Here is a 115343-nt window from a genome sequence, read left to right on the forward strand (position 1 = left end):
CGGTCCGGCCGTGCTCAACGCGCTGTTCCTCGGCTTCATGTTCGCCTTCGCGGTCAAGGCTCCGCTGTGGCCGCTGCACACCTGGCTGCCCGGCGCGGCTGTGTCGGCCACACCGGCGAGCGCGGTACTGATGATGGCGGTGGTCGACAAGGTCGGCACCTTCGGCATGCTGCGCTACTGCCTGCTGCTGTTCCCGGCCGCCTCGACCACCTACGCGCCGATGATCAGCGTGCTGGCGGTGATCGGCATCCTCTACGGCGCACTGCTGGCCATCGGGCAAACCGATGTGATGCGCCTGATCGCCTACACCTCGATCTCGCATTTCGGCTTCATCATCCTCGGCATCTTCGCGATGACCAATCAGGGCGGCGCGGGCGCGACGTTGTACATGGTCAACCACGGCATTTCGACCGCGGCGCTGTTCCTCATCGCGGGATTCCTGGTGTCGCGCCGCGGCACTCGGGTGATCGCGGAATTCGGCGGCGTACAGAAGGTGGCGCCGGTCTTGGCGGGCACCTTCCTGGTCGCGGGCCTGGCGACGCTCTCACTGCCCGGGCTCGCGCCGTTCGTCAGCGAATTCCTCGTCCTGGCCGGCACGTTCACCAGATATCCGGTGGCGGCGGTGTTCGCCACCGGCGCACTGGTGCTGGCGGCGCTGTACGTGCTGTGGATGTACCAGCGCATGATGACCGGACCGGTCCGCAAGGGCAACGAGCGACTGCCGGATCTGCTGCCGCGCGAACTGGTGGTCGTGGTGCCGTTGCTGGCGGCGTTGCTCGTCCTCGGCGCGTATCCGAAACCGGTTCTCGACCGGATCAATCCGGCGGTGGCCGGCACGCTCACCACCATCGGCAAACACGATCCGGCGCCCACGGTCGCGCCGGATGCCGCGACCGTCCCGGCCGCGACCACTCCGAGCGGAGGTAACCACCGGTGAATCAGCTTCTGGCCGCGACGGTTCCGGCTCCTTCGATCGAATATCACGCTTTGTCACCGATGCTGGTCGTCTTCGGTGTGGCCGTCGCGGGGGTGCTCGCCGAGGCGTTCCTGCCGCGGTCGTGGCGTTATCCGGCCCATCTGGTGCTCGCGCTGGGCGGTTTGGTCGCGGCGTTGGTGGCGGTGATCGCGCTCGCGGGCACTCATGCCACGGTGGCCGTCGGCGCGGTCGCCGTCGACAACGTGACGCTGATGCTGCAGGGCACCATCCTGGTGGTCGCGATTCTCGCGGTCGCGCTGATGACCGAACGCGGTATCGAACCGCGGCTGGCACGAGAAAGCCGGGAAGGACCGGGGACCTGGAGCCGGGCGGCCGCGGCGGCCTCCGGTGCGGTCGTCGTCGACGCCTTCACCCCGCAGGCCGCGGCGGTCCCGGGCGGTTCGGACGAGATCGCGGCGGCGCGAGCGGGTATCACCACCACCGAGGTCTTTCCGCTGACCCTGTTCGCGGTCGGCGGCATGCTGCTGTTTCCCGCCTCCAACGATCTGCTGTCGATGTTCGTCGCACTCGAAGTGCTGTCGCTGCCGCTGTATCTGCTGTGCGGGCTGGCGCGGCGGCGTCGGCTGCTGTCGCAGGAGGCGGCGCTGAAGTACTTCCTGCTGGGCGCGTTCGCCTCGGCGTTCTTCCTGTACGGGATGGCGCTGATGTACGGCTACGCCGGTACGATTCGCCTCGCCGGGATCGCCGACGCCGTGGCACGCGATTCCGGCTCGAAAACCCTTGCGGTGCTGGGGGTGGCGATGCTGGTGGTGGGGTTGCTGTTCAAGATCGGAGCGGTGCCGTTCCAGTCGTGGGTGCCCGATGTGTATCAGGGGGCGCCGACCGCGGTCACCGCGTTCATGGCCGCGGCGACCAAGATCGCGGCAGTGGGTGCTCTGCTGCGCATCCTGCAGGTCGCGGTGCCGGGGCTGAGTGCGGACTGGCGTCCGATCCTGGGCGCCGTGGCGGTGGCCACGATGGTGCTGGGCGCGATTCTCGCCGTCACTCAGACCGATGTGAAGCGCATGCTCGCCTACTCCTCCATCGCGCACGCCGGCTTCATCCTCACCGCACTGGTGGCGGCCGATTCCGACGGGGTGTCGTCGGTGCTGTTCTATCTGGCCGTCTACGGCGTGAGCACGGTAGGCGCGTTCGCGGTGGTCACGCTGGTGCGCGACCGCGTGGGAGACGAGGCCACCGCACTGTCGGCGTGGGCCGGGCTCGGGCGCCGTTCGCCATGGCTGGCAACGGTTTTCGCGCTGTTTCTGCTGTCGTTCGCGGGCATTCCGCTGACCAGTGGGTTCGTCGGAAAATTCGCGGTGTTCTCGGCGGCCGCCTCCGGGCATGCGGCGTACCTGGTGATCGTCGGTGTGATCTCCAGTGCGATCGCCGTGTTCTTCTACATTCGTGTCATCGTGCAGATGTTCTTCACCGATCCGCCGGAGGCGCCGCCGGCTGTGGTCACCGCGCCGGTGACCTCGATGGTCGTCATCGTCACCGGCGCCGCCACACTGGCCCTGGGTATCGTGCCGCAGCCGCTGCTCGACCTGGCGAACCGTGCGGTCGGATTCGTCAGCGGATAGTGCCGGAGACCGCTTCGGGGACGACAGTTCTCGCCGACGCCACACCGAAACGTCCACGGTGGCTCTAGGATCGAGTCCGACGACGACAACCGCGCACAGAAACAGGTGCCATGACCGACAGCGCCACACAGGTGGATCAATCGAAGCCGAGCATCGCCCGTGTGTACGACTATCTGCTGGGCGGGCGCGACAATTACGCCGTCGACCGCAAGGTCGGTGACTACTTCATCAACGATCTACCCGGTTCGGTCGCCATCGCTTATGCCAACCGGCAGGCCATGATTCGCGCGGTCGCCGATATCGCGGACTCCGGTGTGCGCCAGTTCATCGATATGGGCAGCGGGTTGCCGACCGTCGACAACGTGCATCAGGTCGCCCAGCGTCACCTCGACACCGCACGTGTGGTGTACGTGGACAACGATCCGATCGTGCTGGCCCATGGTCGCGCATTGCTGTCCGCCGACGACAACACCACGGTCATCCACGCGGATCTGCGCGATCCGGAGGCCATCTTCTCCCATCCGGACCTGCGGCGGCTGATCGATTTCGACGAGCCGGTGGCGGTGATCTTCAGCGCGATCCTGCACCACCTCAACAACGACGAGAATCCGGCCGAGTTGGTGAAGTGGTGGACCGACCGGATCCCGATGGGCTCGCAGATCTACATCTCGCATTTCCGCTCCGGCTTCAACGAGGAGACGCAGGCCGCGGAGGAGAAGCTCCAGGCGACCTTCGGGCGTGGCCGCTGGCGTTCGGACGAGGAGATCCTCGACCTGTTCGGTGATCTCGAGGTGCTCGAGCCGGGACTGGAGATCTGCGCCCGCTGGCGGCCCGTCGAAGCCGACGCCTCGGTCTCGCGCATCGGCCCCGCCGAGCGCGAACCCACCCTGTGGGAACAACTGATCGCGTGCGCTTTGGCCCGTAAGTCGTAGCGGTCACAGGTCACCGGGCACTAAGCTGCCGGGCACCATGTGCGCGCACCTCGGATCGTCCGAATCGCCCACGACGGAGCCGATTTCGCGGCGGCCTCGTCGCGACGTCGTCGGCGCGGCCGTGCTGTCGGAACTCGCCGGCTCCTTGATCACGTTGCGCAGGCACACTCGGTCGGCCCGCCCGCTCCGGTCACGCTCGTCATGGCTGCCGCCGGGTCGCTCGCCGCCGTGGGACTGTGGTGGCGCGTGCGAAGCACGCCCGTGGGTGGCGGGATCGGTCCGACCGCCGCCCCGAACCCGACGCCACGCGTGGGAGCCCGCGATGACGGTCCACCTGCATCTGATCCGATAACGCCTTGACCAGTAAGGAGCCTTAACATGTCCGCCGAGCCATTCGAGGTAAGCATCACCGAAGCCGAGATCGCGGACCTGCGTGAACGATTGCGACGGACACGCTGGCCCGAGGCCGAGCCGGTGGACGACTGGTCACAGGGCTTGCCGCTGGCGTATGCGCAGGAGCTGTGCCGCAGCTGGGCCGAGGACTACGACTTCGGGTTCGCCAAGCGGCTGAACGTGTTCCCGCAGTACCGCGACACGATCGACGGGTTGGGCATCCACTTCCTGCACGTCCGCTCGCCGGAGCCGGACGCGTTCCCGCTGGTGCTCACGCACGGGTGGCCGGGTTCGGTGCTCGAGTTCCTGGAGGTCCTCGGCCCGCTGACCGACCCGCGCGCGCACGGCGGGGACCCGGCGGACGCGTTCCACGTGGTCGCGCCGTCATTGCCCGGGTACGGCTGGAGTGACAAGCCGTCGACGACCGGGTGGGACATCACTCGCATCGCGCGCGCCTGGGACACGTTGATGGTCTCGCTGGGTTACCAGCGGTACGGCGCACAGGGCGGTGACTGGGGTTCGGCGGTATCGGGCGCGCTGGGCGAGGTGGCACCCGAGCGGGTCGCCGGGGTGCACCTGAACATGGGGGCCGTGGCACTGGGCACGTTCGACGACCCGACGCCCGCCGAGTTGGCGAATCTCGAGGCCGCGAAGGAGTTCCAGCGGACCGGCCGGGGGTACTCGGCGATCCAGGCGACCCGGCCGCAGACGCTCGGCTACGGCCTCACCGACTCCCCGGCGGGGCAGGCCGCCTGGATCGCCGAGAAGTTCTGGGCGTGGACGGACAACAACGGCCATCCCGAGGACGCCGTGTCGCGGCAGCAGATCCTCGACGAGATCTCGGTCTATTGGTTCACCGCCTCGGCCACGTCGTCGGCGCGCCTGTACTGGGAGAGCTTCGCCAACTTCCGGGGCAAGGTGACCGCGCCATCCGGGCTGTCGGTCTACCCGCGCGACATAACCCGCCCGTCGAGGCGGGAGGCCGAGCTGCGGTTCACCGACCTGCGCTGGTTCGAGGAGCTGCCGCATGGTGGCCACTTCGCCGCGCTGGAGCAGCCGGAGTCGCTGGTCGAGCAGGTGCGCGGGTTCTTCCGCCTGTTCCGCTGACTGTCCGTGCCACCCCTGGGAAGCCCGCGCCCGGTGGATCGTCCTGTCCGTCCGCCAGGTTACCGGCAAATCACGTTGTGGGGCGGTGCGATCGAGGAGATTCCACCGTGCAGAGCTGCCGATCGGAACAAGGTGTCCCGTATCCGCAACGGCCGGTACCCGGTCGGCCCGAGCTGCGCCGGCTCGGCGTCGATGTCGACCTCGATGGCGCCGAAGAAGTTCGCGAGGGTCAGGCACCACATTTGTTCGGATGGTCTTCGAGATGCCGGGACCGGATCATGCCTTCATACGCGTAGAGCAGGTCACGCTCGAGCGCGTGTACCGACTCACCCCCTGTTCAGCTGGTGACCGGATGCACCTCCAGGGCGCAGGTGTCGATGGTGGTGTGCACGGTGCGGGTGTCGGTCGAATCGGGCGCTGTCACAGCCAGACTCGTGTATAGCGGGCAGTCCTCGCCGGCCGGGCCCATCGAGGAGCCTTCCACGACCGCGCGGGCGGGGCGACCGGGCAGCACCGTGACGACGGGCGGAGTGTCGTCGTCCCGGGGCAGGCCACCCATATACCCGCGCGGGGTGCGCCGGGCGTGCAGGACCGGGCCGCCCTCGCCGGTGTCGACGCCGGGATAGCCGCCGATCGCGCAGGGCGGGGTGTCGGCGGCGAGGGCGAAGCTCAGTTCGACGGCGCGATGCATCATCCCCGGCGAGAGGGTGTGGGCGGTGATGTCCAGCTGGCGTGGCCGGCACGCCACGACGGCCGGCGCGGTGGTGGCGGCCCCTGGTGTGGGGGTGTGCTGCGCCGAAGGCGACTGCGCGGCAGACGTTTCGGTGGCAGGTCGTGCGGAGGGTGGGTTCCCGGACTCGCGCTGCGCACAACCGGCGAGCGTGGTGGCTGCGGTCGCGCCGAGTAGCACCACCGCAGCCGTCCGATATCCGTATCGGCCGAACCTCACCTCGACTGCTTCCGACCGCACGCGTGCGCGCTCAGTGCACCGCTACCTCCAGCACTACCCCCGCGGCCGCCACGCCCTCCGGATCGGTCCAGCTCACCCGGACCCACCCGGGGGCGAGGACTGCCGCCGGCGAGGGAATCCGGTTGACGCGCACCGCCTTCGACGTTTCCGAATCGGCCACGGACACCTCGACGGTGCGGGCGGGGGTGTCACTGCGGTTCTGGTCCTGGGCCACCGCGCGCCCGGCGAGCAGCGCCGCCATCTGCGCAAGGGCCACCGGGTCGTGCGCGGCGTCGTAGATCCACCGGGTCCCGAGCACACCGTGTTCGGAGGTGCCGATCAATGCCTCCTCCGCGCCGGGCAGCGGGGCGCCGCGATAGGTCATCGGCACGTGGTAGACGGGCCGCCAGGAATCGGCGGTGTCGGCGACGAGCATGTGCTCGATGCCCACCTCTCCGTCGGGGTCGTCGAGCCGGAACCCGCCCGCCTTGTGCAGGTGCGGCGTTGTACCGGTGAACCATTCGCGCGTCGGCACCCACGCGGTAAGCAGTTCGAGTTTGCCGGGCTCGAGGGTGGTGTGGTGAACGACAGCCATATCCCGACCCTAATCCGCGGCCCGGACGGGGGTTTGCGCGCGCGGACCGAGCAGGCCGCGCACCCCCACCTGGTCGCCGCCGCGTTCGGGACGGCGGACGCGGACGGCCATGCGGATCTCCATCACGCCGAGCGGGATCAGGCAGACGCCGACCAGAACAGACAAGGCTGCGACGGTGTCGATCGGCCACACCAGCACGATGAGCCCGGCCAGCAGTGTCGCCACGCCATAGCCCTCGCGCCGGCCCGGCTTCGGCAGATCTTCCGACCAGGCCGCGACGATCGCCTGCACGATGCCGCGGATCATCCATCCCATCCCGACCCACATGGCCAGCAACGCCACCCAGTCACCGCTGCGCATGCACCACAGTGCCAGCAGCACCGACAGGGCCCCGCTCACGAATTCCAGTGCCTTGAGTCCACCGCGGATGCGCGCACGGAAGGCCACCGTGAACTGCCAGGCGGCGGTCAACAGCAGCGTCGTTCCGAGCAATAGTTCCGCTACCTGAACGGACTTATCGGGCCACACGAGCAGAATCACCCCGACGGTGATCGACGCACAGCCGATCGCGCACGCGAGGTGCCAGGCATCACCAGCGAAGACATCCCTGCGTCCGGCCGCTCGGAAGGTGGGCATGGCCCCGATGATATGGCCCCGGACGGTGCACCCTGCGCAATTTCACGCCTTCGGCCCGGCCCGATCCAGCTATCGGACAGCCGTGCACTGCTCGTGGAACGTGTGTGGTCCGGTAACGGCTACCGGGCTACCGTGGGTGCATGTCGGATCTCGCGCCGCTGCGGCCCGTCGGGAGGTAGCCCCATGACCACTGTGTTCCCGCCGGGTCCCCGGCTGCCGCGGGTGGCGCAGACGCTGTTGCACGCGAAATGGCGGGGCTGGTTCGCCGGGGTGGCCTCGCGCCGCTACGGCGACGTCTACACGATGCGCATGATCGCACCGTATGCCGAGAATCTGGTGGTGTTCTCGCGCCCGGAACACATCCGCGAGATCTTCGCCGGCGCCCCGGTGGATTTGCATGCCGGCGAAGGCAATCGGGTGCTGGAGCCGGTGATGGGACAGCATTCGCTGTTGCTCACCGACGAGGACGAGCACGCGCGAGCCCGTCGGCTGCTGATGCCGGCGTTCACCGGCTCGGCGCTGCGCGGTTACCGCGACCTGGTCGAGGCGATCGCCAAACATCACATCGACCAGTGGCAGCCGGATACCACGCTGGTGACGCTGCCACGGATGAACGAACTGACACTCGATGTGATCATGCGGGTGGTGTTCGGTATCAGCGAGCAGCGCGGACGTGCCGAGCTCGCGCCCCGGCTGCGGTACCTGGTCGATGTCGGCCCGCTGATCTTCCTGGGCTGGAAATGGCATCGACTGCAGCGTTTCGGCCCGTGGAAGCGTTTCGCCGACAACAAGAATGCGATCGACGCGCTGCTCTACGAGGAGATCGCGCGCCGGCGCGACGAGCCGGATCCCGGTGAGCGCGCCGACGTGCTGGCCCGGCTGCTCGCGGTGGGCGCGGAGGCCGGCGACGAGCCGCTCTCGGATGCCGAACTCCGCGATCAGTTGGTGACGCTGCTGCTTGCCGGGCACGAAACCACCGCGTCGGCGCTGTCGTGGGCGATGTTCGAATTGGCCGCCCATCCCGAGGTGCAGCAGCGGGCGCGCCGCGCGGCGGCCGAGGGCGACGACAAGTATCTGGAAGCGGTGCTGAAGGAAGCGATGCGCCGCCATCCGGTCATCGGCGGCACACTGCGACGGCTCACGCGTGAGACGACGATCGGCGGGTACACCCTGCCCCGCGGCACCGTCGTGCAGACCTCGATCGTGCTGGCGCATGCGAATCCCGACAATCATCCCGAACCCGAAAGTTTCCGTCCTGAACGCTTTCTCGACGGCAGTGTGGCCGCCAACACCTGGCTGCCGTTCGGTGGCGGTGTGCGTCGCTGTATCGGCGCCGGATTCTCACTCATGGAGGGCACGGCGGTGCTGTCGGACGTCTTGGGCCGTTTCGCCCTGGCGCCGGTGCATACCCACGAACGCGGCCGCATCCGCAACATCACCAATGTGCCCGCCCACGGTGCGCCGGTGCTGCTGCGAGCATATCCGGGTGCGCTCTGATCACACAGCACGCCTCGCCGCCACGCACCCGGACGTGGGGCGTGTCGGCGCGGAGTCCACAATCGGCAGTGGACCGCACTCGCCGACAGAGAGGTGATCGCTCGTGAAGGTATTCCAGATCGGCGCGGCGGGCGGCGTGGGCCGCCGCCTCGCGCAACGGCTCGCCGACCGCGGTGATCAGGTCACCGGTATGCATCGCAATCCCGAACAGGCCGAGACCGTCGGGGCGACCGGGGCGACGCCGGTGGCCGGCGACCTGATCCACGACACGGTGGAGGAATTGGCGGCCAAGATCGCCGGGCACGACGCCGTGATGTTCTCCGCGGGCGCGCACGGCACCGGCCCCGACAAGACCACCGCCATCGACGGCGCCGGACTGGAGAAGGCCGCCGCGGCCGCAGCACGGGCCGGCGTCACGCGCTTCGTGCTGGTGTCGGCATTCCCCGACGCCGGGCGCGACCGCGAAACCTCGGCGGGATTCGAGCACTACATGCGGGTGAAGAAGTCCGCGGACGTCCATCTGACCCACACCGCGCTGGACTGGCTCATCGTGCGCCCGGGAACCCTGCGCGACGATCCGGGCTCCGGCACCGTCACCGCCGGGCCGGCCATCGAATACGGTTCGGTCTCCCGCGACGACGTCGCGGCCTTCATCGACGCGGCCCTGCACGAACCGGCACTCAACCGAGTCATAGTCGAGCTCACCGGCGGCAACACTCCGGTCGCCGACGCGGTGGCCGAGCTGGTGGCCGCGACCACTCCGCGCAAAACCATGTGACAGCCGAGGTCGCCCGGCCTAGCGTACCCGGGCATGTCGAGGATGGCGCCCGAGGTTGCCGCTGGTGGCCGGCTGCGCTCCGGTACGGGCTGCGCGGTGGTGTCGGCGGTGTCGTTCGCACTGTCGGGCCCCCTGGCGCGCGGCCTGATGAACGCCGGCTGGGGCTCCGCGTCGGTGGTGATCGTGCGCGTCCTGGTCGGCGCCGCGGTACTCGCGCCGATCGCGGCCGTCGAACTGTGGAACAACTGGAAGTCGGCGCGCGGCAACGCGGCTCTGATCCTCGGCTACGGGCTGGTGGCGATCGCCGGAGTGCAGCTGGCGTATTTCACCGCCGTATCGCGTCTGGCCGTGGGAATGGCGTTGCTGATCCAGTACACCTCGCCGATCGCGGTGGTCGGCTGGTTGTGGCTGCGTCGCCATCAGCGCCCAGCGGGGCCGACGGTGGCCGGAGCATTCATCGGCCTCACCGGTTTGTTCTTCGTGATCGACCTGCGGCCGGGCGCGGCCACCGACTGGATCGGCATCTGCTGGGCACTGCTGGCCATGGGCTGCGGGGTGGTGTACTTCCTGCTCTCGGCGCACGGCCACGCCACCTTGCCGGGAACCGTCCTGGCCACCGGTGGGCTGCTCGTCGGCGGACTCGGACTGCTCGGCGCCGGCGCGACGGGCGTTCTTGCGCTGCGCGCCACCACGAATCCCGTTGTGTATCAAGGTGTCACGATGCCGTGGTGGCTGCCGATCGCGATTCTCGGCACCGTGACGGCCGCCCTCGCCTACGTCGCCGGCATCGCCGCCACTCGCCTGCTCGGCTCCCGGGCGGCGGCGTTCACGGGTCTGCTCGAAGTGGTGGCGGCCCTGCTCTTCGCGTGGGCACTGCTCGGTGAGGCCCCGCACCCCGTCCAGTTGCTCGGCGGCGTGCTGGTCCTCACCGGCGTGCTCGTCGTGCGCCGCGGCGAGGCGGCCGCTGTCTGCGCCGATCAGTCGGCGAGCCGCTGCTCGGCGTAGACGGCCATGGCGTCGCGCTGGTATTCGGTTCGGGCCAGCGCTGCCGGGCCTCGTCGTCGTACTGCGTGTGGTCGAAGCCCGCGAACAGGTTTTCCGGGCGGTTGATCTGCACTGACATCTCCTTGTTCCCTTCGAGTTCGGCGATGGTGCGCGCCACGGTCTCGGCCATCCGTCCCAGCCGGTCGCGTTCGGCGAGCAGCCGGGCGTACTGGCGTTTGAGAGCGGCCAGCGTGTCCGGTTCGGAGTCGACCGCCTCGGCGATCTCGGCGAGACCGAGCCCCAGCTCGCGCAGCACGAGGATGTGCTGCAGCCGCAACAGACGCTGCTCGTCGTAGTAGCGATAGCCGTTGCTACCCACATGGGCCGGGGTGAGCAAACCGATGTCGTCGTAGTGGCGCAAGGTGCGGGCGGTGATTCCCGACATCTTGGCCACCTGCCCTGAGGCCGGTCGTTCCGGCCTCGTCTTCGACGGTAGAAGTTGCCGTAACGTGAAGGTCAAGCCGAAGATTTCGCGTCCGGGCGCAGCCCGAGCAAGGTTTCGGCGATCTGCCGCATCTCGGCGAGATACCGGGCGCGCTCGGGCGGCGGATCGGCCCGGCGGGCGAGCATGCCGCGGGTGAGCGCGTAGCCGACGGTTTCGGCGACCACGCGAACCGGCGCCGCGGGGGTGACGGTCCCGGCACGGTGTTCCCGGTCCAGGTAGCGAGCGAAGCGGCGGATCGGGCGTTCGGCGATTTCGGAGGCCAGCTCGCCGATCTCGCGGTCCACGGCGCCGCGCTCCTCGATCAACCGCAGCAGCGGGCCGGCGTGCAGCACCGTCTCGGCGAACGAGTCCATGGTGGCGCGCAACATCTCTCGCGGATCGGAGTCGGTCAGCTCGGGTTCCTGGGCGGCGAGGAATTCGTCGCGAACCCGCGTGGCGAGCGCGTGGAAGATCTCGTCCTTCGAAGCGAAGTACACATACAGCGTCGCGCGGGAGACACCGGCCCGGGCGGTGATCGCGGCCACCGTGGTCGCCGCGTAGCCGCGTTCGATGAAAACGTCGGCCGCGGCATCGAGCAAGGCGCGATGCCGATCGGTATCCGAGCGCTCGCGGGCCGCGCGCACACTCCACGCCGACGTCATACCGTCCAGCATATTGACGTTGACGTCAATGTCAATCAGACTGGCGGCATGCAGGTCGTGGTGGCGAACCGGGGTGAAGTGGCGGTCCGTGTGTTGCGTACGGCGCGAGAGCGCGGGTATGGCACGCGGGCGTTGTCGACGGCGGACGAGCCGGACGCGATGCCGGTGCGGCTGGCCGACGAGGCGGTCCGGCTGCCGGGCTCGGGCGCCGCGGCCTACCTCGACATCGACGCCGTCGTCGCGGCCGCCGGCAGTGCGGGGCCTGGCGCGCTGGTACATCCGGGATACGGGTTCCTCAGCGAGAGTGCCGATTTCGCGGCCGCGTGCGCGGCGGCGGGCTTGGTGTTCGTCGGGCCGGCTCCGGAGGTGCTGCGGACTTTCGGTGACAAGGTGGCGGCGCGGCGCGCCGCGGAAAAGGCCGGTGTGGCGGTGCTGCCCGCGACCGGCGGCGGCGCCGGGCCCGAGCAGATCGAGGCTCTGCTCGTCGCTCATCCCGAGGGTGTGATGATCAAGGCGACGGCCGGTGGCGGCGGACGCGGGATGCGAGTGGTGCGCCGTCACGCGGAACTCGCGCAGGCCTATGCCCACTGCCGCGCCGAGGCCCGCGCGGGTTTCGGTGACGACACCGTCTACGCCGAGGCGTTGGTCGAACACGCCCGCCACATCGAGGTGCAGATCGTCGCCGACGGTTCGCGCGCGGTCGCGGTCGGCGATCGCGATTGCAGTGTGCAGCGGCGCCGCCAGAAACTGATCGAGATCGCGCCCGCGCCCTCGCTCGCGCCGGATATGCGCGAGCGCCTGCGTGCCGAGGCGGTACGACTGGCCGAAACGGTCGGTTGTCGTGGCGTGATCACGGTCGAATTCCTGGTGCGCGAGGACACCGCGTGGTTCCTCGAGGTCAATCCGCGGTTGCAGGTCGAGCACACCGTCACCGAGGAGGTGACGGGCCTGGATCTGGTGGCCGTGCAGTTCGACCTCGCGCAGGGTCACACACTGGACGCTCTCGAGTTGCCACACACCGCCCGCGGATATGCGGTGCAGGTGCGTGTCAATGCCGAAATCCTCAGCGCGACAGGCGATGTGCTGCCCAGTACAGGCGTGCTCACGCGGTTCACCCCGCCGACTGGATCCGGTGTGCGCGTCGACACCGCCGCCTACAGCGGGATGCGTCAAGGCGCCGGCTTCGATTCACTGCTGGCCAAGATCATCGCGCGCGGACCGACGTGTCCGGCGGCGCTGCGGCGGGCGGCCGACGCGCTGGCCGAAACCACGATCGACGGCGTCGACACCACGGTCGCCCTGCAACGCGCCGTCCTCGACGCCTTGCCCGTCGACACCACGGCCGACACGCTGTGGTTCGAACGCCACAGCGCCGAATTGGCGCGCCAGGCCGAGGAATCGGCTCCCCCGCCGGCGCCGCCCGTGGCCGCTGCCCCGGCGCAGGCCGAGCAGTTCGACGCTGACGAGCAGGTGTTGCGCTCACCTCTGGGTGGCACGGTGATCAGCGTGGTCGAACCGGGCACGGTGGTGGCCGCGGGTGCCGAGGTCGCCGTCGTGGAGGCGATGAAGATGCATCACGTGGTCCGCGCCGGACAGTCGTTGCGGGTCGTTCGGGTGCTGGCCGAACCCGCGACGGTGGTGGATCCGCATGCGGCACTGCTGGTGTGGGACGACGCGGACCACGACGGCGAGCACACCGACCTCAGCGCGGTGGACCTCGACGCCGAGCGCGAGGATCTCGCGCAGGTGCGGGCCCGCCATCGTGCCGGACTCGACGACGCGCGCCCGGAGGCGGTGTCCAAGCGGCACCGGCTGGGGCGTCGCACCGCCCGCGAGAACATCGCCGACCTCGTCGACGACGACAGTTTCGTCGAGTACGGGGCGTTGGCGGTGGCGGCGCAGCGCTCCCGGCGCAGTATCGAGGACCTCATCGCGAATACGCCGGCCGACGGGCTCGTCGCGGGTGTGGCGACCATCAACGCCGGACGATTCGGTCACGACCGCGCCCGGGCGGTGGTGATGTCCTACGACTATACGGTGCTGGCCGGTACCCAAGGCACGCGCAGTCACACCAAGACCGACCGCATGCTGGAACTGGCACGCGAACAACGACTTCCGGTGGTGTTCTTCACCGAGGGTGGCGGCGGACGGCCCGGCGACACCGATCACTCGGGTATCTCGAGCCTGGACGTGACGACTTTTCGTGCGATGGCCGCCCTCTCGGGCGCGGTCCCGCTGATCGGCATCGTATCCGGGCGCTGCTTCGCCGGAAACGCGGCGCTGCTCGGCATGTGCGATGTCGTCATCGCCACACCCGACGCCAACATCGGCATGGGCGGGCCCGCGATGATCGAGGGCGGTGGACTCGGTGTCTACGCACCGGAAGAGATCGGCCCCGTGCGGGTACAGCGCCGCAACGGTGTGGTGCACATCGTCGCGCGCGACGAGGCCGAAGCGGTGGCGATCGCGCGTGACTATCTCGGATACTTTCAAGGGGCCCTCGACACGTGGGAGGAGCCGGACCCGCGACTGGCCCGCCATGTGGTGCCCGAGGACCGGCTGCGGGCCTACGACATCCGCGCGGCCGTCGCCGCGGTCGCCGACACCGGTTCGGTCTTGGAATTGCGCCGCGACTGGGGCGTGGGCGTGGTCACCGCGCTGATCCGCGTGCAGGGCAGGCCCTTCGGGCTCATCGCCAACGACTGCCATCACCTCGGCGGCGCCATCGACGCCCCCGCGGCCGACAAGCTCAGCGCCTTCCTGCGACTGTGCGACGCACACGGACTGCCTATCGTATCGCTGTGTGACACACCGGGTTTCATGGTCGGGCCGGAGGCCGAAACCCATGCCACCGTCACGAAGTTCAGCCGCCTGTTCATCGACGCGGCCGCCATGTCGGTGCCGTGGGGCACCGTCATTCTGCGCAAGGGCTACGGATTGGGTGCGCAGGCGATGGCGGCAGGCTCGTTTCGCGCCCCACGGTTCGTCATCGCCTGGCCCACCGGGGAAATCGGCGGAATGGGACTGGAGGGAGCCGTACGGCTGGGTTTCGCGAAGGAACTCGCGGCGATCGAGGATCCGATGCAGCGGGCTACCGCATTCGACAATCTGGTCAACGCTGCCTACGAGAGCGGAAAAGCGCTCAGCGCCGCGACGGTGCTCGAACTCGACGACGTCATCGATCCGGCGCAGACGCGCCGCTGGATCGGCACCCTGCGCTGAGCGCGGGCGCCGACCCCCGTGCGGCTCAGGCGGATTTGCGGGCCAGCCCGGCGACGATCAGTTGCTCCCACACGCTGAGTTCGCGGCCACCGCCGGAATCCTCGGCGGCCGAGTGCGGCCACCAGCGTGCGCACGGCTGCAGGCCCGGATCGATCAGTTCCAGGTCGCCGAACAGCGCCTCGATTTCGTCGTCGTTGCGCCAGCGACCGCGCCCGAAGGCGTCGAGCACCTTCCGCTCGGTGGTGTTGGTCTCGCGGTTGTGCCCGGAGCGGAAGTGGGAGATGTACACCTGGCTGCCGACCGGAACACGGGCGGCCCAGTCAGCGACCACACCGGCCGGATTCTCGTTGTCCTCCACGAAGGCCAGTACGACGCCGAACAGCAGGCCCACCGGTTCGTCGAAGTTGATCAGCCGCTCGACATCCGCATTGCCGACGATGTCGGAGACCTGGCACAAGTCGCGACCCAGCACCGCGATCCGATCGTCGATCGACAGCAGCGCGCGGCCGTGGGCTACGACGAACGGATCGTTGTCGACGTAGACGATCGGTGCGTCGGGATGTTGCCGGCGCACCACGTCGTGCACGTTCTCGGTGGTGGGCAGTCCGCATCCCAGATCGATATATTGGCGAATCCCGTTGGCGCACATGTTGCGTACGGCGCGTAGCGTGGCCGCGCGAGCGGTGATCGCGACCTGTTCGGAACCGGGCAGGAAGTCGATGAAGTAGTCGGCGAGGTTTTGGTCGACTCCGTAGTTGTCCCGTCCGCCGAGGATGTAGTCGTATACCCGTGCCACGCTCGGCCTTGCTTGCCGCGCTCGCATGGCGTCGTCGTTCACTTGTCACCTCTCGATTCCCACGACGCCCGTCGCAGCCGTGGCTGATTAGTTGTCGAGCATAACGGTCGGCTCCGGCAGAAGCCGACGATCGACTCGGTCTCGGCGTGGTTTTCGAGACCTGTAGCCCGTTGATAGCGTGAATGATCACCACGTCAGCGGGGATCGGCCATTTCTGGTGCGCCGGTGCCTGATTCGCTTGCCTCGACGGCGCGCGTGCCCGTCCGACGTGACAGTTCGGCGTCGAGTTGCGCCTCGGCCCGTTCGGCCCGGGCAAGGGTCTGGCGGCGCGCGTCCTCGACCGCCGCGAGCCGGGCCGCGGTCTGCTGCGCGACGTGTTCTGCGGCCGCGGCGGCTTCGGCGCGCACGGCGGCGATATCGTCGGCGGCGCGCTGTTGTGCCGCGTTCGCCTCGGCACGCATCCGGTCGATCTCGCCGCGGGCACGGGCCAGTTCCGCCTTGGTCTCCTCCAGACTCCGGTTCCGCTCGGCGACGGCCGATTCGGCGCGTTCGATGGCGCGTTCGGCGTCGGCGGCGCGCTGGACAGCCAGGTCGCGTTCGGCGCCGGCGGCGGTGATGCGCTGGGCACTGTCGCGGCGCACCTGTTCGAGCTCCGCGGTGAACGTGGTGCGCGCCACATCGATCTGTTCGGTGGCCTGCCGCCGCGCCTCGTCGACGTCGTGCGCACACTGCGCGCGAACCGCGCGGATCTCGGCGTCGGCCTCGGTGCGTGCGGCGAACACGTCGTCGGCCGCCTGTTTGCTGATGCGCTGCACTTCGCGCAGTGCGTCGTCGCGCGCGGTGAGCGCCTCCGCGATGCGCGCTTCGGCCGTCTCGGCGGCAGCGGCGGCGTCTTCAGCCGCCGATTCGGCTGCGGCGCGGGCTTCTTCGGCCTCGCGCCGGGCCTTCTCCGCCGCGACCGTCGCGATCTCGGCCTCCGCGATGCGCCGCGCGGCATCGGCCTGCACGGCCTGGACCTGCGCCTCGGCCACCGAGGGGTCGGCCAGGGTCGACAATTCGGCCACGGCGACCGACAGCGTATTGCTCAGTTGGTCGGCCAGAGTCCGGAACTGAGTGAGCATCTCGTCGGCCCGCAACCGGGCGGCGGTCACCGGACCTGGTTGCGTCACAGTGACGTTCGTCTCCGTCGCCTCACCCTCCTGTTGACGACGCTGCCGCTCCCGCCACGCCCGCCATCGCGTGTGGTCGGGATGGTCGCAGTATTCCGACGGCCGTCCGGGAGTCCCGCCGCGAGTGATGGTGCGCGTACAGCCCGGGTAGTTACAGATGCTCGACACCAGGGAATCGTAGCGTTTGTTTCGTCATTTACCACGTAACAAAACGAAACGAAAGCGATAGGGCGTCAGCAGATTCCGTTCGGCGCTGACCTCCGATAAGTGAACCTTATCGGAGGTCAGCCGTGCGCTTCCCGCCGAAATCCCCTCCGGCTATTACGTTTACGTTTGGTCACATCCAACTAAACGTAACTACAACGCAACTCTCCAAAAACTGTGCTCGATGGTACGACCGTCCCAATCGATCCGGAGGGCGCACTCGACGCCTGAAATACGCGGGCCAGCCACTCGAACTCCTCGCCGACTGGGGCAGCTACGCCTGCGTGGAGGTCGGCGGCGGCGGGATGTCCCTCGCCGCCCCCGCCGACGATCCGCATAGGCAGCCAGGTACCGAGGCCGCGGCAGGTGACGGTGTCGAGCACCGTGAACCCGCGCTGGGCGAGAAGTGTTGTGAGAGAATGGGTATAACGGCGCAGGGGCGTTTCCGGCTTACCGCCGGTGGCGTAGACGAACGCCTTGGTGCCGGACTGCGCCGGCAACCCCTGGATCAGCTCGCGCAAGCGGGGATGGACGTTCATGGTGAAGATGCCGGACCCGAATCCCACGAGGTCGCAGGGAGGCGAGTTCGGCGGTATCGAGTTCCTCGGGCCCGACGACCCGGGCGCCGGGCACCTCCCCCATGGCGTCGGCGATCCGCCGGGTATTGCCGTGCGATACCGACACACATACGATGACGACCCTCGTGCGGGCTCCCTTGCTCGTCCGGTTCGACTCGGATTCCCGGATCGTATCGACCGCGCCCTCCCTTACTATGACGCCATGGCGGAGATCACGGTGGAGCGGCGCGATGCGGTCGCGGTGGTGACGGTATCGGACCCGCAGCGCCGAAATGCGTTGACATTCGGGCTGTCCGAGCAGCTGGCGGCGGCGATCGCGCAGGCGGAGGCCGATACCGGGGTGCACGCGGTGGTGATCACCGGGGCTCCGCCGGCATTCTGCGCGGGCGCCGATCTCAGCGCACTCGGCGAGGCGGCGGAGGACGGCTTGCGGGCCATCTACGCCGGATTCCTTGCCGTGGCCGAATGTTCGCTGCCCACGGTGGCGGCGGTCGGCGGGGCCGCGGTCGGCGCGGGGCTGAATCTGGCGCTCGCCGCCGATGTGCGCCTGGCCGGACCACGCGCTCGTTTCGACGCGCGATTCCTGCAGTTGGGTATCCATCCGGGCGGCGGCATGACCTGGATGTTGCAGCGCGCCGTCGGGTCGCAGCAGGCCGCGGCGATGACGCTGCTGGGCGAGATCCTCGATGCCGACGCGGCGCACAGTGCGGGCCTGGTGCATCGGGTCGTGCTCGGCGACCACGACGACTTGCTCTCCGCCGCGGTCGAATTGGCGGCCGGTGCGGCCGAGGCGCCGCGCGATCTGCTGATCACCACCAAACGCACCATGCGCCACACGCGCACCCTGGACTCGCATGCGGAAGCCATCGACGCGGAGATCGCGCCCCAGGTGGCATCGCTGGATTCCGAGGAATTCGCGGCGCGGCTCGCAGCGATGAAGGCGCGCATCAGTGCCCAGGTCAGCGGACAATAATCTGATTCTTCTCGAAGTAGAATCAAACGCTTATGTGTGGCCCGGCCGGGGCGCACCGGACCGGAGGAGATGCCGTGAGTGTCGAAAGCAGACTGTCGCTACGCAGCCACGTGCTGCTCGAACTCGGCTTCGCCACCCGGCGCGCCGGTGACGAGGTGCACGGTTCCGCGACCATCGTGCCGGAACTGCACGCGCCGGGAACCGCGCATCTGCGCACATCCATTCTCGCCACGTGGGCCGATACCGTCGCCGGGCTGCTGGCGTCGCTGGTGATGCATCCGCGGGTTCCGGTGACCCTGGAACTCGATGTCAACCTCTACCGGCCCGCGCCCGCGGCCGGGCGGCTCGAGGCGGTCGGCCGCACCGTGAAGGTGGGCCGGTCGGTCTTCGTGGCTGAGGTCGATTTCGCCGTCGATGGCGAACCGCTGGCCTTGGCCGGCGCCTCCTTCATGGTCGCTCCCGATCCGGACCTGCAGTTTCCCCACGCGCTCAGCATCGACATGCCGGCCGGCCGCGACCGGCTCACCGCTCCTCTGGCCGAACGCCTGCGCTGCGAAATCGTGCGCCCCGGCGTGGCCGTTCTCCCACGCACCGAGGAGGTGCTCAACGTCGCCGGCAGCGTCAACGGCGGCCTCCTCGCCGTCGCGGCCGAGGAAGCCGTGCTGTCCCTGGCTCCTGGTGACAGCCTCAGCTTCCTCGGCCTGCGTTATCTGCAACTGGCCAAAGCGGGCCCGGTGACGGCCACCGCGACGGTGCGGGGCGGCGTCGGACGGGTCGATCTGCGCGACACCGGCGCCGACGACCGCCTCGCCACCATCGCCACCGCCCGCACCTTCGGTGTCGCGGCGCGACCGTAGATCGGGCGGCTGATCAGGCCGCGCCGAACCATGTCGGGAGATGGGCGAGCAGATCGTCCCGGTCGTCGCCGACCCACGCCACATGCCCGTCCGGCCGCAAAAGCACTGCGGGAACATCCAATTCGTCGCTGACATCGACGACGTGATCCACACGATCGGCCCATCCCGCCACCGACAGCCGGCCGGTCTGATCCAGCAGCAGTCCGCGGCCCGCGTGCATCAACTCGTAGAGGCGCCCGTCTTTCAACCGCACGTCCCGCAGGCGCCGGCCGAGCAGTTCGTGCCCGTCACCGAAGTCGTAGCGGATCGCGGTGGCGGTGATCTTCTCGGTCAGCCGCCGGTTGACCTCCTCGATATCGATGAGCTCGGTGAGCAGCCGCCGCACCGCCCGGGGACCCGGCTCGAGCGATAACAGCTCCATCTGCGCGCGCGTGTTGTCCAGCACGTCGGCGGCGACCGGGTGCCGCTCGGACTCGTAGCTGTCCAGCAGACCGGCGGGCGCCCAGCCGGCGAGCTCGGCGGCCAGCTTCCACCCCAGATTGAACGCGTCCTGGATGCCGAGGTTGAGGCCCTGACCGCCGACCGGCGGATGGATGTGCGCGGCATCCCCGGCCAGCAGCACCCGCCCGGACCGATACCGCTCGGCCAGCCGGGTCGCGTCGCCGAAACGCGACAGCCAGCGTGGTGAATGCACGCCGAAGTCGGTGCCGGCGGTGGCCACCAGCTGCCGCTTCACCTCCTCCATCGTCGGTGGCACCGTACGGTCCTCCGACAATCCCTCGGCCGGCACCACGAAGCGGAACGTTCCGTTGCCCGACGGCCCGACCCCGAAGCGCCGCTGCGTTTTGCGGACCTCGGTCACCACCGCGGTCACGGTCTCCAGCGGCGCGTCCAGCTCGACCTCTCCGAGCAGCGTCTCCACCCGCGTCGGTTCACCGGGGAATTCGATCCCCGCGAGTTTGCGCACGGTGCTGCGCCCGCCGTCGCAGCCCACGAGATACCGCGCGCGCAGCCGGCTGCCGTCGGCCAGGTCGACGGTCACGCCCTCCGCGTCCTGGGTGGCGCCGACCACTTCGCAGCCACGCCGGATGTCGACACCGACCTCGGCCGCATGTTCGGCGAGCAGCCGATCGGTGACGGTCTGCGGAATGCCGAGCACATAGGCGTGCGCCGAGTCCAGCTCAGGCTGCGGTGCCGTGATACCGGCGAAGAACCCGCCGACCGGATACTTCGTGCCCAGTTCGAGAAAACGCTCCAGCAGCCCGCGCTGATCCATCACCTCGATACTGCGCGCGTGCAGGCCCAGCGCGCGGACAACCTTCGTCGGCTCGGTCTCCTTCTCCAGCACGACCGGGTTCAGGCCGTGCAACCGCAACTCGCACGCCAGCATCAGACCGGTAGGTCCGGCGCCCGCAACGATCACGTCAATCATGAAACCCCATTCGACACGGTGGTGGCCGAGCCCGCGGAACATCCGATTTCCGCAGGTCGTGGCGTTGGCTCGACGATTGTGCAGCACACCCCCGGCCTTGCCGCAAGACCCCCGGTGCGATATATATTGATAGTGGAAGGGAGTTCGGAGAACTCCGCGCAATGGAACTCCGCGCGATTCGCGCACTCCGATTGTGGGCTATTTCTGGTCGCGCGCTTCCGCTTCGTCCGCGCTCACACCGCGTGGGTCATGAAGACACTCGTCCCGTTGTCGAGGTAGTCGCCGAACGCCCCGCACCGCACGAACCCGCACCGTTCGTACAGCGTGCGCGCAGGCCGAAACGCCTCGCCCACACCGGTTTCCAGACTCACGCGCACCCAGCCGCGGGCGCGTGCCAGCTCGAGTAGATGCGCGACGATCGCGGTGCCGACGCCGTGTCCGCGCCCCGCGTCGACGATGTGCATGGATTTCAGTTCCCCGTGCCCGGCACCGAGATCACGCACCGCGCCCATACCCAGCAGCAGACCGTCGCGCCGAGCGGTGACCAGCGTGAGCGATGGATCGGCCCACCCGTCCCGGTCGAGCGCGAAGACGGCCTCGGCGGGGGTAGGGGCCCGCGCGAAGGCGAGATGGCGGGCGGCCAGGGCCCGCACGTCGGCTCGGGCGGGATCGTCGGCGGCGACTGTCACGGACGGCACGGTCGATATTCTTCCCGGCGCGGGCGGGCGCGGCGAACGTCGTTGCCCGGTAGCCTGTCTCGCGATGAGCGTCTCACCGGATCCTGTGGTCGTCGATATCGCCGTGCCGGAGGCGGTTCGCACCGAATTGCGGCGGGGTGTGCGTAGTGTGCTCGTCGACACGGTCGCCCTGCGGATGGTGCGGGAGCGCTTCGACACCGAGCAAGCCGGAGCGCTGGGCCGCTATCTGGAAGCTTCACAGTCGCCGAACACGGTGCGCGCCTACCGATCCGACTGGATCGGGTGGTCGGCGTGGTGTGCGGCCGAGGCGCGGTGCGCACTTCCCGCGGACGCCCTGGATGTCGCGGTATATCTGGCCGCGGCCGCCGATGCGCGAAAACCGTCCGGCGAGTGGGCATTCGGGCCGGCCACCCTGGAACGCAAGAGCGCCGCCATCGCCGCGGTTCATGCCGCCAACGGGCTGCCCTCCCCGACCCGATCGGATGTGGTGCGGCTGACGCTGCGTGGTATTCGCCGCACCCGTCGCAGCGTGCCCAACCGTAAGCGTCCCGTGCTGCTGCACACGCTGGGACAGCTGCTGGACGGACTACCGGCCCCGGGCTGGCCCACCGAGCCGGCTCGCCGCCGAGACCGGCTGATGCTGCTCGTCGGCTTCGCCGGGGCACTGCGCCGTAGTGAACTCGCCGGGCTGCGCGTCGGCGATGTGGCGGTCACCCTCGATCACCGCACCGGCGAGCCCGTGCTGCTGGTGCGGCTGCCGGCGACCAAAACCGATCCGACCGGCGCCGGCGCCCAGTCGGTGGCGCTGCCGCGTGGGGCGCGGCCCTCGACGTGTCCGGTGTGCGCCTTCGCGGAGTGGATCGACCTGCGCGACATCCACTCCCAGGGCGGCGCCGGCGATCTGCGGTCCTGGACCGAGCGCACCGCCGCCGCCACCGACATCCACCGCTGCCACGGCTTCACCGGCGCCACCCGGGTCGATCCGCTGGCCCCGCTGTTCCCGCCGGTCTCGCGGCACGGCGGCATCGGCGCGCAGCCGATCTCGGGGCGGGCGGTGGCGGAACTGGTGAAACGCTATGCCGCGCGGGCGGGACTCGATCCGGCCCTGTTCTCCGGCCATTCGCTGCGCGCCGGCTTCGCCACCCAGGCCGCGCTCGGCGGCGCGAGCGACCGCGAAATCATGCGACAAGGCCGCTGGTCCAACCCGCGCACGGTGCATGGATATATCCGCACCGCAAATCCTTTGGAGGACAACGCGGTAACCAAACTCGGGCTGTGAGGCGCCGAAGCGCGACCGAGGACGCGGGCGCGGCGGCCGAGGCGCGCATCGGGAACCGAGAGGATGACCGGGATGGAATTCCCGAGTGAGCGCTCACCACTGATGGCTCCGGTGCCACATTCCCGGGGTGTCGCGGAAAGATGAATACCGCACGGCAGCAATACCGCTCGGTCAGCGAGTATTCGGAATGAATTGTATTTTCCGGACATGCGCCGAGTCGAAACCGAAAGTCACCCGGTTCGACCTTTCCGTTTGCGCGACATCGTGTTTTATGTCTCCGGCGGCGGGCCAATACCGTCGAATTCATGGAGTGGAATTTTCGATCGGCCGACGAGTTGGCGGCCGCTTTGCGGGCCGGTGATGTGACCTCGGTGGAACTGACCGAGGAAGCGATTGCCCGAATCGAGCGTGACGACACGGTGATCAACGCGATCTGTGTGCGGACCTTCGACCGCGCGCGGGCCGACGCGCAGCATGCCGACCGGGCACGGGCCCGCGGCGAGGACCGGCCGCTGCTCGGCATACCGGTGACGGTCAAAGAGTCCTTCAACATCGCTGGGCTGCCCACGACCTGGGGCATCCCGCAGTATGCGAACTTCGTGCCGACCGAGGACGCGGTGCAGGTATCGCGGCTGAAGGCCGCGGGCGCGGTGATCCTCGGTACGACCAATGTGCCGGCGATGCTGCGAGATATCCAGAGCTTCAACGAGATCTACGGCACCACCAGCAACCCGTGGGATCACGACCGCACATCGGGTGGTTCGTCCGGCGGTTCGGCGGCGGCCCTGGCGTGCGGATTCGGCGCGCTGTCCATAGGCTCCGACCTCGCCGGTTCGCTACGCACCCCCGCACACTTCTGCGGCATCTACGCGCACAAGCCGACACTCGGTCTGCTTGCCTCCCGCGGCATGGTCGCGCCGCCCGCGCCGGCATTGCCGGTCGATCTCGATCTTGCCGTCGTCGGTCCGATGGCGCGCACTGCCCGCGACCTCATGCTCCTGCTCGACGTGATGTCCGGGCCGGACCCGCTGACCCATGGGCTCGCCTACGATGTCGCACTGCCGCCCGCGCGCCACGAACGGCTGGCCGACTTCCGTGTCCTGATCATCGAGGAACATCCGTTCATTCCGACCGGATCGGCGGTGCGGGCCGGCGTGAACAGGGTCGCCGAAGCGCTCGTCGACGAGGGCGCCCGCGTCGAACGGCACAGCCCGCTGCTGCCCGACCCGACCGAAGCGGCGACGCTCTACATGCAGCTGATGCTGTCGAATGCCGCCGCGGGTCTTCCGCTCGAGGTGTATCGGCAGTTGCAGACCCGAGCCACCGCCCTGAGCGCGGACGATCGGAGTCTCGATGCGGCGCGGCTGCGCGGCATGGTGCTCAGCCACCGCGACTGGGTCGGGGCGAACAATCGTCGCGAGCTCCACCGCCACGGTTGGCGGCAGCTTTTCGCCGAGTTCGATGCCGTGGTCTGCCCTATCACGCCGACTCCCGCCTACCCGCACAACCAGAACGGAGGTCTCGAGGACCGGCACATCGACATCGACGGCGTCGAGTATCCGTACTTCGACCAGCTTGTCTGGGCCGGTATGGCCACCATGCCCGGCCTGCCCGCCACCGCCATACCGGCGGGCCGGTCGTCCGACGGGCTGCCGGTAGGAGTGCAGCTCATCGGTCCGATGTTCGAAGATCGCACCCCGCTGCGGCTGGCCGAACTGCTCGAGCAGAAGATCGGCGGCTTCCAGGCGGCGTAGGCGCGGTCGCAAGGACTGACGTCGGATTATCGTAGGAGTTGCCAGGTCAACGTAGATCGGAAGTCGCTGTCCGGCAGCCGGCTACGAGCTGACGCCCTCCGGGTCGGACTCGATCCGCGGTGGGGTGAGTACTGTCAGGTCCGGTACCGCACCGCGAAAAGGCTCGATCTGCACCAGCGCCAGCTGTCCCGTACTGCCCTGGCTCAGCGTGGAGGACGGGCGGTCGGTTGTGAGCACGTTCGGGTTGCCGTGCCGGCAGAACGACGGATCGGCGGGGTCCGGGTCGTACCAGGCGCCGGTGGACAGTTGCGCGATGCCCGGCGCGACCGCGTCGTCGACGACGAGTCCGGCCAGGCAGGAGCCGCGGTCGTTGTACAGGCGCACGATGTCGCCGTCGGCCAGTCCCCGTGCGTCGGCCTCCGACGGGTGCACGCGTACGGGTTCGCGGTCGCGGATCTTCACCGACCGGCTGTGGGCGCCGACGTCGAGCTGGCTGTGTAGTTTCGTGCGCGGCTGATTGGCGACCAGTTGGAGTGGAAAGCGTCGCGCCGCAGCGCTGCCCAGCCATTCGTCGGGTTCCAGCCACACCGGGTGGCCGGGGCAGTCGGGGTAGCCGTATCCGGCGATGGCCTCGGAGAAGATCTCGATGCGCCCGGACGGCGTCGGCAGCGGATGCGCCTCGGGGTCGGCGCGGAAATCCGCGAACACCACCTGCGGCGGGTCGGCGACGGGCAGTTCGATGCCGGAACCGGCCCAGAACCGGTCGAAGTCCGGAAAGCCCCGCCCTCGCTCGCCGAGGTCGGACAACCATTGCCCGTACAGGTGCCGTAACCATTCGCTCGTGGTGCGTCCCTCGGTGAATTCTTTACCGGTGCCCAGTCTTTCGGACAATTCGGCGAGAATGTCGTAGTCGTCGCGGGCCTGGCCGTGCGGGCGGGTGAGGGCCGGCATCGGGAACAGGATGCCGTCGTTGTCGCCGGTGCCGTAGTCGTCGCGTTCGATGGTCATGGTGGCCGGCAGCACGATATCGGCGTGGCGGGCGGTGGCGGTCCAGAACGAGTCGTGGACGACGACGGTTTCGGGCCGGTCGAACGCGCGCCGCAGGCGCGCGAGATCCTGATGGTGGTGGAAAGGATTGCCGCCGGCCCAATAGACCAGGCGGATATCGGGGTAGCGCAGCTCGCGGCCGTCGTATCGAAACGGGGTGCCGGGTGCCAGCAGCATATCCGCGATGCGGGCGACGGGGATGAAGCGGTCGATCGGGTTGGCGCCCTGCGGGAGTCGCGGCAGCGGCAGGGTGCGGGTGGGTTCGCCGACGCTCGCCGAGGATCCGTAGCCGTGTCCGAATCCACTTCCGGGCAATCCGATCTGGCCCAGCATGGCGGCCAGCACCACGCCCAGCCACATCGGCTGCTCACCGTACTGCGCCCGCTGCAGCGACCAGCTGACCGTCACGAGCGTGCGCGCCGCGGCCATTTCGTGTGCCAGCGCCCGGATGCGTGCGGCTGGTACCGCGGTGATCGCGGCCGCCCACGCGGGGTCCTTCACCACACCGTCGGCCATGCCGCGCAGATAGTGCGCGAACCGCTCGTAACCGACAGTGTGGGAGTTCAGGAATGCGGTGTCGGCCAACCCGTCCGCGTCGAGAACCTGCGCCAGCGCGAGCATGAGGGCGGCGTCGGTGCCCGGTCGTGGGGCGATCCACTCCGCGTCCGCGACCTCGGCGGTGTCGTCGCGCAGCGGGGCGACACTGACGAACCGGCACCCACGCCGCCGGGCCTGATCGATCCAGTCTCGGGTGTGGTGCCGGGAGACGCCGCCGGGATTCACCGCGGCGTTCTTCGGTGAGATGCCGCCGAAAGCGACCACCAATTCGGTGTGTTCGGCGATCACCGATTTGGCGGTGAAGCGCCCCAGCAGCGCGAACAGATCCCCTACCACGTATGGCATCAGCACCGTGGAGGTGCCCAGGCTGTAGCTGTTGACGTGACGGACGTAGCCACCCAGGCAGTTCAGGAACCGGTGCAGCTGGCTCTGGGCATGGTGGAATCGTCCCGCGCTGGCCCAGCCGTAGGAGCCGCCGTAGACGGCTTCGGGGCCGAATTCGGTGTAGACCCGGCGCAATTCGCCGCTGAGCAGATCGAGTGCCCGGTCCCAGCTCACCGCGACATAGGAATCGCCGCCGCGTCCGGGTGCGCCCGGCCCGTGGTCGAGCCATGACCTGCGGACGTACGGCCGGTCGATGCGAGTCGGATGATGTTGCGCGGAAGCCACATTGCCGATCAGCGGGGTGGGCTCGGGGTCGCCGGGCCAGGGCCGTATCTCGGTCAGCCGTTCGCCGTCGCTGACAGCGTCGAACGCTCCCCAATGCGTCATATGCGTGGCCATGGCCGCCACCCTAGCCGCGCGCACCGACAGTGTTCGACCGAATTCCGCAATATCTGGACACTTGCCCAATTGCGGGTGAGAATGACTGCGCCACGTCCGGCCGTACGCCCGCGGTGACCGGGTTACCGTTGCCGGATCGTGCCCACCGGATACCGAGGAGTTCGATGCGCAACGTCAGTCGTCGCCAGGCTTTCGGTCTGCTCGCCGCCGGGACCGCCGCCGCCGTCGCCGGTCCCGCCGCCTTCGCCCGGGCCCGCCCCGCCGCACCGGCAACCGTGCCGAAGCTGGGCGGTGACTTCCTGTGGGGTGTGGCCAGCGCCGGATTCCAGTGCGAAGGCCATGCCCCCGACAGCAACTGGCTCCGGTACGTGGCCGCGCATCCCGACTACGACCGCTATCACGATGCGGTCGATTTCTTCACCGGCTATCGCTCCGATATCGGACTGGCCGCCGGCCTCGGGGTCGGGGTCTACCGCATCAGCGTCGAATGGGCACGAGTGCAGCCGCGGCCCGGCGAATGGGACGAGACCGGATTCGCGTTCTACGACAGCGTTCTCGACACGATGGCCGCGCACGGCATCCGCCCGATGCTGACCCTGGATCACTGGGTGTATCCCGGCTGGGCCGCCGACCGCGGCGGCTGGGCGCATCCGGCGATGCTCGGCGACTGGCTGGCCAACGCGCGAACAGTGGTGCAGCGCTACGCCTCTCGCAATCCGCTGTGGGTCACGTTCAACGAGCCTGCGTTCTACATCGTCAACGAAACCCGCAACGGCGGGATATCTCCGGCGGACGTCCCGGCGATGCAGCAGCGACTGATCCAGGCGCACAACACCATCTACGACGACATCCACCGGGTGCAGCCGGACGCCATGGTGACCAGCAACCTCGCCTACATCGTCGGCACGGCGGAGCCGGTCGTCAACGGCCCGCTGATCGATGCCATCGCCGCGAAACTCGACTATGTGGGCATCGATTACTATTACGGTCACACCCCCCAGGACCTGGCCCGGTTGTCGCCGGGCGACCTCGAGCAGCTGTGGAAGATGCCGCTGCAACCCGAGGGGATCTACTATGCGCTGGAATACTATTCGCGACGATTCCCCGGTAAGCCACTGTACGTGGTGGAGAACGGCATGCCGAGCGACAACGGCGCACCGCGCCCCGACAGCTACACCCGTGGCGACGATCTGCGCGACACCGTGTACTGGCTCCAGCGCGCCCAGGCCGACGGCATCGATGTGATGGGCTACAACTACTGGTCGATCACCGACAACTACGAATGGGGTAGCTACGCACCGCGCTTCGGTTTGTATACCGTCGACGTGCTGGCCGACCCGACGCTGACCCGCCGCCCCACCGACGCCGTGGACGCCTATCGCGCGATCACTCGGGCCGGGGGTGTTCCCGCGGACTACTGGCCCACGCGTGGGCCGGTGACCTGTTCGCTGGTCGACATTCCGGGCAGCTGTGCCCATCCGGTCACCGTGCCGCACTGATCGCACCCACACGGTGCGCGGGCGCGCGGCGCTGCGAAGATGATCAGGCGGAACGGGATTCGACGACCGGGCGAGCGGCTGCCGTACGGGTGCCGAAGCGCAGGATGCCATCTTCGAGGTCGGCTTTGCGCAGCAGCGCGCGGTCGCGGTAGTAGTTGTTGATCACCTTCCACGGGCCGCGGCGGCCCTGGCGCGGCATGACCGCGTCGCCGCGGGCGATGTAGCCGGAGGTCAGCGCGCCGCCCATCATCGATTCGGGCGCCCGGTCGGCTTCCTCGGCTTCGGCGACGAATGTCGAATATCCCTTGGCCTTCATGTGATTGAGCAGGCGGCAGAAGTATTCGGCGGCCAGATCGGCCTTCAACGTCCAGGAGGCGTTGGTGTAGCCGATGATCATCATGGCGTTGGGCAGCCCACTCATCAGCGCGCCCTTGTAGGCGACCAGGTCGCGGGTGGCGATCGGGGTGCCGTCCACGTCGATCGCCGCGCCACCGAGCATCTGAATGTTGAGGCCGGTCGCACTGATCACGATGTCGGCCGGCAGTTCCTCGCCGGATTCCAGGCGGATGCCGGTCTCGGTGAAGGTCGCGATGCGATCGGTGACGATCGAGGCGCGTCCGCTGCGCAACACCGTGAACAGATCTCCGTTGGGCACGATGCACAGCCGCTGATCCCAGGGGTTGTAACTGGGACTGAAGTGGCGCATGTCCACGTTCGGCCCGACGGCGAGCCGCACGGCTTGCAGGAGCAGTTTCCGCGACAGAGCGGGGTTGCTGCGGGCGAGGGCGAAGCTGGCGCGCTGCAGGGCGATGTTGCGGGCGCGGCCGGTCTTGTAGGCCAGCGTGGCGGGCAGTTTGGCCTTTTTCATGCCGACCGCGACGGGGTCCTCGGCGGGCAGCGGCGCGATGTAGGTGGGCGAACGCTGCAGCATGGTCACGTGCGCGGCGTCCTCGCTCATGGCCGGGACCAGCGTGATCGCGGTGGCGCCGGAGCCGATGACGACGACCCGCTTGCCGCGGTAGTCCAGATCCTCGGGCCAGTGTTGCGGATGCACGATCTGCCCGCCGAAGTTCTCCTCACCGGGGAACTGCGGGCGGAAACCATGGTCGTAGTCGTAGTAACCGGTGCAACCGACCAGGAAGTCGCTGGTGTAGGTCTCGGTCTCGCCGGTCTGTTCGTCGAGCGCCTCGGTGGTCCACAGCTGCTCGGTGCTGGACCAGCTCGACTTCACGACCTCGCGGCCGAAGCGGATGTGGCGGGTGACGCCGTATTCCTCGGCGGTGTCGGCGATGTACTGGCGGATGTGCGGTCCGTCGGCGAGCACCTTGGTGCCGATCCAGGGACGGAAGCCGTAGCCGAAGGTGAGCATGTCGGAGTCCGAGCGGATGCCCGGGTAGCGGAACAGGTCCCAGGTGCCGCCGATCGCGCTGCGCCGTTCGAGGATCGCGTAGCTGCGTCCGGTGTTCTCCCGGCTGAGATGGCAGGCCATCCCGATCCCGGACAGGCCCGCACCGATGATCAACACGTCGACATGCCGCGTCATTGAGGTATCCGTTTCGTCCGAATGTCAGCCCGGACCTCGCCGTCCGGATAGCCGAAGGTTACGTGTTATTTCTGGTTACGTCTAGATGCGGCGGGTCCGGTGGCGCGGTCAGTGCATGGCCGCGCCCAGAATCTCCCCCGCTCCCGCGGTGGTCAGCCCGATCGCGACCACACCGACGGCCACCCGCGACACGGTGGCCCGTGCGACCCCGCGCCGACTGGCCAGATGGATCCAGCAACCGACCGCGATCGCCGTTGCCAGCAAATGCAACCAGATGAGATTTCGCAGCACTACCGTCGTCACCCCCGCGCCCGGTGGCGCCTGCGGCCCCACGTTGTCCAACTGGGCCGTGACCATGGTGTGAACAGCGTTGATAGTCATCTCGGGCACGCCCTTCCCCTCGCCCGTCCGGTTGGGTGCACCGCTGCGGACGCACCCATCCGTGACCCTCAACGGTACCCCTACGGCAAATTGCTGGCATCTTCATTCTGGGTCCCTCGCGAGCGGTCGGAGGCTACGCTGACCGAGGCGCACCACCGCCCCCGCGGCGGGGTCGGCCGGCCGACGACGGCGAGGTCATCGGCGGTCGCCGGTGGCGCCGAGTTTCGTGTCCGGGGAAACGAGGGACCGACAGTGAGGAATCGACGACTGTGCGCACGCTCGATACCAGTTTCAGCACCCGTAACGGCGGCTTCCGCGAGGTAGTCGTCACCGCGGTGGAGATCACCACCTCCATCGGCGCCGATACCGAAAGTACGTGGCAGGCGCTGCTTTCCGGTGCCAGCGGGATCAAGGTCCTCACCGACGAGGACATCACCCGCCACGATCTGCCCAATGCGATCGGCGGCAAACTGATCCACGACCCCACCGCCGATCTGGACCGGGTGCGCAAGCGCCGCATGTGCTATGTCCAGCAGATGTCGTACGCGATGGGTCAGCGGCTGTGGGAGACCGCGGGGGCACCCGAGGTCGACAAGGACCGCCTCGGCGTCTGCATCGGCACCGGTCTGGGCGGTGCCGACGTCATCGTCGAGGCCAACGACACCATGCGCGAACACGGCTACCGCAAGGTTTCCCCGTTCGCGGTGCCGATGAGCATGCCCAACGGCGTCTCGGGCGTCGTCGGGCTCGACATCGGGGCGCGCGCGAGCCTGGTGACGCCGGTGTCGGCGTGCGCCTCGGGCAACGAGGCGCTGGTGCACGCGTGGCGCTCGATCGTGCTGGGCGATGCCGATATGGTCGTCGCGGGCGGGGTGGAGGGCTACATCAACCCGATGGCGATTGCCGGATTCACCATGGCCCGCGCGCTCAGCTCCCGCGTCGACGAACCCGAACGGGCGTCGCGGCCCTTCGATCGCGACCGGGACGGTTTCGTCTTCGGTGAGGCCGCCGCGCTGCTGCTGGTCGAGTCGGAAGAGCATGCGCGGGCGCGCGGGGCGACGCCGCTGGCCCGGCTGCTCGGCGCCGGATTGACCGCGGACGGGTATCACATGGTCGCCCCCGATCCGGAGGGGCTCGGCTGCGCCCGGGCGATGCGCCGGGCCATCGAGACCGCGGGTGTGAGCGCCGCCGATGTCGATCATGTCAACGCCCACGCCACCGGTACCTCGATCGGCGATCTGGCCGAGGCCAAGGGCATCGCCGCCGCCATCGGTACCCATCCGGCGGTGTACGCGCCGAAGTCGGCGCTCGGGCATTCGGTGGGTGCGGTGGGCGCGCTCGAGGCCGCGATCTCGGTGCTGACGCTGCGTGATCAGGTCATCCCGCCCACGCTCAACCTCGACAATCAGGACCCCGAGATCGACCTCGACATCGTGCACGACAAACCACGGCACACCGATGTCGAGTTCGCGATGAACAACTCCTTCGGATTCGGCGGCCACAACGCGGCGGTGCTGTTCGGCCGCTACTGACCGCAACGGGATTCGGCGCCCGATTCGCTCGATCGCACCGAACTCACAGCAATCTCCAAGGGTTCGGACAGGGTGGTCACCGGATCGGCTGAGAGGCTCCCGCGGTGACAGTGACGACTGCCGATACCGCCGTGCCCGTATCGCCCGAATCGGCTCGTCCGCCGGATCCGGATCTGCCACGGCCGCAGCGCCGGGACCGGCTGGCGCTGGCAGTTCTGCTGGCCGCGACCGCGGCCGCGTATCTGTGGAACATCACCGTCAACGGGATGGGCAACGGGTTCTACGCAGCGGCGGCGTGGTCGGGTTCGCGCGACTGGGAGGCGCTGCTGTTCGGTTCGCTCGACCCGGCCAACTTCATCACCGTCGACAAACCGCCGGTCTCGCAATGGGTGATGGGGTTGTCCGGGCAGCTGTTCGGTTTCTCCAGTGCCTCCATGCTGATTCCGCAGGCGTTGATGGCGGTAGCGGCGGTCGCGCTGATGTACGGCGCGATCGCCCGCGCCACCGGCAGCCGCGGCGCGGGTCTGCTGGCCGGTCTGCTGCTGGCGCTGACACCGGTGGTGGCGTTGATGTTCCGGTTCAACAATCCGGATGCGGTGATGGTGCTGCTGATGACCGCCGCCGCGTTCTGCACCGTGCGCGCGTTGCGCCACGCGAGCCCGCGCTGGCTCGTATTCGCCGGTGTCGCATTGGGTTTCGCGTTCCTGGCGAAGATGCTCGAAGGTCTGATGGTGCTGCCCGCATTAAGTGCGGCGTATCTGGTGGCGGCTCCGGCGGGTTTCGGTAAACGGATCGCGCATCTGCTGGCCGCGGCGGTGGCGCTGATGGTCTCCTCGGGGTGGTATGTGCTGCTGACGATTCTGTGGCCCGCCGATTCCCGCCCCTATCTGGCCGGTTCCAAGGACAACACGTTCATGGATCTGGTGCTGGGTTACAACGGTTTCGCCCGCTACCTCGGACACAACCACGCCGGGCGCAAACCCTTCGAGCTGCCGCCGGGATACGAGTTGCCGCATATGGCCGGCGGCGGCTTCAACGGTTTCGGGTCCGGCCCGCAGCGGTTGTTCACCGGCGAAATCGGATTCGAGATCTCGTGGCTGCTGCCGGCGGCCGTCCTGGGTTTCGTCGTCGTGCTGATCACGCGCCGGAAGTATCCGCGCACCGACCTCGTGCGCGGGGCGGCACTGGTTTTCGGGCTGTGGCTGCTGATCGACGGGGTGGCGTTCTCGGCGATGAAGGGCGGCATGCACGCCTACTACACCCTGGCCATCGCGCCCGCGGTCGTCGGCAGTTTCGTCCTCGGCCTGGCCGAGGTGTGGCGTTGCCGGGATCGGGTGTGGGGCCGGGCCGGGGCAGCGGGCCTCGTTGCGGCCGGCGGCGTTTGGGGCTTCGTCCTGCTCGGTCGCAATCCGGATTGGCAGCCGTGGCTGCGGTGGTCGGTCCTCGCGGTGACCGTCGTGGCCGCCGCCGCCCTCGTTCTGACGGCGCTGCCGGCGCTGTCGCGACGGGTGCCCGCCCGCGCGGTCGCGGTGGCCGTGGGCGCCGGTGTGCTGGCCGCGACGGCCGGTTCGAGCGCGTACGCGGTGGTGACGCTGCCGCAGTCGCATACCGGCGGCAGCCCGGTCGTCGGGCCGGCGCATCCGGACCTGCCGCAGGCGCTGAATCCGTTCCGCCGCCAGATCGGCATGTTGATGGGCGGCACCGACCCCGATCCGAAGCTGGTGGAGATGTTGCGGGCGACGCAGACGACGTGGTCGGCGGCTATCGACCGCTCGGGACCGGCGGCCGGGCTCGAACTGGCCAGCCGGACACCGGTGATCGCCATCGGCGGATTCACTTCCGAGGATCCGGTCCCCACCGTCGCGGGATTCCAGGACCTGGTCCGCGACCACCGGATCTCCTATTATCTGGCGCCCGAGATGAAGCTGCCGGACTCGTGGCGAACCCACGACCAGCACCGATCCCCCGGCGGCGCCCATCCCCCGGCGACCGCGCCGAACCCGCCGGCCGCCGACGCGGAGCCGCAGATGTGGCATCCGGTCGGCAACACCGACATCTATGCCTGGGTGTCGGCACATTACACGCCGCAACACCTGGGCGGCCTCGAGGTCTTCGACCTCACCGCACCGCCACACTGATCCCGACGTCGAGCGGCCGATCGCCCGCTCGACACGCCCTTGCGCACACCGGAATTCAGCAATCTCACAGCTACGATTGCTGGATGCGAGAGCCGAACCGCCGCCAGGTGCTGGCCACCGGACTGGCAGCAGCCGCCGCGCTGCTGCTGCCGGTCCGCGCGGGCGCCGACCCCGTCCGCCGGGCAGCGTCGGCTCTCGCTCCCCTGGGCCCCGAATTCGTGTGGGGGGTGGCCACATCCGGGTTCCAGACCGAAGGCCACGCCCCCGACAGCAACTGGACCCGCTACATCGCGACCGGGGCGGCCGAACCGTATCGGGATTCGGTGCGCTTCCTCGACACCTACACCGACGATATCGAGCGCGCCGCGCAGCTGGGCGCCACCAGCTTCCGCATGAGTATCGAATGGGCCCGGGTGCAGCCCCATCCCGACGAATGGGACGAGCAGGCGTTCGCCGGCTACGACCGGATCGTCGACGCCGTCTATGCCGCGGGCATGACCCCGATGCTGACCTTGGATCACTGGGTGTATCCGGGCTGGGCCGCCGACCGCGGCGGCTGGCGCAATCAGGGCATGGTCGACGATTGGCTGGCCAATGCGCGGAAAGTGGTGCAGCGCTATGGTTCTCGCGATCCGATCTGGGTGACGATCAACGAACCGGCCGCCTATCTCGGCACCGAGATCCGCATCGGCGCCCTCTCGCACGAGCAGTGGCCGGCGGCGATGGACCGGCTCGCGCAGGCCCACAACCAGATCTACGACGACATCCACGCGGCCTATCCGAAGGCGATGGTCACCAGCAACATCGGCTATGTGCCCGGCGCCGATACCGAGGTGAATCAGCCGTATATCGACAAGGTGCGCGACAAACTCGACTTCGTCGGCGTCGACTACTACTTCGGCCCCGCCCCGGCCGCGGACGGCTTGTCGGCGACCTCGGCCGGTGCGCCCGCGATGTGGGAGTTGCCGCTGCAGACCGAGGGCGTCTACTATGCGCTGCGCCGCTATGCCCGCCAGTTCCCCGGCAAACCGCTGTATGTGGTGGAGAACGGGATGCCGACCGAGAACGGTAAACCTCGCCCGGACGGCTACACTCGCGCCGACCAGTTGCGCGACACCGTGTACTGGATTCAGCGTGCCAAGGCCGACGGTATCGATGTGCGCGGCTACAACTATTGGAGTCTCACCGACAACTACGAATGGGGCAGCTACACACCCCGTTTCGGGCTCTATACCGTCGATGTCACCTCGGATCCGGAACTGGTGCGCCGGCCCACCGACGCGGTGGAGGTGTTCGCCTCGCTCGTCCGCACGGGCGGGGTGCCCGCCGATTACCGGCCCACCCGCGCCCCCCCTTGCCTGTTCTCAGGTCGATCCGCCGGCCAGTTGCGACGAGCCGGTGATGCTGCCGGGCGCGGATCCAGCAGGCACACCGGCGCCGTGAACGCGTCCCGCCGGGTTCGGCAGTCGTACGGCGACTGCCGAATCCGGCGGTTGCCGCTCAGGCGGGAAGTTGCAGCCCGGCCGCGAGGACCGGCCACGACTGGATCAGCGCGTCGTGCCAGTAGCCCCAGGAATGGGTTCCGGTCGGCGTGAAGTCGTAGGTCGCCGGAATGCCGAGATCGTTGAGTTTGGCCTGCAGGTTGTGGCTGCAGTAGTTGACCGCGGCTTCGATCACGCCGCCGATGACCAGCTGATTGGCCAGCCCGCCCGGTCCGGGCAGGGTGTAGGGCCCGTTGAGGGTGTCCCACTGCCCGGGCAGCCCGGACCCGCTGGAGATGAACAGGTTGAGTCCGCGCAGCTGGTCGGCGTGCACGTAGGGATCGTTGGCGGCCCACATCGGATCGTTCTGCGGCCCGTACATGTTCACGGTGTTGCCGCCGCCCCACACGTTGACCGCGAGATTGACCGCGGTGTAGCCGACGGGGTCGCTGATCTGGGCGCAACCGCTGTAGGCGGCCACGGATTCGTACAGGCCGGGTTTGGCGATCGGCAACTGCAGCACCGAGGTTCCGGAGGTGGACAGCCCGGCGATGGCGTTGCGGCCGTTGGTGCCCAGGGCGCCGTCGATGATGGGCGGCAGTTCCTCGGTGAAGAACGTCCGCCACTTGTTGACGCCCAGCTTCGGATCCGGTGCGCGCCAATCGGTGTAGTAGCTCCAGGCGCCGCCGACGGGCTGGACGACGTTGACGTCCTTGTCGGCGAGGAACTTCAGCGCGTCGGGGGCCTTGTTGTCCCAGGTGGCGCTGTCCTCACCACCGCCGGCGCCGTTGAGCAGATACAGCACCGGACGCGGTGTGGAGGCGTCGGCGGGCCGCTGCACGTTGATCGTGATCGGTTTGTCCATGGCCGCGGAGTACACCTTGAACGTGACGTTGCGGCCGTCGACGACCGAGAAGTCGACGATCTTGGATCCGTCGGCGGATACCGGATGTGCCAGCGGGGCACCGGAATCGACGACCGGATCGCCCGTGGCGGCGGCCGGTCCTGCCGCCATGGCCGCCGAGACCGCGGTCAGCACTGCCGCGGCCGCGACCGTCGCGAGCCGGGTGCTCCCACGAACCCGGTCTCGCACCGCAAAGGCGCCTGCCCGATTACTGCTCGCCACGTGCACCTCCGAATCACGTTCGGTCTTGCGTGGTCCCCTGCCTGGGCAGACTAATTCAGCGGCAACCGTTTGGCGATCGGTCCGGCGGGCGCGTCGAGCAGGTCGTCACATTCGTCGCATCACGGACACGACCTTGCCGAGCACGACCGCACGGTCGCCGTCGATGACGTCGTAGGCGGGGTTGCGGGGTTCGAGGTAGACATGGCCGTTGCGGCGGCGATAGACCTTCACGGTGGCCTCGTCGTCGATCATCGCGGCCACGATGTCACCGGAGTGCGCTTCGTGCTGGCGGCGCACGACCACGATGTCGCCGTCGCAGATCGCGGCGTCGATCATCGAATCACCGCGCACCCGCAGCCCGAACACGGTTCCGCGCCCGACCAGTTGCCGCGAGAGGGTGAGCTGATCGTCGGCGTGTTCCTCGGCGAGGATCGGGGTGCCGGCGGCGATATCGCCGACCACGGGCACGATCACCGAATCCTGTTCACGGCCACGGCCACGGCTTTCGGCGGGCGCGAGGAACAGGCGCACGTCGATGGACCGGGAGACGCTGGCACTGCGGCGCAGGAATCCCTTGTCCTCGAGATCCTTCAGGTGTTTCGACACCGACGAGCCCGATTTCAGTCCGACGGCGGCCGCGATCTCGCGAGACGACGGCGCATACCCGTTGCGCTGCACCGCGTCCCGGATTACGCCGAGAATGCGCCGCTGCCGCTCGGGCAGCCGGGAGGTGTCGAGATGGTCGTATGCGTCGTCGTATCCGGTCACCGGGGAATCGTAGACGGCGCGGCGGGACCTTCAGTTCACGCAGGGTATGTCGGATCCGATGCTGGTGGTGACCGGTTTACCGGAGTCGGGGCGGTCGTCGGTGGTGGTGGTGGTCGATGCCGAGCCGCCGCCGCTGGTGGTCGTGGTGAGTCCGGTGGTGGGGTCGGTGGTCGTCACTGTCGACGCCGAGGACGAGGTGAGGCTGTCGGGCATGCTGAAGTCGCTGCCGATCACGATCTTCACCGTCCCCGGATCGAGGGATTTCGATGCCGCCGTGGGTAATCCGCCCAGCATGTCGGCGGCCTGGGTGGCGTCGGTGTCGGCGCCGGAGCCGAAGTACACGACCGAACTGGATCCGTCGCTGTAGCTGGCGTTGCCGACGTTGCCCTTGCGGAAACCCTTGTCCACCAGCGCCGTGGACACCTTGGCCGCCATTCCGCTCGCACCGCCGGCGTTGACGACGTCGATGGTGCTGGTGGGGGTGGTGGTCGGCGCGCTGGATTGCGGTTCGGCCACGCCGAAGGCGGTGCGCACGGTCTTCTTGATCGCGGCCGGGTCGACGATGTTGACGTCCTGGCCGTCGATGGTGTCGTAGGCCTTCACCGGCAGGGTCTGGAATTCGATCGGAATGGATCCGGCGCGGCCGAGGGTCTGGGCGAAGTCGAGCAGGTTCCAGCCCTGCGACAGCACGATGTCGTTCTGCGCCGCGGTGATCAGGTCCTGCAGTTTGCCGATATTGGTGAGCGTCCCCGTATCCTTGAGCTGTTTGGCGACCGAGGTCAGGAACGCCTGCTGGCGGTGGGTGCGGTCGAGGTCGCCGTTGTCGAGGCCGTGACGCTGACGCACGAACGACAGCGCGTTGGCGGCGTCGAGATGCTGGCGGCCCGCGGGAAACACCGCGCCGGAGTAGTACTCGTCGTCGACGGCGTGGTTGAGACACACGTCGACGCCGCCGAGGATATTGGCCAGATCGTAGAAGCCGACCAGCGAGATCTCGGCGAACCGGTTGATCGGCACCCCGGTGAGCTGTTTGACCGTCTGCACGATCGATTCGCGCCCGGCCTCGCGGCCCTGGCGTTCGAGTTCGACCTTGTCCTTGACGCCCTGATTCTCCAGCTTCTGTTCCACCGAGGCCTTTTTCAGCCCGTACGCCTCCTTGATCTTGGCGTGGTCGTAGCCGGGGATGCCCGAGACCGAGACGTAGTCGTCGCGCGGGATGGAGAAGGCGGTGACCTTCTTAAGATCCTTCGGAATGTGCACCAGGATCAGCGAATTCGCGTTGTAGCCGCCTTCGCTGCCGTCACCGGCGTGCAACTGGTCGAGGATGTTTTTGGGCAGGTCGTTGCCGTTCTGGTCCTTACGAGTGTCCAGGCCGATCAACAGGATGTTCAGATCGCCGTCGAGCGCGGCCGCATCGGCCTCGCTGATCGCATTGGACCGCGTGAAACCCTGATCGACGCTGCGTTCGGTGTAGTAGGCCAGGCCGGTGCCGCTGACCACGACCACGGCCGTCACCGCCGCCAGCAGACGACCACCGACCCGCACGGCCTTTCGCCCGCGATTCGGGCGCGGCGGCGGTGCGGTGCGGGCGCGGCGGGCCCGCCGATTCGGCGGCGGCGCGGCGCCTTCGGCAGCGGCCACGGTCTCTGCCGCGGCGTCGGTAGCGGGCGGTGCGACGCGGGTGGCTCGGCGCCGCGGTTCGGTGTCGCCGCGCTCCGGCGCGGGGGCCTGCGCGGGTGCGGGACGACGCCGGGGGCTCGGTTCGTCGGCGGCGGATGGTTCCCGCCGTCCCGGACGGTGCGACGGCGGCGGGGCTGCTCGGCGGGTGCGTTCGCTGTCGAGCTGGTCCGCGGGTGTTGCCACGCTGCGGCTCCAGGGCGGGGTGGCCGCCCGGACCGTGCGGGCGCTATGTCGACCGGACCGATCGTGCGGCGACTCGTCGTCAGGTCGCGCGTGCCGCGATCGGCCGCTGCCGCCGCGGGGATCCACCACCGGGATCGGTTCGGTTTCGTCGTTCATTTCGCCGTTCAGTCTTTCATTCCCGGATATGGGAAAGCTGAGAATGAGCTTTATCGGGTTGTGACATCCTGCACGATGGCGGTAACGAATGCATACCCGCCGCGCAGGCTAGTCCGCTGGGGCAGCGCGGAATCCGAGGATCGCGCACAGATTGTCCAGGTGGATGTCGAAAACCTGGGCGCGGTCGGTGAAGGTCTGCGCGCCGTACATGTCGAACACGTCGAAGCTCACCGCGCCGAACAGGCCGGTCCACACCGTCAGCGTGCGTACCATCGCCCAGTCCGGCAGCTCCAGCCCGAATTCGGCCCGGATGCGTTCGATATCGGCGGCCAGATCGGCCGGGGTCGCCGGGACAGGATCGGGCGTAGCGAGCTCTCCTGTGCGGCAAGCGGTTTCGACGATGGCCAGCAGTGATCCGATCACCCGGGTGCCGGGGGCGGTCGTCTCCTGGGCGGGTGCGTCGTAGCCGGGAACGGGGGTGCCGAACAGCAGGCCGTAGCGGGCCGGTTCGGCCAGCGCCCAGTCGCGCACGGCGTGGGCCAGCACCCGCAGCCGGGCAGCACCGTCGGCGGGTGCGCCGGCCAGGGCGGCGTCCACGGCGTCGGCCAGTTCGGTGTAGCCGTCGACGACGAGCATGGTCAGCAATTCGTCGCGGCTGCGCACGTAGCGGTATACCGCCGAGGAGACGACGCCGAGGTCGCGGGCGACAGCGCGCAGCGACAGCGCCGCGGCGCCGTGCACGGCCAGATGCTCGCGGCCGATGCGCACGATCTCGTCCATCGTGCGGGCGCGGGCGCGGGATCGAGGAGTGCTCATGCCCCCAGCCTGCCATACAGAGAGCGGTGCTTACCAGAGTGATCGGCGATCTGTCGATGAGTGTCGCACTTGTCACGAATCGTGAGGCAGATTACTGTTACCCGCCGGTAATAAGCGTGTCCGGCCGCCCGGCCGACGACCAGAAGCGAGGAGATCGACACCTGATCGATTCGAGATCGCCACTCGCCGCGCCGTCGCCGCCGACCCGGGCCGCCCTCCAGCCGGCCCTGCCGCGCCGACCCTCCGGTCATGCGCCGATTTTTCCCTCGGCCCGCGCGATGACCAGGCGTGACATCGTTTAGAGATACCGAGGGACACACCTAAAATACTCGGTAGTAGCGTTGATATTCGTCACCGGCGACACACACTCACGGAGGCCCGATGAGACACCATGCGCAGCCCGTTCACGGGGCCGACCGGTTGCGGGTGGCCCGCACCCCGCAGGAGCGGCCATGACCGCGCGCGACACCGATTTCGACATCCTGATCGTCGGCTCCGGATTCGGCGGCAGCGTCACCGCGCTGCGCCTGGTCGAGAAGGGGTACCGGGTCGGCATCCTCGAGGCCGGTCGCCGCTTCGCCGACGACGAACTGCCCGAAACCAGCTGGAACCTCCGCAAATTCCTGTGGGCGCCCGCCCTGGGCTGCTACGGCATCCAGCGCATCCACCTGCTGCGCGATGTGCTGATCCTCGGCGGCGCCGGTGTGGGTGGCGGCTCGCTCAATTACGCCAACACCCTCTATGTCCCGCCGGAGCCGTTCTTCCAGGACAACCAGTGGCGCGACATCACCGACTGGCGCGCCGAACTGACCCCTTACTACGAGCAGGCCACCAAAATGCTGGGCGTGGTGCGTAATCCGCACATCACCCCCGCCGACGAGGTGTTCAAACAGGTCGCCGACGACATGGGTGTCGGTGACACCTTCGTGCAGACCCCGGTCGGCGTGTTCTTCGGCGAGCCCGGAAAAACCGTGGACGACCCGTATTTCGGCGGTGTCGGCCCGCAGCGCACCGGCTGCCTCGAGTGCGGCGAATGCATGACCGGCTGCCGTCACGGCGCCAAGAACACGCTGGTGAAGAACTACCTGTATCTGGCCGAGCAGGCGGGTGCGCAGGTGCTGCCGCTGACCACGGTCACCGCGGTGCGCCCGCTGCCCGACGGCAGCTGGCAGGTCGACACCCGCCGCACCGGCGCGAAGATCCGCAGATCACCGGCCTCCTACACCGCCGGACACGTCGTCCTCGCCGCCGGCACTCGCGGCACCCAGAAGCTGCTGTTCGACATGCGCGACAAGGGAATTCTGACGCAGCTGTCGCCGCGGCTGGGCGAGCTGACCCGCACCAACTCCGAATCCATTCTGGGCGCGGCCACCCCGACGGTGGATCCCGACCGCGACTTCACCCGCGGTGTGGCCATCACCTCCTCCATCCACCCCACCCCCGACACCCACATCGAACCGGTCCGCTACGGCAAGGGATCCAATTCGATGGGCCTGCTGCAGACGCTGATGGTCGACGGCGGCGGCCAGATCCCGCGCTGGATGCGTTTCTTGCTGGAAGTGCTGCGCCATCCACTGACCCTGCTGCGGATGCTCAGCGTGCGCAACTGGAGCGAACGCACGGTCATCTCGCTGGTGATGCAGCATCTGGACAACTCCATCACCACCTACACCAAGCGCGGGGTGTTCGGCCGCAAGCTGACCTCCAAACAGGGCCACGGCGAACCGAATCCGACCTGGATCCCCGCCGGCAACGATGTGACCCGCCGCGTGGCGGAGAAGATCGGCGGAACCGCGGGCGGCACGTGGGGCGAGGTGTTCAACATTCCGCTGACCGCCCACTTCCTGGGCGGTGCGGTAATCGGCGCCGACGCCGACCACGGTGTCATCGACCCCTACCATCGCGTCTACGGCTATCCGACGCTCAGTGTGGTCGACGGCGCGGCGGTGTCGGCGAATCTCGGTGTGAACCCGTCGCTGACGATCACCGCGCAGGCCGAACGTGCGGCCGCACTGTGGCCGAACAAGGGCGAACAGGACACCCGCCCGCCGCAGGGCAGCCCTTACCAGCGCATTTCCCCGGTCGCGCCGCGGCAGCCGGTGGTTCCGGCCTCGGCGCCGGCGGCGCTGGTGTTGCCGATCGTCGAAATCAAGCGCGACAGCGCCTGATTGACCCGCACCTGCGATCCGGCCGCCGTGGCGACGTCTCGCCGCGGCGGCCGGTTCAGTTCGCGGAGATGTGAGCGAAGCCCATCGGCGAGGTCGGCGGCGGCGCCGACGTCAGCGGCGCCCGGAATTCCTGCAGCGCGGTGAGCACATCCACGTGCCGCCCGGCATAGCAGCGCACCTGCGGTAGCGCGTGGGCGACCTCGCTGCGTTCCATGGCCTCGGCGTCGATGTAGCCGATCGCGTCGAGTTCGATCCGCAATTGTGCCGCGATCCGCGTGATCGCCGCCGATTTGCGCCCCCACCCGACCTCGACGGCGGCGAACAGCCCGTGCAGGCCGTGACGATCCAATTTGTCGGTCGTCCAGGACCATTCGCCGCGGCTGGCCACGGCGTGCATCACGCCCCGGCCGGTCAGCGTATGCAGCGCCCGCACCGCGTCCGGGCGCAGTGCACCACTGGTCGAATCACAGACCACACCGTCCCACATGGTGTTGTCCAGTTCCCAGACAAGACATTTCACTGCCGGTGCTGTCATCTCGCCCCTACGGTCCACTCTCCTCAACACCCACATCGGCCACACCCGCGGGGCACAGCCGATGGGTACCGCCACCATCCAGGTACCGATTGTGCCGGACAAGCCCCCGCTTTCCTGGGCCGGTCCCGCGAGAGGTCATAGTAGGGACGCGGGGCCGCGCACACCAGCCCTGGCAAACCACGGGCTCGCGGCGCCGCTCACAGCGTCGGTATGACCTGCGGGACGGCCTCCACCGGATGCCCAGCCTGGATCGGGGCGCCGATCGAGGCCACCCGCCACACATCGCCGTCGCGATACACCTTCGCCACCACCATGCCGGTGTGCGGCCCGCCGCCGCGCAGATTGCCCCGCGCCAGCTCGGCGGTCGAGGAACCGTCGATCATGCGCCAGTAGCCGTTTCGGATGCGCTCGAAGGTATGCCCCGCATACGAGGTGACCACGAAGACCACCGACGTCACCTGCGCCGGCAGCCGGGCCAGGTCCACGGTGATGACCTCGTCGTCGCCTTTACCGTCGCCGGTCAGGTTGTCCCCGGAGTGACGCACCGCACCGTCACGGGAGGAAAGCTGCTGGTAGAAAGCCACATCCACGAGCGTCTGCCCGACGAACAGCAGCGCCGAGGCGTCCAGGTCGATCTCGAGGGCGCGCAGCCCGCGCGGGCCGTGCACCTTCATCGGATCCCACCCGACACCCATCTTCACCATCGACAGCTCACCCTTGCGGATCTGGCTGAGCGCCACCTCCTGGCCGGGGGCCAGCACCGCCGGTCCGCGATAGGGCAACTCGTCCGCCCCGCCACCCACGGCGACACCGTGCGCGGTCACCAGCGCCGCGAACCCGGCCGGGAATCCGTGCCCGAGCGGGCGCACCTGCCAGGTGCTGCCGACACGGTCCAGATCGGCGACGATCACCGCCGGCTCCTCACCCAGGCCGTCGACGGTGTACTCGTACACCGCATTTCCGCTCGGATCGGCCACGATCAGCTGCGGCGGCGCGTAGTCGCCGAAGCGATCCTGCTGCTCCTCGAGCGAGGCCACGATCCGCACATGCTCGATTTCCGTTGGGAGCGAACGCAATCCGATCGACAACTCCGGCCGACCGGAAGCCAGGCGCACGCCGTGCGCGGCGGGCTGGTTGTAGAAGATCAGATCGGTTTCGTCACGGACCCTGCCGGCCGAATTCAGCAGCAGCGCCGAGACATCGACGGGTTCGCTGTGCCGGACGGATACGACGACCTCGTCGTGGGTCAGACGATCCACCTGTCCCTTGGTCAACTGAGCGGCCACCCTCCCACTCTACGTCGAGTTCCGGCGGTATTCGGGGCAACACGGGCGCACCGGCCCCGCCGATTCCGGTGCGCCCGGGCGTGGCGGGTAGCGTGAGCGGCGACGGTGGATTGCGACGTCGAAAGGGACGCGGATGAGGTCGGGGGCGCGACGGGCACCCGGTCACGGGTCGCGACGGGCCACGGTGGCCGCGGTGGTGTCGGCAGTGCTCGCGGTCGCCGGATGCGGCAGCGACGACTCGGCGAGCACCGAATCCCCCGCGCCCGCAACCACGACCACTGCCATGCGCACCGTTGCGGCACCGACACGCACGCCGCCCGCAGAACCCACCACCGATCCGTTCGCCGGCAGCCCGCTGATCGATCACACCGAATGGACCGACGACCCCGACGGCCGCCGCCTGCACGTCTACCCCACCGCCGCCGGTCGCGCCGACCAATTCCCCGCCGCCCTGGACCGTGCCTGGTCGGAAGTGCTCGCCGACTCCCCCGACGCCGATTCGCCGGGCATGTACGACCAGTTCCAATGCCATTGGGTGTGGGCGCGGATGGTCGCACCGAACAAGCCGAGCTGGAATCTGGAACCGTGGCGGCCGGCCGTCGGCTATCAGGCCACCGTCCAGGCGATGTGCAATCCCGGCGGTCCCGATCCGGCGGGTAACTGACCGCGAAACCGGCCTGCTCCGACCACGATTCGCGCTCCTGGGCGATTGTCCGGTGAAATGCGTTGTCCGCGATCGGCTTCGAAGACGACCGCGACCATAGGTATCGTGGATGTGGTCGCCAGCGTACGAGCCGAAGGGAGCGTCACGTTGCGGTCGCCGACCCCTCGGCCCGCGCGCGCCCACCCGGCGAGCGCCCCGGCCGCCGCGCACACTCCCGCGCGCACCACCGCCCGCATCCCTTCACCTCCTGCGTGTGAGCCGTCCCGCGCGGCCGGAGCGGCCACCGGCCCGCACGCCGTCCGCGACCTCTTCCCGGCGCTCGCCGACGACGGACCGGTCTATCTGGACAGCGCCGCGACCACACAGAAACCGCTGCCGGTGATCGAGGCGATCGAGGGCTATCACCGCCACCACACCGCCAATTCCGGTCGCGGCACCTACCCGTGGGCGACGACGCTGACCCGTGCGATCGAAGGGGTCCGCGCCGATACCGCCCGCTTCCTGCACGCCGACCCGGACGAGGTGGTGTTCACCGCCGGCGCCACGGCAGGCCTCAACGCGATCGCCCTCGCCTGGGGGCTGACCACCCTCGCCGACGGTGACGAAATCCTCTACAGCCCACGCGATCACGCCTCCAACGTGTATCCGTGGCTGCAACTGCGGGCCACACTCGCCCACTTCGGCCGCCGTCTGCGGCTGGTCCCCTACCGGACCACCGCACTGGGCGAGGCCGATATCGACGACATCGCCGCCAAACTCGGGCCGCGCACCCGGCTGCTGACCCTCAGCCACCTGCACCACGTCTACGGCGCGCGCAACACCCTCGAAGAGCTGCGCGACCGCATCGACGCCCGGGTGGCGGTGTGTTTCGACTGCAGCCAGAGCGCTGGGCACATCCCGATCGACGTGCGTGAGCTGGGCGCGGATTTCGCGGTGCTGTCGGCGCACAAGATGTTCGCCGCGCCCGGCACGGGGGTGCTGTTCTGCCACCGCCGCGTCCACGACCAGCTGAGCCCGTTCCTGCCGGGCGGCAACTCCGGTGTCAGCGTGCGGGATTCGGCGCTGTTGCCGGCTCGGATGCCGCATCGGCTCGAAGGCGGAACCCACAACATCCCGGGTATCCTGGCCCTCGGCGCCGCCCTCCGGGTACTCGACTCCATCGGCATCGACACCATCGAACGGCACAACCGGATGCTGACCCGCCGCCTTGTCGACGGCATGCGCGCACTACCTGGGCTGCGCCTGCTGCCCGGCCCTGGGCACGCCCCCTGCGATACCGGGTACGGCATCGTGTCGTTCACCCTCGACGGGATCACCGCCACCGACCTCGGATTCGTGCTCGCGGAACTGGGTTTCCTGGTGCGCACCGGGGCGCACTGCGTCCCCGCCGACACCGCTGGCGAGAACGCCGAAGTAGTTGCGGCCGAAGCTGATTCGGTGCGTGTGAGTACCCATGTCTACACCACGGCCGAGGAGATCGACCGCTTCCTCGGTTGCCTCACCACCATCGCCACGGAGGTCCGATGACCACACGCCGCGAAACCGCCGCAGCCGTCTCCGCCGCCGAACCCGGCCCGGAGTCCGGGGCCGACCCCGGCAGTGCACCGCACAGCAGCGCATCGGATTACGATCGCCGCGGCGCGTCCCGGATCCTCGCCGAACTGGCCCGTCCCGGCCTGTTCACCGCCGCCGCACCCACCGCGGCGCACACCATCGCGGTGACCCGCACACCGCTGCGACCCGAACCGGGCAGCCACCTGACGCTGTCACAGCGGCTATATCTGGAATCGTTCATGCGCCCGTGCCGCGCCGATCAGGTCACCAGCGCCACCCACCGGGTGGTGTGGACCGACAGCGACGGAATACCCAACACCGGCCATGTCCGCACCGGCGGGCTCGGGCCGATCGTTCCGGTCGCGGTCCGCGAAACCGTGCTCGCCCTGTGGCACAGCCTCGAGGCCGATACCGCACTGGCCGAACGGATTGCGGCGCTCACCCCGCACGATCGCGCGGTGTTGGGCGCGACCACCACCGATCAGGATCCGATCGACATCTTCCGCGTCGGGATCGAAGCAACCGGCCGGGCGTTGGCACAGCACGCGCTGCTGGCCGGCACGACTCCGTATCGGACCGCCACCGAATTCGCCTGCGGATTGCGCGATTCCGGCATTTTCGCCGCGGTCGCCACCCGTTGGTACTGGGAGCAGCAGGCCTCCACCTATCGGCGCGGCATGATCGCGGCCGCCTTCGACACCCAGCCCGACGGCACCGTCCGCTACACCGCCGACACGATCGCCACCCTGCGCGTGATGAAGGACGCCACCATCCACGACGCGCACACCGTGATGCGACGCGCCACGACCGAGGAGGGCCTGTCGGTGGAGGCGGCCATCGGCCGATATCACGACGAACTCGACCTCATCTCGCGCCAATACGCACTGCTGCCGGCGGGCGTGCGTCCAGCGTGCCTGGCCGCGATGCCGCATCGCATCGATGGCGAACACTACAGTCTGCTGCCCGAGGTGGTCGATCGGTTCGTGGACCTGTTCACTCACACCGTGGCCGGCCTCGACATCGACGAAACACCCGACGCGACAGCCGATCTCGCGGGTGCGCCCGACCATCTGTTCTATGTGCCGGATATGAACTGCAAACATTGTGTGCGCACCATCGGCGGCGTGCTGGAATCGATGCAGATCACGGTGCACGAGATCGATCTGATCAGCAAGCGGGTGCGCGCCGAATTCCGCAGTGCCCGCAACCGGCACCGGGCCTTCGAAGCGCTGCGCGACAGCGGCTACAACCCGACCCTCGCGGCCCCGGACCCGGCGGGATGAGCACACCTCCCGCGTTACCGGCGCTGCTGCACCCCCTGGTCCGCGCTTACCTCGACTGCCCGCACGCCCTCACCGCGGCCGTCGCCCGGTTCGGCACACCGGCGCATCTGCTGTTCCCACAGGTCTATCTCGACAACCTGCGACGATTGCGGGCCGTGCCGGTGCGGCATCGGCTACGGCATCGGATCTGCTACGCGCACAAGGTGAACCATTCGAGAGCGTTACTGACTACCGCGCACCGGGCCGGTATCGGCGTCGATGTGGCCTCGGCGCAGGAACTCGCCGCGGCCCGCGAGGCCGGGTTCGCGCCCGGCGATATCGAGGTGACCGGACCGAAAGGCAGGCGCCTGCTGACCGCACTCGCCGGTTCCGGTGTGACGGTGAACGTGGATAATCCGTGGGAATTGCGCGAGCTGGCCGATCTGGCCGCCCCGTCCGCGCCGATCCCGGTGCTGTTGCGGCTGAGCGGATTCCCCGGCCCCGGCGGTCGGGTGGCGGTGAGCCGATTCGGCATCGGCCCCGACGAGGTGGCCGAACAACTGGCGCTGCTGGCCGCGCGGCGAGATCGAATCATCCTGCGCGGCTTCGCCTTCCATCTCGATTCCGGGGATATCGGTGAACGGGTACGGGCGGTGGAGGCGTGCCTGGGCTGGATCGAACGCGCCTACGCCCACGGCCACGCGCCCTCGGTGCTCGATATCGGCGGCGGGTTCCGGCAGGTGTTCACCGCCGACGCCGACCGCTTCGACCGCTACGTGCTGGCGCTGCGCGAATCGCTCGTCGGGCGCGGGGAGCCGATGAGCTGGGCCGGCAACACCTTCGGATACACGATCGACGACACCAGCACGCACGGTATCCCGATCTTCCACAAATACGCCAACACGATGTCGGGGCCGCGGATGCTCGACGACCTGCTCAATGCGCCACTGGCCGCTCACGGCGGGCAACCGCTGGCCCGGGTACTCGCCGACAACCTGCTGGAACTGTGGTGCGAACCGGGGAAGGCTTTGGCCGATCATGCCGGGATCACGGTAGCGGGAGTGGAATTCGTCAAGCGCACGGCCGACGGCAGCACGATGGTGACCGTCGATATCGGGCGTGACACGATCACGCCCGCCGACCAGGAGGTGATGGTGGATCCGCTGCTGCTGCCCGGACCCGAATCCGGCGACCGCCCCGCCGAGGATCCCGGCGGGCCGGTCGGGGTGTACATCGGCGGGCACCTGTGCCTGGAACGCGACCTGATCAGCAATCACAAGGTGTGGTTGCCGCGCCTGCCACAGCCCGGTGATCTGCTGGTCTTCCCGAACACCGGCGCCTATCACATGGATTTGTCAGCGGCGCGCGCATCGATGCATCCCCTGCCGCCGAAATTGGCCGTCGATTACCGCGACGACGGCTTCCACGTGGTGCCCGACGCCGACTACCGCCCCGGGAGGCAGTGATGCGCTACGACGACATCACCGATCTGATCGGCGATACGCCGCTGCTGCGCTTGGACCCGGCCGTGCACCGGCTGCCCGGAGTGGAACTGTATGCCAAACTCGAGTTCTACAACCCGTTCGGTTCGGTGAAGGACCGCGTCGCCTGGGGCATGATCCGCGACGAGCTCGACGAGATCACCGCGCGCGGGCAGACACTCATCGAGGCCTCCAGCGGCAACACCGCCAAGGCGCTGCGGCTGCTGGGCGCCCGCCACGGTGTGGGCCTGCACGCGGTGACCAACCGGATCAAGGTCGACGAGGTGCGCGATCTGCTGCAACTGTTCGGCACGCGGATCGAGGAGCTGCCGGGACTGTCGGAATGCCCGGATCCGACCACACCCAACGACGTGTACTCGGTGATCGAGACGACGATGGCCAAGAATCCCGGCGCCTACCATCATCCCTCGCAATACACCAACGAGAAGAACATCGACGCGCACTACCACGGCACCGGGCGCGAGATCCACGAGGACCTGGCCGCGGCCGGCGTGGGCGCCGACTACCTCATCGGCGGGCTCGGCACCACCGGCTCCACCCGCGGCACCGCCACCTATCTGCGCAAACATCACCCGGACCTACATACGATCGCGGTGGTGTCGCAACGCGGGGACTTCATTCCCGGCATCCGGTCGGAAACCGAGATGTGGGATGTGGGGCTGTTCCAGCCGGAGTTCTACGACCGGATCGTGACGATCAATGCGGCCCGGGCGATCGAGGCCACCCTCGAATTGGCCACCGGCTACGGCATTCTCGCCGGCCCCACCAGCGGCGCCGGATACGCCGCCGCGCTGGAGGTGTTGCGCGAGCTGCCGCCGCGGCCGACCCCGATCGTGGCGGTGCTGATCGTGTGCGACCGCATCGAACCGTATCTGTCCTACATCAAGAAACGGCGCCCCGACCTGTTCGGCCGCACGGGTTCCGCTGTGACGGCTCCCACCGACGCCGAACTGGACACCGTCCGCGAACTCTCGGCCGACCAGTTGCGTGAGCTCGACGCCACGAGCCGCCCGACGATCGTCGACACCCGCGGCGCGATGGCTTATCGGATCGGGCACATCCCGGGCGCGATCAATATTCGCGACGACCAGCTCGACGACATGTTCGCCCACGGGGTGCCGTTCTCCCGTTCGCGCCCGGTGGTATTCGTCTGCCCGGTGGGTGATCTGTCCCGCCGCTTCGCCGCCACGGCCGCCCGCGCGGGCTACGATGCGGCAAGCCTCGCGGGCGGCATCGTAGCCTGGCGCGATGCCGGGTTCGAGCTGGAAAGTGCTGCGCCACCGGCGATCTGAGCGCCGGTGGCCGGGCACTGCCCACCTGCCCACCTGCCGCCTTCCCACCGCCACCATGGGTTGCCACCCGGCGCCAAGGCGGCGCGAGTGCTGATTCGACACCGAAGCCCTTGTCGCCGAACTGTATTCGCATCGGCCGCGCGCCGCGCTCGATGTCACCGATCCCGAACCGCTGCCGCCGGATCATCCGCTGTGGGGTGCGCCGGGGCTGTTTCTCACCCCGCACGCCGCGGGCACCGGGCAGCCACAGCACGACCCGTGCCTACGCCGTGGTCGCCACCCAGATCGAGCGGTTCCTCACGGGCCGGCTTCCGGACAACCTCGTTCGCTGAGCGCACGAGGTGATCGTGCGCCGCGAGTCGGTGCCGCGCAACGGTTGTCATCGTGAGCGCGGCCGGCGGATGTGTTCGGTCATGGCCTCGGCGATCGGTGCCGGTGGGGGCGCGGCCGGTGCGGCCTGGGTGCGCCCGTCGTGGGAGATGCGGATCAGCAGTGCCATGATCACGTAGTTGGCCAGCAGCGACGATCCGCCATAGGACATGAACGGCGTGGTCAGACCGGTCAGCGGAATCAGCTTCGTCACACCGCCCACGACGACGAACAACTGCCAGCCCACCGAGAACGCGAGCCCGCCACCCAGCAGTTTCCCGAACGCGTCCCGCGTCGCCAGGGCTGCGGCGAAGCCGCGCACGGTGATCACCCCGAACAGCAGAATCACCGCCGTCAGCCCGAACAACCCCAACTCCTCGCCGATGGTGGAGATGATGAAGTCGGTTTTGGCGAACGGCACCTCCTGCGGCCGTCCCGCCCCGAGCCCGGTCCCCCACAGCCCGCCGGTTCCCAGCCCGAACAATCCCTGCGCGATCTGGTAGCCGTTGGTGTAATAGGTGGCCATCGGATCCTCCCAGACCCGCACGCGCACCCGCACGTGCGCGAACAGGTGGTAGGCGACCACCGCGCCGACCGCGAACATCGCCACGCCGATCAGCAGCCACGACGCGCGCCCCGTCGCGATATACACCATCGCCAGCACCGTGCCGAACACCAGCAGCGAGAACCCCAGATTCTTCTCGTACACCAGTACCAGCACCGACACGAATGTCACCACCAGCAGCGGCCCCAGATCGCGCAGCCGCGGCACCGTGAAACCCAGCACCCGCCGCCCGGCCGCGCCGAACAGGTCGCGGTTGGTCACCAGGAATGCCGCCACGAAGATCAGCAACAGCACCTTGGCGAATTCGCCGGGCTGAATCGAGAACCCGGAGAACAGGATCCAGCTCTTACCGCCGTTGACCTCGCTGAACCGAGCGGGCAGCACCGCCGGGATCAGCAACGCCACCACACCCGCCAGCCCGCACGTGTAGGCGTAGCGCGCCGGCTGCGTGTGGTTGCGCACCACCACCAGCACGAGCGCGAACAACCCGATACCGGCCGCGGTCCAGATCAATTGGTGGGCGGCGTCCGAGGACGGCGCGGCTGCGCCCTTGGCGGCGGCGGTCGCGGCCTCGGCCCGGTCGAGCCGGTCGATCAACACCAGCCCGAGACCGTTGAGCAGCACCACGCACGGCAGGATCACCGGGTCGGCGTTCCCGGCGAACTGCCGCACCGCCAGGTGCGCCAGCAACGTCAGCGCGGCGAACACCAGCAACGACCACTGCAGCGATCGGCCGTCGTCACCCCCCGCGGCCGCGGACATGATCCACGCCGCGATCCCCACCACGACCACCGCGGCGGCACACAACATCAATTCCGTACGCCGCGGCCGACCGCGCACGATCGGTCCCGACGACGTCCCGGTCCGCAGCGCATCCATCGTGTCCAGTATGCGGATCACCGCCGTCGCGCGCCGCCCGGCCGCACCGGTCCGGATCGTCCCCGGTGCCCGGATGCGCGCGCTACCAGGCGTAACTGGCACGATGGGCGGGTGCATATCGCGTTCGGGGTTGTGGCCGTGCTCGCCGTGGCGGTCGCGCTGGCGGCGCTGGCCCGCCGGATCGGCATGGCCGAACCGATGCTGCTCACCGTCGCCGGGGTCGTCGCCTCCTACCTGCCGTTCGTCCCGCAGATCGATATCGATCCGGAGTGGGTGCTGCTGGGTCTGCTGCCCCCGCTGCTGTACACGGCCTCGATCAGCACCTCGCTGCTGGAATTCAAACCGAAGAAGGTCTCGATCACCCTGCTCTCGGTCGGCCTGGTGCTGGCCACCACCTTCGCGGTCGCGGCGGTGGTGTGGCAGCTGCTGCCGGTACCGTTCGCCGCCGCGGTGGCCCTCGGCGCGATCGTCGCCCCGCCGGACGCGGTGGCCGCCATCGCGGTGGCCCGCCGGGTCGGGATGCCGCGGCGCATCGTCACTCTGCTCGAGGGCGAATCGCTGTTCAACGACGCCACCGCGCTGGTCGCATTGCGCACCGCGATAGCGGCGATGGCGGGCAGTTTCAGTGTGTGGCAGGCCGGCGGCGACTTCGTCTACGCGGCCGCCGGCGGCGCGGTGATCGGCATCGCCGCGGCCGCGGTGCTGGTGTTGGTGCGCCGCCGCATCACCGATCCGGTGCTCGACACGGGCGTGTCGTTGCTGGCGCCGTTCGCGGCGTATCTGCCTGCCGAGGCCGCCCACACCTCCGGGGTCATCGCGGTGGTGGTGTGCGGTCTGATCCTCGGCCAGGGCGCGCCGGTGTGGCAGTCGGCGGCCTCCCGCGTCGCCGAGCGCACCAACTGGCGCACCATCCAATTCCTGTTGGAGAGCGCGGTATTCCTGCTGATCGGCTTGCAGGTCCGCCATATCGTCGACGACGCCTGGAACAGCGGACTCGACCACGCCACCATCGTGTTCACCGCCCTCGCCGTGCTGGTCACCGTCATCGTGGTGCGCCCGATCTGGGTTTTCCCCGCCACCTACTTCTCCTGGTTCGTCGAAAGCCGCCCCCGCGGCAAACCCAAACCCACGTGGACCGGTCCCGCGGTGGTGGCGTGGGCCGGGATGCGCGGCGTGGTCACTCTGGCCGCGGCCACCCTGCTGCCCGACGACACCCCGCAGCTGGCGACACTGAAACTGCTCGCCCTCGTCGTGGTCGGCGGAACACTACTGCTGCAAGGTATTTCGCTGCCCGCGCTGGTGCGGCTGCTGCAACTGCGCGGTCCCAGCCGCGCCGAGGACGCCCTGCAGGAGGCCGCGCTGTTGCAGCAGGCCACCGCCGCCGGACTCGAGGCGCTCGACGAGGCGGTCGCGCCCGAAACCCCACCCGAGGTGGTGGCGAGCTTGCGTGACCGGGTCGCGCGGCGCACCCACGCGGCATGGGAACAGCTCGGGCGCGCGGAGTCGGTGCGTGTTACCCCCAGCGGCGAATACCGGCGGCTGCGACTGGTGATGCTGCACGCCGAACGCGAGGCGGTGCTGCGCGCCCGCGACGCCGGCGGTATCGACCACGAAGTCCTCGAACAGGTGATGACCGCGATCGATCTGGAAGAGTCCACGATCGACCGGATCAGCGAGGCCGATGACGACGAGGCCGCCGGACTGCTCGCGGCCCCGGTCTCCGGTGGCTGCGAACATCTGGTCGCCGCCCCGCACACCCACACCCCCGACCACCCCGACTGCTGTTCCGAATGCGTCGCCGAGGGGTTGACGTGGGTGCACCTTCGCATGTGCCTGACCTGCGGGCATATCGCCTGCTGCGATTCCTCGGTCGGCAACCACGCCACCAAGCACTTCCACGCCACGACCCATCCGGTGATGCGCAGCGTGGAGCCCGGCGAGAAATGGCGCTGGTGTTATATCGACGAAATCCTGGGCTGAACCCACCCGTTGTGCGGTGTCGACAGAGCCCGACGGTGCGCCCTGCATGATTACGCCGCGGCCTGCGGCCTGCGAACCGTTAGGCTCGGCACGGTGCGAACAGGGCAGGACTCCGCCGGCAACGACTCCCGCATCTGGGGTGGTACCACGCTCACCGAGCGCCGCGAGGCCCGTCGGACCGCGTTGCTGGAGGCCGCGTTGGACCGGCAGGTCGCCGACGACTTCCGCGAACCGATGACCTCGTTCGCCGCGGCCGCCGACCGCGACCGCGAACTGGCGACGGTGCTGGTCGACAAGGTGCTCGCCGATCCCCGCACATCGCGACTGCTTCTGGTCGAACCGTATTCGAGCACCCGCTTGGGCCAGACCACCATCGCGGTCATGCCGACGTTCACGCGGCTGATCCAGGATCATCTGTTCACCGATATCGACGATCCGATGCGGCGGCGGATGGCGGCGGTCACCATGGCCTCGGGCAATGCCGGACTGTTCGCGGCCTGGCTCAACGGCTCCCTGCGTGCCGACCGCGATCAGGTGGTGGACCATCTGGTCGCGGTGATAGGGGCGTACCGGTCGATGTATCGCGACTGACTCCCGGGGCGGTGCCGATGAATTGCGGCCGCGGCTGCCGTCTGCCTCGGTGAGAGCCGAGTCCGGCGCGAGAGCCGAAGGAGCGAACAGATGGCGACAGTGGTGTGCGGCGCGAGCATGTCCCTCGATGGATATATCGCCGGGCCGGAGGAGTCCGGATCCGAGCATCTGTTCGCGTGGTACGAGGCCGGTGACCGGAGCTACCCCAGTACCCATCCGGAGCTGCGGTTCTCGATGACCGACGTCGACTACCACCATGTCGGTGCCTATCTCGACGCGGTCGGTGTGTTCGTGGTCGGGCGCCGGCTGTTCGACCTCACCGACGGCTGGGGCGGCGTGCATCCGTTCGACCGGCCGATAGTCGTTGTCACCCACCATATTCCGCACGAGTGGATCGACTCGCATCCCGGGGCGCCGTTCACCTTCGTCACCGACGGCATCGAGGCCGCCGTCGAGCGCGCCGCCACGCTCGCCGACGGGCGGGCGGTAGGCGTCAACGGCGGAACGATGGCGTGCCAGGTGCTCGAGGCCGGACTGCTCGACGAGATCTGGATCGATCTGGTGCCGGTGCTGCTCGGCGGCGGCACACCGATGTTCGATCATCTCGGCGTCGCACCGCAGCTGTTGGAGGATCCGGTCGTCGTGGCGGGCAGCCGGGTCACCCACCTGCGTTATCGGGTGCGCCGCTGAGTTCCGGGGTGCGCCTCCTCGGCATTCGGCGCCGAGCCGGGGCGGCCCAGACCGGCAGTGGGCGCTTCGCCCAGGCGCGCGGCCATCCCGTCCAAGACGCAGACCAGCCCGAAGTCGAAGGCAAGCGCTCGCGCCACTTCCGGATCCTGCGGTAGCGCGTCGCGGTAGTCGGCGCGCAATTGCGGATAGTCGGCGGCCAGCTGGTCCATCGAGGCGAGCACCGAGTGGTGGTCGACCTCGCCGCCGACGGCCTTGCGGTAGGTCAACTCCGGAATCACCTGTCCCAGAATGAAACTCATCACCAGGGCGGTGGCCAAATAGACGTCGGCGCCGTCGAATCCGGCCCGCATGCAGGTGCGGCGCAGCCGGTCGGTGAGCGCGAAGGCGTTGGGTCCGACGCTGGGCAGCTGTCCCAGCAGGCTCGCCGCCCACGGATGGGAGCGAATCGTGGCGCGCAGGCTGTAGGCGAAGGTGGTGAACACCTCCCGCCAGCTCGTGCGGTCGGGATCGGGGGTCTCGACCAGGCCCCAGACCTCGTCGAGCGCCAATTCCAGCAGTTCGTCCTTGTTGGCCACATACCAGTAGAGACTCGTCGCGCCGGCATTGAGGCGGGCGCCGAGTTTGCGCATGCTCAGCGCCTCGAGGCCGTCGGCGTCGAGCAGTTCCACAGTGGCCGCGACGATCTGATCGCGGGTCAGCCCCGACCTCCTGGGCGGGCGGGCCTGCCGCGTCCACACCGAGCTGAACGGTTTGGTCACGGCACCACTGTAATTCCCTCGCACACTGTTCGAGTTTTTCGTACGCTGCTCGAGTGAAATCGAACACTGTACGAGAATCTGCGGAGGCGCTCCCGCGCGATCCCCGCCGCTGGTGGATCCTGGGTGTGCTCTGCCTGTCCCTGCTGGTGCTGATGATCGATGGCACCGTCCTCAACCTGGCGATTCCGTCACTGATCCGGGAACTCGGCGCGAGCCCCTCCGACATCCAGTGGATCCTCGACGCCTACGTCCTCGTCTTCGCCGGACTCCTGCTCACCGCCGGCAGCCTGTCCGACCGGTTCGGCCGCCGCCGCATGCTCATCACCGGACTCGCGGTATTCGGCGCGGCGTCGCTGCTGGCCGTCCTGGCCGGCGAACCATGGCAGGTGATCGCCGCCCGCGCCGCCATGGGCGTCGGCGGATCGCTGCTCATGCCCTCGACACTGTCGATCCTGATGACGACCTTCGACGAGGACGAACGCCGCAAGGCGATGGCCGGCTGGTCCACGGTGTCGATGGTCGGCATCGTGCTCGGCCCCACGCTGGGCGGCTTTCTGCTGCAACACTTCTGGTGGGGTTCGGTCTTCCTGCTCAACATCCCCGTCGCGATCGTCGCCATCATCGCCGCGGTGATACTGATGCCCGAAACCTACGGGCAGCAACGCCCGGTCGATCTGGTCGGCGTGCTGCTGTCGATCACGGCACTCACCGCGACCGTCTACGTGATCATCGAACGCGAATGGAACATCCCCGTCATCGCGCTCGCGGTGGTGGCCGCGGCCGGATTCACCTACTGGGAGTACCGCTCGCCGCATCCGATGCTGCCGCTGACGGTGTTCCGCAATCGCGACTTCACCGGCACCTGCCTGACACTGCTGCTGATGGTGTTCGGCATGGGTGCGGTGATGCTGATGCTCACCCAGTACCTGCAGTTCGTGCTCGGATACGGCGCTATGAAAGCCGGGCTGGCACTGCTGCCGTACGCGGTGGCGGCGACTGTGTGCAACGGACTGGGCGCCACCCTCGGCGAGAAGCTGAGCAACAAGACCCTGATCGTCGCGGGCTTGGCGGTGATGGCCGGGGCGTTCGTCATCCTCGCCAACGCCGACAGCTACGCATGGGTGCTGGCCTCGATGCTGGTGATGGGTATCGGCGGCGGTCTGGCCGGTCCCGCGGCCTATGCCGCGATCATGAGCGCGATCCCGCTCGAACACGCCGGTGTCGGCTCGGCGATGAACGACACCATCCAGCAGGTCGGAATGGCGGTCAGCATCGCGGTGCTCGGCAGTGTGCTGGCGGGGGTGTTCACCTCGCACATGCCCGCCGATGCCCCGGCCGCGGCGCGCGAGAACATCGGCAACGCCTTCGCGCTCGGCTTCGACGAACCGGCGAAGTCGGCGTTCACCACGGCCATGTCCTACGGGGCGTGGATCAGCGCCGGTTTCAGCCTCGCGGCCGCCCTGCTGGGCCTGATACTGCTGCGCCACCGCGCCACGCAACCAGCCGCGCAACCCGAACCGGCGCAGGCGAGCTGAAGGCAGTCACGCCACGGCACGCGGATCGGTCCCCGCGGCACGCGCGTGGACCGATACCGGTGGCCGCAAGGCATTGTCGGGCAACCACCGGGAAAACCGTTCCACCACCGCCAGCGCGCCCAGCCCCACATACCCGGCCAGCACGCTTTCGGCCAGCGTCATATCGTCCTCGGGCAGACCGTAGACCGAGACGAGCAGACCACGCCGCGACCCCGGCGCCAGCACCCCGCGGCCCGAGCCCGGCAGAGCCGTCTCCTCGACCAGCGCCGGGCATCCCGAATGCAGCACGAGCGCGGCCTGCACCCCCAGCCACAAATCACGAATACGCGGATGGTGCCCCGCCGCCGCGGCGCCGATCAGCGAGCCCGGCAGCAGCTCGGCGCCGTCCAGAAACCCCGGCTCGACGGCTCGCCAGCGCTGCACAGGGGGGAAATGATCGCAGTCCGGGCGGCCCGACCAGCGGCGATACGCCCGTTCCAGCAGCACCTCGGTCGCGTCCCGGCAACCGGAGTCGTCCACGACCACGGCCCGCATCCGCAGCTGCCGGCACCGCAGCCGATCGGGCCGCGCCCGTTCGATGTCGGCGATACTCATAGTCCACCGCCACTGTCGAATCCGGAACGCACGGATTTCGCCCGCACCGCGGCCACGCCGCGCGCCCGCCCCGGCGCCGGAGTATGGGCCCGCCGCCACGCCGAGACGAACAGGGCGAAACCACCCGCCACGGCGACGATCACGGCGAGCATCGCCAGCACCAGCGGCGTCGTCGCCGCCGCGTCGGTGCGGCCCGCCCCGCTCGCCCGGATCAGCATCGCCGCGAGCAATGGACCGAGCAGGGCGAGCCCGGCGCCGGTGAGCAGCAGCCCACCGGTGGTCAACGCTTCCGGGGTCAGTGAGACGCGAACGGACGTGGCGTTTTTCGTACTCACCGACCCGGTTCGCGATCCCAGCAAACTCTTGCGCAACGGCATGACCGCCCCTTTCGTTCACCCGCTCGTCAGTGCATTTGAACTGGGAATTCAAACGTACAACTCGAAACGCCACGGGTTCATCCAACGTGATCCAACTGTCACCGGAACGTTGACAGCAATTCAGCAGCGACCAGCGCCGAGGCGTCTCGGCGGGGTGCGCCGAACTCGGCGGCGATCCGGTCGACGCTGTAGCGGCGCTTTCCGACCTCGTCGAGTTCGTCGTACATCTGCCGGGCCAGCTTCACCTGCCGTGGGCCGAGCTTGGGGTTCTGCCCGCCAATGCGTCCGCGAGTGCGAGCGGCGGCCAGGCCGTCGCGGGTCCGTTCGGACATCAACATCAGGGCGTATTGCGAACCCCGACAGGTTGACATTGCCGCGTACACGGCAACCTTTACAGATCTATCCTGCGGAAACCCGCTACGGCCGAATATGTCTCGTGAACCTACGTTTCCGATCGGTTCGGTCTGGGCGATGCGCCGCCGGTAGTCCGGATCAGACAAGTATTTCGCGGCATAGATCGAACGGCGCAGGGCGCCATACTCTTTCAACGCTGCGGCCAGGGCATTCTGCCGCGAGGATGCGGGCAGCTTGCCCGCCAGCAGCGCGGCCGTGGCGTGCCCGAACTTCCGCAAAGCGGCCAACCGCAGCAGATCGTCCCAGTGTTCTGCGATGAGGTCCAGATTCAGCTTGCGGGTCAGCAGAGGAACCGCAAGCGGGAACCGGGCCTCGGCCTCTGCTCGAGGGGCCCGGCCGGTACAGGGTGATCCGCCCCAGGTCCCCGATCCGGGGCGAGAGCTGCCACCCGAGCAGATCGCATGCCGCCCGGACGGACCTGAAGGTCACGCCCGGACGGCATGCGGCGCGTTCGTGCATCCGATGCACGGACGCGATGGGCGAACGAGGGCTCGGCGCGCCGTCCCCGGTCAGTGCCCCATCAGCACCGGCGCATCAGTACCTTCCTGGGGCAGTTTCGGTTTGGAGCGCGGCAGGAACACAGCCGGGATCAACGTCACCACTACCAGCACCAGCGCGACGATGTAGGTGTGCGCGTACGCCGTCGCGGCCTGGTCGAAACCGGCGTCGAGCTGCTCGGGCGGCACCTTCTGCGCGGCGGTCGGATCGAACCGCGATCCGATCGCCGCCTGCGCCAGCGGTTTGTTCTCCAGCATGTTGGTCAGCAGCACCGACATGGTCGCCGTGCCGATCGAACCGGCCGCCTGGTTGACGATGTTCATCAGCGTCGAACCCCGGGCCACCTGCGCGTGGGTCAGCGTCTGGATCGCGGCGGTCATGGTCGGCATCATCGTGCAGCCCATGCCCAGCCCCATCACGAACAGCGCCACACACATCAGCGGAAGGGAGGTATCGGCCGAGAGCTGGGTGAAGAACAGCATGCTCACCGCGATGACGGCCAGACCGCTCATCACCACCTTGCCGGGGCCGATCTTGTCGACCAGCTTGCCGCCGATGGGCATCGTGACCATCGCTCCCAAGCCCTGTGGTGCGATGAGCAATCCGGTCGCCAGCGTCGACTTACCCTGCACCTGCTGCAGGTAGCTGGGCAGCAGCAGACTGGAGCCGAAGAACGCCACCGCGAAGAACACCGCGGTCAGTACGGCGACGGTCAGCTGGCGATTGCGGAACAGATGCAAATCGATCAGCGGATGTTCGGTGCGCAGCGCGTGGAAGACGAAACCGACCATCAGCACCAGGCCGATCGCGGCCGGCACCAGCACCCGCGCCGAGGCGACCGTGTGCTGTTCGGGGATCGAGGAAACACCGAACAGGAACAGCGCCAACCCCGGTGACGCGAGCAGCATCCCGAGGAAGTCGAACGATTCCGACGGTTCGGGCCGGTCCGGCGGCAGCACCACGACCGCCAGGATCAACGCGACCACACCGACGGGCAGGTTGATCAGGAAGATCCAGTGCCAGCTGAAACTGCCGATCAGCCAGCCACCGAGGATGGGCCCGAGAATCGGCCCGAGCAGCATCGGCACACCGAGGACCGCCATCACGCGACCGATCCGTTGCGGTCCGGCCGCGTGGGTCATGATCGTCATACCCAGCGGCATCAGCATGCCGCCGCCGAGGCCTTGCACCACGCGGAAGGCGATGAGCGACTCGATGTTCCACGCCGTGGAGCACAGCACCGAACCGAGGATGAAGAACGTCAGCGCCAGGATGTACAGACGTTTGGTGCCGAATCGGTCGGCAGCCCATCCCGTCAGCGGGATCACGCTGGCCAGGGCCAGGGTGTAGCCGGTCATCGTCCAGGCCGCGATGGCGTAGCTGGTGTCGAATTCGTGCTGGAACGTCGGCAGTGCGACGGTCACGACGGTCACGTCCAGGATCGACATGATCGCGCCGAGCACGACCACCCCGGCGACCTTGAACACCGCGGCATCGAGTTTGTCGGAAGCGGGATCCGACGTCGCCGCGGGAATATCCGGAGGAGAGGTCACCGCTTCAGCCTGCCAAATGACCGATCGCTTGACCAGCCCCTGTTCCCAGGGGAGGCCATATCGAAACCTCCGACTTTTCGCGCCCGATTCGTCCGTTTCCATCGTTATCTTGCCGCCCCCCGGCACGGTCCGAACGCGCGCACTACATTGGTCCCCATCCGTTCATTCGTTGTCCGGCAAGGAGTTCCCCGCGATAGAAGACCCGGTACTCGGTTCGACCGGTAGGCTCACATCGCCGATCCGGGGCGCAGGCATGCTCGGGGAGGTCCTGGTCGCGATCAGAGGGGGCACCGAGCTGTACATCGCCCGATCCACCGAACCGTTGGATGCCGGCACCACCGTACTCGTGGTCGCGGTGCATCCCGGCCGGATCGTCGATGTCGTCGAGTGGATCCCACTGGATATCGGGCCGGGTGGGGACACAACGAAATAACAAGGGAGACACCAGTGCTGGGCTATCACGTGCCCGATCCCGACGAGGCCATGCTGATCAGCGGCGGCCGCGCCAAGGACAACGCCCCCTTCCGCGTCATCACCGGCCACGGCGCCTGGGTGATGCCGTTCTTCCGCAAGGTCAGCTACCTGTCGCTCGCGATGTTCGAATCCGAGATCCAGGAACGCTGCGTCACCCGTCAGGCCATCCAGCTCGACGTGCGCGCGGTCATCGCCTTCAAGGTCGCCAACGACACCCAGTCCGTAGTCAACGCCGCACAACGATTCCTGTCCGAACAGGAACGCGAGATGTCGGTGCTGACCGGACGCATCTTCTCCGGCCACCTGCGCTCGATCGTCGGTTCCATGACCGTCGAGGAGATCATCCGCGAACGCCAGAAACTCGCCGACGAGGTCCTGGTCGCCTCCAAGGTGGAGATGAGCAATATCGGACTGTGGGTCGACTCGTTCCAGATCCAGTCCATCGACGACGGCGGACTCGGCTACATCGCCGCCCTCGCCGCACCGCACAACGCCGCCGTTCAGCGCGACGCCCAGATCGCTCAGGCCGCCGCCGCCCAGCTCGCCGCCGAAGCCGAACAGGAATCGCTGCGCAAACAGGCGGAATATCAACGCCAGACCGCGATTCTGCAGGCCGAATACCAGCGCGATATCGACAAGGCCAAAGCCGAGGCCAGCCAAGCCGGCCCCCTCGCTGAAGCCATCGCCCTGCAGGAAGTGCTCACCGCCCAGGCCGAACGCGCCCGCAAGGAGGCGCAGCTGCGCGAACAGCAACTGCAGGCCGAGGTCGTCAAACCCGCCGAAGCCGAAGCCGAACGCGTGCGCGTACTCGCCCAGGCCGAGGCCGACCGCACCCGCATCCAGGCCGAGGCCGCGGCCTCCAACAACCGGATCGCGTTGGACCAGTTGCTGATCGAGCAGCTGCCCGAAATCGTCAAACAGGCGGCGCTCGGCTTGTCCAACGCCAACCTGACGGTCCTCAACGGACCCGACGGCGTCGGCGAATTGGTCAACGGAATGGTCGGGCAGGGACTGACCGTATTCAACTCACTGCAAAAGGCTCTTTCCACCGACAACCACTCCGGGGCACCGATAGAGTGACCGCACACGGACGGCAATGAGGAGCAGGTGTAGGTGTCGATCGGGAAATTGGTGTCCTTCGACAGTTCTCGGGGGTTCGGATTCATCCGTCCCGAAGACGGCGGACCGGACGTATTCGTTCATGTGAACGACATCGGATTGGACGAGGACGAACTGCGTCAGGGGCGAGTATTCGAATTCGAGGTCACCGAGGGTGATCGAGGACCCAAGGCGGTCAACCTGACCGCGGTCGGCGGCGCGCCGGCGCCACCGCGGCACCGCGGCCGCGGCACCGGCCAGCTCACCGCCGCCGAACACAAACGGCTGATCACCGAACTGCTGCTCGACGCCAGCCCCGCCCTCACCGCCGGCGAGATCATCACGATCCGCGACCGGCTCGCCGAATTCGCCGACCAGCAGGGCTGGCTGGAGAACTGAGCAGACCGGGCGAATGTCCCGCGACCACCCACGGCGGCTCTCGGCCTACGATCATGACGACGGTGCCGGGCGATGAATTTCTCCCGCCCGCACCGTCGGCATGGGTGAGACCGACCCGAGGAGGATCGCGTGGACCTGCCCGTCATGCCGCCGGTGAAACCGATGCTGGCCAAATCCGCCGGCGCACTGCCCCGCGAGGACACCGTCCTCTACGAACCCAAATGGGACGGCTTCCGGTGCATCGTCTTTCGCGACGGCACCGATATCGAACTCGGCTCCCGCAACGACCGGCCACTCACCCGCTATTTCCCGGAAGTGGTGCGACTGCTGGACGCGGCCCTGCCACCGCGGTGCGTCCTCGACGGTGAAATCGTCGTCGTCACCGAACACGGCCTCGATTTCGACGTCCTGCAGAACCGGCTGCACCCCGCAGCCTCACGAGTGAACAAACTCAGCGTCGAAACACCCGCGAGCTTCGTCGCCTTCGACCTGCTCGCCCTCGGCGACGACGATCTGACCACCAGGCCCTTCCGCGAACGCCGGCAACTGCTGGAATCCATCCTCGACACCCCGCACGAGGGCATCCACCTCACACCCGTCACCTCCGACCCCGACACCGCCCAGGACTGGTTCACCCGATTCGAGGGCGCCGGCTTCGACGGGGTGATGGTCAAATCCCGCGACCTGCCCTACATGCAGGACAAACGCGTCATGGTCAAGGTCAAACACGAACGCACCGCCGACTGTGTTGTAGCCGGGTTCCGCTGGCACAAAGACGGCCAAGGCGTCGGCTCACTGCTGCTGGGCCTCTACGACGAGGACGGCCACCTGCACCACGTCGGCGTCGCCAGCAGCTTCACCGCCGCCCGCCGCAAACAACTCGTCGACGAACTGGCGCCCCTGCGCGAGGGCGCACTCGACAACCACCCCTGGCGCAACTGGGCCGACGCCTCCGCGCAAGCCAAAGCCGAAGGCAAGATGCCCGGCGGCATCAGCCGCTGGACCGGCGGCAAGGATCTTTCCTGGGAACCACTGCGACCCGAACTGGTCGCGGAGGTCCGTTACGAACACCTCATGGCCGGACGATTACGCCACGGCGGGCGCCTGGTCCGATTCCGCGACGACCGCACCCCGCAATCGTGCACCTACGCCCAACTCGAAGAGGTCGCGCCCGCTGAACTCGCCGACGTCTTCACCGCCGCGAAAGCGCAGGCCCAGCCGTGAGCGAAGCCATCGACATCGACATCGACGGCGTGACCGTCCGCATCAGCAACCCGGACAAGATCTATTTCAGCAAACGCGGCGAGACCAAACTCGACCTCGTGCGCTACTACCAGGCCGTCGCCGAACCACTGCTGCGCACCATCGGCAACCGGCCCGTGCTGCTCGAACGCTACCCCGACGGCGCCGGCGGCAAATCCTGGTTCCAGAAACGCGTCCCGAAATCGGTCCCCGACTGGCTGCAGACCGTGCAGGTCTCCACACCCAACGGCACCGCCAGCGACGCCCTGGTCGCCGCCGACCTCGCCCACATCCTCTGGGCGGTCAACCTGGGCTGCCTCGGCTTCCACGTCTGGCCCAATCACGTTCCCGCCGGCGGCGTCCCGGCCCGCACCGAAGGCGAGATCGGCGACCTCGACATCAGCGACGAACTGCGCATCGACCTCGACCCCTCCCCCGGCATCGGCTTCGACGACCTGCGCCACGTCGCCGTGCTCACCCGCGAACTGCTCGCCGAACTCGGCATCGAGGCCCGCGTCAAAACCTCCGGATCCCGCGGCCTGCACATCTACGCCGTACTCGAACCCGTCTGGGACGGCTACCAGATCCGCGCCGCCGCGGTCGCCATGGCCCGCGAACTCGAACGCCGCCATCCCGACCTGATCACCGCCAACTGGTGGAAAGAAGAACGCGGACAACGCGTTTTCATCGACTACAACCAGAACGCACCACACAAGACCGTCTTCGGCGCCTGGTGCGTGCGACCCAAGGTCGGCGCCCAGGTCTCGACCCCCATCGCCTGGGACGCACTCGATGCGATCGTCCCCGACGAACTGACCATCGCCACGGTCCCCGAGCGGCTCGCCGCATCCGGCGACCCCTGGGCCGACCGCACCCCGCAGTCGATCCAGCCACTGCTCGAAATGTCGCGCCGCGACTTCGATTCCGGCCTGCTCGACGCCCCCTGGCCACCGAACTACCCGAAGATGCCCAACGAACCACCGCGCGTCCAACCCAGCCGCGCCCGCACCCCCGGCTGAAAACCACGCCGCGCCGGGTGCGTCGTCAGCGGGCCTGTTCGATCCGCGGAAACGTGGTCTGAACCAACGCCATCAACACATCCGCGAGCAGATGATGCACCTGCTCACGATTCAAGCTGCGGCGCGTAATCCATTCGCGCCCAGCGGTTTTCACCATACCGCTGTACGCACGGACCAGGGCTCGCAACTCGTCGTCACGCGCCGACCCGGACAGGCCCACCATCTCCAGCAACCGTTCGGCCGCGGCGTCGTCGGCCTCGTCCAGGATGCGCTGCACCTCCGGATCGTCCCCGATACCCTCGTGCCCGGTCACCTTCACCCAGGTACTGCCCAAACCGCTGATCGTGTCCAGAAGCCACGACACACTCGCGTCCACCCGCTCCTGCGGCGTACCGGTCGGCATCACCATGTAATCGGCGCGGGGCAACGTCACCATCCGCCGCACCACCGCCAGATACAGATCGCGCTTGTTGCCGAAATAGTGATTGATCAGCCCACGCGCCACCGCGGCGCGCTGCGCGAGTTCAGCGGTCGACACCGCCGCATACGGACGTTCACCGAACATCTCGATGGCGCAGGCCAGAATCTGGGCGCGCCGTTCGTCCGGCTCCAGCCGGCGCCGCCGAGCCGAGTCGGCATCGGCCGGCACCGGCTGGGTCGTGGTGTCAGAGCGAGCGGGCAATGAGATCCTTCATCACCTCGTTGGAACCGGCGAGGATGCGCAGCACGCGCGCATCGGTGTACAGCTGGGAAATCGGGTACTCCGTCATGTATCCATAGCCACCGAACAGTTGCAGACAGCGGTCCACCACAATACCCAACTGGTCGGTAAGCCAGTACTTCGACATCGCAGCGGTGGGAATATCCAGCTCACCCCGCAGCTGCTTGCAGATCGCATCATCGAGGAACGTCCGGCTCACCCGCGCGATCGTCGTGCACTCGGCCAGCTCGAACTTCGTGTTCTGCATCGCGAACAGCGGCTTGCCGAAAGCCTCCCGCCCCTTGGTGTATTCGACGGTCAACTCCACCGCCCGCTCCATCATCGACACCGCCATGATCGCGGTCACCAGCCGCTCCTGCGGCAGCAGCTGCATCATCTGATAGAAGCCCTGCCCCTCGACCTCACCCAGCAGATTCGACGCCGGCACCCGCAGGCCGTCGAAGAACAGTTCCGCGGTGTCCTGCGCCTTGCCGCCGATCTTGTTCAGGATCCGGCCGCGCCGGAAACCGGGCGTCTCGTCGCTCACCTCGGCGAAGATCAGCGACACACCCGCCGCACCCTTCGTCGGATCGGTCTTGGCCGCGATGATGATGCCGTCACAAAGCCAGCCGTTGGTGATGAAGATCTTCGACCCGGTGATCACGTACTCGTCACCCTCGCGCACCGCGCGGGTCTTGATGTTCTGCAGATCCGAACCCGTCCCCGGCTCGGTCATACCGATCGACAGCACCATCTCACCACTGGTCACCTTCGGCAGCACCCGCCGCTTGAGGTCCTCGGTCCCGAAATGATGGATGTAGGGCGCGATGATCGACGAATGCACCGGCATACCCAGTGAACCGTCCCCGGCATAGGACTGCGCCTCGATCAACGCCGCCTCGTGCGCGAAAGTGCCACCGCCACCGCCGTATTCGGACGGAATCGCGGCACACAACAGGCCCAGCTCACCCGCCCGGTTGTACAGCTCGCGGTCCGGATGCCCCTGCGCCACGAACTTCTCCTCGTTCGGCAGGACTTCCTTCTCGAAGAAGGTCTTCGCCAGATCCCGGACGGCCTCGACCTCATCGTCGCTCCACGCGGCGCGCGCCATCGTTACTTCCTTCGTCTCGTACCTGGAACCGGACCGCACCGGCCCCGCGCCCCAGCCTGGCGAATTATTGGCGGTATGTCAACAACACGGTTCAGTGCGCCCCCCGCGCGATATTCACCTCCGCCAGCGTGCTGAAAATCGGAACCTCCGGATCCGCCACGATCCCCTGCCGCCGCAGAAACCCGTCGATCAGCGACCACACCAACTCGGTGAGCTCCGCGACGAAATCCGCACTGCTCCGCCGCGGCGCCTCCGCACCCTCGAGCCACAGATCCGTCGTCGCCACCACCACACCCACGACCGCCCGCGCCACATAGTCCAGACCCGCCGTCTCGATCGGCACCGCCTCCGCGATCGACCGCGCGAGCTTCGCGAACCGCCGCGCCACATCGCGACCCAGATCGAACCGCAGCACCGCCCCCACCGCCTCTCCCCCCGACCGGCTCGCGTGGGCCGTCTGCACCACCGGCGCCTGCATCAGAAACCGAAAAACATTGGGATGCTGGAGAATTCCGGCCGCATACGCGGTGAACACCCGCCGCAGCGCGGGCCGCGGCGGCTGCAACAGCAACGTCATATCCTGCCCCGCCGCGGCGAACGCGTCGCACGACATCCGATCGGCGATCTCGGTGTACAAATCCGCCTTGTCCGCGAACTGCCGATACAACCGCGGCTTCGTCATCCCCGCGGCACGGGCGATGTCGTCCATACTCGGCTGCGGGCCGTCCCGGTCGATCACCCGGATCGCCGCATCGACGATCTCCTCCCGCGTGACCCGAGGTGCGGCAACTCGCCGGCCGACCCGAGACACCATGGGCACCTCCCCCAGCCGAGCGAACAGTCCGACCCACACTACACGTACCGCCGGTACGACGTCGACGACCCTCCATTCACCAGCCGAAGTGCTGGCCAGATGACGAGATTCCCCACCGAGGTCAGCCCACGGAAGGCCGATCGCGTACTGTCGTTACCGTTGACCGTACCGGCAGTACGAGCGGCTCCGTCCCGCGCTCACGAGGTAGACCGATGAACCCAGCCCGCACCCCCTCCCGCCACCACACCGTCACCGCCCCCGGCGGCGACCTCGCCGTCTACGAATACGGCCCCCCTCAGGCCGAGACCATCGTGCTCATCCCCGGCATCACCGACACCCATCGCATCTGGAACCGCGTCGCCACCGGACTCGCCGACAGCTTCCACGTGGTGACCTACGACGTCCGCGGCCACGGCCGTTCCAGCGCCCCCACCCGCACCCACCGCTACCGCCTGCCCCACCTCGCCGACGACCTCTTCGCCGTCCTCGACGCCGTCAGTCCCCGCACACCCGTCCACCTCGCCGGTCACGGCTGGGGCGCGATCCAACTCTGGTACGCCCTCGGCGACCCGCGCGCCAACACCCGCATCGCGTCCGCCACCGCGCTGTCGGCGCCCCACCTCGATCACCTCGCCCTCGCGCTGCGCGATCTCCGCTGCCCCCGCAGTCCCTGGTGGCGGCTCCCGCGCCTGAGCTGGCTGGTCCTCGGCCGCCGCCTCCTGCACTGGCCCCGCCTGCGCGCCCGGATCCTCCCACAGGCCACCACCTGGCCCGCCGACCTGCTCGCCGGCGCCCGCATCGTCGCCGCGAACCTCGCATACCACTTGCGCCACCCGCGCCCGCAGCACACCGCCGTGCCGGTCCAACTCATCCTCGACCGCGCCGACACCGCCGCCCTGCCCAGCCTGCGCGCCCACATCCGCCGCGACGTCGACCGCCTTTGGCTGCGCGAACTGCCCGCCGATCCCTGGCTACCACTGACCGAACCCCTGCTGGTCGTCGAAGCCATCGCCAACTTCATCGACGATCAGCACACCGACCACCGAACCATCCACTACACCCCACGCTGAGGAGCCCCGGCAGCCCCCAACAGCCGCGATGCGACAATAGGCATCGCACATCCCCGCAGACGAAGGATCATCCGGCAGCACGATGGCTGAGCACACTACGACGAACGCGCCCACCACTCCCCTGCCGGACACCATCGATCCCGAAGAACTCGCGATCTGCCTGCGCGTCCTCGACCAGGCCGCACTGCTCGACGACGACCACCCCGATTCCATCGCGGTGCAGCGGGCGGTCGGACACATGTTCAAGAAACTGAAGCGGCGCCGCCGCACTCAGGCCCGCGACGCCATTGCCGCCGCGGACCGGGCGGTGGTCGCCGCCACCGCCACCGGCTCTCCGAACCGCATCGACGACGAGACCGCCGGCATTCCGCTCTCCGTGTCCGTCGACGGCGACGCCGCCGGCACGCTGCTACGCGCGCGGCCCTGCTACATCTGCAAACAGCGCTACACCCGCGTCGACCGCTTCTACCACCAGCTCTGCCCCGACTGCGCCGCCCGCAACCACGCCAAACGCGACGCGCGTACCGACCTGTCCGGCCGCCGCGCGCTGCTCACCGGCGGCCGCGCCAAGATCGGCATGTACATCGCCCTGCGACTGCTGCGCGACGGCGCCCACACCACGGTCACCACCCGCTTCCCCAACGACGCGATCCGCCGTTTCACCGCCCAGCCCGACAGCGCCGAATGGCTGCACCGGCTGCGGATCGTCGGCATCGATCTGCGCGATCCGGCCCAGGTCGTCGCCCTGGCCGACGACGTCGCCGCGCAGGGGCCACTGGACATCATCATCAACAACGCCGCGCAGACCGTCCGGCGCTCGGCCGGCGCCTACGCCGCACTCGTCGAGGCCGAATCCGCCCCGCTCCCCGCCGGCGAACTGCCCGACACCATCACCTTCGGCCACACCACCCAGGCCCATCCGAACGCACTCACCGCGTCTCTGCATTCCGTGCCGGCACCGACCACCCTCTCCGCCGCCGAGGTCACCGATCTCGCATTGGTCGCGGGATCGGCCACCCCCGAACGCATTTCGCGCGGCGTGGCGATCGATGCCGGTGGCCTGGTACCCGACCTGGCCCACACCAACAGCTGGGTGCAGACCGTCGCCGAGGTCGACGCCACCGAACTGCTCGAAGTGCAGCTGTGCAACTCGACCGCACCGTTCCTGCTGATCTCCCGGCTGCGGCCCGCCCTCGCCGCATCACCGGCTCGCCGCAAATACGTCGTCAACGTCTCAGCCATGGAAGGTGTCTTCGGCCGCGGCTACAAGGGACCCGGCCACCCGCACACCAATATGGCCAAGGCCGCGCTCAACATGCTCACCCGCACCAGCGCGCGCGAGATGTTCGAAACCGACCGCATCCTGATGACCGCCGTCGACACCGGCTGGATCACCGACGAGCGTCCGCACTACACCAAGGTCCGCCTCGCCGAGGAGGGCTTCCACGCTCCCCTCGACCTCGTCGACGGCGCCGCCCGCGTCTACGACCCGATCGTGCGCGGCGAAGACGGCGTCGACCTCTTCGGCTGCTTCCTCAAGGACTACGAGCCGTCCAACTGGTGACGACCGGTCCTGCCGTGGCTGGTTTGCATATGGGGTCTTTGTGTGTTCGGGTGCGACTTGTAGGGTGACACATGTTTGGATGCGCATATCTGCGTATCCAATTGAATTCATGTCGAAGTGCCCGGGACACCCCCCTGACGCGACTCGAATGCCCTTGCGACGAGGCGCACCGCGCCGCCGCTCCTACAGCGGGCCGGCCCACGTCCCCTCCGCGAGGCCGCGGGCGCACATCTCCATGTCGTGGTCCTCGGCATGGGCCGCTCCCCCGCTTCCGGCCACGAAGGACGATCCGAAAATGAATCGTTCAATGCGCATATGTGCGTACCAATATCCTTTATGGCCCGAATCGGCAGACCGCGCCCGGAAGGCCATGGGAGACAAAGTCGTTCACCCGGGGCCATCGCGCGTCGGCGCCGGAACCCGCGCACGCCGGCGACGAGCGGCTTAATCTGGATTACGTGATGTACCGGCTGCTGGCAGATGCCACCGCGGGTGTGCATTTTTTGTTCATCGCCTACCTCGTCGTCGGCGGATTCGTCGCGTGGCGGTGGCGTTGGACGATCTGGACCCATATCGCTGCGGTGGCCTGGGGTTTCAGCACGGTACTGTTCGGCGTCGACTGCCCGCTGACCTATCTCGAGACGTGGGCCCGGGAACGCGGCGGCGAAGCCGGCCTGCCGCCGACCGGCTTCATCGCCCACTACCTCACCGGAGTGCTCTACCCGCGCAGCGCGCTGGATCTGGTGCGCGTTCTGGTCGTGGTGCTGGTGGCGGTGTCGTGGATCGGCTACATCCGGCTCGGTAGGCGGCGGCGGTACCGATCCCGTCACGCGATCGCCGAGTAACGCCTTCGCACGGGCTATTCCCGGCTCATCGCCCGCACCGCACGGACGACGTCGGCGCCGGTCAGCTGATCACCGTCGGGGGCGATGAGCCACTGCAGCGCAATACCTTGGAACAGAGCGAAATACAGTTTGGCGACCGCGCGAGCATCTCCGGCCGACAGGTCGGGATGAACCTCACGCAGCGGCTCGACGAGCCCGGCATAGACCTCTTCGGTCGCAGTGGCGAAGTACTCCTGGGATTCCGGTGACCGAGCCACCCGCACCCCGTTCTCGAAGCTGAGAATCAGCTCGTCCGGGTGGCTCCGAATGACGTCCACCATGCCGTTCCAGGTCGCTTCCAGCGATTGGGCCAGGGTGCGCCCCTCCCCCGCGTCACGGATGGCCTCTTCCATCCCGCGACCGATCTCGTCGCCGGTCACCTCCGCGATGGCCTCGGCGACCAACCGATCCTTCGTACCGAAGTGATAGCCGATCGCGGCGAGGCTGACCCCAGCCGCACCAGCGATATCGCGTGCGGTCACTCTGGCGAGACCTCGCTCCAGAATCGCCTTCCTCGCCCCCGCCAACAGATCCTCTCGATTACCCATAAGCCCAGGCTACAGCGTCTTAGACATCTGTACTAGACAGATGTGCCAACGGTATGGCACATTTGTCTAAGACGTTCGAACCAAACGATAGGAATCGCCCCCCATGAACACCGTCTCCCGCCCCCTGCACATCCTGGTCTCCGGCGGCGGAATCGCCGGCAATGCCGTTGCGCTGCAACTGCTTCGAGCGGGCGCCGCGGTCACCGTCGTCGAGCGCGCCACCGCTCCCCGGCCGGGCGGCCAGGCGGTCGATGTGCGCGGCCCCAGCCGCGAGGTGGCCGAGCGCATGGGCCTGATGCCCGGCATCGCGGAGTACCAGCTCGAAGAACGCGGCCTCTCCTACATCGACCACAAGGGCCGCACCTACGCGACCATGGCGATGGAACATTTCGACGGCAGGGGCCCGGTGGCCGATATCGAGATCACCCGCGGTGACCTCAACCACGTACTGCTCGACGCCGTCGCCGCGGCCGGCGGTGAGCTGGACTACCGCTACGGCGAGTGGATCGAATCCCTGACCCAGGACGGCACCGGCGTGACGGTGGAGTTCGCCTCGGGGGGCAGTGGGCACTTCGACCTCGTCGTCGGCGCCGATGGCGTGCATTCGGCGACCCGCCGGCTGGCCTTCGGCCCGGAGGAGCAGTTCAGCACCTTCCTCGGCGGCTACGCTTCGTTCTTCACCATGCCGACGCCGGCGGGGATCACGCCAGGCTGGTTCGCCATGCAGCTGGTTCCTTCCGCCGCGGTCGGCTTGCGGCCCGACCGCGATCCCGCGACCGCCAAGGCGATTCTCACCCTGCTCGGCGACCCCGATCCGGCGCTGCGCCGCGATACCGCCGCGCAGCAGCGGCTGATCTGCGAGAAGATCGGCTCCCAGCCGCACTGGCACGCGCCGGCCATCCTGGCGGCGATGACCCAGGCCGACGACTTCTATTTCGACGAACTCGCGCGCATCGATATGCCCACCCTGGCGGCCGGACGCGTGACGCTGGTCGGCGACGCCGGCTACTGCGGCTCACCGATGACCGGGATGGGCACGGCCATGGCGCTCGTCGGCGCATACATCCTCGCGGGTGAGCTGGCGGCCGATCCGGGCGATGTCCCGGCGGCGCTGCGCCGTTACGAGGAGAAGGTCACCCCGTTCCTCGACAGGGCCAAGGAACTCCCGGGCGGCGGAATCGATATGATGCTGTCCCCCAGCGCATTCGGCACATCCATGCGGCGAACCGCCAACCGGATCATGATGTCGAAGCCCATGCGGCCGGTGATGATGAAGCTGTTCTTCGGCAAGACCGACGACTACGAATTGCCCACGTACGCGACCTCCACCGCCACGACCGGCCGGTAGGCGCGGGTCACAGCTGGGCCGTCGTGCCGGGCGCCAATCCCTCCGCGAGCCGCAGCTTGGCGGCCAGATCCGACAGCAGCTCGATCGAGGAGGCGGACAGTCCGGCCGCGGTGGTGAGCAGCCGCCGCAGTGCCGGATCGTCCACCGCCGACGACACCAGGTCGTCACCGGGCACCGGATCATCCGGCCCACCGTCGTTGAACCGGGTCAATTCCACCGCCAGCACCCTGGCAACGGTTTCGACCAGAGCTCGAGACGGATTGTCGCGGTTGCCCGACCGCAGCTGGGACAGATAGGTCGCCGAGACCGGATGCCCCGCCTGGGTCACGCGAAAAGCCAAGGCACGATTGGTCATCCGGGTACCGTGCGCCTGCTCCCACTGCGCGACGACCTCGTTGAAACGGTCCGCGAATCTCACCGGCGAAACACCCCCAGGCCGCCGCGAGGAACGCGCACGGTCCACAACACGAGAATTGACATGTCGAAACTACCCTCGCCCGCGTCGTTTCGCCCGCCGACAGGCCGGACGGGGCGGCCCGGCGGCGGGCCGCTAGTCTCGCACCGTGCGGCAGACGATCATGGTGGATGTAGACACCGGAATCGACGATGCGCTGGCACTGCTGTATCTGCTAGCGGATCCGCAGCTGGAGATCGCCGGAATCGCCTCGACCGGAGGCAATGTTCCCACCTCGCAGGTCGCGGCGAACAATCTGGCTCTGCTGGATCTGTGCCGGGCACCGGCCATCGAGGTGGCATTGGGTGCGGCGCAGCCGCTGGCGATCCCACTGCGCACCACCGAGGACACCCACGGTCCGCACGGGATCGGCTATGCCGAACTGCCGCCCTCGCCGCGCCCGCTCTCGGATCGTTCGGCGGCGCAATTGTGGGTCGACACGGTCCGAGCACGCCCGGGTGCGGTCCTGGGCCTGTGCACCGGGCCGTTGACCAACCTGGCCCTGGCGCTGGACCTGGAACCCCGGCTGCCGCAACTGCTTCGGCGGCTGGTGATCATGGGCGGCGCGTTCCGGCATCCGGGTAACACCACCCCTACCAACGAGTGGAACGTGCATGTCGACCCGGAGGCTGCCAAAGTGGTCTTCGACGCGTTCTCCGCCGCCCCGCAGGATCATCGGCCGATCGTCTGCGCACTCGACATCACCGAATCGATCGAGATGTTCCCGGACCATCTGCGGCGGATCGCCGAGCGAGCGCACTGCGCCGGCGCCGTGATGCCGGCTCCCGGGGATCCGCCCGGCCTCCGGTCCGAGGCGGCCAATCCGATCGTGCGGTTCCTGATCGACGCGGTGCGGTTCTACTTCGAGTTCCACCAGCATTACGAGCAGGGGTACCTGGCACATATGCACGATCCGTTCGCCGCGGCGGTCGCGCTCGAACCGACCCTGGCGGTGCTGCGCCCGGCCACGGTGGACGTCGAGTTGGCCGGGACGATCACCCGCGGCACCACGGTCGCCGATTGGGCGGGCATGTGGGGTCGCGCGCCCAATGCCGATATCGCGGTCGGTACCGACCCCGCGGCTTTCTTCGATCGCATGATCGCGCGGATCGGTGATTTCGCGGCAGCGCTGTATCCGCCGGTGGCACAGGAGGTCCGGTGACGACCGACGAGGCCGGCCAGGCGGCAGTCGCGCAGTTCCGGAGCCGGATGAAGCTGCCCGGAATCATCGATGTGCACACCCACTTCATGCCCGATCGGGTACTGCGCAAGGTGTGGGCGTATTTCGATTCCGCGGGCCCGCTGATCGGACGGCCGTGGCCGATCGCCTATCGCGACGACGAGCAGCAGCGCCTGGATACGCTGCGCGCTTTCGGAGTGCGGGCGTTCACCTCCCTGGTGTATCCGCACAAACCGGATATGGCGGCGTGGCTGAACGAATGGGCGGCCGACTTCGCGGCGCGCACCCCGGACTGCTTGCACACCGCGACCTTCTACCCCGAGCGCGGCGCCGGAAGCTATGTGAGCGCGGCGGTCGAATCCGGAGCACGCATCTTCAAATCACATATCCAAGTGGGCGACTATCATCCGGGCGATCCGTGGTTGACCGAAGTCTGGGGGCTGTTGTCCGAGGCCGGGATTCCGGTGCTGATCCACTGCGGATCCGGGCCGGCGCCGGGTGAGTTCACCGGGCCGGAACCGATAGCGGCACTGCTGCAGCGGTTTCCACGGCTGACGCTGATCATCGCCCATATGGGCGTCCCCGAATACTCGCAGTTCCTCGACCTCGCCGAGCGCTACGACAACGTGCACCTCGACACCACGATGTCGTTCACCGACTTCATCGAGGAGCGAAACCCGTTCCCACGCGTCGAATATTCGCGCCTGTCCGAGCTGCGCGAGCGGATCCTGTTCGGCAGTGACTTCCCGAACATCCCGTACTCCTACGCCCACGCGCTGGAAGCGCTCGAACGACTCGACTTGGGCGCGGACTGGGTGCGCGCGGTCTGCTACGACAACGCGGCGCGGTTGTTCCGGATGCGATGAGCTGTCCGGGCGCGCATTCTCGACGCCCGGACAGCCCTGCTACTTCTCATCGAAGGCGCGTAGCAGTTCCTCGGCTGCCAGGGCCGGCGTCAGCGATCCGTCGCGGATCTGCTTTTCCACCTGCGCGCGAATCGCTTTCACGCCGGAACTGTCGGCCAGCCGGCGCAGCAGCTGATCGTGCACCATCGTCCAGGTCCAGTCGACCTGCTGGCGGCGGCGCTTCTCGGCGAATTCTCCCGCCTCGGTGAGAACGCGCCGGTGTTCGAGGACCGTATCCCAGAAGGTGTCCAGACCGGTGCCGTTCAGCCCGCTCATGGTGAGAACCGGTGGGCGCCAGAGGGAATCGCGCGGATGGATGAGTCGCATCGCGCCCTGCAGTTCGCGTGCGGCCGCCCGCGCCTCCACCTCGTGGCGGCCGTCGGCCTTGTTGACCGCGACCAGATCGGCCAGCTCCAGCACACCTTTCTTGATGCCCTGCAGCTGATCTCCGGTGCGGGCCAGGGTGAGGAAGCAGAACACGTCGACCATATTGGCGACGGTGACCTCGGACTGGCCGACGCCCACCGTCTCCACCAGGATCACGTCGTACCCGGCGGCCTCGAGCAGCACGATGGTTTCGCGGGTCGCCTTGGCGACACCACCCAGCGTGCCCGCGGTCGGCGACGGACGGATGAACGCGTTGCGTTCCACCGACAAGCGCGCCATGCGGGTCTTGTCGCCGAGTATCGATCCACCGGTACGAGTCGAGGACGGATCCACCGCCAGCACCGCGACCCGATGCCCCTGGCCGATCAGATACATCCCGAGCGCGTCGATGAACGTCGACTTTCCCACGCCCGGAACGCCGGTGATGCCGACGCGATTGGACTCGGCGGCGCCGGCTTCGGCAGTCAGCTCGAGCAGCAGCCGCTGCGCCGCTTCGCGGTGATCGGCGCGGGTGGATTCGACCAGCGTGATCGCGCGGGCGAGCGCGGCGCGCTGATTGCCGCGGATCGCCCGTGCCAGCTCTGCCACATCGATGGTCGGGCGTTGTCCGCCGCCCTGCGACGGCGGTCCGTCCACACGCAGCGCCGGGGGCAGACCGCGGGCGGTGGACAGGGCCTGGCTTCCGGGCAACTCCGCCTTGGTGGGCAACTCCGCCTTGGTGGGCAACTCAGCCTTGGTGGGCAACTCAGCCTTGGTCGGCAACTCCGCCTTGGTCGGCAACTCAGCCCCGGCGGGCGCATCGCCCGCCGGGGTCCGGTCGGCGTTGCTCATTCCGCCTCGGCTTGTCCGCCGATCTCGTGGCCGAGTTCGGCCGCCAGCTTCTGCAGCAGACCGATCGCGGCATCGGCGATCACGGTGCCCGGCGGGAAGATCGCCGCGGCGCCGGCGGCATACAGCTCGTCGAAGTCACCGGGCGGAATCACGCCGCCGACGATGACCATGATGTCGGGGCGTCCGACATCGGCCAGTGCCTGCCGCAGGGCGGGCACCAGCGTGAGGTGACCGGCCGCCAGGGAGGAGACACCGACGATGTGCACGTCGTTGTCGGCCGCCTGCTGGGCCACCTCTTCCGGGGTCTGGAACAGCGGGCCCACATCGACGTCCATGCCGAGGTCGGCGAAGGCGGTCGCGATCACCTTCTGGCCGCGGTCGTGGCCGTCCTGGCCCATCTTGGCGACGAGGATGCGGGGGCGGCGGCCCTCGGCCTCGGCGAATTCCTCGACCAGCTCGATGGCCCTGCTGATGTTGGTCACCTTGCCGGCCTCCTCTCGGTAGACGCCCGACAGTGTGCGGATCTCGGCTTGATGGCGACCGTACACCTTCTCCAGCGCGTCGGAGATCTCGCCGACCGTGGCCTTGGCGCGGGCCGCGTCGATGGCCAGGGCGAGCAGGTTGTTGGCCATTCCGCCCTCGGAAGACGCTGCGGCCCTGGTCAATTCGGCCAGCGCCCGCTCGACCTCGGCGCTGTCGCGTTCGGCGCGCAGGCGGCGCAGCTTCTCGTTCTGCTCCGCGCGCACGCGCGAGTTCTCGACCTTGAGGACCTCGATCTCCTGGTCCTCGGTGACCTGGTACTTGTTGACGCCGATCACCGGCTGCGCGCCGGTGTCGATGCGAGCCTGGGTGCGGGCCGCGGCCTCCTCGATGCGCAGCTTCGGGATGCCCTCCGAAATCGCCTGCGCCATACCGCCGTGCGCCTCGACCTCGGCGATGTGGGCCCGTGCCCGCTCGGCGAGCTGGTGGGTCAGCCACTCGACGTAGTAGGAGCCGCCCCACGGGTCGATCGGCCGCGTGGTGCCCGACTCCTGCTGCAGCAGCAGCTGGGTGTTGCGGGCGATGCGCGCGGAGAAGTCGGTGGGCAGCGCCAGCGCCTCGTCGAGGGCGTTGGTGTGCAGCGACTGGGTGTGGCCCTGGGTCGCGGCCATCGCCTCGACACAGGTGCGCGCGACGTTGTTGAACACGTCCTGCGCGGTCAGCGACCAGCCCGAGGTCTGCGAGTGGGTGCGCAGCGAGAGCGACTTCTGGCTCTTGGGCTCGAACTTCGACACCAGCTCGCTCCACAGCAGCCGGCCCGCGCGCAGCTTGGCGACCTCCATGAAGAAGTTCATGCCGATGGCCCAGAAGAACGACAGCCGCGGCGCGAACTGATCGATCTCCATCCCCGCGTCCAGGCCGGCGCGAATGTACTCGACACCGTCGGCCAGGGTGTAGGCCAGCTCCAGGTCGGCGGTGGCTCCGGCTTCCTGGATGTGGTAGCCGGAGATGGAGATCGAGTTGAACTTCGGCATCTTCGCTGAGGTGTAGGCGAAGATGTCGGAGATGATCCGCATCGAGGGCTTGGGCGGATAGATGTAGGTGTTGCGGACCATGAACTCCTTCAGAATGTCGTTCTGAATGGTTCCGGCCAGCTGTTCGGGCTTGACGCCCTGTTCCTCGGCGGCGACGACGTACAGGGCCAGGATCGGCAGCACCGCGCCGTTCATGGTCATCGACACCGACACCTGGTCCAGCGGAATCTGATCGAACAGTTCCCGCATATCCAGGATCGAGTCGATGGCGACGCCCGCCATACCGACGTCACCGGTGACGCGCGGGTGATCGGAGTCGTAGCCGCGATGGGTCGCCAGGTCGAAGGCGACCGACAGACCCTTCTGGCCCGCGGCCAGATTGCGCCGGTAGAAGGCGTTGGAATCGGCGGCGGTGGAGAAACCCGCGTACTGGCGGATGGTCCACGGCTGATTCACGTACATGGTCGGGTACGGGCCGCGCACGAACGGCGCCACACCGGGCACGCTGTCGAGCGGATAGCCTTCGGCCACCACGGCATCGCGGTCGGCCTTGGTGTACACCGGCGCGACGTCGATACCTTCGGGCGTGGCCCAGACCAGTTGTTCGGGCGCATAGCCGTTGGCGGCCGCCGATTCGGCGACGAACGCTTCGACGTCGCCGCCACCGGTCCGCCCGACCGCCGGTTCGCCCAGCGGTACCTCGGCGAAACTGCCGATCACGTGGTTCACATCTCGAGTAGTCATTACGCTCCCAGCTTCTCCAGCAGGCCGGACAGGATCGCCACCGCGTCCATGCGGGCCGTGAGGAATCCGTCCGGCCGCTGTGTGCCACTCACCTCGGCCACCGCCTTCTCCGGCCCGGCCAGCAGTACCGTCGTCACGCCGGCGTCGCGCAGCTGCTGCACGGCGGGCGCGGCCTCGGTGCCGTAGCGGGCGTCGCTGCCGCACAGCACCGCCATCGTCGCTCCCGATTCGGTTGCGGCCGAACCGATCGCGGCCGTCTCCAGCGCTCCCGGGTTCACCGTTTCGATGCCGCCCGAGGCCAGCACGTTCGCGGTGAAGGTCACGCGCACGTTGTGCTCGGCGACCGGGCCCAGCGGCACCAGCAGCGCGCGGGGCCGGCGGCCGTGGGCGGCCAGGTAGGCGTCCGAACGGTTGCGCAACGCCTCGAAGGCCGCGCCGTAGCGAGCCACCGAATTCGTCTCGCGCGCGGCCTCGGACAGCGGTTCCTCGGCGAGGTTCGGGAATTCGTTGACGCCGGTGACCGAGGTGCGGCGGTGGGCGATGTCGGATTCGCGGCGGGTCCGGGTATCGGCGATGCGCTCGGCCAGCAGACCTGACTCCAGCGCGGCACGGTACCCGCCGGCGCGCTCGATTTCCTGCATGAACGCCCACGCCGCACCGGCCACATCCGCGGTGAGACTCTCGACGTGCCACGAACCCGCGCCCGGGTCCTGCACATGCCCGAGATGCGACTCCTCGAGCAGCAGCAACTGCGTGTTGCGTGCCATGCGTTCCGAGAACGCTTGCGACACACCGAGTTCGCCGACCGGCAGGGCCGCGTCGAACGGCAGCACGGTGACCACGTCCGCGCCGCCCACACCGGCACCGAAAGCGGCCAGGGTGGTACGCAGCATGTTGACCCACGGGTCGCGCTGGCTCAGCATCGCCTCGGAGGTCACCGCGTGTTGCGGGGCGTTGCCGAAGTCGGGCGCTGCCAGCTCGTGTGCCACCCGGGCCCACAGGCGCCGCGCGGCACGGAATTTCGCGATCGTCTCGAACTGATCATCGGTCGCCGCCAGCTGGAAACTCACCTGGTCCAGCGCGTCGGCGGCATCGAGTCCGGCGTCGGTGAGTGCGCGCAGGTAGTCGAGGCCCGCCGCCACGGCCGCGCCGATCTCCTGGGCATCGGACGCACTCGCGTTGTGGAAGTCGGTGCCGCACACCGTGATCGCACGGACCGTCTCGGTCCGGCCCGCGGCGGTGCGGGCCAGCTCGACCGCGGCCTCGAGGTCGATGTCGGCCGCTCCGGCGAAGCGGCTGGTCAACGGCGCGGCGCCGAGGAAGATGTGGATATCGGAGCGGTCGGCCACGTCGTAACCGTCGAGCAGCGCGAGCACCTGTGCGGCGGCGGCCGGGGTGTCCGCGCCCGCCCGCAGGATCAGCGGGGCCAGCTCGAACAACAGGCCGCGCAGTGCGTCCGCCAGGCCCGCCACCGGGACGCCGTTCTCGCCCACTCCGAGCCAGACGGCACTGACGCCGTTCTCCAAGGAAGCGAGGATTTCCTCGTTGACGGCGGCCGCGTCGGCTCCGCCGAAGCGGGCGCCGACATGCCAGCCCCGGTGCACATCGCGGGTGGCCTCGTTGCCGCGCACGAACGGGAACCGTCCGGGCAGGGGCTGTTCGGGCAGTTCGTCGCGACGGGTGTACAGCGGCGCGACGGTCACTCCGTCGTAATTGGTGACCTCGAGCAGGCGCTCCGGCTCGTCACCGAGTTCGGATGCCTCGACCTTACGGGACTTGGCCAGCACTCCGGCCACACCCTTACGCCATGCGGCGTATCCGGGCACGGTGTCCGCGCCCGGATCTGAACCAATCGGCATCGCTGCTGTACCTCTTCCACTCGACTCCGATACTTCACTCGTACCGGATACCTACGCTGGGACCCAACTCTTCGCAGCGCCTTCGCAACCGCCTGTGTGCCCCATTCACAGTGCGACTGACGTGCGATATCGGCAGGTCGACGACCAGTTCGGTTAACGATCATTCATCAACCTTCATTCGATGCTAGCCTGGTGTTCGCATAGTCTTCGCACAGCCTGGCCATACCGACCGGTAACCTGTCGCGGTGCCGAGGACGACGAAGATGGCCTTGCGACTACTGCGCAATCGGCGGGTCGTGATGCCGGCGATCCTCGCGGTCGCGCTGGTCGCGGTCGCCGTAGTGGCGCCGCATCCGGCCCCGCAGCAGATCCGGGAGTGGGCCGATTCGATCGGCCCGATGTTCCCGCTGATCTTCTTCCTCGTCCACGCGCTCGTGACGGTGGCGCCTTTTCCGCGCACGGTCTTCACGCTCAGCGCCGGCCTGCTGTTCGGGCCGATTCTCGGCATCACCCTCGCGGTCGCCGCGACGACGGTCAGCGCGGTGCTGGCGCTGCTGCTCGTGCGGGCCCTGGATCGGGATCAGGTCGCCGCGCGGTTGACCCACCCCGCGGTACAGGCGGTAGATCGGCGACTGGCCCGGCGCGGGTGGCTCGCGGTCGGCTCGCTGCGGCTGATCGCACCGGTGCCGTTTTCGGTGATCAACTACTGCGCCGGATTGTCCTCGGTGCGGATGATGCCGTATCTGCTGGCAACCTTCGTGGGCATCATCCCCGGCACCATCGGCGTCGTCGTCCTCGGAGATGCGCTGACCGGCCGGACGAACCCGGGCCTGCTGGCGCTGTCGGGTGTCTGCATCACCCTCGGCGTGATCGGCCTGGTTGTCGACGCCCGCTGGGGCGCAGACCAATTCGCGGCATCGACCCCCGCCGCGGCCGGGGAACCGGCATCGCGCTGACACCGACGCCGCGCGCCCTCAGCGGACGCGCAGCTCCAAACTCGCCGGCACCGCCGCGAAGGCCTCCTGCAATCGCTCCGTCAGCGCGGCCCGGCCACCCCGGCCGTCGGCCCGGACCCATTCCCGCCCGGCCACACTCCACGCCGAGGTCACCAGTTCGGCCAGGACCTGTAATCGCAGATCGTCCGCGGGCAGTCCCAGGCGATCGGCGAGAATCGTGACCGCGTCCGCTTCCACGCCATGGCGGTGGTACTCCACGTAGGCGAGCAATGCCGGGGTGGTGCGGATGAGCCGGCGAGTGGCGACATACCGGCGATCCCACTCCGGCTCCAGATCGGCGACGGCTGCGGTCAGCGTCTCCTGTATCGCGTCCAGCACCACTCCGGTCAGCGGCCGATTCGCCAGCGCCGCGAGGTACCCGGACCACAGTTGCGCCTCCGCCTCGATCGCGGCCGCCTCCTTGGCCGGATAGGTGCGAAAGAAGGTGCTGCGAGATACCTCGGCCTCGTCGACGAGTTCGTCGAGTGTCGTCGCGTCGAATCCGCGCTCGGTGAACAAGCGCAGAGCAGCGTCGGCCAGTGCGCGACGAGTACGCAGCCGTTTGCGCTCTCGCAGCGGCAGGGTGCGGTCGGATGCGGGATCGGGCATGCCGACATGCTATCCGAACCGAACTCCAGGCACGTAAGACACTGAGACTTGAAAGATACTTGCGCTCGCATGAAACTGAGTGTCAAAATTGGGTCACAGTCCAGCAGTCAGGAGTTCGTCATGTCCCCCGTCACGCTCGATCCGTCGATCATCGGCCAGGCCGAAAAGCACCACAACGCGCTCCTGCACCGGGTCCTCGCCGGTACCGGCATCGACGAGGCGCAGTGGATCACTCTCAGCCAGGCCGCGGCCGCCGGCGGCACCGTCGATCAGGAGCGGCATATCGCCACTCTCGCCGCGAAGACGACCTGGGCGCCCACCGTTGTCGCGACCGCCGCGACGCGGCTCATCGACCGCGGTCTGATGCGCGCGGCGCCGGGCGGTGAGCTCGTGGTCACCGAGGCGGGCGGTCGCCTCGTCGCGGACCTCCGCTCTCGCACGAGCGCCGTCCTCGGCCGCGTCTACGCCGCGGTTCCGGCGGCCGACCTCGCGATCGCAGGGCGGGTCCTCGCCGCGATCACCGCGGGTTTGTCCCGCGAACTGGAACACTGACCGTCGTCACGCCCGCCGGAACTGCGCGCGCGGGGCGGAACGTATTCGCCACCGGAACGAGATGATCCCGTCCTCGCCGGACATGAGATGGCAGGCGCACCGACCTCGGCAATACGGCGAGGCGGGATGATCGGCTCGCGCTGCGCACAACCATTGCCGCACGTCCCTCGCCGGACCACAGTGCCTATATCACTTTCGGTCCCGGCAGGAGGATGTATGGCCGCCACCGACGAATCGCGTTCGGGCGCACGCGTTGTCGATCGGGTGATCGCGGCGCCGGTCGCCGGATCCGGCCGACAGTTACGCGGTGTGCTGACGCGCCGGCGCGCGGTCGATCTCATGCGCGTCCCGCACGGGATCTGTCGCGCCTGAACCTGGGCGCCATCGTCGTCGCCGAAAGCCCCTGCCAGGCAATTCGTTTCGCCGATCTACCGGTCGCCGCACCCCGATGTGCGGGTGGCCGCAGACGCATTCAGTGAAAGAACCGATCATGTTGTCGTTCAGACGACCCCGGGTGGTGCGCGCGTTCGCCGCCGCCCTCGCCCTGCCCGTGCTTGCCGCGCTCGCCGCCGGGTGCTCGAGTTCCGGCGCCGGAACCACCGCCGACGGTAAGACCATCCTTCGCTACCAAGGTCAGGCCGGGGCGGTCACGCCCTACGAACTGGCCGCCGACCTCGGCTACTTCTCCACCATCGAGCTGAAGTGGGAGGGCGACACCACCAGCGGCCCGGCCAATATCCAGGCCGCCACCACCAAGCAGATCGAATTCGGCAGCGCGTTCAACGGTGCGGTCGTCAAGCTCATCGCGGGCGGTGCACCGGTGACCTCGGTGCTCAGCTCCTACGGCGCCGACGGGCAGAGCTTCACCGGATACTACGTCCGTGACGATTCGGGGATCAAGGCCGCCAAGGACCTGATCGGAAAGAAGGTCGGCGTCAACACCCTCGGCGCCCATCACGAATTCATCACCCGGCAGTGGCTGCACGATCAAGGACTCACCGACGACGAGATCAAACAGGTGCAGCTCGTGGTGTTGCCGCCGGTCAATACCGAGGACGCGCTGCGCAAGGGACAGATCGACGCGGCGGCACTGGGCGGCCCCTTGCAGGACATCGCGCTGGCTCACGGCGGCATCCACGCGCTCTATACCGACAAGGGCCTGTTCGGCGAATTCGACTACGGCACATACGTCTTCCGCAACGACTACATCGCCGGCCATCAGGACGCGGTGGCCGACTTCGTCCAGGGCACGGCCCGCGCGACGCGCTGGCTGCAGATCACGCCGCGTGACCAGGCGGTGGCGCGACTGGCCGACATCATCCACAAGCGCGGCCGCAACGAGAACACCACGCTGCTCGACTCCTACAAATCGTCCGGCATTCCGGTGCCCGGCGCGGTGATTCAGGAGCGAGAGCTGCAGATCTGGATCGACTGGCTGGTCCGCAACGGAGAACTGCCGGCCGGGAAATTCACGGCCAAGGATCTGTACACCAACAAGTTCAACCCCTACGCCAATGGTAAGTACCCGGCCGGCAGCGGGCCGTCCGGCGAGGTGGTGGCCGCCAAATGAGCGACACGGCAATCAAACTCGCGCTCGACGGGGTGCGCAAGGAGTTTCCCGCGCGGGGCGCCGGAACACCCTTCACCGCACTGGAGAACATCACCGTGGACGTGCGTGACGGTGAATTCCTCGTACTGGTCGGCCCCAGCGGTTCGGGTAAGTCGACCCTGCTGGATCTACTGGGCGGGCTGACCCGGCCGACTCACGGGCAGATCCTGCTCGACGGGCGGCCGGTCACCGGCCCCGGACTCGATCGGGGCATCGTCTTCCAGCAGTACGCGCTGCTGCCGTGGCGCACCGCGCGCGGCAATATCGAATTCGGCCTGGAGGCCAAGCACATTCGCCGGCGTGAGCGACGCCGGATCGCGGACGAGTATCTGGAGCTGGTCGGCCTCACCGGCTTCGGCGACCGGTACCCGCACGAGTTGTCCGGCGGCATGAAACAACGCGTGGCCATCGCGCGCAGCCTCGCCTTCGATCCCGAGGTGCTGCTGATGGACGAGCCGTTCGCCGCGCTCGACGCCCAGACCCGCGAATCACTGCAGGACGAACTGCTGCGCATCTGGCGCACCACCGGCAAGACCATCCTGTTCATCACCCACGACATCAACGAAGCCGTGTATCTGGGCCAGCGGGTGGCCGTACTCACCTCCAGGCCGGGACGGGTCAAGGCGGTGGTCGATATCGATCTCGATCGCGAGACCGCCCCGGAGGCCGACATCCGCTCCAGCGAACACTTCAGCGAAGTCCGTCACCGGATCTGGTCGCTGCTGCACGACGAGGTGGCCCGCGCACAGGGTCTCGAGCAGGCCGACCTCGCGGCCACCGACAGGAGGTAACACCATGTCCACCACGCTGCCCGCCACCGCCGAACACGTGCTGGTGCCGAAGAAGTCTTCCACCCCGGCCCCGAGTGCGGCCGAGGCCCCCGCCCGCTCCACCCCCGGCACGGGACGGCAGCTGGCTGGCCTGGCCGGGCGCTGGAGCTGGCGGCTGTTCAAGCCCGTCCTGGTCATCGCCCTGTTCCTGGCCTTCTGGGAGCTCGCGCCCCGCTTCGGCCTGGTCGATCAGATCTTCCTGCCGCCCTTCTCCACCGTCGTACAGCGCGCAGACGAGCTGATCCGCAACGGCCAGCTCTGGGACAACACCTCCGCCAGCCTGGGCCGGTCCCTGGTCGGGTTCGCGATCGCGGTGGCGTGCGCCGTTCCGGCCGGCGTCGCCATCGCGTGGTACAAGCCGGTGGCCGACTTCGTGAACCCGCTGCTCGAACTGTTCCGCAATACCGCCGCGCTGGCCCTGCTGCCGGTGTTCATCCTGATCCTCGGGATCGGCGAGACCTCCAAGGTCGCGATCGTGGTTTACGCAGGCTTCTTCCCGATCTTGCTGAACACCATCAGCGGTGTCCGGTCGGTGGATCCGTTGCTGATCAAATCGGCTGTGTCCCTCGGCTTCTCGCCGCTGCGGCTGTTCCAGAAGGTGATCCTGCCCGCCGCCGTGCCAACCATTTTCACCGGCATCCGGATGGCAGCCTCGGCCTCCATCCTGGTTCTCATCGCTACCGAGATGTCCGGTGCGCGAGCGGGACTCGGCTATCTCATCACCGCCGCACAGCAGAATTTCCAGATTCCCGATATGTACGTCGGGATCGTCGCCATCGCGATCGTCGGCCTGGTCTACAACGCCGTACTCGTCGCGATCGAACGCCGCCTCACGCGCTGGCGCCCGCAATCCGATCGCTGAAGCACTACCCCGAAGGGACGACGACGCTCGATGTCGCCATCACCGAAAACCTTTCATCTCAACGCCTTTCTGATGGGCGTCGGTCACCACGAAGCCGCCTGGCGCCATCCGCGCACCGAGGAACGGCGCGTGCTGGACGTGAAGCATTTCCAGGAATTGGGCCGCATCGCCGAGCGCGGCAAACTGGATTCGGTCTTCTTCGCCGACGGTTTGGCCGTGGGCCCGCGCATTCAGCGCAATACACTCGCGGTGTTCGAACCGGTGACACTGCTGTCGGCCATCGCCGCCGCGACCGAACATATCGGTCTCATCGCGACGGCCTCGACAACCTATAACGAACCGTTCAATCTGGCTCGCAAATTCGCCTCGCTCGACCACATCAGCGGCGGCCGGGCCGGATGGAACATCGTCACTTCCGGCACGGCCGACGAGGCCTACAATTTCGGCTACGACGCCATTCCCGACCATGCCCGCCGATATGAGCGCGCCACCGAATTCGTCGATGTCGCGTTGCAGTTGTGGGACAGCTGGGAATCCTCGGCGATCGTGCTCGACCCCGAGGCTGGAGTGTTCGCCGACCCGGACAAGGTCCACGCCATCGACTACGCCGGCGACCGGTTCCGAGTGCGCGGGCCGTTGAACTCCCCACGCGGTCCGCAGGGGCGGCCACTGCTCGTACAGGCCGGATCTTCCGAGAGCGGAAAGGAATTCGCCGCCCGCTACGCCGAGGCGGTGTTCACCGCGCAGCGCAGTCTCGAGGACGGGCAACGCTTCTACCGCGATCTGAAATCACGACTGCCGAAGTACGGCCGTGGCGCCGACGAACTGAAGGTGCTCCCCGGTCTGGTGCCCTACATCGCCGATACGCCCGCCGAGGCGCTGGCGCTGGAGCGGGAGTTCACCGATCTCATCTCCCCCGACTACGCGTTGCGCCAACTGTCCACGCAGCTGGGCATCGATCTGTCCGGCCATCCCCTCGACGCACCGCTGCCGCCGTTGCCGGTGGAGAGCGAGATCGAAGGAAACAAGTCCCGGTTCACGCTGGTGAAGGAGTTGGCCACCCAGGAGCAGCTGACCGTGCGGCAGCTGATCGGCAAACTCGGCGGCGGGCGCGGGCATCGCAGCTTCGCCGGCACGCCCGAGCAGATCGCCGACGAACTACAGACCTGGTTCGAGGCCGGCGCGGCGGACGGATTCAACATCATGCCGCCGTACCTGCCGGGCGGACTCACCGATTTCGTCGACCGGGTGGTGCCGATCCTGCAGGAACGCGGCCTGTTCCGCACCGAGTACACCGCCGACACCCTACGCGGGCACTACGGCCTCGCGCCGGTGGAGAGCCGTTTCGCGACGGGAGCCGCAATCAGCGCCTGACCGGCGGATACAACGCGACAGGCCCCTTCCGGGTAGATCCGGGAGGGGCCTGTCTGCACGCTGTGTACGCGGACGAACCGCGGGCGGCGAACCTTACAGGTTGGCGCCGCAGACCGGCCAGGCGCCGGGGCCCTGGCTGGCGAGCACGTTCTCCGCGACGCGGATCTGCTCGGCGCGGCTGGCGTTGGCCGGGTTGCCACTGCCGCCGTTGGCCTCCCAGGTGCTCTGGGTGAACTGCAGGCCGCCGTAGAAACCGTTGCCGGTATCGGCGCCCCAGTTGCCGCTGGCCTCGCACTGCGCCACGGCATCCCAGTCGTGGCCGCCGTCGGCAGACGCGGTAGCGGTCAGGCCGAAGGGGACGGCGACGATGGCGCCGGCGACGGCGGCGAAGCCGAGTGCGCGAGTGCTGAACTTACGGTTACGAGACATGTGGTTTTTCCTGCCTGCGCCCAGCCGGCCCGATGGTGACGATTTCGGGTCCCTGCCCCCAGGTTTGTCGGGGTCGAACTCGAACCGCGGGACAGGGTTGCCGGTGTTCAGCGATTCGAGCGTCAGCCCGGAATTCCGAGCTGCAGATGACGGTAACGGAGAAATCTCGGTACATCACGTTGCGATAACAACCGAACTGTCTCAACCCAGCATGGAGGATATTCCCGTTTACGCAGCGCATAGTGGGATAAGCGCGCATTACATTACTGTAGTTATATAAACGTTATGTGATCGAGATCACTGAGATATAGTGATCCTCGTCGCATGACAATGCCCGAAACGGTGGTTTCGCGGGCTCGAGTCGCCGGCGGATGCCGATACGGGCCGGTCGGAGGGCTAACGCTCGGCCACTGTGACGGGCCACCGGTCCACCGTCTCCAGCGGCGCGACCTGTGCATTCTCCAGCGCATCCGCGACACGCCGACGGTAGCGGGATGCGAGGGCGGGCACCCGGCCCGCGCCGCCCGGACGGCACTGCGCGGCATAGGCCAGCCAGCCGGAGGCCTGACGCAGGACCTCTCCGGTGCTCAGCGGCCCCGCGAGCAGCAGACCACCGTATTCGGGTGTCACCGCGACGGCGCTGCCCAGATGCTGCAAACACCGGCAGATTCCCAGTTCGTGACCGAGATCGCGATAGCGGGTCAGCGCCAGCAGCCACCAGCGCATCGCACGCCGGGGCTCACCACGCATCCACCACAGCAGCCCCAGCGTCTCGAAGGTGTGTGCCCGCCCGGTCGGATTACGCCCGCCGCGGGTCAGAGTTTCGGCCAGCTCGAGACGGTCGCGCGCGGCGTCCAGGCGGCCTTCGTACAGATGTGCGATGGCGAGGTCGTTCAGGGCACAGACCTCCGCGGCGATATCGCGACGCGGCAGCAGCCACCAGGCGCGCTCGAATCCGGCCACGATCTCGGGCAGCGGGTACTCCCCGCCCGGCAAGCGATCGAACTCCCGCATCGCCTCCGCGTGCGCGCGGCGAGCGTGCAGGCCCGTGCTCCGGCGCGGGCGGCCGCGTCGCCGCCTCCGGAGCGGACGCGGCCATCGCCGGCGTGTCGTGGTGCCGGGCGGCAGCCCGCAGCGAATCGAGGCCAATTCGTGGATCTGCGGATGCGCCGCCTCACTCAGCGCCACCATCGCCCGCGCCGCGGGACCGTCGAAGGGCTCCCCGATCCGCGCGTACCAGAGGTCGAGTGCGTCGGCGATACGGGCCAGGGCGGGGATGTCGAGTTCGATGCCGTGGTCGCAATCGGCGCAGCGGCGCACCAGCTCAGCCAGCCGGTCCGCCGATCCCGTGAACCACCGATGCGCGCCGGCGCCGAGCCGATCCGAATCCAGGGCCACCGCCCAGCGCGTCGCCCGATCGGAGTAGTGCCGGATCAGCGCCGGCCACGCGGCGCGCCACTGCGGTGTGCGGCGGATCACGGCGAGGTCCGGCGAGCTCGTGGTCTTGTTCACTGCGAATCGGTCGTGTCCGTGGTGGACGAGCACGCCGTGGGCGGCGAGCCGGATCAGAACCTCGCCGGTGGAACGCCGGACCACCGCCTGCTCCCCCGGCAGGACTGTCGCACTGTCGAGCATCGCGGTCACCGTGTCGTAGAGCGCGGCGGCCTCGTAGTCGGCGAACGGCAGCGCCCGCAAGACGGCGGCGGCGGCCGAGTCGGCCGCGTCCAGCGGACGCGCCCCCGCCGGTGCGGACGCGGGCAGTGCCGCGACGGTCCGTTCGACCACGGGTGGCGGCTGGACCAGGTCCGCGGTGAGATCCAGTTCCCGGCGGATACGCGCACCCTCGCGCATATCCATCGTCTTGCGCCACAGCACATACAGCGCGGCGGCCGCCACCACCGCGACCGCCACCCAGCGCAACACTCCGGCCAGCGAGTTCAGCACCCGGCTCTGCCCGACCGAACCCTCCAGCAGTTTCGCCACCACCTCGAGCAGCAGCGACGACGACATCACCCAGGCCACACCCAGAAAGCCTTGCCAGATCGAGGATTTCGGGGTGGCGATGAGCTGCGACGCGATGTCGTGCTCGGGCCGGTGGGAGTGGCCGCCGCTCATCGCACGAAGCCGCCCGTCAATCCCGGAACCAGGAAGCGACGCCAGGTCACCAGCAACAGCAGCACCGGCGGGATCGTCGACAGCAGGGCCCCGGCCGCGAGATGGGCGGCGTTCTCCTGGAATTGCCGGGCGTCGCCCCACAGCAGCAGCGACCAGGGACTGACGTCGGCGCCGCTGACCATGAGTCCGATGAAGAAGTCGTTCCACACCTGAATCAGTTCGAGCACCGCGACCGCGCCGACGGCCGGCCAGGCGGTGGACACCACGCGGCCCAGTACGGCCCACGGTTTGGCCAGACCGTGCAGGGCGTCGGCGGCCGGGCCGTCCGAGGGCGCGAGCAGCGCCCCGCGCAGAATCAGGATCGCGATAGGCAGGCCGATCGCGGCATGCACCACGATCAGCGAGGAGAACGATGTCCCGGTCAATCCCATCCGCTCGATGACGCGCCGGATCGGCCCGACGTAGAGCTGCGCGGGCAGGACGGTGAACACCACCAGCACCACCACCGCGAGCCGCGAACGCAGCGCATCGGCGGGCCGCGCGGCGAGTTGATGGGCGACCGGGAAGGCCGCACCGATGACCAGGACGGTCGCCCACACCGCGACCCAGCCGGTATTGGCCATGGCATGCAACAACTCTCGGTGCTGCCAGACCGAACCGGTCCCGGCGAAGGCGGGCCCGTCGGCGCCGACCCAGCTGAACACCGCCAACGCCAGCAGCGGTCCCAGCGAGAGCAGCGAGACCGTCACGACCCGCAGGACGCCGCGCGCGGTGCGCTTGCTGCGGACCGGATCGACAGCTGGGCGGCGCATCCAGCCGACGCGGTGGCGGCGCACGTCGGTCTGCAGAATCCACGCCGCCGAACCGATCAGCACCGCCAGCGGCAGCGAATAGGCCGCGGCCACACCGGGATCGGCATCGGGATCCGAGACCAGCCGCCACCAGTGCACGGTGGCCGAGTCGAGCGAGTACTGCAACGATCCCGGTACCGCGATCAGGATGATGTCGAAGATCCGCGCCGCCGCGACGGCGACGACGAGTCCCAAAATCAGCAACACCGGCCGCATCAGTTCGAACAGCCGGGCCCGGGTTCGCGCCACGCCGCGCGCATCCTCGAGATAGCCGCGCCGTACGGGATCGGCTTCGATGGCGGCGATCGCGGCGCGGAACAGCGCGAACAGCGCACCGAGCCAGCACCAGACGAAGGCCACGATCAGCGTGGTCATCAACCAGGTGCGCTGGCCCGTCACCCCGGGAACCGGCATCCGGTAGTCGGGGTTCTCGGCCAGCAGGCGCAGGGCAAGTCCGGCGACGAACGCGGACACGCCGAACGGCAGGATCAGCGGCTGCCACGGCCACCAGCCACGGCGGCCACGCCAGGCCAGTTCCAGGGCGAGGACCAGGACCGCCAGCGCGCACAGCACCCATACCAGCGTCCGAACGTAGGCGCCGCGCCCACCGGGCCCGAGCTCGACGCCGATTCCGCGGATCGTGACCGCGAGCGCGACCACCAGGACGGGCCACCACAGCGAACGCCACCGCACCCGTGCGACGATGCTCGCGCCACCGGGCGTCCCGCGGCGGAAAACCGTCGGCCACAATCGGTTTCGCAGCAAGGTCCAGCGGCCACGCACGGCCGCCGCCGCCACCGCGCGCATCGCGTCGTCCCTGCGCCACAGCATCGTGCTCGCCGCGACCAGGACGACCAGCAGCGCACACCAGGCGACCATCTCCCACTGGGCGCGGGCCGCGGTCCAGACCGTGGTGGCAGCCGGTCCCACCAGCAGCAGCAGGATCAGCAGCAGTGCGGGCAGCTGGGCCGGCCACATGGACCACCGCCGGGGGTGGCGGCCCGGGATCACCGGACCGGCGATCCGCGTGAGCGCCGGCTCCAGGTCCAGCCCGTGAGCGTGGATGTGCCCGGCCGTCATCGCGCTCTCCGTTCGAACTCGTCGAGTGCGCGCACCGCGTGGTCGACCGCCGCGTCCAGTCGCTCGGCGTGGCCGTCGCCGACGGTGATGAGCAGGTCGGTCAATACCCGCCACAGGCCGTCGCGGCGGCCGGCGGCGCCGATGAGGTCGGCGAAATCGAAGGCGGTCCACGAATGCAGCTCGCCTGCAACCGCTTCCAGCATCAGCGGGTGATCCGGGACCGTGCGCGGGCTGGGCGCCAGGAACCCGCCGTAGTCGCCGATCCAGGCCGAGACGGCGGCCGGTGCGGTCAGGGCGCCGAGCACCGGTACCGCATCGTGAGCGCCGGCCGCGGTCGCGACGATCACGTCGCCACCGCCGATGGCCGGTCGCGGCCCCCCGGGCGCCACCGCCGGAAAGGGCATGACGCCCACCGCATCGGCGGGCCGGCCCGCGCGGCGCAGGCAACTGCGCACGATGGGTTCCGCGAAATCGGGCGCCACCACCATCGCCGCGGTGCGCCGTTCGAACACCTCACGCACCGATTCCGGAAATTGCCGGGTCAGCGTCGCGGCGATTCCGCCCGGGAAGGTGTCGCGAGGCGCCCAGAGCGAGCCCAGTCGGTACAGGGTCGCCCGCACCGCGTCGCGATCCCATTCCCGCGGACGGTCCGGCTCGCCGGCGGAGGCCAAATCCTGGTAATCCCACGCGGATTCGCCGTAGAGGATATTGCCGAACAGGTCGGCCAGCACCCAGCCGTCGGCACCGCCCAGTGCCAATGGACGGCGGGCGGTCGCCGCCGCGATGCGTTGCGGCCACTGGGAGACGGTCCACTCGCGCGGGTCGTCGCGCGGGCGGTCGCCGCCGAACGCGTAGCGGTCGTACCACACCAGCGATTTGTCGGCCGCCTTGAACGGAATGCCGTAGAGCGCACCGTCTTTCCACAGCAGCGAGCGCCACTGTTCCGGATAGCGCGGCCCCGCCGCGTCGTGCCACAGCGTGGGCGGCAGCGCCCGCAGCACCCCGCCCGCCAGCTCACCGATCCGGCCGACCTCGGGCAACATCACCAGATCGGGCGCGGAGCGGCCGCGCGCCTGCAGGGCCGTATCGATGTCGTCGCCGAGCGGCAGCACGGCGACCGTGGCACCCAGCCCCGTGTCCTCCAGTACCCGGCGGAACGCGGCCAGCTCGGAACCGCTCCAGGGCACCGCGATACGCACCGAGGCGGGGTGGCCGAACAGCACACCGGGTGCGCACGCGGTCAGCATCGGCGCCAACGCCGCGGCACGCAGCACCGCCCGCCGTGTCGCCATCGCCACCCCCGAGTCCGCCTGCCGTGCACCGAAATCCGAATGCCGGTCCGCATGATATGCGGACCGGCATTCGGATCATCGCCGAAATACGGTTACCCCGTTAACGTCCCGGATATTCCGGCGGCTGCCACGGCCGCCCGCCGGCATCGCCGGGGCGCGGCGCCGGTTGCTGCTGCTGCGCCGGCGGCGACGGCGGGATGGGCGCGCTCTGCGGCGGCAGATGCCGGGGCTGATTCGGCGCGACCAGCGGCGAATCGACCGGTGTGGCCGCCGCGGCCTCGGCGGCACGCACCGCGCGCTCCGCGGCCGGGTCGGTTTTGATGTCGAACCAGTCGGCCACTTCGTCGGCATCGTCGTCGGGTCCGTTCGCGGCGCCGTCGTCACTGGGCTCGTAGCGGAAGACGCCGTCCTCACCCTGGGTACCGAAGTTGCGGGCGAATCCTTCCAGTGCCTTGCCGAAGTCGCTGGGCACCATCCAGACCTTGTTGGCATCGCCCTTCGCCACCAGCGGCAGTGTCTGCATGTACTGGTAGGCGAGCAGTTCCGGGGTCGGTTTGCCGGATTTGATGGCGGCGAAGACCTTTTCGATCGCCTTCGCCTGGCCCTGCGCCTGCAGGTAGGCGGCCGCGCGTTCACCCTGGGCGCGCAGGATCCGGCTCTGCCGCTCACCTTCGGCGGACAGGATGGCCGACTGCTTGGAACCTTCGGCCGCGAGGATCTGCGACTGCTTGGCACCCTCGGCCGTCTTGATCTGCGCCTCGCGATTACCTTCCGCGGTGAGGATCATCGCGCGCTTCTCACGGTCGGCCTTCATCTGCTTCTCCATCGATTCCTGGATCGACGGCGGCGGATCGATGGCCTTCAATTCCACTCGCGCCACCCGCAGGCCCCAGCGGCCGGTCGCCTCGTCGAGGACGCCGCGCAGCTGCGAGTTGATCTGGTCGCGGGAGGTCAGCGTCTCCTCCAGGGTCATACCGCCGACCACGTTGCGCAGGGTGGTGATGGTCAGCTGCTCCACCGCGGCGATGTAGTTGCTGATCTCGTAGACCGCGGCCTGCGGGCTGGTGACCTGGAAATACACCACCGAGTCGATCTGCACGGTGAGGTTGTCCTGGGTGATCACCGGCTGCGGGGGGAACGAGACGACCCGTTCGCGCAGGTCGACCTTCGCGCGGATCCGGTCTGCGAACGGGACCAGGAAGGTCAGCTGGCCCGATACGGTGCGCGAATATCTGCCCAGCCGCTCGATCACCGCGGCCTCGGCCTGCGGTACCAGCGCGATCGACTTGAAGACCACCACCGCGACCAGCACCACGATGACGATCGCGACGATCAGTACAGCCATTATGGCCCCTTCCAGACGACGGCGTGCGCGCCGTCGATCTTCATGACGTAGACGGTCTCACCCTCGGCATATTCATCGGCCGGGTCGAACGGGCGTGCGCTCCACACTTCGCCACCGATCTTCACCTGACCGCTGTTCTCGTTCACCGCCTCCAGCACCTTCGCCGTCTTCCCCGGCAACGCATCCACATTCGTCGGCGTGGGCGGTGGAGTCGCGAAGCGGCGCAACAACATCGGGCGGACGACGAACAGCAGCCCGACGGCGGAGATGGCGAACACCACGGCGTCGATCACCACCGGCGTCTGCGCGATCCCGGCAACCCCCGCGGTGATCAACGCCGCCCCGCCCAACATGAGCAGCGTGAAGTCACCGGTGAGCATCTCGGCTGCGGCGAGCAGAATTCCCGCGACCAGCCATACGATTGCGGCCACGAGTCAACCGTACCGTGCCTGTCCGTTCTTCCGCGCCTTTCAGCGGGACGAGTCGAACGCAAACACGCCGGTCACCGGTCCAGATCCGGTGGGCGCGAGCCTTCGTCGCCCGGACCGCACCGCCGCTCGTGGCCTCGCCTCCCGCCGAACGGCAAGGGAAACAGGTAGTTTCGACCGAGTGAGTGCGCGCGACTACGGTGACATCTATTCCGGACACGCTCGAACCCGCAAGCGCGCGGTACCACAGGTCATCGCCGAACGTGATCTCGTCGCCGAGGACGCGGCCAGCGGATTCTGCGGCGCCGTGGTCGGTTTCGAGCGCACCTACGACGGCGACTTCGTCAAACTCGAGGATCGAGGTGGAAGGGTCCGGCTGTTCGCCTTACGTGAGGCGGCGTTCCTGATCGACGGCCGGCCGGTGACACTGGTTCGTCCGAAAGCGGCCGCGCCGGCCACACCGACCCGCTCCGCCTCGGGCTCGACGCGGGTGGAGGGGCTGCGCGCCCGCGTCGCGCGCGCCAGCCGGATCTGGGTCGAGGGCGTGCACGACGCGGCGCTGGTGGAGCGTGTGTGGGGCCACGATCTGCGCGTGGAGGGCGTGGTCGTGGAGCATCTGGAGGGACTCGACCACCTCGCCGAGCGACTGACCGACTTCCGCCCGGAGCCCGGCCGCCGGGTCGGGGTGCTGGTCGACCACCTGGTGACCGGGTCCAAGGAGACGAATCTGACCACCGGCCTCGGCCCCCATGTCCTGGTGACCGGTCATCCCTACATCGATATCTGGCAGGCTGTGCGGCCGCAGGCCCTCGGTATCAAGGCCTGGCCGCAGGTGCCGCGCGGTGAGGACTGGAAGACCGGCGTCTGCCGCCGTCTCGGCTGGGGTACCCCGTCGGAGGGCTGGCGGCGGGTCTACAACGCCGTCGACAGCTTCCGCGATCTGGAGGCGCCGCTGCTGGGCGCGGTGGAACAGCTCATCGACTTCGTCACCGAACCGGAGTGAGGACGCCGGTTCGCCGTACGCATGCCGATCCACGGGCAGCGTGGTTACGCTGGCCGATATGACGCCGCTGCAGCGCTACATCGCAGAGGAGATCGGTACCGACCACGCCGAGGGCCTGCTCAGCCGCCGGGAGGCGCTGCGGCGGCTGAGCCTGCTCGGGCTCGGCACCCCGGCCGCGGTGGCGTTGCTGGCCGCCTGCGCGCAGCGCTCCGGCACCTCGGCGGGGACGACGAAGCCCAGCGCGCCGGCAAGCTCGGCCCCACCGCCCGGAACCGCGACCGCGGTCCAGCCCACCGCGATCACCTTCCCCGGCCCCGACGGCCGTGTCCTGCGGGCCGCCTGGGCCGCCGCGGCGCAACCCCGCGGCGGTGTCCTGGTGATCCACGAGAACAAGGGCCTCACCGACCACATCCGTTCCGTCGCCGGGCGTTTCGCCGGCATCGGCTATTCCGCGCTCGCGGTGGATCTGCTCTCCGAAGAGGGCGGCACCGCCACCTTCACCGACCCGGCCGCCGCCACCGCGGCGCTGGGCAAGGCACCGCAGGATCGTCTCATCGCCGACCTGCACGCCGGTGTGACGGAACTGAGTCGCCGGGTGCCGGGAAAGAAGTTGGGCGCCACGGGTTTCTGTTTCGGCGGCGGTCTCACCTGGCTGCTGCTCACCCATGGCACGCGGGAGCTGGCCGCGGCCACGCCCTTCTACGGTCCGTACCCCGGTGACGACGACATCACCACCGCGACGGCGGTTCTCGCCGTCTACGGCGCACTCGACAAGCGTGTCGACGCCACGCGTCCCGCGGCCGAGGCGGCGTTGAACCGAGCCGGCGTGCCAAAGGAGGTTTTCGTCGCCGACGACGCCAATCACGCGTTCTTCAACGATACCGGCGCGAACTACCAGCCCACCGCGGCCGCCGCCGCCTGGCAACGCGTCACCGACTGGTACGCGCGGTATCTCGGTTGAGACGCGCCGGCGCGATCCGGCTCGCGGTGTCGCCGACCAGGCACAGGCCGCCCTGCACGCCCGGCCCAGCCGTCCGGGATAACTCAACCCCGGCGAGCGGCCACTCACGCTCACGACCACCGCCACCGAAGCCGGTCTCGCACAGGCACATTCGTACATCCTGCACGACCTCTGGACACCACGACGACCACCGTGACGGACGGCCGTGTCGTCGCGCCGGACATTCCCGCACACAGCGTGGTGCTGCTGCGGATCACACCCACCGATTGATATTTCCGGGCTGACTCTACGAAACACCGTAACCAGAGCCGGCGACGACCTGCGGGTCGTCGATCAGGCCAGTGCGAGCCGGCCGGCATTGCCTGTGCGCACTACGACTGTGGGGCTGCCGACAACGGATCACCGGCGCACACCACGGTCAGAGCTCTGGAACGGTATCTAGAACATGTTACAGTTTGGATGGTAGCGTCACCGGCATGGGACGTGTAGACGGCAAAATTGCACTCATCAGCAGGGGCTCGCGAGGTGTGGGTGCGGCCCATGGGCGGCTGCTCGTCGCCGAAGGCGCGCAGGTCGTGATCGGTGACATCCCCGACGATCTGGTGACGATTCCGTTGGGCCGTCCTGCGCAGCCCGAGGAGGTGGCGACCTTCGTGCTGTTCCTGGCGAGCGACGAATCCTCGTATGCGACGGGCTCGGAGTTCGTCGTGGACGGCGGCCTGGTGACCGCGGTACCGCACAAGACCTCCTGACCCCGGACGACATCACCTCCAGGAGCACAGAGATGCCCGAAACACACACCAGCACAATCGATCCCGCGACCCTGCTGCGGCTGCCGACCCACAACGGACACGCCCTGCTCGCCGGACTGCGGCGTCATCGGCGCGAGCCGGTGATGACACTCGGCGACACCGTCCTCACCGGCGCCGACGTCATCGACGCCATCAGCCGGTACATCGCCGCGTTCGCCGCCCACCAGGTCGGGCTCGGCACCCCGAGCGCACTGCTCGCCCTCAACCGTCCCGAGGTGCTGTTCATCCTGGGCGCCGGCCAGATCGCCGGACATCGGCGCACCGCACTGCATCCGATGGGCGGGCTCGACGACCACGTGCACGTGCTCACCGACGCCGGAATCACGAATCTCGTCATCGATCCGCAGCCGGCGTTCGTCCGGCGTGCGCGCGAACTGGCCGACCGAGTCCCCGAACTGAAGCGGATCCTCGTCCTCGGCCCGGTGCCGGAGGAACTGGCCGACATCGGCGTCGACTTGCTCTCCGCCGCAGCACAATACACTCCGGAACCGATCGAAGCGGTCGACATTCCACCGGATTTCGTCGTCTCGATCAGCTACACCGGCGGCACCACCGGCAAGCCCAAGGGCGTCATCGGTACCGCAGGCACCATGGCGACCATGACCCAGATCCAGCTCTCGGAATGGGAATGGCCGCGGCGCCCGCGATTCTTGATCTGCACGCCGCTGTCGCACGCGGGCGCCGCGTTCTTCCTGCCGGTGGTGCTGCAGGGCGGGCAATGCGTGGTCCTTCCGCGATTCGACGCCGGCGAGGTGCTGCGCGCCATCGAGGAACACCGCATCTCGGCGACCATGCTGGTGCCCTCGATGCTCTACGCTCTGCTCGATCATCCCGATATCGACTCGCGCGATCTGTCCTCGCTGGAAACGATCTACTACGGCGCCTCCTCCATCGACCCGAAACGCCTGACGCAGGCCATCGCGCGATTCGGCCCCATCTTCGCCCAGTACTACGGTCAGTCCGAGGCGCCGATGGTGATCAGCTATTTGGCCAAGGACGAGCACGACGAGGCTCGGCTCACCTCCTGCGGGCGCCCGTCGGCGGCGCTGCGCACCGGGCTGATCGGCACGGACGGACAGCGCGTGCCCGCCGGCGAGGTCGGCGAGATCTGTGTATCCGGGCCACTGTTGGCCGACGGTTACCTGAATCTTCCGGACGTCACCGCGGAGACCTTCCGCGACGGCTGGCTGCACACCGGGGATCTGGCTCGTGCGGATCCCGACGGCTTCTGGCACATCGTCGGACGCAGCAAGGACATGATCGTCACCGGCGGCTTCAACGTCTTTCCCCGCGAGGTGGAGGACGTCATCGCCGCCGACGCTCGCGTCCAGGGGGTTGCCGTCGTCGGCGTCGCCGATCCCCGCTGGGGCGAGGCCGTGACGGCGGCGGTCGTCTTCGACCCGGCCACCGCCGCCGATTCCGAGGCGGTGGCCGCGGCAATCGACGATATCCAGCAGGATGTCAAGCGCCGCAAGGGTTCCGTACAAGCTCCGAAACACGTCATCGTGGTCGATGCGCTGCCGTTGACGGGGCTGGGCAAGGTCGACAAGAAGGCCGTGCAGGCCCTCGTCACCGCCGAGCTCGAGCGGTAGGCAGTCACCGCGGCTTACGAGCGCGCCCCCCGCCCCGGCTCAGCCACGACATCGGCGAAACGTCGTGTCCCGGTGGCGATCTCGGTCGCCTCCGCCAGATCCAGCCGGAATTCGTGGTCGGCGGCCGGGGCGGGGCCCTCGTGATGACTGATGCCGGCGGCGCCGATGACGTAGTGCGGTGCCGTGTCGCCGATATGAACCGTGACCGTGCCGGCGGGTGTGAGCTCGTAGACGGCGGCCGCCGATCGCGACCCCACCTTGCGGTGGGTGAGTATGCCGTCGCGTTCCAGATCCTTCAGCCGGGCCGCCAGGATATCGGTGCTGATACCCGGAAGGTCGGCGAAAAGATCGCTGTATCGGCGTGGCCCCGAGCACAATTCGCGAATCACCAGCAGATCTCGGCAACGGCGTTTCCGAGCTGATCATGATGGCGCTCACCGCGCTCTTGGAGAACGGCGACGAAGTTCTCGTTCCCGCACCGGATTTCCCACTGTGGACGGCGGCGACGACACTCAACAGCGGCCGGCCGGTGCACTACATCTGCGACGAGGGCGCCGACTGGTACCCGGATCCGGCCGATATCTCCGCCAAGATCACCGACCGCACCCGCGCTCTCGTGCTCATCAACCCGAACAATCCCACCGGCGCCGTCTACCCGCCCGAGGTGCTGCGGGAGATCCTCGACATCGCCCGCAGCCACAACCTGGTGGTCTTCGCCGACGTGATCTACGACAAGATCTACTACGACGCCTCACCCACACCTCGATCGCCGCGCTGGCGCCCGACCTGCTGTGTCTGACCTTCTCGGGCCTGTCCAAGGCCTATCGCTGCGCGGGCCTGCGCGGCGGCTGGCTCGTGGTTTCCGGGCCCACCGGCCACGCGGAGAACTACCTCGAGGGCCTCACCATGCTCGCCGGGCTGCGGCTGTGCGCGAATGTCCCTGCGCAGCAAGCGATTCAAGCCGCGCTCGGCGGGCACCAGAGCATCCACGACCTGACGCTGCCGGGCGGGCGCCTGCGCGAACAGCGCGACCGCGCCTGGGAGGCGCTCACCGCCATACCGGGCATCACCTGCGTGAAACCCTAGGGCGCCCTGTACGCGTTCCCGCGCATCGATCCGCGTGTCTACGCCATTCACGACGATGAACAATTCGTGCTCGATCTTCTGCTGCAGGAAAAGCTCCACATCGTGCAGGGCACCGGCTTCAACTGGCCCACTCCCGACCATTTCCGGATCACCACCCTGCCGCACGCCGACGAACTGGAAGCGATTATCGAGCGCATCGGCCGCTTCCTGTCCACCTACCGGCAATAGCCTCGTCCCTCCCGTCCACCACGGCCCCGCCCCCGCCGCGGACGCACCACACACCGCGGCCCAGCCGGTCGGCGGCACCCAGCTCGCCGTACCCAAGCGGGGTTCGGGCAGGACGCTCGGGCGCGGCCGGACCGCCCACCAAGCCTGACCGGGGCCGCGGGCGTCCGTGCCGCCTCTTTCTCCACTTACCCACCTCCGGCACCCTCCGCCCGCTACCATTTACTGGCGCACAGGGTGTGATCAGCCATCTCCGGATGCCGTTCGGGAACCGGACGAGTGGCCGTCGCACGGCAGTCCCTATCGACTCTCGGCTGTTCGAACGAGTTCGAGAGTATCCAGCAGGCATCGAGGCCGCGCCCCGACGACCACGGATGGACACGTGCGGGGGCGGCCCCGGACCGGATCGACGGCGATCCGATGACTCTCCGTCCGGAGGTGGATGGTGGCCGAGAAATTCGAAGGACATATCGCGCTCGATATTCGTGATTCCGTCGCCGACTGGAAGCCGTTCACGGAACCGGCCGCACCGCGCGGCGCGCCCAATGTGCTGTATCTGGTGTGGGACGACATCGGAATCGCCACCTGGGACTGCTACGGCGGCCTGGTCGAGATGCCGAATATGAAGCGAATCGCCGACCACGGAATCCAATTCACCCAGTTCCACACCACAGCGCTGTGCTCACCGACGCGCGCTTCGCTGCTCACCGGAAGGAATCCGACATCCGTCGGAATGGCGACCATCGAGGAGTTCACCGACGGCTTCCCGAGTATGAGCGGCCGGATTCCGGACGACACCGCCCTGTGCTCGGAGGTCCTCACCGAGCGCGGGTGGAATACCTATGCCGTCGGCAAATGGCATATGACACCGCTCGAGGAAAACAACCTGGCGGCGTCGAAGCGTCATTGGCCGCTGGGGCGCGGATTCGAGCGGTTCTACGGATTCCTCGGTGGCGAAGCCGACCAGTGGTACCCCAATCTGGTCTACGACAATCACCCGGTCACCCCGCCGTACTCGCCGGAGGACGGATATCACCTGTCGAAAGATCTGGCCGACAAGTCGATCGAGTTCATTCGTGACGCCAAGGTCATCGCACCGGACAAACCGTGGTTCCTGTACCTGTGCCCCGGCTGCGGTCACGCGCCGCATCATGTCCCGCGAGAATGGGCGGACAAGTACCGCGGCACATTCGACATGGGGTACGAGAAGTACCGCGACATCGTGTTGGACAACCAGAAGCGCATGGGGTTGATTCCGGAGGACACCGAACTGTCTCCGATGAACCCCTACGCGGATGCTACCGGGAGCAACGGCGAGCCCTGGCCGCTGCAGGACACGGTGCGCGCCTGGGATTCGCTGTCGGAGGAGGAGAAACGGCTGTTCCGCCGCCAGGCGGAGGTATTCGCCGGCTTCCTGTCCTACACCGATGCCCAGATCGGTCGTCTCCTCGATTATCTCGAGGAGAGCGGGCAGCTGGACAATACGATCATCGTCGCCTTCTCCGACAACGGCGCCAGCGGTGAGGGCGGTCCGAACGGGTCGGCCAACGAGATGAAATTCTTCAACGGCTACATCGACACGATCGAGGACAGCCTGGCCAAACTCGACGAGCTGGGGTCGCCGACCACCTACAACCACTACAGCATCGGGTGGGCGATGGCCTTCAACACCCCGTACAAACTGTACAAACGGTACGCATCTCACGAGGGCGGCATCGCCGACGCCTGTCTGCTCTCCTGGCCGGCCGGAATCGCCGCCCGCGGCGAACTGCGCCACCACTACCTCAACGTCTGCGATATCACCCCGACGGTCTACGACCTGCTCGGCATCACGCCCCCGGACACGGTGAAGAACGTGGCGCAGCGCCCGCTGGAAGGGGTCAGCTTCCGGGCCCTGCTCGATGATCCGAACGCCGACTCCGGCAAGCACACCCAGTTCTATTCGATGCTCGGCACCCGCGGCATCTGGCACCGGGGATGGTTCGCCGACGCGGTGCACGCGGCGTGCCCGTCGGGCTGGGGGCATTTCGACAGCGACCGGTGGGAGCTGTTCCATATCGAAGAGGACCGCAGCCAGATGCACGACCTGGCCGGCACACATCCCGAGAAGCTGGAGGAATTGAAGGCGCTGTGGTTCGCCGAAGCCGAGAAGTACAACGGTCTGCCGCTCTACGATCTCGACATCGTGTCGGTGATGCTGCGCGACCGGCCGACGTATGCCAAGACCCGGGACACCGCCGTCTACTATCCGGGCATCGCCGAGGTGGGCCCGGGGGCAGCGCTGGAGATTCGCGGTCGATCCTTCGCGTTGCTCGCCGAGACGACCATCACCAGTCCCGGCGCCGAGGGCGTGCTGTTCGCCCACGGCGGGCGCCTCGGCGGGCACACGCTGTTCCTGAAGGACGGACATCTGCACTACGTCTACAACTTCCTCGGCGAGGAGGAACAGGTGATGGTCTCCGACCGTCCGGTACCGCTCGGTGACCACATCCTGGGCATGCGCTACGAACGGAAGGGCACGCGGCCGGACAATTTCACCCCGACCGGGGAGGCGGTCCTCTACATCGACGAGAACCCGGTGGGTTCGCTCGACGATATGCGGACCCAGCCGACCGTGTTCTCCGGCGTCGGCGAGGGCGTCCGGGTCGGTCGCGACGGCGGCCAGTCGGTATCCCCGCGCTACCACGCGCCCTTCCCGTTCACCGGCGGAATCATGCGCCAGGTCGTCGAGGATGTGAGTGGTAAACCGTACATCGACCTCGAAATGGCTGCCGCCGCCGCGTTTTCGCGGGATTGAGGCTGCCTGCCGCGGCAACTCCCACTCGCACGACAGCCGCACCAGTGCCCACAGGATTGCCGCGGCACCACTATCCTCGAACCATGTGTTCTCCCAGTGCCACGCTGACGGTGTGGGCGGGCTCGTGGCTGGCGGGCCGCAGCGCGCCCGACGATGTGCTGGACGCGTTGCGCGCCTGGTCTCCGCAGCACAGCGTCGCCGCCGGTGACCCGCTGACCGGCGGACGGACGGGACTGCCGTGGCCCTCGGCCGAGCCGTTGGAGGCCGGCACCGGAATCATGGTCCTGCTCAAGGTCATTCGCGAGGCGATGGCCGAGTCGGGGGCCCAGATGCGGCTGGTGCTGCCTGTGCCGGGCGATGCGCGCGGATTGCCGATGGGTACCGAATTCGCCACGGCGGCAATGGATGCCGAGGAAGGCGTGATCGCCGGGGTACCCGGTGGCGAGGGTGTGGCGCTGGTGCCGCAGTGGACCGACGAGGAATCGCTGCAGTGGACGGTCTTCCACACCCCGATTCCGGTCCCGGCACCGGATATGGCGCTCGGCGAGGCCGAATACGCGATGCGGGAGGCGGTGCGCGAGGCCGCGGAAGCCCTGATGCGGTTGCACACCACCGCGATCGGCGGTGACGACGATCCGCGCGAACTGATCGAGGCCGAATTGGCCGCCTGCTCGCGCCACATCTACCCCGACTCGGCGCCGCTGCGGGCCCGCCGCATCCTCGATTCGGCCGACCATGTGGCCGCGATCCTCACCGTGGCCCAGCAGACGGCCCCTTCCTCCCCCAGTTCGGCCAGCGCCGTGCAGGCCCAGGAGACGCTGCTGCGACCCCTGTGGAACGCCCTGCGCGCCGCCCGGCTGGCCGCGGTGAACGCGGCGGCCGGCCCGCGTTAGGTCACGGCCTCGCCGGTGTCCGGCCCGGGCAGATCCAGTTCGTAGTCGTTGTAGCGCCCGCAGACTCGCATGCCGATCCGGGCCAGGGCCGCGCGCAGCGCCTCGTCGTCGAATTCGAACACGCGCAGCACGGTGATATCGGGCATGACGGCGCGTAATTCGGCCACGACCGCGCCGAAGGCCGCGGCCAGCAGATCGGCGTCGGCCTCGCGGTGGGCGAAACCCTCCTCGGCGCTGATGTAGGCCTCGTCGCCGCCGGCGAAGGTCGTGATCGTGGTAATCGGTTCGGTCGCAGACCGGGCCGAGAGCACGGTCGTGAGCAGCACCCGGCCCGGCGGGTCGGCCGATTCGGCGAGGGTGTGCACCAGCCGCCGCAGGGGCGCGGTGGTGTCCGGTGCGGGCGACCGGGTGAGATCCAGCTCCCACAGCCGCGCGTATTCGTCGACCCGCCGCGCACCCAGTTCGGCCGCCGCCCGGCCCGACGGTCCGATATCGGTGCCCTGCCAGCGCAGCACCCGGTATCCGGCAGCGGTGGCCCGGCGCACCGCCTCGGCGGTCAAGCGGCAGACCATCTCGGTTTCCGCCGCCTGCGGTTCGGACTCGTCGGCGCGGCCCAGATGCAGCGAATGTACGAGGCGCTGCGCGGACACCGCCTGCACCCACGCCTCGCCCAGGCCGGCATCACGCAATTCCGCCCAGCCCAGCAACTCACCGCCACCGCGGGCGGCGATCACGCCCAGCAGATCGGCGGTGCCGTCGGCGACGGACATATCTTCGAGCAGGGGCAACCCGGTGCGGCCCGCCAGCTCGGCGGCCAGCCGCAAACCCGTTCCCGGATGCTGGTCCCACTCCAGCGCGATGTCCACCTCCGCACAATAGCGGTGAATTAGCTGATCGCAGGTCAGTTACCGCGCGAAACGTCGGCGACCGGCCGAGAGGCTCAGTGCCTGCGCAGCATTGTCTCGCCCTCGGCTGGTTTCCAGATCAGCACATCCATATGCCCGCAGCCCACCTCGACCGCCGAGGCGCCGGTGATATCCGCCCTCGAACAGGCGTGGTTCCCGCGGGCTGATCCGTGGGTAGCCATCGCGACGAGTCGTCGCCGGCAGGCGCAGATCGCCGGCCGCCGCGTGACGGCGTAGAAAGATCCCCGCGATGCGCGGGGCGGCACCGGCGAATTCGCCCCACCTCGGTCATAGTCGTACGGTGAAACTTTGGCGGGCACGTCGTACAGCATCGAGGTCGTCATGAAGATTTCCCCGCGCCGGGCGGCGGGCGCCGTCGCCGCCGCGCTCGCCTGCGCCCTGCTGCCGCCGACCGCGGCGCAGGCCGTGGTCGGCGGTGTCCCGGTCAGCGCCGCCGACTATCCGTGGCTCGCGGCCATCGGCACGCCCGCCTACGCGACGAGGCCGGGCGGCCAGTTCTGCGCCGGCGCCCTGATCGCCCCGGACCGGGTGCTCACGGCCGCACACTGCGGAGCAATCGCCCGCACGCTGCCGGGAACGACGGTGACCTTCGGCCGCACCGATGTCGCCGGGCACGGCGGGGTCACCGTCGGAATCGCCGATGTCCGGATCGACCCGGGTTTCCGGGTCTCGCTGTTCGGCACGGATCTGAGCTATCACCATGATGTCGCCGTCCTGGTGCTCAGCGCACCGGTCGCCCTGCCGGCCGTGGCCGTGGTGGCGCCACAGGGAGATACGGTGACGGTGGTCGGCTGGGGCGCCACCTCCGAGGACGACCAGTCCAACAGCGTGCTGCGGTCGGCGACGCTGCCGCTGGTGTCCGATACGGCCTGCGCGGTCGCCTACGGTGCCGAATTCGATCCGGGCGAGGCGCTGTGCGCGGGCTCTCCCGCCGCCGACACCGGTGAATTCGACAGCGGCGCACCGCTGTTGGTCGACGGCATGGTCGCCGGCGTCACCTCGTGGGGTAAAGGTTCGGCCGAACCCGGATTTCCCGGTGTGTACGCGCGGGTGCCCGCCCTCGACTTCTGATCACCGCGCGCGGACCGGCTGGGCCGGCGCGACCGGGCGAAACGAATCCGGATCGGCCGCCTCCCAGTCGGCACGCCAGCTCGCCGGCGGATGGACGAGCAGCTCCCCGGGCGCCAGCCATTCGTAGAGTTCGGCGTACGACCGGATCTCGTTGGGCGCCACCTTTTTCCGCAGCATATGGGTATCGAGTCCGGCGGGGTCGTGCACGCCCATCGAGGCCATCATCTGCATCGCCTGGCGTACCGTGGCCTCCTGATACCGCCGCACCCGCTCGGCCTTGTCGGCGACGTCGAGGGCGCGGGCACGCCGCGGATCCTGAGTGGCGACGCCGACCGGGCACTGATTGGTGTGGCAGCGCTGGGATTGGATGCATCCGACCGCCATCATCATCGCCCGGGCGGCATTGGTGAAGTCCGCGCCCTGCACCAATCTCTTGACGATATCCGTGCCGGTAGCCACCTTTCCGCTGGCGCCCAGCCGGATCCGGTCCCGCAGACCGGTTCCGACGAGCGCGTTGTGCACGGTCATCAGACCATCGGTCAGCGGCAGCCCGACGTGGTCCTCGTATTCCAGCGGCGCTGCCGCCGTACCGCCCTCGGCACCGTCGACGACGATGAAATCGGGTGCGGTCCCCTCGGCGATCATCGCCTTGCAGATCGCGAGGATATCCGTGCGCGAACCGACGCACAGCTTGAACCCGATCGGCTTACCGCCGGACAATTCACGCAGGCGGACGATGAAGCGAATCAATTCGCGCGGGGTGTGGAATTCCGCATGTGCGGGCGGGCTGACGCATTTCTCGTGTGCCGGCACCCCGCGATAGCGGGCGATTTCCTCGCTCACCTTCGCGGCCGGCAGGACCCCGCCGAGTCCGGGCTTCGCGCCCTGACTCAATTTCACCGAGATCGCCTTCACCTGTTCGTAGCCGGCCTTCTCGGCGAATTGGTCCGGATCGAAGCGGCCGTCGCGGGTGCGGGTGCCGAAGTACGCCGTTCCGATCTCCCACACCAGATCCGCGCCACCCTCCAGATGAAACGGTGTCAGCCCGCCCTCACCGGTGTCGTGGGCGAAGCCACCGCGAGCGGCGCCGATGTTCAACGCCCGCAGCGCATTCCCCGACAGGGCGCCGAAACTCATCGCCGAGACGTTCAGCAGCGACATGGCATAGGGCTGCCGGCAGTCCGGGCCGCCGATCAGCACACGCGGCGGCTGATCCGGCTCAGGGAGCGCCGCCACCGAGTGGACGAGGAATTCGTAGCCGACCGCTTCGATATCGCGCTCGGTGCCGTAGGACAGTTCGCCGTGAATTCCCTTGGCGCGCTCGTAGATCATCGTCCGCACGTCACGGTCGAAGGGGCGGCCGTCGAAATTCCGCTCGACGAAATACTGCTGTAGTTCGGGCCGGACACTTTCGAGCAGGTAGCGCATATGCCCCAGTAAGGGATAGTTGCGCAGGATCGAATGCCGGCGCTGCACCAGATCGTAGCCGCCGACGAGAACGAGCAATCCCGCTGCGACGGCGAGTATCCACCAGGCCCACGAGCCGATCGCCGCGATCACGCCCAGGACGACCACCGCCACCGTGAGCAGACCGAAGAGGAAGAATCGCGTCATGGCCCCACCGCCACCTTTCGCACGTTCATATCGAGGGCATACCCGCTCGGCGGCGGTTACTTTCGGCGACGCACGGGTTCACAGCATCCGGGTGCGCAGATCGCCCCGTTGCGGGTGCAACCGTACCCGGGCACCGCGCCCAGACGCCGTGGTTCGTTCCCCTCGAGATGTTCGCCGACCAGTTCGGCCACCATCCGGGCGAAGCGCGGATCCGGGCCGGGGGTGGCGGCGCGGGCGAAGGCCATACGGAGTTCGGCGGCCTTCTCGGCGGCCTCGTTGTCCAGGTCCCAGACGACCTCGAGGTGGTCGGAGACGAAGCCGACCGGGCACACCACGACGGCCTCGACACCGTTGCCGGACAGCGCTTCCAGATGGTCGACGATGTCGGGCTCGAGCCACGGCACCTGCGGCGGTCCGGACCGCGACTGCCACACTACGTCGAAGTCGTCGAAACCCGTTGCCGCGGCGCACAATCGGGCCGCTTCGGCGACCTGGCGGCGGTAGAGGTGACCACCGTCGGCAGGCGGTCCGGCCGCAGCATCGGCGGCGACCGGGATCGAATGGGCAGTGAACACCAGCCGGGCCCCATCGCGCACGTCGGCCGGCAGGTCCCGCACCGCGGCGCGCACGGCGTCGGCGAAGGAGTCGATCAGCAGCGGATGATCGAAGTACTGCCGCAGTTTGGTCAGTTCCGGCGCCCCGTCGACGGCCGCGCGGGCACGCGCGATGTCCTCGTCGTACTGACGGCAACCGGAATATCCGCCCCACGCCGAAGTCGGGAACACCAGGGCGTGGCCGATGCCGTCGGCGCGCATGGTCGCGACGGTCTGCTCGACCATCGGATGCCAGTTGCGATTACCGAAGTACACCGGCAGATCCACCGCGCGCGCGGCGAATTCGGCCTCGATCGCGGCGATCAGATCGCGGTTGAGCGCATTGATCGGCGAGACGCCACCGAAGTGCAGGTAGTGCTGGGCCACCTCGTCGAGGCGTTCCCGCGGTACGCCCCGGCCCCGGGTGACGTTCTCCAGGAACGGCATCACGTCCTCGGGGCGTTCGGGACCGCCGAAGGACAGCAGGAGCAGTGCGTCGACGGTCCCGGTCACGGCTGATTACCTCCAGGCTCTCAGTTGGCCGACCAGTTCTCCGGGAACCAGGTGTTGTGGCTGGCGCCGCCGTCGACGTAGATGATCGAACCGGTGGTGCCGGGCAGCCAGTCCGAGAGCAGGGTGACGATCGACTTGGCGACCACGGTCGGGTCGTCGACATCCCAGCCGATCGGCGAGGCGCCGTCCCAGTAGGTGTTGAGCATGTTCAGCTGCTTGGCATCGTCGGTGGCCGTGCCCGCGATCGCCTTGGCGGCGAGGGTCTTGATCGGGCCCGCGGCGACCAGGTTGGAGCGAACTCGCTTGGCCTGGCCCACCTCTCGCGCCACATAGCGGTTCACCGACTCGAGCGCGGCCTTGGCCACACCCATCCAGTTGTAGTACGGCATCGCGGTGCGCGGGTCGAAGTCCATGCCCACGATCGAGCCACCCTCGTTCATCGCGGGCAGCACCGCGCGCGCCAGCGAGGCGTAGCTCCACGCGGAGATCTCGAAGGCCTTGGCGGCATCGGCGCCCGGGCCGTCGAGGAACGGCAGCGCGTCGGGGCCCATCAGGGTGCGCGGGGCGAAGGCGATGGAGTGCAGCACGCCGTCGATGCCTTCGGGCGCGAGTTCGCGCACCTTGTCGGCGAGACCGGCGAGATCGTCCTCGTTGGTGACGTCGAGGCCGATCGCGGGCGCGATTTCCTGGGGCAGGCGCTTGGCGATGCGGTCGATCAGGCGCAGCCGCTCGGGGATACCGGTGATGATCACCTTCGCGCCCTGCTCCTGGGCCACCTTGGCGGCGTGGAAGGCGATCGACGAATCGGTGATGATCCCGGTGATCAGGACGGTTTTACCGTCCAGGATTCCGCTCATGAGTGGTGAATTCTCCTCGGGGAAACTCGGATGGGAAGTCGACAGGCTCAGGGCCGCTGGCTCAGTGGCCCATGCCCATGCCGCCGTCGACCGGCAGGATCGCACCGCTGATGTAGGAGGCGTCGTCGGAGGCCAGGAAGCTGATCGCCGCCGCGACTTCCTCGGGCTGGCCGATGCGGCCCGCGGGAATGACCTTCAGTGCCATCTCGCGCATGTCCTCGGTCATCTCTTCCCGAGTCATATCGGTGTCGATGAAACCGGGCGCCACCACATTCGCGGTGATGTTGCGTGAGCCGATCTCGCGGGTGATCGCGCGCGCCATGCCGACCAGACCGGCCTTGGCCGCCGCATAGTTCACCTGGCCGGGACCACCCATCTGGCCCACGACCGAGCCCAGGAAGATGATGCGGCCGAAGCGGGCCCGCAGCATCGCCCGGTTGGCGCGCTTGGCGCAGCGCCACGCGCCGGTCAGGTTGGCATCGATGACCCGGGTGAACTGCTCCTCACTCATCCGCATGAGCAGGGTGTTGTCCACGATGCCGGCGTTGGCCACCAGCACCTCGACCGCGCCCTGCTTGGCCTCGATCTCGCTGAAGGCCGCATCGATCGAATCCGTATCCGTCACATCGCATTTCACGCCCAGAAGACCTTCCGGCGCGCCCGATCCACGATGGGTGACGGCAACCTTGTGCCCGTCGGCGGCCAGCCGCTGGGCCACCGCGAGACCGATACCGCGGTTGCCACCGGTCACCAGGACCGATCGGGAAGTGAAGTTCGACATGAATGTCAACCTATCTGTTCGAGTTCGACTGTCGTGGCCGGGTTGCGCGGTACCCGTTATGGCAGGCGTTGACGATAGACCAGACCGCTCACCACACCCGCAGCGGTCAGCAGCAGACCCAGCAGCAGCCACGGCCGGCTGGCGTCACCCATCTGCATCTCGTAGCCGATCTGCTTGTCCAGGGTGTCGTAGACGGCACTGAGTTCTTCCAGCGTGGAGGCGGTGTAGAAGTCTCCGCCGGAGATCTTGGCGATCTCGCGCAAGGAGTCGTCGTCGACCGGTACCCGGACGCGCTGGGAGCCCTTACCGTCCTGATCCGGGATCTCGACCGAACCCCAGGTGGTGCCGAAGGAGATGGTCGAGACCGGGACGCCCTTCTGCTTGGCGACCCGCGCGGCGACGAAGCCGTGGCGGGGGTTGTCGACGTCCTTGTCGTCGGGCACGGTCTGCTTGCCGTCGGACATCAGCACGATCCGCGCCGGGGGCGGCGTCTGCGCCCCGCCCAGGACCGAGGCGAGCGTATCGATGGCCTGCAGAGCGCTGAAGATGCCCTCACCGGTGGCGGTCCGTTCGGCAAGCTTCATATTGTTGATCGCCGCCTTCATCGCTTCCCGGTTGGTGGTCGGTGAGACCTGAACCGATGCGGTACCCGCGAAGGTCACCAACCCCAGGTTGATACCCGGGGTGAGGCCGTCGACGAAATCGGTCGCGGCCTTCTTCGCGACCTGAATCCGTGACGGCGGCACATCGGTGGCCTCCATCGACAACGACACGTCGATCACCAGCATGACCGTGGCCCGGTTGCGCGGCACCTTCTTGGCCGCCTGTGGACCCGCCGCGGCGACCGTCAGCAGAGCCAGGCCCACCAGCATCAGCGCCACCGGCGCGTGCCGCCAGTTGCTGGGACGCTTGGGCGCTACGCGTTCGAGGGTCTCCATGTTGGAGAACCGCAGCATATGCCGTTTGCGACGCCGCTGGACCAGTACGTAGAGCAGCGCGATCGCGACGACGACGATGAGGAACGCCAGCCAGATAGCGGACGTGAAATGCGAAATACTCACTGTCGGGGCACCCGCCCGGTCGGGGCGCCGAAGGTGTGACGCCGAGTGGACACGAAACGGACCACGTCGGCGATCCAGTCACGATCGGTGCGCAGCGTCATCACCGGCGCCCCGCAACTGCGCAGGGCCGCCTCGACCTGTTCGCGATGCTGCTGGGCAGCACGTCCGAAATCGGCGCGCAGGGTGGGAGTGACGGTGAATTCGCGGGTGCGTCCGGTTTCGGGATCGTGGAGCACCACGTCACCGACGTCGGGCAGATCCAGATCCAGCGGATCGAGGATCTCCACACCGAGCAGATCGTGACGGCCGGAGATCGCGCGCAGCGAACGCTGCCAGTCGATCTCGCCGAGGAAGTCCGAAATGACAACGGCCAGACCGCGTTTGCGCTGCGGCCGGCGCAGCGACTCGATGGCGCCGCGCAGATCGCCGCGCACGCCGTCGCTCGCATGGGGTGTGGTGGCGATGCTGCGCAGCAGCGACTGGGCGTGCACCCGGCCGGTGCGGGCCGGAATCCGGTACAGCCGTTCGCCGTTGGCGACGACCGCGCCGATCCGGTTACCACCGCCGCTGGTCAGATGCGTCACCGCGGCAGCCGCCGCGACCACCAGATCGCGCTTCTGGCACAGCGCGGTGCCGAAGTCCAGACTGGCCGACAGGTCGACCACCAGCCAGGTCTCGAGCTCCCGGTCGGCGATCATCTGCCGCACGTGGGGATGGGTGGTGCGCGCGGTGACCGACCAATCCATCTGGCGCACATCGTCACCCGGCTGATACATCCGCGCGTCCCCGGGCTCGGACCCGGGGCCCGGGATCAGCCCGAGATGATCGCCGTGCAGTACGCCGTCGAGCCGGCGGCGAACTGTCAGCTCGAGAGTTTTCAGCGCCGCCGACAATCGCGGATCACGCAGATCTCCGGATCGGAACGACGGCGGTGCACTGTCGTGGTGAGCGGGGACGTGAGCTGAGTTCGTCACTGGCGCAACCGAATCCGATGCCCCGCTCACTGGCGCTGCGGCTGCCCGGCGCCCTGACCGTTCTGCGGCTGACCGGCCGGATGCGGGGCGATAGGCTGCGGCGCGGCAGCCTGCGGGCCCGGTGCCGGCATCGGCGCCGGACCGCCGGGCGCGTTGGCCTGGGTGGCGACCTGCGGCAGGCCGACGGTCTGCAGCACCCGGCGGATCACATCGTCGGGGCTGACCTCGTCGGCGAGCGCGTCGTAGGACAGCACGAGGCGGTGGCGCAGCACATCCGGAACGACCTCGACCACATCCTGCGGCACCACGTAATCGCGGCCCCGGATCAGCGCGACCGCACGGGCGGCGGCGATGATGCCGAGGCTGGCACGCGGCGAGGCACCGTAGGCGATCCAGCCCGCGACGTCCCCGAGTCCGAATTCGGCCGGTTTGCGGGTCGCGGCGATGACGCGCACGACGTAGTCGACCAGGGCGTGGTGGACGAAGGTGTTGGCGGCCAGCTTCTGCAGCCGGATCAGTTCGGCCGGCTCCAGGATCTGCTTGGGCTCCGGCGGGGTCACACCCATCCGGTAGATGATCTCGCGCTCCTCCTCGACCGTCGGATAGTCGACGACGACCTTGAACAGGAAGCGGTCGCGCTGCGCCTCGGGCAGCGGGTACACACCCTCGCTCTCGATCGGGTTCTGGGTCGCCATGACCAGGAACGGATCGGGCATGGGGTAGGTCTTGCCGCCGATCGACACGTGCCGTTCGGCCATGACCTCGAGCAGCGCCGACTGCACCTTCGCGGGCGCGCGGTTGATCTCGTCGGCGAGGACGAAGTTGGCGACGACCGGACCCAGTTCGGTGTCGAACTCCTCGCGGCCCTGCCGGTAGATGCGGGTACCGATGAGATCGGTGGGTACCAGGTCGGGGGTGAACTGCACGCGCGAGAAGCTGCCGCCGACCACCTTCGCGAAGGTCTCCACCGCCAGCGTCTTGGCGATACCGGGCACACCCTCGAGCAGCACATGCCCGCGAGCCAGAACGCCGACGAGCAGCCGCTCGACCAACCGGTCCTGACCGACGATGACCCGTTTGACTTCGTAGATCGCCTTCTCCAGGGTCGCGACGTCGCGCTCCAAAGTGCCCGAGGCAGCCTCCGCCTGCTTCACCGCACTCCCAGCGCTCACATCGTCCGTCGAAGTCACCAAACTCCCCGCTTTCGCTTCGGTCTCCATGCGTGCCGCCCCAACTATTCCAGGTATCGAGCAAGATTGCCGCAACTGGGCTCGCACAATGTCGCGGGCCAGGCCTCCCGGGCGGATCGGAAGGCGTTCGACGGTGTCCGGAATGCGCCGATTCCGAATTCCCGTGTCGCAGCCGGTCACCGCGGCGGATCAGCCCACGGCGGCCAGATATTCGGCGTAGAACAGGGCCAGCCCGACCGCGGCCGCGATCCCCGCGAGCAGCCAGAATCTGATGATCACCGTGGTTTCGGGCCAGCCGCCGAGTTCGAAATGGTGATGGAACGGCGCCATCTTGAACAACCGGTTGCGAGTGGTGCGGAAAACCGCGATCTGCAACGCCACGGACAGAATTTCGGCGAAGAACAACGCGCCCACGACGACCATCAGCAATTCGGTGCGGGTGGTGATCGAGATTCCGGCCAGCAGCCCGCCCAGGGCCAGCGACCCGGTATCGCCCATGAAGATCTTGGCCGGATTGGCATTCCACCACAGGAATCCGATGCAGGCCGCGCCACCGGCCGCGCAGACCACGGCCAGATCCAGC

General features: G+C 68.4%; 100 protein-coding genes and 5 pseudogenes (2 of these 105 running past the window's edge). 53 read left to right on the forward strand and 52 right to left on the reverse strand.

Annotated elements, in window-relative coordinates:
* The 4 genes from C5E41_RS08170 to C5E41_RS08190 all read left to right on the forward strand — a co-directional run.
* On the forward strand, positions 1-937 hold the 3' portion of the coding sequence (locus C5E41_RS08170) for an NADH-quinone oxidoreductase subunit M (protein ID WP_104375232.1). Its footprint begins 713 nt before the window's first position; only the last 937 of its 1650 coding nucleotides appear in the window; its start codon lies beyond the left edge, outside the window; its stop codon occupies positions 935-937.
* The gene (gene nuoN, locus C5E41_RS08175; protein ID WP_104375233.1) at positions 934-2559 is read left to right on the forward strand and encodes an NADH-quinone oxidoreductase subunit NuoN; all 1626 of its coding nucleotides are present in this window, start codon (positions 934-936) and stop codon (positions 2557-2559) included. Before C5E41_RS08170 ends, nuoN begins: the two co-directional genes overlap by 4 nt.
* A gap of 110 nt (positions 2560-2669) precedes the next feature.
* Entirely contained in the window at positions 2670-3491 is an 822-nt protein-coding gene (locus C5E41_RS08180) for an SAM-dependent methyltransferase (protein ID WP_104375234.1), read from the forward strand.
* Positions 3492-3869: 378 nt separating this feature from the next.
* Positions 3870-4991 carry an epoxide hydrolase family protein gene (locus C5E41_RS08190; RefSeq protein WP_104375235.1) on the forward strand — a complete coding sequence of 374 codons (1122 nt, stop codon included), beginning with the start codon at positions 3870-3872 and terminating at the stop codon, positions 4989-4991.
* Positions 4992-5116: 125 nt separating this feature from the next.
* Here the strand turns inward: C5E41_RS08190 and C5E41_RS35920 are convergent.
* From C5E41_RS35920 to C5E41_RS08210, 4 genes and pseudogenes are all read right to left on the reverse strand, one after another.
* Positions 5117-5322 (reverse strand): annotated as a pseudogene (locus tag C5E41_RS35920) (hypothetical protein); the annotation flags it as partial.
* Between the two features lie 6 nt (positions 5323-5328).
* Positions 5329-5940 carry a DUF4232 domain-containing protein gene (locus tag C5E41_RS34885; protein WP_258080829.1) on the reverse strand — a complete coding sequence of 204 codons (612 nt, stop codon included), beginning with the start codon at positions 5938-5940 and terminating at the stop codon, positions 5329-5331.
* Positions 5941-5971: 31 nt separating this feature from the next.
* Positions 5972-6535, reverse strand: a complete 564-nt coding sequence (locus C5E41_RS08205) for a maltokinase N-terminal cap-like domain-containing protein (protein ID WP_104375236.1) — start codon at positions 6533-6535, stop codon at positions 5972-5974.
* A gap of 9 nt (positions 6536-6544) precedes the next feature.
* Positions 6545-7171 (reverse strand): HdeD family acid-resistance protein, encoded by a 627-nt coding sequence (locus C5E41_RS08210; RefSeq protein ID WP_104375237.1) that lies wholly within the window; start codon positions 7169-7171, stop codon positions 6545-6547.
* 183 nt (positions 7172-7354) lie between these two features.
* Here C5E41_RS08210 and C5E41_RS08215 point away from each other — a divergent pair, with 183 nt between their 5' ends.
* The 3 genes from C5E41_RS08215 to C5E41_RS08225 all read left to right on the forward strand — a co-directional run bounded on the left by C5E41_RS08215 (position 7355) and on the right by C5E41_RS08225 (position 10451).
* Positions 7355-8668, forward strand: coding sequence for a cytochrome P450 (locus tag C5E41_RS08215; RefSeq protein ID WP_104375238.1), 1314 nt, complete (start codon positions 7355-7357; stop codon positions 8666-8668).
* 103 nt (positions 8669-8771) lie between these two features.
* Positions 8772-9446, forward strand: a complete 675-nt coding sequence (locus C5E41_RS08220) for an NAD(P)H-binding protein (RefSeq protein WP_104375239.1) — start codon at positions 8772-8774, stop codon at positions 9444-9446.
* A gap of 33 nt (positions 9447-9479) precedes the next feature.
* Positions 9480-10451 (forward strand): EamA family transporter, encoded by a 972-nt coding sequence (locus C5E41_RS08225; RefSeq protein ID WP_104375240.1) that lies wholly within the window; start codon positions 9480-9482, stop codon positions 10449-10451.
* Here the strand turns inward: C5E41_RS08225 and C5E41_RS08230 are convergent.
* Both C5E41_RS08230 and C5E41_RS08235 read right to left on the reverse strand, forming a co-directional pair.
* Positions 10372-10884: a MerR family transcriptional regulator gene (locus tag C5E41_RS08230; protein ID WP_258080830.1), complete on the reverse strand. Its 513-nt coding sequence runs from the start codon at positions 10882-10884 to the stop codon at positions 10372-10374. The genes C5E41_RS08225 and C5E41_RS08230 overlap by 80 nt on opposite strands.
* A gap of 62 nt (positions 10885-10946) precedes the next feature.
* Positions 10947-11576 (reverse strand): TetR/AcrR family transcriptional regulator, encoded by a 630-nt coding sequence (locus C5E41_RS08235; protein WP_181063157.1) that lies wholly within the window; start codon positions 11574-11576, stop codon positions 10947-10949.
* Positions 11577-11624: 48 nt separating this feature from the next.
* Between C5E41_RS08235 and C5E41_RS08240 the strand changes: the two genes are divergently transcribed.
* Positions 11625-14798, forward strand: a complete 3174-nt coding sequence (locus C5E41_RS08240) for a carboxyl transferase domain-containing protein (protein ID WP_104375242.1) — start codon at positions 11625-11627, stop codon at positions 14796-14798.
* A 25-nt stretch (positions 14799-14823) separates the two neighbouring features.
* Here C5E41_RS08240 and C5E41_RS08245 read toward each other — a convergent pair whose 3' ends face one another.
* The 3 genes from C5E41_RS08245 to C5E41_RS08255 all read right to left on the reverse strand — a co-directional run bounded on the left by C5E41_RS08245 (position 14824) and on the right by C5E41_RS08255 (position 17533).
* Complete coding sequence (locus C5E41_RS08245; RefSeq protein ID WP_219823114.1) at positions 14824-15636, reverse strand: SAM-dependent methyltransferase; 813 nt, start codon at positions 15634-15636, stop codon at positions 14824-14826.
* 152 nt (positions 15637-15788) lie between these two features.
* Entirely contained in the window at positions 15789-16763 is a 975-nt protein-coding gene (locus tag C5E41_RS08250) for a hypothetical protein (protein ID WP_258080831.1), read from the reverse strand.
* 347 nt (positions 16764-17110) lie between these two features.
* Positions 17111-17533, reverse strand: coding sequence for a hypothetical protein (locus C5E41_RS08255; protein ID WP_219823115.1), 423 nt, complete (start codon positions 17531-17533; stop codon positions 17111-17113).
* Positions 17534-17747: 214 nt separating this feature from the next.
* Between C5E41_RS08255 and C5E41_RS08260 the strand changes: the two genes are divergently transcribed.
* Both C5E41_RS08260 and C5E41_RS08265 read left to right on the forward strand, forming a co-directional pair.
* The gene (locus tag C5E41_RS08260) at positions 17748-18518 is read left to right on the forward strand and encodes an enoyl-CoA hydratase (RefSeq protein WP_104375244.1); all 771 of its coding nucleotides are present in this window, start codon (positions 17748-17750) and stop codon (positions 18516-18518) included.
* A gap of 74 nt (positions 18519-18592) precedes the next feature.
* Complete coding sequence (locus C5E41_RS08265) at positions 18593-19375, forward strand: PaaI family thioesterase (RefSeq protein ID WP_104375245.1); 783 nt, start codon at positions 18593-18595, stop codon at positions 19373-19375.
* 13 nt (positions 19376-19388) lie between these two features.
* Here C5E41_RS08265 and rox read toward each other — a convergent pair whose 3' ends face one another.
* Positions 19389-20807 carry a rifampin monooxygenase gene (gene rox / locus C5E41_RS08270; RefSeq protein WP_104375397.1) on the reverse strand — a complete coding sequence of 473 codons (1419 nt, stop codon included), beginning with the start codon at positions 20805-20807 and terminating at the stop codon, positions 19389-19391.
* Between the two features lie 233 nt (positions 20808-21040).
* On the reverse strand, positions 21041-21496 hold the full coding sequence (locus C5E41_RS08275; RefSeq protein ID WP_104375246.1) for a GNAT family N-acetyltransferase: 456 nt from the start codon (positions 21494-21496) through the stop codon (positions 21041-21043).
* A 73-nt stretch (positions 21497-21569) separates the two neighbouring features.
* Between C5E41_RS08275 and C5E41_RS08280 the strand changes: the two genes are divergently transcribed.
* Together C5E41_RS08280 and C5E41_RS08285 are read left to right on the forward strand one after the other, a co-directional pair.
* Positions 21570-22784, forward strand: a complete 1215-nt coding sequence (locus tag C5E41_RS08280) for a site-specific integrase (RefSeq protein ID WP_104375247.1) — start codon at positions 21570-21572, stop codon at positions 22782-22784.
* Positions 22785-23089: 305 nt separating this feature from the next.
* Positions 23090-24538, forward strand: a complete 1449-nt coding sequence (locus tag C5E41_RS08285; RefSeq protein ID WP_104375248.1) for an amidase — start codon at positions 23090-23092, stop codon at positions 24536-24538.
* Positions 24539-24619: 81 nt separating this feature from the next.
* Here the strand turns inward: C5E41_RS08285 and C5E41_RS08290 are convergent, their stop codons facing one another.
* Positions 24620-26926 carry a molybdopterin guanine dinucleotide-containing S/N-oxide reductase gene (locus C5E41_RS08290; RefSeq protein ID WP_104375249.1) on the reverse strand — a complete coding sequence of 769 codons (2307 nt, stop codon included), beginning with the start codon at positions 26924-26926 and terminating at the stop codon, positions 24620-24622.
* 164 nt (positions 26927-27090) lie between these two features.
* Between C5E41_RS08290 and C5E41_RS08295 the strand changes: the two genes are divergently transcribed.
* Positions 27091-28425, forward strand: coding sequence for a family 1 glycosylhydrolase (locus C5E41_RS08295; protein ID WP_104375250.1), 1335 nt, complete (start codon positions 27091-27093; stop codon positions 28423-28425).
* 43 nt (positions 28426-28468) lie between these two features.
* Here C5E41_RS08295 and C5E41_RS08300 read toward each other — a convergent pair whose 3' ends face one another.
* Together C5E41_RS08300 and C5E41_RS08305 are read right to left on the reverse strand one after the other, a co-directional pair.
* Complete coding sequence (locus tag C5E41_RS08300; protein ID WP_104375251.1) at positions 28469-29968, reverse strand: flavin-containing monooxygenase; 1500 nt, start codon at positions 29966-29968, stop codon at positions 28469-28471.
* Between the two features lie 108 nt (positions 29969-30076).
* On the reverse strand, positions 30077-30358 hold the full coding sequence (locus C5E41_RS08305) for a hypothetical protein (RefSeq protein WP_146097502.1): 282 nt from the start codon (positions 30356-30358) through the stop codon (positions 30077-30079).
* Positions 30359-30618: 260 nt separating this feature from the next.
* Here C5E41_RS08305 and C5E41_RS08310 point away from each other — a divergent pair, with 260 nt between their 5' ends.
* The 3 genes from C5E41_RS08310 (at position 30619) to C5E41_RS08320 (ending at position 35614) form a co-directional block, all read left to right on the forward strand.
* Positions 30619-31881, forward strand: coding sequence for a KasA/KasB family beta-ketoacyl-ACP synthase (locus C5E41_RS08310; protein WP_104375253.1), 1263 nt, complete (start codon positions 30619-30621; stop codon positions 31879-31881).
* Positions 31882-31991: 110 nt separating this feature from the next.
* Positions 31992-34019 (forward strand): glycosyltransferase family 39 protein, encoded by a 2028-nt coding sequence (locus C5E41_RS08315; RefSeq protein ID WP_439956534.1) that lies wholly within the window; start codon positions 31992-31994, stop codon positions 34017-34019.
* 83 nt (positions 34020-34102) lie between these two features.
* Positions 34103-35614, forward strand: coding sequence for a family 1 glycosylhydrolase (locus C5E41_RS08320; RefSeq protein WP_308706122.1), 1512 nt, complete (start codon positions 34103-34105; stop codon positions 35612-35614).
* Here C5E41_RS08320 and C5E41_RS08325 read toward each other — a convergent pair.
* From C5E41_RS08325 to C5E41_RS08340, 4 genes are all read right to left on the reverse strand, one after another.
* Entirely contained in the window at positions 35520-36515 is a 996-nt protein-coding gene (locus C5E41_RS08325; RefSeq protein WP_104375398.1) for an alpha/beta hydrolase, read from the reverse strand. The two genes, C5E41_RS08320 and C5E41_RS08325, sit on opposite strands and share 95 nt — an antisense overlap.
* Before the next feature lie 216 nt (positions 36516-36731).
* Positions 36732-37394, reverse strand: a complete 663-nt coding sequence (lexA, locus tag C5E41_RS08330; RefSeq protein ID WP_104375255.1) for a transcriptional repressor LexA — start codon at positions 37392-37394, stop codon at positions 36732-36734.
* Positions 37395-37424: 30 nt separating this feature from the next.
* Entirely contained in the window at positions 37425-39035 is a 1611-nt protein-coding gene (locus C5E41_RS08335) for an LCP family protein (protein WP_439956535.1), read from the reverse strand.
* A gap of 486 nt (positions 39036-39521) precedes the next feature.
* Positions 39522-40229, reverse strand: a complete 708-nt coding sequence (locus tag C5E41_RS08340; protein WP_104375257.1) for a TetR/AcrR family transcriptional regulator — start codon at positions 40227-40229, stop codon at positions 39522-39524.
* 452 nt (positions 40230-40681) lie between these two features.
* Between C5E41_RS08340 and C5E41_RS08345 the strand changes: the two genes are divergently transcribed.
* Positions 40682-42397 (forward strand): GMC oxidoreductase, encoded by a 1716-nt coding sequence (locus C5E41_RS08345; RefSeq protein ID WP_104375258.1) that lies wholly within the window; start codon positions 40682-40684, stop codon positions 42395-42397.
* A gap of 55 nt (positions 42398-42452) precedes the next feature.
* On the opposite strand, the gene C5E41_RS08350 is transcribed toward C5E41_RS08345, so the two are convergent.
* From C5E41_RS08350 to C5E41_RS34890, 3 genes are all read right to left on the reverse strand, one after another.
* Positions 42453-42932, reverse strand: a complete 480-nt coding sequence (locus C5E41_RS08350) for a hypothetical protein (protein WP_258080832.1) — start codon at positions 42930-42932, stop codon at positions 42453-42455.
* A gap of 197 nt (positions 42933-43129) precedes the next feature.
* The gene (locus C5E41_RS08355; protein ID WP_104375259.1) at positions 43130-44218 is read right to left on the reverse strand and encodes a TerD family protein; all 1089 of its coding nucleotides are present in this window, start codon (positions 44216-44218) and stop codon (positions 43130-43132) included.
* Positions 44219-44380: 162 nt separating this feature from the next.
* Positions 44381-44503 (reverse strand): hypothetical protein, encoded by a 123-nt coding sequence (locus C5E41_RS34890; protein ID WP_258080833.1) that lies wholly within the window; start codon positions 44501-44503, stop codon positions 44381-44383.
* Here C5E41_RS34890 and C5E41_RS08360 point away from each other — a divergent pair.
* From C5E41_RS08360 to C5E41_RS34895, 6 genes and pseudogenes are all read left to right on the forward strand, one after another.
* The gene (locus C5E41_RS08360; protein ID WP_104375260.1) at positions 44502-44882 is read left to right on the forward strand and encodes a DUF2599 domain-containing protein; all 381 of its coding nucleotides are present in this window, start codon (positions 44502-44504) and stop codon (positions 44880-44882) included. The genes C5E41_RS34890 and C5E41_RS08360 overlap by 2 nt on opposite strands.
* Positions 44883-44987: 105 nt before the next feature.
* The gene (locus C5E41_RS08365) at positions 44988-46409 is read left to right on the forward strand and encodes an aminotransferase class V-fold PLP-dependent enzyme (RefSeq protein WP_258080834.1); all 1422 of its coding nucleotides are present in this window, start codon (positions 44988-44990) and stop codon (positions 46407-46409) included.
* On the forward strand, positions 46406-47719 hold the full coding sequence (locus C5E41_RS08370; RefSeq protein WP_258080835.1) for a heavy-metal-associated domain-containing protein: 1314 nt from the start codon (positions 46406-46408) through the stop codon (positions 47717-47719). The genes C5E41_RS08365 and C5E41_RS08370 overlap by 4 nt, the downstream gene beginning before the upstream one ends.
* Positions 47716-49164, forward strand: coding sequence for an alanine racemase (locus C5E41_RS08375; RefSeq protein ID WP_104375262.1), 1449 nt, complete (start codon positions 47716-47718; stop codon positions 49162-49164). Before C5E41_RS08370 ends, C5E41_RS08375 begins: the two co-directional genes overlap by 4 nt.
* A complete protein-coding gene (locus C5E41_RS08380) occupies positions 49164-50492 on the forward strand; it encodes a pyridoxal-phosphate dependent enzyme (protein ID WP_104375263.1) in 1329 nt (442 codons plus the stop codon). The genes C5E41_RS08375 and C5E41_RS08380 overlap by 1 nt, the downstream gene beginning before the upstream one ends.
* A 97-nt stretch (positions 50493-50589) precedes the next feature.
* Positions 50590-50730 (forward strand): annotated as a pseudogene (locus tag C5E41_RS34895) (NAD(P)-dependent oxidoreductase); the annotation flags it as partial.
* A gap of 141 nt (positions 50731-50871) precedes the next feature.
* Here C5E41_RS34895 and C5E41_RS08390 read toward each other — a convergent pair.
* Positions 50872-52305: an FtsW/RodA/SpoVE family cell cycle protein gene (locus C5E41_RS08390; RefSeq protein ID WP_104375401.1), complete on the reverse strand. Its 1434-nt coding sequence runs from the start codon at positions 52303-52305 to the stop codon at positions 50872-50874.
* Positions 52306-52416: 111 nt separating this feature from the next.
* On the opposite strand from C5E41_RS08390, the gene C5E41_RS08395 reads away from it, so the two are divergent.
* The 3 genes from C5E41_RS08395 (at position 52417) to C5E41_RS08405 (ending at position 55566) form a co-directional block, all read left to right on the forward strand.
* Entirely contained in the window at positions 52417-54285 is a 1869-nt protein-coding gene (locus tag C5E41_RS08395; protein WP_104375264.1) for a Na+/H+ antiporter, read from the forward strand.
* A 93-nt stretch (positions 54286-54378) separates the two neighbouring features.
* Positions 54379-54876: a TetR/AcrR family transcriptional regulator gene (locus tag C5E41_RS08400; RefSeq protein WP_104375265.1), complete on the forward strand. Its 498-nt coding sequence runs from the start codon at positions 54379-54381 to the stop codon at positions 54874-54876.
* A 90-nt stretch (positions 54877-54966) separates the two neighbouring features.
* Complete coding sequence (locus C5E41_RS08405; protein WP_104375266.1) at positions 54967-55566, forward strand: dihydrofolate reductase family protein; 600 nt, start codon at positions 54967-54969, stop codon at positions 55564-55566.
* Here the strand turns inward: C5E41_RS08405 and C5E41_RS08410 are convergent.
* Positions 55548-56324 carry a TetR/AcrR family transcriptional regulator gene (locus tag C5E41_RS08410; protein WP_104375267.1) on the reverse strand — a complete coding sequence of 259 codons (777 nt, stop codon included), beginning with the start codon at positions 56322-56324 and terminating at the stop codon, positions 55548-55550. The genes C5E41_RS08405 and C5E41_RS08410 overlap by 19 nt on opposite strands.
* 53 nt (positions 56325-56377) lie before the next feature.
* Between C5E41_RS08410 and C5E41_RS08415 the strand changes: the two genes are divergently transcribed.
* On the forward strand, positions 56378-57859 hold the full coding sequence (locus C5E41_RS08415; RefSeq protein WP_258080836.1) for an MFS transporter: 1482 nt from the start codon (positions 56378-56380) through the stop codon (positions 57857-57859).
* A 6-nt stretch (positions 57860-57865) separates the two neighbouring features.
* On the opposite strand, the gene C5E41_RS08420 is transcribed toward C5E41_RS08415, so the two are convergent.
* From C5E41_RS08420 to C5E41_RS08440, 4 genes and pseudogenes are all read right to left on the reverse strand, one after another.
* Positions 57866-58453 carry a hypothetical protein gene (locus C5E41_RS08420; RefSeq protein WP_104375268.1) on the reverse strand — a complete coding sequence of 196 codons (588 nt, stop codon included), beginning with the start codon at positions 58451-58453 and terminating at the stop codon, positions 57866-57868.
* Entirely contained in the window at positions 58450-58830 is a 381-nt protein-coding gene (locus C5E41_RS08425) for a hypothetical protein (protein ID WP_104375269.1), read from the reverse strand. Before C5E41_RS08425 ends, C5E41_RS08420 begins: the two co-directional genes overlap by 4 nt.
* Before the next feature lie 464 nt (positions 58831-59294).
* A pseudogene (locus C5E41_RS35705) lies at positions 59295-59643 on the reverse strand (Tn3 family transposase); the annotation flags it as partial.
* 110 nt (positions 59644-59753) lie between these two features.
* Positions 59754-61295 carry a DHA2 family efflux MFS transporter permease subunit gene (locus C5E41_RS08440; protein ID WP_258080837.1) on the reverse strand — a complete coding sequence of 514 codons (1542 nt, stop codon included), beginning with the start codon at positions 61293-61295 and terminating at the stop codon, positions 59754-59756.
* 253 nt (positions 61296-61548) lie between these two features.
* Here C5E41_RS08440 and C5E41_RS08445 point away from each other — a divergent pair, with 253 nt between their 5' ends.
* From C5E41_RS08445 to C5E41_RS08465, 5 genes are all read left to right on the forward strand, one after another.
* Positions 61549-61728: a hypothetical protein gene (locus tag C5E41_RS08445; protein ID WP_104375271.1), complete on the forward strand. Its 180-nt coding sequence runs from the start codon at positions 61549-61551 to the stop codon at positions 61726-61728.
* Positions 61729-61742: 14 nt separating this feature from the next.
* A complete protein-coding gene (locus tag C5E41_RS08450) occupies positions 61743-62849 on the forward strand; it encodes an SPFH domain-containing protein (protein WP_104375272.1) in 1107 nt (368 codons plus the stop codon).
* A gap of 33 nt (positions 62850-62882) precedes the next feature.
* Complete coding sequence (locus C5E41_RS08455) at positions 62883-63266, forward strand: cold-shock protein (RefSeq protein WP_104375273.1); 384 nt, start codon at positions 62883-62885, stop codon at positions 63264-63266.
* Positions 63267-63395: 129 nt separating this feature from the next.
* Positions 63396-64490, forward strand: coding sequence for an ATP-dependent DNA ligase (locus C5E41_RS08460; protein WP_219823116.1), 1095 nt, complete (start codon positions 63396-63398; stop codon positions 64488-64490).
* On the forward strand, positions 64487-65527 hold the full coding sequence (locus tag C5E41_RS08465; protein WP_104375274.1) for a DNA polymerase domain-containing protein: 1041 nt from the start codon (positions 64487-64489) through the stop codon (positions 65525-65527). The genes C5E41_RS08460 and C5E41_RS08465 overlap by 4 nt, the downstream gene beginning before the upstream one ends.
* A gap of 25 nt (positions 65528-65552) precedes the next feature.
* On the opposite strand, the gene C5E41_RS08470 is transcribed toward C5E41_RS08465, so the two are convergent.
* The 3 genes from C5E41_RS08470 to C5E41_RS08480 form a co-directional block, all read right to left on the reverse strand.
* Positions 65553-66209: a TetR/AcrR family transcriptional regulator gene (locus C5E41_RS08470; RefSeq protein ID WP_258080838.1), complete on the reverse strand. Its 657-nt coding sequence runs from the start codon at positions 66207-66209 to the stop codon at positions 65553-65555.
* Entirely contained in the window at positions 66193-67338 is a 1146-nt protein-coding gene (locus tag C5E41_RS08475) for an acyl-CoA dehydrogenase family protein (protein WP_104375276.1), read from the reverse strand. Before C5E41_RS08475 ends, C5E41_RS08470 begins: the two co-directional genes overlap by 17 nt.
* A gap of 91 nt (positions 67339-67429) precedes the next feature.
* On the reverse strand, positions 67430-68152 hold the full coding sequence (locus C5E41_RS08480) for a TetR/AcrR family transcriptional regulator (RefSeq protein WP_104375404.1): 723 nt from the start codon (positions 68150-68152) through the stop codon (positions 67430-67432).
* A 212-nt stretch (positions 68153-68364) separates the two neighbouring features.
* On the opposite strand from C5E41_RS08480, the gene C5E41_RS08485 reads away from it, so the two are divergent.
* The 3 genes from C5E41_RS08485 to C5E41_RS08495 all read left to right on the forward strand — a co-directional run bounded on the left by C5E41_RS08485 (position 68365) and on the right by C5E41_RS08495 (position 71631).
* Positions 68365-69222, forward strand: coding sequence for an alpha/beta fold hydrolase (locus C5E41_RS08485; RefSeq protein ID WP_104375277.1), 858 nt, complete (start codon positions 68365-68367; stop codon positions 69220-69222).
* An 82-nt stretch (positions 69223-69304) separates the two neighbouring features.
* Positions 69305-70786: an SDR family NAD(P)-dependent oxidoreductase gene (locus C5E41_RS08490; protein WP_104375278.1), complete on the forward strand. Its 1482-nt coding sequence runs from the start codon at positions 69305-69307 to the stop codon at positions 70784-70786.
* Between the two features lie 317 nt (positions 70787-71103).
* The gene (locus tag C5E41_RS08495; protein ID WP_439956532.1) at positions 71104-71631 is read left to right on the forward strand and encodes a DUF2784 domain-containing protein; all 528 of its coding nucleotides are present in this window, start codon (positions 71104-71106) and stop codon (positions 71629-71631) included.
* Positions 71632-71645: 14 nt separating this feature from the next.
* Here C5E41_RS08495 and C5E41_RS08500 read toward each other — a convergent pair whose 3' ends face one another.
* Positions 71646-72218: a TetR/AcrR family transcriptional regulator gene (locus tag C5E41_RS08500; RefSeq protein ID WP_104375279.1), complete on the reverse strand. Its 573-nt coding sequence runs from the start codon at positions 72216-72218 to the stop codon at positions 71646-71648.
* Positions 72219-72321: 103 nt separating this feature from the next.
* Here C5E41_RS08500 and C5E41_RS08505 point away from each other — a divergent pair, with 103 nt between their 5' ends.
* On the forward strand, positions 72322-73566 hold the full coding sequence (locus tag C5E41_RS08505; RefSeq protein ID WP_104375280.1) for an FAD-dependent monooxygenase: 1245 nt from the start codon (positions 72322-72324) through the stop codon (positions 73564-73566).
* 7 nt (positions 73567-73573) lie between these two features.
* On the opposite strand, the gene C5E41_RS08510 is transcribed toward C5E41_RS08505, so the two are convergent.
* Complete coding sequence (locus C5E41_RS08510; RefSeq protein ID WP_104375281.1) at positions 73574-73984, reverse strand: hypothetical protein; 411 nt, start codon at positions 73982-73984, stop codon at positions 73574-73576.
* 160 nt (positions 73985-74144) lie between these two features.
* Between C5E41_RS08510 and C5E41_RS08515 the strand changes: the two genes are divergently transcribed.
* Both C5E41_RS08515 and C5E41_RS08520 read left to right on the forward strand, forming a co-directional pair.
* Positions 74145-75182 (forward strand): nucleoside hydrolase, encoded by a 1038-nt coding sequence (locus tag C5E41_RS08515; RefSeq protein ID WP_104375406.1) that lies wholly within the window; start codon positions 74145-74147, stop codon positions 75180-75182.
* A gap of 47 nt (positions 75183-75229) precedes the next feature.
* Positions 75230-76066, forward strand: coding sequence for an amidohydrolase family protein (locus C5E41_RS08520; protein ID WP_104375407.1), 837 nt, complete (start codon positions 75230-75232; stop codon positions 76064-76066).
* A gap of 39 nt (positions 76067-76105) precedes the next feature.
* Here C5E41_RS08520 and meaB read toward each other — a convergent pair whose 3' ends face one another.
* Genes meaB through C5E41_RS08535 form a run of 3 tightly spaced genes read right to left on the reverse strand, consistent with a single transcriptional unit; the run spans position 76106 to position 81440 of the window.
* A complete protein-coding gene (gene meaB, locus C5E41_RS08525) occupies positions 76106-77323 on the reverse strand; it encodes a methylmalonyl Co-A mutase-associated GTPase MeaB (protein ID WP_258080839.1) in 1218 nt (405 codons plus the stop codon).
* On the reverse strand, positions 77320-79581 hold the full coding sequence (gene scpA, locus C5E41_RS08530) for a methylmalonyl-CoA mutase (protein ID WP_063015064.1): 2262 nt from the start codon (positions 79579-79581) through the stop codon (positions 77320-77322). Before scpA ends, meaB begins: the two co-directional genes overlap by 4 nt.
* Positions 79581-81440: a methylmalonyl-CoA mutase family protein gene (locus tag C5E41_RS08535; protein WP_104375282.1), complete on the reverse strand. Its 1860-nt coding sequence runs from the start codon at positions 81438-81440 to the stop codon at positions 79581-79583. Before C5E41_RS08535 ends, scpA begins: the two co-directional genes overlap by 1 nt.
* Before the next feature lie 263 nt (positions 81441-81703).
* On the opposite strand from C5E41_RS08535, the gene C5E41_RS08540 reads away from it, so the two are divergent.
* The gene (locus C5E41_RS08540) at positions 81704-82396 is read left to right on the forward strand and encodes a TVP38/TMEM64 family protein (protein WP_104375283.1); all 693 of its coding nucleotides are present in this window, start codon (positions 81704-81706) and stop codon (positions 82394-82396) included.
* Positions 82397-82414: 18 nt separating this feature from the next.
* Here C5E41_RS08540 and C5E41_RS08545 read toward each other — a convergent pair whose 3' ends face one another.
* Positions 82415-83044 (reverse strand): TetR family transcriptional regulator, encoded by a 630-nt coding sequence (locus tag C5E41_RS08545; RefSeq protein WP_104375284.1) that lies wholly within the window; start codon positions 83042-83044, stop codon positions 82415-82417.
* A gap of 120 nt (positions 83045-83164) precedes the next feature.
* On the opposite strand from C5E41_RS08545, the gene C5E41_RS08550 reads away from it, so the two are divergent.
* The 6 genes from C5E41_RS08550 to C5E41_RS08570 all read left to right on the forward strand — a co-directional run bounded on the left by C5E41_RS08550 (position 83165) and on the right by C5E41_RS08570 (position 88271).
* The gene (locus tag C5E41_RS08550; protein ID WP_104375285.1) at positions 83165-83596 is read left to right on the forward strand and encodes a hypothetical protein; all 432 of its coding nucleotides are present in this window, start codon (positions 83165-83167) and stop codon (positions 83594-83596) included.
* 216 nt (positions 83597-83812) lie between these two features.
* Complete coding sequence (locus C5E41_RS33750; protein ID WP_181063160.1) at positions 83813-83968, forward strand: hypothetical protein; 156 nt, start codon at positions 83813-83815, stop codon at positions 83966-83968.
* 118 nt (positions 83969-84086) lie between these two features.
* Entirely contained in the window at positions 84087-85166 is a 1080-nt protein-coding gene (locus C5E41_RS08555) for an ABC transporter substrate-binding protein (protein WP_104375409.1), read from the forward strand.
* The gene (locus C5E41_RS08560) at positions 85163-85996 is read left to right on the forward strand and encodes an ABC transporter ATP-binding protein (protein WP_104375286.1); all 834 of its coding nucleotides are present in this window, start codon (positions 85163-85165) and stop codon (positions 85994-85996) included. The genes C5E41_RS08555 and C5E41_RS08560 overlap by 4 nt, the downstream gene beginning before the upstream one ends.
* Before the next feature lie 4 nt (positions 85997-86000).
* The gene (locus C5E41_RS08565; RefSeq protein WP_104375287.1) at positions 86001-86897 is read left to right on the forward strand and encodes an ABC transporter permease; all 897 of its coding nucleotides are present in this window, start codon (positions 86001-86003) and stop codon (positions 86895-86897) included.
* 30 nt (positions 86898-86927) lie between these two features.
* A complete protein-coding gene (locus C5E41_RS08570) occupies positions 86928-88271 on the forward strand; it encodes an LLM class flavin-dependent oxidoreductase (RefSeq protein ID WP_104375288.1) in 1344 nt (447 codons plus the stop codon).
* Positions 88272-88364: 93 nt separating this feature from the next.
* On the opposite strand, the gene C5E41_RS08575 is transcribed toward C5E41_RS08570, so the two are convergent.
* The 6 genes from C5E41_RS08575 to C5E41_RS08600 all read right to left on the reverse strand — a co-directional run bounded on the left by C5E41_RS08575 (position 88365) and on the right by C5E41_RS08600 (position 95814).
* Complete coding sequence (locus C5E41_RS08575) at positions 88365-88700, reverse strand: transglycosylase family protein (protein WP_104375289.1); 336 nt, start codon at positions 88698-88700, stop codon at positions 88365-88367.
* A 396-nt stretch (positions 88701-89096) separates the two neighbouring features.
* The gene (locus C5E41_RS08580) at positions 89097-90815 is read right to left on the reverse strand and encodes a hypothetical protein (protein ID WP_104375290.1); all 1719 of its coding nucleotides are present in this window, start codon (positions 90813-90815) and stop codon (positions 89097-89099) included.
* Positions 90812-92746, reverse strand: a complete 1935-nt coding sequence (locus tag C5E41_RS08585) for a hypothetical protein (RefSeq protein WP_104375291.1) — start codon at positions 92744-92746, stop codon at positions 90812-90814. Before C5E41_RS08585 ends, C5E41_RS08580 begins: the two co-directional genes overlap by 4 nt.
* Positions 92743-94038 carry an ABC transporter substrate-binding protein gene (locus C5E41_RS08590; protein ID WP_104375410.1) on the reverse strand — a complete coding sequence of 432 codons (1296 nt, stop codon included), beginning with the start codon at positions 94036-94038 and terminating at the stop codon, positions 92743-92745. Before C5E41_RS08590 ends, C5E41_RS08585 begins: the two co-directional genes overlap by 4 nt.
* A 100-nt stretch (positions 94039-94138) precedes the next feature.
* Positions 94139-95383 (reverse strand): SPFH domain-containing protein, encoded by a 1245-nt coding sequence (locus tag C5E41_RS08595; RefSeq protein ID WP_104375292.1) that lies wholly within the window; start codon positions 95381-95383, stop codon positions 94139-94141.
* Positions 95383-95814, reverse strand: a complete 432-nt coding sequence (locus tag C5E41_RS08600) for an NfeD family protein (protein ID WP_104375293.1) — start codon at positions 95812-95814, stop codon at positions 95383-95385. Before C5E41_RS08600 ends, C5E41_RS08595 begins: the two co-directional genes overlap by 1 nt.
* A 178-nt stretch (positions 95815-95992) precedes the next feature.
* On the opposite strand from C5E41_RS08600, the gene C5E41_RS08605 reads away from it, so the two are divergent.
* From C5E41_RS08605 to fadD8, 4 genes and pseudogenes are all read left to right on the forward strand, one after another.
* On the forward strand, positions 95993-96814 hold the full coding sequence (locus tag C5E41_RS08605) for a DUF3097 domain-containing protein (RefSeq protein WP_104375294.1): 822 nt from the start codon (positions 95993-95995) through the stop codon (positions 96812-96814).
* A gap of 58 nt (positions 96815-96872) precedes the next feature.
* On the forward strand, positions 96873-97775 hold the full coding sequence (locus tag C5E41_RS08610) for a dienelactone hydrolase family protein (protein ID WP_104375295.1): 903 nt from the start codon (positions 96873-96875) through the stop codon (positions 97773-97775).
* 584 nt (positions 97776-98359) lie between these two features.
* A pseudogene (locus C5E41_RS36155) lies at positions 98360-98527 on the forward strand (SDR family oxidoreductase); the annotation flags it as partial.
* A gap of 32 nt (positions 98528-98559) precedes the next feature.
* Positions 98560-100179 carry a fatty-acid--CoA ligase FadD8 gene (gene fadD8, locus C5E41_RS08620; RefSeq protein ID WP_104375297.1) on the forward strand — a complete coding sequence of 540 codons (1620 nt, stop codon included), beginning with the start codon at positions 98560-98562 and terminating at the stop codon, positions 100177-100179.
* Between the two features lie 14 nt (positions 100180-100193).
* On the opposite strand, the gene C5E41_RS08625 is transcribed toward fadD8, so the two are convergent.
* Positions 100194-100568, reverse strand: a complete 375-nt coding sequence (locus tag C5E41_RS08625) for a winged helix-turn-helix transcriptional regulator (protein WP_258080840.1) — start codon at positions 100566-100568, stop codon at positions 100194-100196.
* Between the two features lie 8 nt (positions 100569-100576).
* Here C5E41_RS08625 and C5E41_RS08630 point away from each other — a divergent pair.
* The 3 genes and pseudogenes from C5E41_RS08630 to C5E41_RS08640 form a co-directional block, all read left to right on the forward strand.
* Positions 100577-101493: pseudogene (locus C5E41_RS08630) on the forward strand (pyridoxal phosphate-dependent aminotransferase); the annotation flags it as partial.
* A gap of 439 nt (positions 101494-101932) precedes the next feature.
* On the forward strand, positions 101933-104287 hold the full coding sequence (locus C5E41_RS08635; protein WP_104375298.1) for an arylsulfatase: 2355 nt from the start codon (positions 101933-101935) through the stop codon (positions 104285-104287).
* An 83-nt stretch (positions 104288-104370) separates the two neighbouring features.
* Positions 104371-105180, forward strand: coding sequence for a hypothetical protein (locus C5E41_RS08640; RefSeq protein ID WP_104375299.1), 810 nt, complete (start codon positions 104371-104373; stop codon positions 105178-105180).
* Here the strand turns inward: C5E41_RS08640 and C5E41_RS08645 are convergent.
* On the reverse strand, positions 105177-106046 hold the full coding sequence (locus C5E41_RS08645) for a hypothetical protein (protein ID WP_104375300.1): 870 nt from the start codon (positions 106044-106046) through the stop codon (positions 105177-105179). The two genes, C5E41_RS08640 and C5E41_RS08645, sit on opposite strands and share 4 nt — an antisense overlap.
* 348 nt (positions 106047-106394) lie before the next feature.
* On the opposite strand from C5E41_RS08645, the gene C5E41_RS08655 reads away from it, so the two are divergent.
* Positions 106395-107177, forward strand: coding sequence for a S1 family peptidase (locus C5E41_RS08655; RefSeq protein WP_258080841.1), 783 nt, complete (start codon positions 106395-106397; stop codon positions 107175-107177).
* On the opposite strand, the gene C5E41_RS08660 is transcribed toward C5E41_RS08655, so the two are convergent.
* From C5E41_RS08660 to mraY, 8 genes are all read right to left on the reverse strand, one after another.
* A complete protein-coding gene (locus C5E41_RS08660; RefSeq protein ID WP_104375301.1) occupies positions 107178-108791 on the reverse strand; it encodes an FMN-binding glutamate synthase family protein in 1614 nt (537 codons plus the stop codon). It abuts the gene before it with no gap.
* Between the two features lie 56 nt (positions 108792-108847).
* Complete coding sequence (locus C5E41_RS08665; RefSeq protein ID WP_104375302.1) at positions 108848-109897, reverse strand: ferrochelatase; 1050 nt, start codon at positions 109895-109897, stop codon at positions 108848-108850.
* A gap of 20 nt (positions 109898-109917) precedes the next feature.
* Complete coding sequence (inhA, locus tag C5E41_RS08670) at positions 109918-110754, reverse strand: NADH-dependent enoyl-ACP reductase InhA (protein ID WP_104375303.1); 837 nt, start codon at positions 110752-110754, stop codon at positions 109918-109920.
* A gap of 61 nt (positions 110755-110815) precedes the next feature.
* Complete coding sequence (gene fabG1 / locus C5E41_RS08675; RefSeq protein ID WP_104375304.1) at positions 110816-111535, reverse strand: 3-oxoacyl-ACP reductase FabG1; 720 nt, start codon at positions 111533-111535, stop codon at positions 110816-110818.
* A gap of 56 nt (positions 111536-111591) precedes the next feature.
* Positions 111592-112596 carry a VWA domain-containing protein gene (locus C5E41_RS08680; RefSeq protein WP_030514530.1) on the reverse strand — a complete coding sequence of 335 codons (1005 nt, stop codon included), beginning with the start codon at positions 112594-112596 and terminating at the stop codon, positions 111592-111594.
* Positions 112593-113570 carry a DUF58 domain-containing protein gene (locus C5E41_RS08685; RefSeq protein ID WP_063015014.1) on the reverse strand — a complete coding sequence of 326 codons (978 nt, stop codon included), beginning with the start codon at positions 113568-113570 and terminating at the stop codon, positions 112593-112595. Before C5E41_RS08685 ends, C5E41_RS08680 begins: the two co-directional genes overlap by 4 nt.
* Before the next feature lie 26 nt (positions 113571-113596).
* Positions 113597-114760: a chaperone MoxR1 gene (gene moxR1, locus C5E41_RS08690; RefSeq protein ID WP_439956365.1), complete on the reverse strand. Its 1164-nt coding sequence runs from the start codon at positions 114758-114760 to the stop codon at positions 113597-113599.
* Positions 114761-114949: 189 nt separating this feature from the next.
* Positions 114950-115343 carry the end of a phospho-N-acetylmuramoyl-pentapeptide-transferase gene (mraY, locus tag C5E41_RS08695; RefSeq protein ID WP_104375305.1) on the reverse strand. The gene runs 683 nt beyond the window's last position, so the window shows 394 of its 1077 coding nt (coding positions 684-1077); its start codon lies off the right edge, out of view; the stop codon is at positions 114950-114952.

Source organism: Nocardia nova, assembly GCF_002933465.1.
Classification (GTDB): Bacteria; Actinomycetota; Actinomycetes; order Mycobacteriales; family Mycobacteriaceae; genus Nocardia; species Nocardia nova_B.

What these genes read in the sequence shown, in the direction of transcription:
- C5E41_RS08370 (WP_258080835.1), top strand. Translation starts at nt 46,406, where the DNA reads ATGACCACACGCCGCGAAACCGCCGCAGCCGTCTCCGCCGCCGAACCC.
- C5E41_RS08320 (WP_308706122.1), top strand. Translation starts at nt 34,103, where the DNA reads ATGCGAGAGCCGAACCGCCGCCAGGTGCTGGCCACCGGACTGGCAGCA.
- C5E41_RS08565 (WP_104375287.1), top strand. Translation starts at nt 86,001, where the DNA reads ATGTCCACCACGCTGCCCGCCACCGCCGAACACGTGCTGGTGCCGAAG.
- C5E41_RS08375 (WP_104375262.1), top strand. Translation starts at nt 47,716, where the DNA reads ATGAGCACACCTCCCGCGTTACCGGCGCTGCTGCACCCCCTGGTCCGC.
- C5E41_RS08535 (WP_104375282.1), bottom strand. Translation starts at nt 81,440, where the DNA reads ATGCCGATTGGTTCAGATCCGGGCGCGGACACCGTGCCCGGATACGCC.
- meaB (WP_258080839.1), bottom strand. Translation starts at nt 77,323, where the DNA reads ATGAGCAACGCCGACCGGACCCCGGCGGGCGATGCGCCCGCCGGGGCT.
- C5E41_RS34890 (WP_258080833.1), bottom strand. Translation starts at nt 44,503, where the DNA reads ATGGCAGTGGTCGTGGTTGCGGGCGCGGGGGATTCGGTGCTCGCCGAG.
- C5E41_RS08190 (WP_104375235.1), top strand. Translation starts at nt 3,870, where the DNA reads ATGTCCGCCGAGCCATTCGAGGTAAGCATCACCGAAGCCGAGATCGCG.
- C5E41_RS08585 (WP_104375291.1), bottom strand. Translation starts at nt 92,746, where the DNA reads ATGACGGCCGGGCACATCCACGCTCACGGGCTGGACCTGGAGCCGGCG.
- C5E41_RS08340 (WP_104375257.1), bottom strand. Translation starts at nt 40,229, where the DNA reads ATGAGCACTCCTCGATCCCGCGCCCGCGCCCGCACGATGGACGAGATC.
- C5E41_RS08515 (WP_104375406.1), top strand. Translation starts at nt 74,145, where the DNA reads ATGGTGGATGTAGACACCGGAATCGACGATGCGCTGGCACTGCTGTAT.
- C5E41_RS08350 (WP_258080832.1), bottom strand. Translation starts at nt 42,932, where the DNA reads ATGACAGCACCGGCAGTGAAATGTCTTGTCTGGGAACTGGACAACACC.
- C5E41_RS08285 (WP_104375248.1), top strand. Translation starts at nt 23,090, where the DNA reads ATGGAGTGGAATTTTCGATCGGCCGACGAGTTGGCGGCCGCTTTGCGG.
- C5E41_RS08280 (WP_104375247.1), top strand. Translation starts at nt 21,570, where the DNA reads ATGAGCGTCTCACCGGATCCTGTGGTCGTCGATATCGCCGTGCCGGAG.
- C5E41_RS08555 (WP_104375409.1), top strand. Translation starts at nt 84,087, where the DNA reads ATGTTGTCGTTCAGACGACCCCGGGTGGTGCGCGCGTTCGCCGCCGCC.
- C5E41_RS08300 (WP_104375251.1), bottom strand. Translation starts at nt 29,968, where the DNA reads ATGACGCGGCATGTCGACGTGTTGATCATCGGTGCGGGCCTGTCCGGG.
- C5E41_RS08180 (WP_104375234.1), top strand. Translation starts at nt 2,670, where the DNA reads ATGACCGACAGCGCCACACAGGTGGATCAATCGAAGCCGAGCATCGCC.
- C5E41_RS08520 (WP_104375407.1), top strand. Translation starts at nt 75,230, where the DNA reads ATGAAGCTGCCCGGAATCATCGATGTGCACACCCACTTCATGCCCGAT.
- C5E41_RS08210 (WP_104375237.1), bottom strand. Translation starts at nt 7,171, where the DNA reads ATGCCCACCTTCCGAGCGGCCGGACGCAGGGATGTCTTCGCTGGTGAT.
- C5E41_RS08590 (WP_104375410.1), bottom strand. Translation starts at nt 94,038, where the DNA reads ATGGCGACACGGCGGGCGGTGCTGCGTGCCGCGGCGTTGGCGCCGATG.
- C5E41_RS08405 (WP_104375266.1), top strand. Translation starts at nt 54,967, where the DNA reads ATGGCGACAGTGGTGTGCGGCGCGAGCATGTCCCTCGATGGATATATC.
- C5E41_RS08215 (WP_104375238.1), top strand. Translation starts at nt 7,355, where the DNA reads ATGACCACTGTGTTCCCGCCGGGTCCCCGGCTGCCGCGGGTGGCGCAG.
- C5E41_RS08560 (WP_104375286.1), top strand. Translation starts at nt 85,163, where the DNA reads ATGAGCGACACGGCAATCAAACTCGCGCTCGACGGGGTGCGCAAGGAG.
- C5E41_RS08610 (WP_104375295.1), top strand. Translation starts at nt 96,873, where the DNA reads ATGACGCCGCTGCAGCGCTACATCGCAGAGGAGATCGGTACCGACCAC.
- C5E41_RS08325 (WP_104375398.1), bottom strand. Translation starts at nt 36,515, where the DNA reads ATGGCGGCAGGACCGGCCGCCGCCACGGGCGATCCGGTCGTCGATTCC.
- fabG1 (WP_104375304.1), bottom strand. Translation starts at nt 111,535, where the DNA reads ATGTCGAACTTCACTTCCCGATCGGTCCTGGTGACCGGTGGCAACCGC.
- C5E41_RS08225 (WP_104375240.1), top strand. Translation starts at nt 9,480, where the DNA reads ATGTCGAGGATGGCGCCCGAGGTTGCCGCTGGTGGCCGGCTGCGCTCC.
- rox (WP_104375397.1), bottom strand. Translation starts at nt 20,807, where the DNA reads ATGATTGACGTGATCGTTGCGGGCGCCGGACCTACCGGTCTGATGCTG.
- C5E41_RS08595 (WP_104375292.1), bottom strand. Translation starts at nt 95,383, where the DNA reads ATGGCTGTACTGATCGTCGCGATCGTCATCGTGGTGCTGGTCGCGGTG.
- C5E41_RS08240 (WP_104375242.1), top strand. Translation starts at nt 11,625, where the DNA reads ATGCAGGTCGTGGTGGCGAACCGGGGTGAAGTGGCGGTCCGTGTGTTG.
- C5E41_RS08425 (WP_104375269.1), bottom strand. Translation starts at nt 58,830, where the DNA reads ATGCCGTTGCGCAAGAGTTTGCTGGGATCGCGAACCGGGTCGGTGAGT.
- scpA (WP_063015064.1), bottom strand. Translation starts at nt 79,581, where the DNA reads ATGACTACTCGAGATGTGAACCACGTGATCGGCAGTTTCGCCGAGGTA.
- C5E41_RS08290 (WP_104375249.1), bottom strand. Translation starts at nt 26,926, where the DNA reads ATGGCCACGCATATGACGCATTGGGGAGCGTTCGACGCTGTCAGCGAC.
- C5E41_RS08475 (WP_104375276.1), bottom strand. Translation starts at nt 67,338, where the DNA reads ATGGCGCGCGCCGCGTGGAGCGACGATGAGGTCGAGGCCGTCCGGGAT.
- C5E41_RS08380 (WP_104375263.1), top strand. Translation starts at nt 49,164, where the DNA reads ATGCGCTACGACGACATCACCGATCTGATCGGCGATACGCCGCTGCTG.
- C5E41_RS08490 (WP_104375278.1), top strand. Translation starts at nt 69,305, where the DNA reads ATGGCTGAGCACACTACGACGAACGCGCCCACCACTCCCCTGCCGGAC.
- C5E41_RS08345 (WP_104375258.1), top strand. Translation starts at nt 40,682, where the DNA reads ATGACCGCGCGCGACACCGATTTCGACATCCTGATCGTCGGCTCCGGA.
- C5E41_RS08505 (WP_104375280.1), top strand. Translation starts at nt 72,322, where the DNA reads ATGAACACCGTCTCCCGCCCCCTGCACATCCTGGTCTCCGGCGGCGGA.
- C5E41_RS08235 (WP_181063157.1), bottom strand. Translation starts at nt 11,576, where the DNA reads ATGACGTCGGCGTGGAGTGTGCGCGCGGCCCGCGAGCGCTCGGATACC.
- inhA (WP_104375303.1), bottom strand. Translation starts at nt 110,754, where the DNA reads ATGAGCGGAATCCTGGACGGTAAAACCGTCCTGATCACCGGGATCATC.
- C5E41_RS08640 (WP_104375299.1), top strand. Translation starts at nt 104,371, where the DNA reads ATGTGTTCTCCCAGTGCCACGCTGACGGTGTGGGCGGGCTCGTGGCTG.
- C5E41_RS33750 (WP_181063160.1), top strand. Translation starts at nt 83,813, where the DNA reads ATGGCCGCCACCGACGAATCGCGTTCGGGCGCACGCGTTGTCGATCGG.
- C5E41_RS08420 (WP_104375268.1), bottom strand. Translation starts at nt 58,453, where the DNA reads ATGAGTATCGCCGACATCGAACGGGCGCGGCCCGATCGGCTGCGGTGC.
- C5E41_RS08660 (WP_104375301.1), bottom strand. Translation starts at nt 108,791, where the DNA reads ATGACGCGATTCTTCCTCTTCGGTCTGCTCACGGTGGCGGTGGTCGTC.
- C5E41_RS08580 (WP_104375290.1), bottom strand. Translation starts at nt 90,815, where the DNA reads ATGAGCGGCGGCCACTCCCACCGGCCCGAGCACGACATCGCGTCGCAG.
- C5E41_RS08390 (WP_104375401.1), bottom strand. Translation starts at nt 52,305, where the DNA reads ATGGATGCGCTGCGGACCGGGACGTCGTCGGGACCGATCGTGCGCGGT.
- C5E41_RS08635 (WP_104375298.1), top strand. Translation starts at nt 101,933, where the DNA reads ATGGTGGCCGAGAAATTCGAAGGACATATCGCGCTCGATATTCGTGAT.
- C5E41_RS08295 (WP_104375250.1), top strand. Translation starts at nt 27,091, where the DNA reads ATGCGCAACGTCAGTCGTCGCCAGGCTTTCGGTCTGCTCGCCGCCGGG.
- C5E41_RS08540 (WP_104375283.1), top strand. Translation starts at nt 81,704, where the DNA reads ATGGCCTTGCGACTACTGCGCAATCGGCGGGTCGTGATGCCGGCGATC.
- C5E41_RS08260 (WP_104375244.1), top strand. Translation starts at nt 17,748, where the DNA reads ATGGCGGAGATCACGGTGGAGCGGCGCGATGCGGTCGCGGTGGTGACG.
- C5E41_RS08550 (WP_104375285.1), top strand. Translation starts at nt 83,165, where the DNA reads ATGTCCCCCGTCACGCTCGATCCGTCGATCATCGGCCAGGCCGAAAAG.
- C5E41_RS08545 (WP_104375284.1), bottom strand. Translation starts at nt 83,044, where the DNA reads ATGCCCGATCCCGCATCCGACCGCACCCTGCCGCTGCGAGAGCGCAAA.
- C5E41_RS08205 (WP_104375236.1), bottom strand. Translation starts at nt 6,535, where the DNA reads ATGGCTGTCGTTCACCACACCACCCTCGAGCCCGGCAAACTCGAACTG.
- C5E41_RS08445 (WP_104375271.1), top strand. Translation starts at nt 61,549, where the DNA reads ATGCTCGGGGAGGTCCTGGTCGCGATCAGAGGGGGCACCGAGCTGTAC.
- C5E41_RS08575 (WP_104375289.1), bottom strand. Translation starts at nt 88,700, where the DNA reads ATGTCTCGTAACCGTAAGTTCAGCACTCGCGCACTCGGCTTCGCCGCC.
- C5E41_RS08360 (WP_104375260.1), top strand. Translation starts at nt 44,502, where the DNA reads ATGCGCACCGTTGCGGCACCGACACGCACGCCGCCCGCAGAACCCACC.
- C5E41_RS08500 (WP_104375279.1), bottom strand. Translation starts at nt 72,218, where the DNA reads ATGGGTAATCGAGAGGATCTGTTGGCGGGGGCGAGGAAGGCGATTCTG.
- C5E41_RS08480 (WP_104375404.1), bottom strand. Translation starts at nt 68,152, where the DNA reads ATGGTGTCTCGGGTCGGCCGGCGAGTTGCCGCACCTCGGGTCACGCGG.
- C5E41_RS08570 (WP_104375288.1), top strand. Translation starts at nt 86,928, where the DNA reads ATGTCGCCATCACCGAAAACCTTTCATCTCAACGCCTTTCTGATGGGC.
- fadD8 (WP_104375297.1), top strand. Translation starts at nt 98,560, where the DNA reads ATGCCCGAAACACACACCAGCACAATCGATCCCGCGACCCTGCTGCGG.
- C5E41_RS08485 (WP_104375277.1), top strand. Translation starts at nt 68,365, where the DNA reads ATGAACCCAGCCCGCACCCCCTCCCGCCACCACACCGTCACCGCCCCC.